Annotated in this window: 113 protein-coding genes, 2 tRNA genes and 1 pseudogene (1 of these 116 only partly in view); 59 read left to right on the top strand and 57 right to left on the bottom strand. The window is 62.8% G+C overall.

Annotated elements, in window-relative coordinates; all coding sequences use genetic code 11:
* Positions 1-239: 239 nt before the first annotated feature.
* Positions 240-794: pseudogene (locus QZ409_RS19850) on the bottom strand (integrase core domain-containing protein); the annotation flags it as partial.
* 481 nt (positions 795-1,275) lie between these two features.
* A tRNA-Ala gene (locus QZ409_RS19845) sits at positions 1,276-1,351 on the bottom strand.
* Positions 1,352-1,488: 137 nt separating this feature from the next.
* On the opposite strand from QZ409_RS19845, the gene QZ409_RS19840 reads away from it, so the two are divergent.
* The 3 genes from QZ409_RS19840 (at position 1,489) to QZ409_RS19830 (ending at position 3,273) form a co-directional block, all read left to right on the top strand.
* Positions 1,489-1,806 (top strand): YggT family protein, encoded by a 318-nt coding sequence (locus QZ409_RS19840; protein WP_296714820.1) that lies wholly within the window; start codon positions 1,489-1,491, stop codon positions 1,804-1,806.
* Complete coding sequence (locus QZ409_RS19835) at positions 1,803-2,126, top strand: DUF167 family protein (protein WP_296714818.1); 324 nt, start codon at positions 1,803-1,805, stop codon at positions 2,124-2,126. Before QZ409_RS19840 ends, QZ409_RS19835 begins: the two co-directional genes overlap by 4 nt.
* Before the next feature lie 97 nt (positions 2,127-2,223).
* Complete coding sequence (locus QZ409_RS19830) at positions 2,224-3,273, top strand: MaoC family dehydratase (RefSeq protein ID WP_296714815.1); 1,050 nt, start codon at positions 2,224-2,226, stop codon at positions 3,271-3,273.
* Between the two features lie 64 nt (positions 3,274-3,337).
* On the opposite strand, the gene QZ409_RS19825 is transcribed toward QZ409_RS19830, so the two are convergent.
* Positions 3,338-3,529 (bottom strand): hypothetical protein, encoded by a 192-nt coding sequence (locus QZ409_RS19825; RefSeq protein WP_296714813.1) that lies wholly within the window; start codon positions 3,527-3,529, stop codon positions 3,338-3,340.
* Positions 3,530-3,797: 268 nt separating this feature from the next.
* Positions 3,798-4,712 (bottom strand): phospholipase, encoded by a 915-nt coding sequence (locus QZ409_RS19820; protein WP_296714811.1) that lies wholly within the window; start codon positions 4,710-4,712, stop codon positions 3,798-3,800.
* A gap of 256 nt (positions 4,713-4,968) precedes the next feature.
* On the opposite strand from QZ409_RS19820, the gene sdhC reads away from it, so the two are divergent.
* The 4 genes from sdhC to QZ409_RS19800 all read left to right on the top strand — a co-directional run bounded on the left by sdhC (position 4,969) and on the right by QZ409_RS19800 (position 8,574).
* On the top strand, positions 4,969-5,382 hold the full coding sequence (gene sdhC / locus QZ409_RS19815) for a succinate dehydrogenase, cytochrome b556 subunit (protein ID WP_296714809.1): 414 nt from the start codon (positions 4,969-4,971) through the stop codon (positions 5,380-5,382).
* 10 nt (positions 5,383-5,392) lie between these two features.
* Entirely contained in the window at positions 5,393-5,782 is a 390-nt protein-coding gene (gene sdhD / locus QZ409_RS19810) for a succinate dehydrogenase, hydrophobic membrane anchor protein (protein WP_296714807.1), read from the top strand.
* Between the two features lie 66 nt (positions 5,783-5,848).
* A complete protein-coding gene (gene sdhA / locus QZ409_RS19805) occupies positions 5,849-7,693 on the top strand; it encodes a succinate dehydrogenase flavoprotein subunit (RefSeq protein ID WP_296714805.1) in 1,845 nt (614 codons plus the stop codon).
* Positions 7,694-7,794: 101 nt separating this feature from the next.
* The gene (locus QZ409_RS19800; protein WP_296714804.1) at positions 7,795-8,574 is read left to right on the top strand and encodes a succinate dehydrogenase iron-sulfur subunit; all 780 of its coding nucleotides are present in this window, start codon (positions 7,795-7,797) and stop codon (positions 8,572-8,574) included.
* 122 nt (positions 8,575-8,696) lie between these two features.
* Here the strand turns inward: QZ409_RS19800 and QZ409_RS19795 are convergent, their stop codons facing one another.
* The 3 genes from QZ409_RS19795 to argJ form a co-directional block, all read right to left on the bottom strand.
* Complete coding sequence (locus QZ409_RS19795; RefSeq protein ID WP_296714802.1) at positions 8,697-9,284, bottom strand: GNAT family N-acetyltransferase; 588 nt, start codon at positions 9,282-9,284, stop codon at positions 8,697-8,699.
* Positions 9,285-9,562: 278 nt separating this feature from the next.
* Positions 9,563-9,964: a (deoxy)nucleoside triphosphate pyrophosphohydrolase gene (locus QZ409_RS19790; protein ID WP_296714799.1), complete on the bottom strand. Its 402-nt coding sequence runs from the start codon at positions 9,962-9,964 to the stop codon at positions 9,563-9,565.
* Positions 9,965-9,976: 12 nt separating this feature from the next.
* A complete protein-coding gene (argJ, locus tag QZ409_RS19785) occupies positions 9,977-11,224 on the bottom strand; it encodes a bifunctional glutamate N-acetyltransferase/amino-acid acetyltransferase ArgJ (RefSeq protein ID WP_296714797.1) in 1,248 nt (415 codons plus the stop codon).
* 174 nt (positions 11,225-11,398) lie between these two features.
* Here argJ and QZ409_RS19780 point away from each other — a divergent pair, with 174 nt between their 5' ends.
* From QZ409_RS19780 to QZ409_RS19765, 4 genes are read left to right on the top strand one after another with little or no spacing between them, the layout of a single operon-like run.
* Positions 11,399-12,337 (top strand): metallophosphoesterase, encoded by a 939-nt coding sequence (locus tag QZ409_RS19780; RefSeq protein WP_296714795.1) that lies wholly within the window; start codon positions 11,399-11,401, stop codon positions 12,335-12,337.
* Positions 12,338-12,346: 9 nt separating this feature from the next.
* The gene (locus QZ409_RS19775) at positions 12,347-12,712 is read left to right on the top strand and encodes a cytochrome c family protein (RefSeq protein WP_296714793.1); all 366 of its coding nucleotides are present in this window, start codon (positions 12,347-12,349) and stop codon (positions 12,710-12,712) included.
* 17 nt (positions 12,713-12,729) lie between these two features.
* Positions 12,730-13,257, top strand: coding sequence for a sigma-70 family RNA polymerase sigma factor (locus tag QZ409_RS19770; RefSeq protein ID WP_296714791.1), 528 nt, complete (start codon positions 12,730-12,732; stop codon positions 13,255-13,257).
* Positions 13,254-14,021 carry a hypothetical protein gene (locus QZ409_RS19765; RefSeq protein WP_296714790.1) on the top strand — a complete coding sequence of 256 codons (768 nt, stop codon included), beginning with the start codon at positions 13,254-13,256 and terminating at the stop codon, positions 14,019-14,021. Before QZ409_RS19770 ends, QZ409_RS19765 begins: the two co-directional genes overlap by 4 nt.
* A gap of 36 nt (positions 14,022-14,057) precedes the next feature.
* Here the strand turns inward: QZ409_RS19765 and QZ409_RS19760 are convergent, their stop codons facing one another.
* A complete protein-coding gene (locus QZ409_RS19760) occupies positions 14,058-15,032 on the bottom strand; it encodes a peptidylprolyl isomerase (protein WP_296714788.1) in 975 nt (324 codons plus the stop codon).
* A 141-nt stretch (positions 15,033-15,173) separates the two neighbouring features.
* On the opposite strand from QZ409_RS19760, the gene QZ409_RS19755 reads away from it, so the two are divergent.
* The 6 genes from QZ409_RS19755 (at position 15,174) to QZ409_RS19730 (ending at position 20,997) form a co-directional block, all read left to right on the top strand.
* Entirely contained in the window at positions 15,174-15,410 is a 237-nt protein-coding gene (locus tag QZ409_RS19755) for a hypothetical protein (protein WP_296714785.1), read from the top strand.
* A gap of 123 nt (positions 15,411-15,533) precedes the next feature.
* Entirely contained in the window at positions 15,534-17,126 is a 1,593-nt protein-coding gene (locus tag QZ409_RS19750; RefSeq protein ID WP_296714783.1) for a glucan biosynthesis protein D, read from the top strand.
* Positions 17,127-17,246: 120 nt separating this feature from the next.
* Positions 17,247-17,390 (top strand): hypothetical protein, encoded by a 144-nt coding sequence (locus QZ409_RS19745; protein ID WP_296714782.1) that lies wholly within the window; start codon positions 17,247-17,249, stop codon positions 17,388-17,390.
* The gene (locus tag QZ409_RS19740; RefSeq protein WP_296714779.1) at positions 17,387-18,154 is read left to right on the top strand and encodes an ABC transporter ATP-binding protein; all 768 of its coding nucleotides are present in this window, start codon (positions 17,387-17,389) and stop codon (positions 18,152-18,154) included. Before QZ409_RS19745 ends, QZ409_RS19740 begins: the two co-directional genes overlap by 4 nt.
* Positions 18,155-18,182: 28 nt before the next feature.
* Positions 18,183-19,181, top strand: a complete 999-nt coding sequence (locus tag QZ409_RS19735) for a WD40 repeat domain-containing protein (RefSeq protein ID WP_296714777.1) — start codon at positions 18,183-18,185, stop codon at positions 19,179-19,181.
* Between the two features lie 91 nt (positions 19,182-19,272).
* The gene (locus QZ409_RS19730) at positions 19,273-20,997 is read left to right on the top strand and encodes a CHAD domain-containing protein (RefSeq protein WP_296714776.1); all 1,725 of its coding nucleotides are present in this window, start codon (positions 19,273-19,275) and stop codon (positions 20,995-20,997) included.
* 3 nt (positions 20,998-21,000) lie between these two features.
* Here QZ409_RS19730 and QZ409_RS19725 read toward each other — a convergent pair whose 3' ends face one another.
* The 3 genes from QZ409_RS19725 to QZ409_RS19715 are packed head-to-tail and all read right to left on the bottom strand — an operon-like array spanning position 21,001 to position 22,992.
* Positions 21,001-22,158 carry a glutathionylspermidine synthase family protein gene (locus QZ409_RS19725; RefSeq protein ID WP_296714775.1) on the bottom strand — a complete coding sequence of 386 codons (1,158 nt, stop codon included), beginning with the start codon at positions 22,156-22,158 and terminating at the stop codon, positions 21,001-21,003.
* On the bottom strand, positions 22,155-22,592 hold the full coding sequence (locus QZ409_RS19720; protein ID WP_296714773.1) for a hypothetical protein: 438 nt from the start codon (positions 22,590-22,592) through the stop codon (positions 22,155-22,157). The genes QZ409_RS19725 and QZ409_RS19720 overlap by 4 nt, the downstream gene beginning before the upstream one ends.
* A 4-nt stretch (positions 22,593-22,596) precedes the next feature.
* Positions 22,597-22,992: a DUF350 domain-containing protein gene (locus tag QZ409_RS19715; RefSeq protein WP_296714836.1), complete on the bottom strand. Its 396-nt coding sequence runs from the start codon at positions 22,990-22,992 to the stop codon at positions 22,597-22,599.
* Between the two features lie 161 nt (positions 22,993-23,153).
* Between QZ409_RS19715 and QZ409_RS19710 the strand changes: the two genes are divergently transcribed.
* Positions 23,154-23,885 carry an NAD-dependent deacetylase gene (locus tag QZ409_RS19710; RefSeq protein WP_296714770.1) on the top strand — a complete coding sequence of 244 codons (732 nt, stop codon included), beginning with the start codon at positions 23,154-23,156 and terminating at the stop codon, positions 23,883-23,885.
* Positions 23,886-23,995: 110 nt separating this feature from the next.
* Complete coding sequence (locus QZ409_RS19705; protein ID WP_296714768.1) at positions 23,996-24,643, top strand: 2OG-Fe(II) oxygenase; 648 nt, start codon at positions 23,996-23,998, stop codon at positions 24,641-24,643.
* A gap of 15 nt (positions 24,644-24,658) precedes the next feature.
* On the opposite strand, the gene QZ409_RS19700 is transcribed toward QZ409_RS19705, so the two are convergent.
* The gene (locus QZ409_RS19700; RefSeq protein WP_296714767.1) at positions 24,659-25,705 is read right to left on the bottom strand and encodes a glycosyltransferase family 4 protein; all 1,047 of its coding nucleotides are present in this window, start codon (positions 25,703-25,705) and stop codon (positions 24,659-24,661) included.
* 331 nt (positions 25,706-26,036) lie between these two features.
* On the opposite strand from QZ409_RS19700, the gene QZ409_RS19695 reads away from it, so the two are divergent.
* Positions 26,037-26,414 (top strand): hypothetical protein, encoded by a 378-nt coding sequence (locus QZ409_RS19695; RefSeq protein ID WP_296714763.1) that lies wholly within the window; start codon positions 26,037-26,039, stop codon positions 26,412-26,414.
* Between the two features lie 57 nt (positions 26,415-26,471).
* On the opposite strand, the gene QZ409_RS19690 is transcribed toward QZ409_RS19695, so the two are convergent.
* On the bottom strand, positions 26,472-26,852 hold the full coding sequence (locus QZ409_RS19690; RefSeq protein WP_296714762.1) for a calcium-binding protein: 381 nt from the start codon (positions 26,850-26,852) through the stop codon (positions 26,472-26,474).
* A 94-nt stretch (positions 26,853-26,946) separates the two neighbouring features.
* On the bottom strand, positions 26,947-27,558 hold the full coding sequence (locus QZ409_RS19685) for a response regulator transcription factor (protein WP_296714758.1): 612 nt from the start codon (positions 27,556-27,558) through the stop codon (positions 26,947-26,949).
* Between the two features lie 143 nt (positions 27,559-27,701).
* On the opposite strand from QZ409_RS19685, the gene QZ409_RS19680 reads away from it, so the two are divergent.
* Both QZ409_RS19680 and QZ409_RS19675 read left to right on the top strand, forming a co-directional pair.
* Positions 27,702-29,051, top strand: a complete 1,350-nt coding sequence (locus QZ409_RS19680; protein WP_296714756.1) for an ATP-binding protein — start codon at positions 27,702-27,704, stop codon at positions 29,049-29,051.
* Positions 29,052-29,292: 241 nt separating this feature from the next.
* Positions 29,293-31,662: a TonB-dependent receptor gene (locus tag QZ409_RS19675; protein ID WP_296714755.1), complete on the top strand. Its 2,370-nt coding sequence runs from the start codon at positions 29,293-29,295 to the stop codon at positions 31,660-31,662.
* 96 nt (positions 31,663-31,758) lie between these two features.
* On the opposite strand, the gene msrA is transcribed toward QZ409_RS19675, so the two are convergent.
* The 6 genes from msrA to QZ409_RS19645 form a co-directional block, all read right to left on the bottom strand.
* Positions 31,759-32,484 carry a peptide-methionine (S)-S-oxide reductase MsrA gene (gene msrA / locus QZ409_RS19670; protein ID WP_296714754.1) on the bottom strand — a complete coding sequence of 242 codons (726 nt, stop codon included), beginning with the start codon at positions 32,482-32,484 and terminating at the stop codon, positions 31,759-31,761.
* 14 nt (positions 32,485-32,498) lie between these two features.
* Entirely contained in the window at positions 32,499-34,313 is a 1,815-nt protein-coding gene (locus QZ409_RS19665) for a cytochrome c biogenesis protein DipZ (RefSeq protein WP_296714752.1), read from the bottom strand.
* Positions 34,314-34,332: 19 nt separating this feature from the next.
* A complete protein-coding gene (msrB, locus tag QZ409_RS19660; protein WP_296714750.1) occupies positions 34,333-34,797 on the bottom strand; it encodes a peptide-methionine (R)-S-oxide reductase MsrB in 465 nt (154 codons plus the stop codon).
* Positions 34,798-34,897: 100 nt separating this feature from the next.
* Entirely contained in the window at positions 34,898-35,191 is a 294-nt protein-coding gene (locus tag QZ409_RS19655; protein WP_296714749.1) for an acylphosphatase, read from the bottom strand.
* 91 nt (positions 35,192-35,282) lie between these two features.
* Positions 35,283-36,677, bottom strand: a complete 1,395-nt coding sequence (locus QZ409_RS19650) for a DUF5666 domain-containing protein (RefSeq protein WP_296714745.1) — start codon at positions 36,675-36,677, stop codon at positions 35,283-35,285.
* Positions 36,674-37,528 carry a DUF6502 family protein gene (locus QZ409_RS19645; RefSeq protein WP_296714743.1) on the bottom strand — a complete coding sequence of 285 codons (855 nt, stop codon included), beginning with the start codon at positions 37,526-37,528 and terminating at the stop codon, positions 36,674-36,676. The genes QZ409_RS19650 and QZ409_RS19645 overlap by 4 nt, the downstream gene beginning before the upstream one ends.
* 285 nt (positions 37,529-37,813) lie before the next feature.
* Here QZ409_RS19645 and QZ409_RS19640 point away from each other — a divergent pair, with 285 nt between their 5' ends.
* From QZ409_RS19640 to QZ409_RS19630, 3 genes are all read left to right on the top strand, one after another.
* On the top strand, positions 37,814-40,663 hold the full coding sequence (locus tag QZ409_RS19640) for a glycosyltransferase (protein ID WP_296714742.1): 2,850 nt from the start codon (positions 37,814-37,816) through the stop codon (positions 40,661-40,663).
* Between the two features lie 195 nt (positions 40,664-40,858).
* A complete protein-coding gene (locus tag QZ409_RS19635) occupies positions 40,859-43,051 on the top strand; it encodes a hypothetical protein (protein WP_296714739.1) in 2,193 nt (730 codons plus the stop codon).
* 240 nt (positions 43,052-43,291) lie between these two features.
* Positions 43,292-44,218 carry a LysR family transcriptional regulator gene (locus QZ409_RS19630; RefSeq protein ID WP_296714737.1) on the top strand — a complete coding sequence of 309 codons (927 nt, stop codon included), beginning with the start codon at positions 43,292-43,294 and terminating at the stop codon, positions 44,216-44,218.
* Positions 44,219-44,226: 8 nt separating this feature from the next.
* Here QZ409_RS19630 and QZ409_RS19625 read toward each other — a convergent pair whose 3' ends face one another.
* Positions 44,227-45,156 carry a glutathione S-transferase family protein gene (locus QZ409_RS19625; protein ID WP_296714734.1) on the bottom strand — a complete coding sequence of 310 codons (930 nt, stop codon included), beginning with the start codon at positions 45,154-45,156 and terminating at the stop codon, positions 44,227-44,229.
* Between the two features lie 37 nt (positions 45,157-45,193).
* The gene (locus QZ409_RS19620; RefSeq protein ID WP_296714730.1) at positions 45,194-45,817 is read right to left on the bottom strand and encodes an NAD(P)H-dependent oxidoreductase; all 624 of its coding nucleotides are present in this window, start codon (positions 45,815-45,817) and stop codon (positions 45,194-45,196) included.
* Between the two features lie 230 nt (positions 45,818-46,047).
* On the opposite strand from QZ409_RS19620, the gene QZ409_RS19615 reads away from it, so the two are divergent.
* On the top strand, positions 46,048-46,518 hold the full coding sequence (locus tag QZ409_RS19615; RefSeq protein WP_296714728.1) for a DoxX family protein: 471 nt from the start codon (positions 46,048-46,050) through the stop codon (positions 46,516-46,518).
* A 152-nt stretch (positions 46,519-46,670) separates the two neighbouring features.
* On the opposite strand, the gene QZ409_RS19610 is transcribed toward QZ409_RS19615, so the two are convergent.
* The 3 genes from QZ409_RS19610 to mnmA all read right to left on the bottom strand — a co-directional run bounded on the left by QZ409_RS19610 (position 46,671) and on the right by mnmA (position 48,717).
* Positions 46,671-46,747: transfer RNA gene (locus QZ409_RS19610), tRNA-Met, on the bottom strand.
* A gap of 108 nt (positions 46,748-46,855) precedes the next feature.
* The gene (locus QZ409_RS19605; protein WP_296714724.1) at positions 46,856-47,515 is read right to left on the bottom strand and encodes a class I SAM-dependent methyltransferase; all 660 of its coding nucleotides are present in this window, start codon (positions 47,513-47,515) and stop codon (positions 46,856-46,858) included.
* Positions 47,512-48,717 carry a tRNA 2-thiouridine(34) synthase MnmA gene (gene mnmA / locus QZ409_RS19600; RefSeq protein WP_296714720.1) on the bottom strand — a complete coding sequence of 402 codons (1,206 nt, stop codon included), beginning with the start codon at positions 48,715-48,717 and terminating at the stop codon, positions 47,512-47,514. The genes QZ409_RS19605 and mnmA overlap by 4 nt, the downstream gene beginning before the upstream one ends.
* Before the next feature lie 359 nt (positions 48,718-49,076).
* Here mnmA and QZ409_RS19595 point away from each other — a divergent pair, with 359 nt between their 5' ends.
* A complete protein-coding gene (locus tag QZ409_RS19595) occupies positions 49,077-49,352 on the top strand; it encodes a DUF1153 domain-containing protein (RefSeq protein WP_243066288.1) in 276 nt (91 codons plus the stop codon).
* Positions 49,353-49,423: 71 nt separating this feature from the next.
* On the opposite strand, the gene QZ409_RS19590 is transcribed toward QZ409_RS19595, so the two are convergent.
* Both QZ409_RS19590 and QZ409_RS19585 read right to left on the bottom strand, forming a co-directional pair.
* Positions 49,424-50,467, bottom strand: a complete 1,044-nt coding sequence (locus QZ409_RS19590; protein ID WP_296714834.1) for a UPF0104 family protein — start codon at positions 50,465-50,467, stop codon at positions 49,424-49,426.
* A 131-nt stretch (positions 50,468-50,598) separates the two neighbouring features.
* A complete protein-coding gene (locus tag QZ409_RS19585; RefSeq protein WP_296714715.1) occupies positions 50,599-50,997 on the bottom strand; it encodes a flagellar export protein FliJ in 399 nt (132 codons plus the stop codon).
* A gap of 517 nt (positions 50,998-51,514) precedes the next feature.
* Here QZ409_RS19585 and QZ409_RS19580 point away from each other — a divergent pair.
* From QZ409_RS19580 to QZ409_RS19570, 3 genes are all read left to right on the top strand, one after another.
* On the top strand, positions 51,515-52,216 hold the full coding sequence (locus QZ409_RS19580) for a response regulator transcription factor (protein ID WP_283367717.1): 702 nt from the start codon (positions 51,515-51,517) through the stop codon (positions 52,214-52,216).
* Between the two features lie 144 nt (positions 52,217-52,360).
* Positions 52,361-53,281, top strand: a complete 921-nt coding sequence (locus QZ409_RS19575) for a hypothetical protein (RefSeq protein WP_296714710.1) — start codon at positions 52,361-52,363, stop codon at positions 53,279-53,281.
* 1 nt (position 53,282) lies between these two features.
* A complete protein-coding gene (locus tag QZ409_RS19570; protein ID WP_296714708.1) occupies positions 53,283-53,453 on the top strand; it encodes a hypothetical protein in 171 nt (56 codons plus the stop codon).
* A gap of 146 nt (positions 53,454-53,599) precedes the next feature.
* Here QZ409_RS19570 and QZ409_RS19565 read toward each other — a convergent pair whose 3' ends face one another.
* The 4 genes from QZ409_RS19565 to QZ409_RS19550 form a co-directional block, all read right to left on the bottom strand.
* Entirely contained in the window at positions 53,600-54,607 is a 1,008-nt protein-coding gene (locus QZ409_RS19565; protein ID WP_296714704.1) for an NAD(P)-dependent alcohol dehydrogenase, read from the bottom strand.
* Between the two features lie 76 nt (positions 54,608-54,683).
* Complete coding sequence (locus tag QZ409_RS19560; RefSeq protein ID WP_296714702.1) at positions 54,684-55,052, bottom strand: response regulator; 369 nt, start codon at positions 55,050-55,052, stop codon at positions 54,684-54,686.
* A 128-nt stretch (positions 55,053-55,180) separates the two neighbouring features.
* The gene (trxB, locus tag QZ409_RS19555; protein WP_296714699.1) at positions 55,181-56,140 is read right to left on the bottom strand and encodes a thioredoxin-disulfide reductase; all 960 of its coding nucleotides are present in this window, start codon (positions 56,138-56,140) and stop codon (positions 55,181-55,183) included.
* A 77-nt stretch (positions 56,141-56,217) separates the two neighbouring features.
* Positions 56,218-57,456: a heterodisulfide reductase-related iron-sulfur binding cluster gene (locus tag QZ409_RS19550; RefSeq protein ID WP_296714696.1), complete on the bottom strand. Its 1,239-nt coding sequence runs from the start codon at positions 57,454-57,456 to the stop codon at positions 56,218-56,220.
* A gap of 173 nt (positions 57,457-57,629) precedes the next feature.
* Here QZ409_RS19550 and QZ409_RS19545 point away from each other — a divergent pair, with 173 nt between their 5' ends.
* The 7 genes from QZ409_RS19545 to QZ409_RS19515 all read left to right on the top strand — a co-directional run bounded on the left by QZ409_RS19545 (position 57,630) and on the right by QZ409_RS19515 (position 63,757).
* On the top strand, positions 57,630-57,977 hold the full coding sequence (locus tag QZ409_RS19545; RefSeq protein WP_296714694.1) for a hypothetical protein: 348 nt from the start codon (positions 57,630-57,632) through the stop codon (positions 57,975-57,977).
* Positions 57,974-58,111, top strand: a complete 138-nt coding sequence (locus QZ409_RS19540; protein WP_296714689.1) for a hypothetical protein — start codon at positions 57,974-57,976, stop codon at positions 58,109-58,111. Before QZ409_RS19545 ends, QZ409_RS19540 begins: the two co-directional genes overlap by 4 nt.
* Positions 58,112-58,422: 311 nt before the next feature.
* The gene (locus QZ409_RS19535) at positions 58,423-58,632 is read left to right on the top strand and encodes a hypothetical protein (protein WP_296714686.1); all 210 of its coding nucleotides are present in this window, start codon (positions 58,423-58,425) and stop codon (positions 58,630-58,632) included.
* A gap of 207 nt (positions 58,633-58,839) precedes the next feature.
* The gene (locus QZ409_RS19530; protein WP_296714684.1) at positions 58,840-59,970 is read left to right on the top strand and encodes a hypothetical protein; all 1,131 of its coding nucleotides are present in this window, start codon (positions 58,840-58,842) and stop codon (positions 59,968-59,970) included.
* Positions 59,963-61,735 carry a DNA primase family protein gene (locus QZ409_RS19525; protein WP_296714682.1) on the top strand — a complete coding sequence of 591 codons (1,773 nt, stop codon included), beginning with the start codon at positions 59,963-59,965 and terminating at the stop codon, positions 61,733-61,735. The genes QZ409_RS19530 and QZ409_RS19525 overlap by 8 nt, the downstream gene beginning before the upstream one ends.
* An 800-nt stretch (positions 61,736-62,535) precedes the next feature.
* Positions 62,536-63,282: a hypothetical protein gene (locus QZ409_RS19520; RefSeq protein ID WP_296714831.1), complete on the top strand. Its 747-nt coding sequence runs from the start codon at positions 62,536-62,538 to the stop codon at positions 63,280-63,282.
* A gap of 70 nt (positions 63,283-63,352) precedes the next feature.
* Entirely contained in the window at positions 63,353-63,757 is a 405-nt protein-coding gene (locus tag QZ409_RS19515; RefSeq protein ID WP_296714680.1) for a histidine kinase, read from the top strand.
* Between the two features lie 9 nt (positions 63,758-63,766).
* Here QZ409_RS19515 and QZ409_RS19510 read toward each other — a convergent pair whose 3' ends face one another.
* Both QZ409_RS19510 and QZ409_RS19505 read right to left on the bottom strand, forming a co-directional pair.
* Positions 63,767-65,074, bottom strand: coding sequence for an ATP-binding protein (locus QZ409_RS19510; RefSeq protein WP_296714678.1), 1,308 nt, complete (start codon positions 65,072-65,074; stop codon positions 63,767-63,769).
* Positions 65,071-65,736 (bottom strand): response regulator, encoded by a 666-nt coding sequence (locus QZ409_RS19505; protein ID WP_296714677.1) that lies wholly within the window; start codon positions 65,734-65,736, stop codon positions 65,071-65,073. Before QZ409_RS19505 ends, QZ409_RS19510 begins: the two co-directional genes overlap by 4 nt.
* A 173-nt stretch (positions 65,737-65,909) precedes the next feature.
* Between QZ409_RS19505 and QZ409_RS19500 the strand changes: the two genes are divergently transcribed.
* The 7 genes from QZ409_RS19500 to QZ409_RS19470 all read left to right on the top strand — a co-directional run bounded on the left by QZ409_RS19500 (position 65,910) and on the right by QZ409_RS19470 (position 71,454).
* Entirely contained in the window at positions 65,910-66,689 is a 780-nt protein-coding gene (locus QZ409_RS19500) for a hypothetical protein (protein ID WP_296714674.1), read from the top strand.
* Between the two features lie 314 nt (positions 66,690-67,003).
* Positions 67,004-67,507, top strand: coding sequence for a hypothetical protein (locus QZ409_RS19495; RefSeq protein ID WP_296714672.1), 504 nt, complete (start codon positions 67,004-67,006; stop codon positions 67,505-67,507).
* A gap of 794 nt (positions 67,508-68,301) precedes the next feature.
* Positions 68,302-68,895 (top strand): hypothetical protein, encoded by a 594-nt coding sequence (locus tag QZ409_RS19490; protein ID WP_296714669.1) that lies wholly within the window; start codon positions 68,302-68,304, stop codon positions 68,893-68,895.
* 34 nt (positions 68,896-68,929) lie between these two features.
* Positions 68,930-69,514 carry a hypothetical protein gene (locus QZ409_RS19485; RefSeq protein ID WP_296714666.1) on the top strand — a complete coding sequence of 195 codons (585 nt, stop codon included), beginning with the start codon at positions 68,930-68,932 and terminating at the stop codon, positions 69,512-69,514.
* A gap of 648 nt (positions 69,515-70,162) precedes the next feature.
* A complete protein-coding gene (locus QZ409_RS19480; protein ID WP_296714664.1) occupies positions 70,163-70,516 on the top strand; it encodes a hypothetical protein in 354 nt (117 codons plus the stop codon).
* Positions 70,517-70,534: 18 nt separating this feature from the next.
* Positions 70,535-71,113, top strand: coding sequence for a hypothetical protein (locus QZ409_RS19475; protein WP_296714663.1), 579 nt, complete (start codon positions 70,535-70,537; stop codon positions 71,111-71,113).
* Positions 71,110-71,454 (top strand): hypothetical protein, encoded by a 345-nt coding sequence (locus tag QZ409_RS19470; protein ID WP_296714660.1) that lies wholly within the window; start codon positions 71,110-71,112, stop codon positions 71,452-71,454. The genes QZ409_RS19475 and QZ409_RS19470 overlap by 4 nt, the downstream gene beginning before the upstream one ends.
* Here QZ409_RS19470 and QZ409_RS19465 read toward each other — a convergent pair whose 3' ends face one another.
* From QZ409_RS19465 to QZ409_RS19440, 6 genes are all read right to left on the bottom strand, one after another.
* Complete coding sequence (locus QZ409_RS19465; RefSeq protein WP_296714658.1) at positions 71,455-71,682, bottom strand: hypothetical protein; 228 nt, start codon at positions 71,680-71,682, stop codon at positions 71,455-71,457.
* A gap of 586 nt (positions 71,683-72,268) precedes the next feature.
* Positions 72,269-73,489, bottom strand: a complete 1,221-nt coding sequence (locus tag QZ409_RS19460) for a site-specific integrase (protein ID WP_296714654.1) — start codon at positions 73,487-73,489, stop codon at positions 72,269-72,271.
* A 122-nt stretch (positions 73,490-73,611) separates the two neighbouring features.
* Positions 73,612-73,752 (bottom strand): hypothetical protein, encoded by a 141-nt coding sequence (locus QZ409_RS19455; protein ID WP_296714651.1) that lies wholly within the window; start codon positions 73,750-73,752, stop codon positions 73,612-73,614.
* Positions 73,753-73,803: 51 nt separating this feature from the next.
* On the bottom strand, positions 73,804-75,309 hold the full coding sequence (gene glpD / locus QZ409_RS19450) for a glycerol-3-phosphate dehydrogenase (protein ID WP_296714650.1): 1,506 nt from the start codon (positions 75,307-75,309) through the stop codon (positions 73,804-73,806).
* A gap of 138 nt (positions 75,310-75,447) precedes the next feature.
* On the bottom strand, positions 75,448-76,575 hold the full coding sequence (locus QZ409_RS19445; RefSeq protein ID WP_296714648.1) for an S-(hydroxymethyl)glutathione dehydrogenase/class III alcohol dehydrogenase: 1,128 nt from the start codon (positions 76,573-76,575) through the stop codon (positions 75,448-75,450).
* Positions 76,576-76,725: 150 nt separating this feature from the next.
* Positions 76,726-76,962 (bottom strand): hypothetical protein, encoded by a 237-nt coding sequence (locus tag QZ409_RS19440; RefSeq protein WP_296714644.1) that lies wholly within the window; start codon positions 76,960-76,962, stop codon positions 76,726-76,728.
* Between the two features lie 99 nt (positions 76,963-77,061).
* Here QZ409_RS19440 and QZ409_RS19435 point away from each other — a divergent pair, with 99 nt between their 5' ends.
* The 6 genes from QZ409_RS19435 to QZ409_RS19410 all read left to right on the top strand — a co-directional run bounded on the left by QZ409_RS19435 (position 77,062) and on the right by QZ409_RS19410 (position 83,125).
* A complete protein-coding gene (locus tag QZ409_RS19435) occupies positions 77,062-78,012 on the top strand; it encodes a quinoprotein relay system zinc metallohydrolase 2 (protein ID WP_296714642.1) in 951 nt (316 codons plus the stop codon).
* Positions 78,013-78,310: 298 nt separating this feature from the next.
* Positions 78,311-80,113, top strand: coding sequence for a lanthanide-dependent methanol dehydrogenase XoxF5 (xoxF5, locus tag QZ409_RS19430; protein WP_296714639.1), 1,803 nt, complete (start codon positions 78,311-78,313; stop codon positions 80,111-80,113).
* 174 nt (positions 80,114-80,287) lie between these two features.
* Positions 80,288-80,845, top strand: a complete 558-nt coding sequence (locus tag QZ409_RS19425) for a c-type cytochrome, methanol metabolism-related (protein ID WP_296714636.1) — start codon at positions 80,288-80,290, stop codon at positions 80,843-80,845.
* A 61-nt stretch (positions 80,846-80,906) separates the two neighbouring features.
* Positions 80,907-81,737, top strand: a complete 831-nt coding sequence (locus QZ409_RS19420) for a quinoprotein dehydrogenase-associated putative ABC transporter substrate-binding protein (RefSeq protein ID WP_296714634.1) — start codon at positions 80,907-80,909, stop codon at positions 81,735-81,737.
* The gene (locus QZ409_RS19415) at positions 81,734-82,282 is read left to right on the top strand and encodes a PQQ-dependent catabolism-associated CXXCW motif protein (protein WP_296714631.1); all 549 of its coding nucleotides are present in this window, start codon (positions 81,734-81,736) and stop codon (positions 82,280-82,282) included. The genes QZ409_RS19420 and QZ409_RS19415 overlap by 4 nt, the downstream gene beginning before the upstream one ends.
* Before the next feature lie 33 nt (positions 82,283-82,315).
* Positions 82,316-83,125: a quinoprotein dehydrogenase-associated SoxYZ-like carrier gene (locus QZ409_RS19410; RefSeq protein ID WP_296714629.1), complete on the top strand. Its 810-nt coding sequence runs from the start codon at positions 82,316-82,318 to the stop codon at positions 83,123-83,125.
* 15 nt (positions 83,126-83,140) lie between these two features.
* Here the strand turns inward: QZ409_RS19410 and QZ409_RS19405 are convergent, their stop codons facing one another.
* The 6 genes from QZ409_RS19405 to QZ409_RS19380 form a co-directional block, all read right to left on the bottom strand.
* A complete protein-coding gene (locus QZ409_RS19405; protein WP_296714626.1) occupies positions 83,141-83,521 on the bottom strand; it encodes a hypothetical protein in 381 nt (126 codons plus the stop codon).
* Complete coding sequence (locus tag QZ409_RS19400; protein WP_296714622.1) at positions 83,502-84,167, bottom strand: hypothetical protein; 666 nt, start codon at positions 84,165-84,167, stop codon at positions 83,502-83,504. The genes QZ409_RS19405 and QZ409_RS19400 overlap by 20 nt, the downstream gene beginning before the upstream one ends.
* A gap of 75 nt (positions 84,168-84,242) precedes the next feature.
* Entirely contained in the window at positions 84,243-84,947 is a 705-nt protein-coding gene (locus QZ409_RS19395) for a response regulator transcription factor (protein WP_296714619.1), read from the bottom strand.
* A gap of 260 nt (positions 84,948-85,207) precedes the next feature.
* Complete coding sequence (locus tag QZ409_RS19390; RefSeq protein WP_296714617.1) at positions 85,208-85,819, bottom strand: hypothetical protein; 612 nt, start codon at positions 85,817-85,819, stop codon at positions 85,208-85,210.
* 24 nt (positions 85,820-85,843) lie between these two features.
* Positions 85,844-86,824, bottom strand: a complete 981-nt coding sequence (locus QZ409_RS19385) for a PQQ-dependent catabolism-associated beta-propeller protein (RefSeq protein WP_296714615.1) — start codon at positions 86,822-86,824, stop codon at positions 85,844-85,846.
* Between the two features lie 24 nt (positions 86,825-86,848).
* Positions 86,849-87,982 (bottom strand): ABC transporter substrate-binding protein, encoded by a 1,134-nt coding sequence (locus tag QZ409_RS19380; RefSeq protein WP_296714612.1) that lies wholly within the window; start codon positions 87,980-87,982, stop codon positions 86,849-86,851.
* Positions 87,983-88,259: 277 nt separating this feature from the next.
* Here QZ409_RS19380 and QZ409_RS19375 point away from each other — a divergent pair, with 277 nt between their 5' ends.
* The 5 genes from QZ409_RS19375 (at position 88,260) to QZ409_RS19355 (ending at position 93,979) form a co-directional block, all read left to right on the top strand.
* Positions 88,260-88,748, top strand: coding sequence for a DUF2380 domain-containing protein (locus QZ409_RS19375; protein ID WP_296714610.1), 489 nt, complete (start codon positions 88,260-88,262; stop codon positions 88,746-88,748).
* A 94-nt stretch (positions 88,749-88,842) separates the two neighbouring features.
* Entirely contained in the window at positions 88,843-89,418 is a 576-nt protein-coding gene (gfa, locus tag QZ409_RS19370; RefSeq protein ID WP_296714608.1) for an S-(hydroxymethyl)glutathione synthase, read from the top strand.
* Positions 89,419-89,537: 119 nt separating this feature from the next.
* Positions 89,538-90,368, top strand: a complete 831-nt coding sequence (gene fghA, locus QZ409_RS19365) for an S-formylglutathione hydrolase (protein ID WP_296714828.1) — start codon at positions 89,538-89,540, stop codon at positions 90,366-90,368.
* Between the two features lie 155 nt (positions 90,369-90,523).
* On the top strand, positions 90,524-92,731 hold the full coding sequence (locus QZ409_RS19360; RefSeq protein WP_296714825.1) for an RNA degradosome polyphosphate kinase: 2,208 nt from the start codon (positions 90,524-90,526) through the stop codon (positions 92,729-92,731).
* An 81-nt stretch (positions 92,732-92,812) separates the two neighbouring features.
* The gene (locus tag QZ409_RS19355; RefSeq protein ID WP_296714604.1) at positions 92,813-93,979 is read left to right on the top strand and encodes a PQQ-dependent sugar dehydrogenase; all 1,167 of its coding nucleotides are present in this window, start codon (positions 92,813-92,815) and stop codon (positions 93,977-93,979) included.
* Between the two features lie 2 nt (positions 93,980-93,981).
* Here the strand turns inward: QZ409_RS19355 and QZ409_RS19350 are convergent, their stop codons facing one another.
* Positions 93,982-95,196: an MFS transporter gene (locus QZ409_RS19350; RefSeq protein ID WP_296714602.1), complete on the bottom strand. Its 1,215-nt coding sequence runs from the start codon at positions 95,194-95,196 to the stop codon at positions 93,982-93,984.
* A 146-nt stretch (positions 95,197-95,342) separates the two neighbouring features.
* Here QZ409_RS19350 and QZ409_RS19345 point away from each other — a divergent pair, with 146 nt between their 5' ends.
* The 3 genes from QZ409_RS19345 to QZ409_RS19335 all read left to right on the top strand — a co-directional run bounded on the left by QZ409_RS19345 (position 95,343) and on the right by QZ409_RS19335 (position 97,646).
* Complete coding sequence (locus tag QZ409_RS19345; RefSeq protein WP_296714599.1) at positions 95,343-96,281, top strand: ABC transporter ATP-binding protein; 939 nt, start codon at positions 95,343-95,345, stop codon at positions 96,279-96,281.
* Positions 96,278-97,039 (top strand): ABC transporter permease, encoded by a 762-nt coding sequence (locus QZ409_RS19340; RefSeq protein WP_296714598.1) that lies wholly within the window; start codon positions 96,278-96,280, stop codon positions 97,037-97,039. Before QZ409_RS19345 ends, QZ409_RS19340 begins: the two co-directional genes overlap by 4 nt.
* A gap of 106 nt (positions 97,040-97,145) precedes the next feature.
* Positions 97,146-97,646 carry a J domain-containing protein gene (locus tag QZ409_RS19335; RefSeq protein ID WP_296714594.1) on the top strand — a complete coding sequence of 167 codons (501 nt, stop codon included), beginning with the start codon at positions 97,146-97,148 and terminating at the stop codon, positions 97,644-97,646.
* A gap of 7 nt (positions 97,647-97,653) precedes the next feature.
* On the opposite strand, the gene QZ409_RS19330 is transcribed toward QZ409_RS19335, so the two are convergent.
* From QZ409_RS19330 to QZ409_RS19320, 3 genes are all read right to left on the bottom strand, one after another.
* Positions 97,654-97,902: a hypothetical protein gene (locus tag QZ409_RS19330; protein WP_296714591.1), complete on the bottom strand. Its 249-nt coding sequence runs from the start codon at positions 97,900-97,902 to the stop codon at positions 97,654-97,656.
* Between the two features lie 63 nt (positions 97,903-97,965).
* Positions 97,966-99,138, bottom strand: coding sequence for a radical SAM family heme chaperone HemW (gene hemW / locus QZ409_RS19325; protein WP_296714589.1), 1,173 nt, complete (start codon positions 99,136-99,138; stop codon positions 97,966-97,968).
* A 147-nt stretch (positions 99,139-99,285) separates the two neighbouring features.
* A complete protein-coding gene (locus QZ409_RS19320) occupies positions 99,286-100,005 on the bottom strand; it encodes a response regulator transcription factor (protein ID WP_296714586.1) in 720 nt (239 codons plus the stop codon).
* Between the two features lie 785 nt (positions 100,006-100,790).
* Between QZ409_RS19320 and QZ409_RS19315 the strand changes: the two genes are divergently transcribed.
* A complete protein-coding gene (locus QZ409_RS19315) occupies positions 100,791-101,981 on the top strand; it encodes a YbjN domain-containing protein (protein ID WP_296714583.1) in 1,191 nt (396 codons plus the stop codon).
* Between the two features lie 33 nt (positions 101,982-102,014).
* Here the strand turns inward: QZ409_RS19315 and QZ409_RS19310 are convergent, their stop codons facing one another.
* From QZ409_RS19310 to QZ409_RS19275, 8 genes are all read right to left on the bottom strand, one after another.
* Positions 102,015-102,227 carry a hypothetical protein gene (locus tag QZ409_RS19310; RefSeq protein WP_296714581.1) on the bottom strand — a complete coding sequence of 71 codons (213 nt, stop codon included), beginning with the start codon at positions 102,225-102,227 and terminating at the stop codon, positions 102,015-102,017.
* Between the two features lie 118 nt (positions 102,228-102,345).
* Entirely contained in the window at positions 102,346-102,975 is a 630-nt protein-coding gene (gene rdgB, locus QZ409_RS19305; RefSeq protein WP_296714579.1) for an RdgB/HAM1 family non-canonical purine NTP pyrophosphatase, read from the bottom strand.
* Positions 102,972-103,682 (bottom strand): ribonuclease PH, encoded by a 711-nt coding sequence (gene rph / locus QZ409_RS19300; protein WP_296714576.1) that lies wholly within the window; start codon positions 103,680-103,682, stop codon positions 102,972-102,974. Before rph ends, rdgB begins: the two co-directional genes overlap by 4 nt.
* Positions 103,683-103,785: 103 nt before the next feature.
* Positions 103,786-104,853 carry a glycosyltransferase domain-containing protein gene (locus QZ409_RS19295; protein WP_296714574.1) on the bottom strand — a complete coding sequence of 356 codons (1,068 nt, stop codon included), beginning with the start codon at positions 104,851-104,853 and terminating at the stop codon, positions 103,786-103,788.
* A 126-nt stretch (positions 104,854-104,979) separates the two neighbouring features.
* On the bottom strand, positions 104,980-106,425 hold the full coding sequence (locus QZ409_RS19290) for a hypothetical protein (protein WP_296714570.1): 1,446 nt from the start codon (positions 106,423-106,425) through the stop codon (positions 104,980-104,982).
* A 57-nt stretch (positions 106,426-106,482) separates the two neighbouring features.
* Positions 106,483-107,364, bottom strand: a complete 882-nt coding sequence (locus QZ409_RS19285) for a hypothetical protein (protein ID WP_296714568.1) — start codon at positions 107,362-107,364, stop codon at positions 106,483-106,485.
* A complete protein-coding gene (locus QZ409_RS19280; RefSeq protein ID WP_296714567.1) occupies positions 107,361-108,032 on the bottom strand; it encodes an iron-containing redox enzyme family protein in 672 nt (223 codons plus the stop codon). Before QZ409_RS19280 ends, QZ409_RS19285 begins: the two co-directional genes overlap by 4 nt.
* A protein-coding gene (locus QZ409_RS19275) for a 3-oxoacyl-[acyl-carrier-protein] synthase III C-terminal domain-containing protein (protein WP_296714564.1) crosses the window boundary here: on the bottom strand, positions 108,032-109,024 show its 3' portion. 132 nt of this gene lie beyond the right edge of the window; 993 of the gene's 1,125 nt are visible here — the last part of the coding sequence; the start codon falls outside the window, past its right edge; it ends in the stop codon at positions 108,032-108,034. Before QZ409_RS19275 ends, QZ409_RS19280 begins: the two co-directional genes overlap by 1 nt.

Below are 109,024 nucleotides of genomic sequence, written 5' to 3'. Positions count from 1 at the left end.
AGGTTGCTGAAGGTTGCGCCAAAGACCTTGCGTCTGTCCGCCGAGGCTGGCGAAATTGCAGCGATCCATCCGTTTCCAGAGGGCCCATGGATATTTGCCCGCGGCGCCTTGGCTGCGCCAACAGCCCGATCAATCACCGACCGCGCGCGCCTGAACCCCAAATACCCCGCAGGATCGGATCCAGCGCAGCAAAATCTATTCCCTTCAACCACATAGACAGATGGGTGTTCTATTGCGCAGTTGTAGTCTCTACGCCATTCCTCCATTTTCTCCCTCGCGTCATCGAGGCTCATGAACCAGTGGGCATTGAGGCATTCCGCCCGGAACTTGCCGTTGAACGACTCGATGAAGGCATTGTCGGTCGGCGTGCCGGGGCGCGAAAAGTCGAGCACGACATCCTTCTGATAAGCCCACAGATCAAGGTCGCGCGAGATGAACTCGGAACCCTGATCGACCCGGATCGTCTTCGGATAACCGACACTCTTGCAGATCCGCTCCAGCGTCAAGACCACGTCTTCGCCCCGATAGCTGAAACGCGGATCGACCGCAGGCGAGAAGCGCGAGAAGGTGTCGACAATGGTCGGAACTCGAAGCTTGCGGCCCGTCGCCAGCCAGTCGTGAACAAAATCAATCGCCCAAGTTTCATTATGCTGCATGGCGACGCATCGATCATCCCGCAGCTTGGCCTTCACGCGCCTCTTCGGGGTCTCGTTCCGCAATTGCAGGCCAAGATCTTTATATAGCAGATAGATCCGCTCGGCGTTCACCGCCCAGCCTTCTCGCCGCGACAGTACGCGAATGGGATGCTGCGGATCGTGACTCGGGGAGAGAGGGCGGATGATGGGTAGGTGAACCCGGCGAGGCGGCGCCCTCGATCGCGAAAAACTGCCTGAGGGCTCCGACGCCAAATCTACCGGGCGTTTCCCCGAAAATTACGTCGCTGCTGACCTATTGCTGACCCAGCGAGCAATAGTCTCAGAAAAGCGAAAGCCCTGGAAGCTGAGATTTTCAGCATTTCCAGGGCTTTTGAAATGGTTGGCGCGATAGGGACCGAACCTGTGACCCCTATGATTCGGTACCGGACAATCTGCTGGGATCAGCGTTTGCTTTTATTGCAGGATTCTGCGGGACGCGTACTGGCAGCCCAACCGCGTTGGTGTTTCATGGCGACAAACGCCGTCGCATCCAATCTCACGCCAAAAGTGGGGCCGAGAGTGGGGCCGATCATGCGGAGCGCAAATTTCCACAATTATTTCAAATGCTTATGGAATTTTTTGGTGGAGCTGAGGGGATTCGAACCCCTGACCTCTGCAGTGCGATTGCAGCGCTCTCCCATCTGAGCTACAGCCCCGTTCCGGAGCGGGTGTTTAGGGCGCGCGCGCTTTCCTGTCAATCTGCACGAGAGATTTCCGCGCGAATTTCCGGAAAACTTGTTTACGCGCCTGCAAAGCTTTAAAAAGCCGCATCCGAACCTGGACCGGAGTCGCAATGTCCGCCGCCGCTTTCATCATTCCCGTGTTCCGGGTGCTCGATATGGCCCTCGACCTCTATTGGTGGGTCATCATCATCATGGCGGTCATGTCCTGGCTGCTCGCCTTCGACGTGATCAACATGCGCAATGATTTCGTCCGTTCGATCTGGAACGGCGTCAATGCGCTGACCGAGCCGGCGCTGCGTCCGATTCGCCGCTTCCTGCCGCCGATCGGCGGCATGGACATTTCGCCGATCGTGCTGCTGCTGCTGCTCTCCTTCATTCAGATGGAGCTGAACGCGCTCGCCCGGGCCCTGATCGCCTCGACGGTGTGACCTCCGACGGCGCGCCCTTCTGGAGCCGCCGCGCGGACGGCATTGACCTCCATGTGCGGCTGACGCCCAAATCCTCGCGCGACGCGCTGGAAGGCGTGGAGACGCGCGCTGATGGCGCCCGCGCGCTCAAGGCGCGGGTGCGGGCCGTTCCCGAGGATGGCAAGGCCAATGACGCGCTGATCGCCCTCGTCGCGAAATCCCTCAAGGTCCCGGCCTCGCGCATCCGCCTGACCTCCGGCGCGACCTCGCGCCAGAAAACCCTGTTTCTGGAAGGCGATCCCGACGCGCTGGCGGAACGGCTGCTGGCGCTGCTTGCCTGAGCGCGGACCACAAAGGCGCCATTGCCAACACGCGCCGCCATGCCCTAAACGCAGAAGAGCGATTTCGCGCCGCAATTCCATGGGCTTGGGGGCACAGATGAGCAAGACCAATTCGGGCAATTTCTTCGAGGACTTCCAGCTCGGTCAGGTGATCGTCCATGCGACGCCGCGCACCGTCACCGTGGGCGACGTCGCCCTTTACACCGCGCTTTACGGCCCCCGCTTCGCGGTCCAGTCCTCGGACGCCTTCGCCCATTCGATCGGCTATCCGAAAAGCCCGGTCGACGATCTGCTCGTGTTCCACATCGTCTTCGGCAAGACCGTGCCGGATATTTCGCTCAATGCGGTCGCCAATCTCGGCTATGCGGATTGCCGCTTCCTCGTTCCCGTCTATCCCGGCGACACACTCTCCTCCACCTCCGAGGTCATCGGCCTCAAGGAAAACTCCAACGGCCAGACCGGCGTGGTCTATGTTCGCTCGCGTGGCTTCAACCAGCGCGGCGATTGCGTGCTCGAATATGTGCGCTGGGTAATGGTGCGCAAGCGCGATCCCAATTCCCCGGCGCCGGCGGAGGTCACGCCGCAGCTGCCGCGCGCGCTGGCGCCCGACCAGCTCGGCGACGCCTGCCCAGTCATCGACCCGCGCAAATATGATTTCGCTTTGTCGGGCTCGCCGCATCGCTGGGGCGACTATCTGCCCGGCGAGCGCATCGACCATGTCGACGGCATGACGGTTGAGGAGGCCGAGCACCAGCTCGCCACCCGCCTCTACCAGAACACCGCCAAGGTCCATTTCAACCAATATACCGAGGGCCAGGGCCGCTTCGGCCGCCGCCTGATCTATGGCGGCCATGTCATTTCGCTGGCCCGCGCGCTGAGCTTCAACGGCCTCGCCAACGCCTTCCATATCGCGGCCATCAATGGCGGACGCCATGTCAGCCCGCTCTTCGCCGGCCTGACGGTCTTCGCCTGGACCGAAGTGCTGGAGCGCGCCGAAATTCACGGACGCGACGACGTCGGCGCCCTGCGCCTGCGCACGATCGCGACCAAGGACCAGCCCACGGCCGCGCACCCCTTCAAGCAGGGCGAGGGCTACGACCCGAGCGTCATTCTCGATCTCGACTATTGGGCGCTGATTCCACGCTGAAGGCGGACAACAAAAAACCCCGCGACACTGTCGCGGGGTTTTTTCGCGCCGAGGCGAAGGCAGATCAGCCCGCCGTGAGCATCACGCAGAGCACGAGCATCGCGGCGGCGCCAAAAATGGCCAGCGCGCCGATGCCGGCGAGGCCGACCGTGAAGCCGAGAACGACGGCGGCGACGATCAGAAGCAGGACGACCGCCACAAAGATCTTGGTGTCGGTGGCTTCGGTATTGTCGGCGGGGTGGGCGTCGCTGCTCATGGGAAACCTCGGGTTGTGGCGGCCTGCGCCGGATCTGTCCGAAATGTCGAAAAAGCCGCCGGACACAAGGGTGCGGCAATCTGACGCAGGCGAAGGAAAGCGCGCCGCGCCACGCGCGCGGCCTCGCGTGCTTTTGCCATAATACGGATTTCGCTAAAAAAAAAGAGGGCCTAAAGCCCTATTGCCGAATCCTAATCATGTCATCGCGACGCGGTCGCAATGACATGGATCAATAAATTTGAATTCCAGAATGAATACGCGGCGCCGTTCAGGCTCCGTTGCGCTTGAGGAAGTCCCACACCGTGCGGCTGGCGTCGAAATCGTTATTTTCGCCTCCAACCGGCTCAATCTGCGGATCGGACTTGTGGCCCGGGATGCGATGGCCGCCGCCATCGACGCGAATCATTTCCACCGGCGCCTTGCAACCAGCATAGGTCAGGATATAGGCCCTGGAGTGGTCGTTCTTGTCGCGGTCAGCGATCGGGTGGTCTTCACGCCGCGCGCCGCAGCCGTTAATTCGGGCGAAAACCGCCAAGGCCCCTTCCGTGGACAAGCTGTTGAAGGCGGTTTCCGAAAAAACCGTCTTGCCCCCGGCATAGGGAACCAGCGGGTCGGCCTGACCGCTGACCGATATATAGGCGAGCGGCGCCGATGGCGCGCAATTGGCCAGATCGTCCGGCATGGCGGAAATCAGCGTCGCCAGCCCAGCCACCGGGCGGCCAATTCCGGCGCAGGCGGCGCGATAAGCGAAGGCGCCTCCGGATGAGACGCCGACAAGGAAAATCTTGCGCGGATCGACGGAGCCCTCGTTGACGTAATGATCCACCAGATCGCGCAGGAATTTGAGATCGCGATCGGCTTCCGGTCCGGGATTTGCGGGCCAACCGCCATTGAGCGCTTCTGGATAGACGAAAATCGGCGCATTCGATTGCGCGGCCCCCTCAAGCCCCAGCCCATGCCGGACGCGAGAGCCAAGTCCGCCGCTACGATGCAGCACGATGATCAGCGGCCGACGGCGCATTTTCAGTCGCTCGCGCACCACCACCACGGCGGAACGCGAAATGCCGCCGGATTCGATGGTCAGCCGCGCGGAGGCCGATGCCTGATCCGGGAGGCAAAACAGGATTGCGGCGGCGGCCAACAGGCCAGCAAGCGGGAACCGTCTGGTAGAAAAAGGTTTCAACTGCGAATTCTCCAACGGCATAAGGTTTCGCCGGTTTGCACTGCGAAAGCAAGCATTCGAACTGGCCGTCCCACTCAAATGCATGATTTTCAGGCGCCTAATTTACATCGAATGGTTGAGGGAGTTGTCATTGCGCGGCGCACGCGTTTCGATTAGTGAATGTTTCCGACCTCTTAGGTTTCATTCAGGTTCCATGGGCGCGACCCGCGCTCCGCGGACCCTCGCCAACTCAGTCCGAACAGGAAGGGTGATTTCCATGGCCGAGGCCGATCCCAGCTCGATCCCGCTGGAGCAGCGCCGCCCGCTCTCTCCGCATATGCAGATCTACAAGTGGTCGCCGACCATGGCCGCCTCGATCGCGCATCGCGCCACGGGCGCCGCTCTTTACGCCGGCACTCTTTTGCTCGCGGCCTATCTGCTCGCCGCCGCCGGCGACGCCCACAGCTTCAATTTCGCCTCGGCCATTTTCGGTTCCTTCCTCGGCCAGCTTGTCCTGTTCGGCTATACTTTCGCCCTTCTGCTCCACCTGATGGGCGGCCTGCGCCACGCGATCTGGGACGCCGGCAAAGGCTTCGACCCCGAAAGCCGCGACCGGCTCGCAATAGGCTCCTTCGCCGCCGCCGGCGTTCTCACGGTCCTGTTGTGGATCGTCTCCTTCATCATCCGCTGAGGCTCGCTCCATGGCTCAGAAATCCACTCTCCTAACGCCCCGCGCGCGCGTCAGCTTTCTAGGATCAGCCAAGTCGGGCACGCATCACGCCTGGCTGATGCGGCTGACCTCCTTCGCGCTGCTGCCGCTGACGATCGCCTTCATCCTGATCGTCCTGTCGCTCCCGGGCCGTGACTTCCAGAGCGCGCGCATCCTGCTCGGCTCGCCCTGCCCCGCCATCCTGCTGCTGCTCTTCGTCAGCGTCGGGATCTATCACATGACGCTCGGCATGCAGGTCATCATCGAGGACTATATCCACGGGGCGCACGCCAAGCATTTGGCCCTGATGGCCAATACCTGCTTCGGCCTCGTCCTCGGCGCGGCTTCCGTTTATGCGGTGCTGCGCCTCAGCTTCACCTGATTTTCCGTCCCGGGCGCGGCTCTCCGCCGCCCCGGCGTCCGCAATTTCTCGCTAAGGGTTCATCCAATGGCATCGAACGACGCCCCGGCCCAAGGGGCTCCCCAGCCGGCCATCGGCGGCAAGGCCTATCCGATCGTGGACCACACTTTCGACGTCGTGGTGGTTGGCGCGGGCGGCGCGGGTCTGCGCGCCACCGTCGGCTGCTCGCAGGCGGGCCTGCGCACGGCCTGCATATCCAAAGTCTTCCCCACGCGTTCGCACACCGTGGCGGCCCAGGGCGGCGTCGCCGCCTCGCTCGCCAACATGGGGCCGGACAACTGGAAATGGCACATGTATGACACCGTCAAGGGCTCCGACTGGCTCGGAGACCAGGACGCGATCGAATATCTCTGCCGTAACGCGCCCGCCGCCGTCTATGAGCTGGAGCATTGGGGCGTGCCCTTCTCCCGCACCGTGGATGGCAAGATCTACCAGCGTCCGTTCGGCGGCATGACCACCGATTTTGGCCGCGGCCCGCCCGCGCAACGCACCTGCGCCGCCGCCGACCGCACCGGCCACGCCATGCTGCATACGCTCTATGGCCAGGCCCTGAAGAACTCGACCGAGTTCTTCATCGAATATTTCGCCATCGACCTGATCATGGACGCCGAAGGCCGCTGCCGTGGCGTCGTCTGCCTGAAAATGGATGACGGCACGATCCATCGCTTCCGCGCCCAGCTCGTTATCCTGGCGACCGGCGGCTATGGCCGCTCCTATTTCTCCGCCACCTCGGCCCATACCTGCACCGGCGACGGCGGCGGCATGGTCCTGCGCGCGGGTCTGCCGTTGCAGGATCTCGAATTCGTGCAGTTCCATCCGACCGGCATTTATGGCGCGGGCTGCCTGATCACCGAGGGCGCGCGCGGCGAAGGCGGCTACCTGACCAATTCGGCCGGCGAGCGCTTCATGGAGCGCTATGCGCCATCCGTGAAGGATCTGGCGCCGCGCGACATGGTCTCGCGCGCCATGACCATGGAAATCCGCGAAGGCCGCGGCGTGGGCAAGAACAAGGATCACATCTTCCTGCATCTTGACCATCTTGATCCGAAAATCCTGCACGAACGCCTGCCCGGCATTTCGGAAAGCGCCAAGATCTTCGCCGGCGTGGACGTCACCCGCGAGCCGATCCCGGTCCTGCCGACCGTCCACTATAATATGGGCGGCATCCAGACGAACTATCACGGCGAAGTGCTGACCAAGAAGGGCGACAACCCCGACGTGGTGGTGCCCGGCCTGATGGCGCTCGGCGAGGCGGCCTGCGTGTCCGTCCATGGCGCGAACCGTCTCGGCTCCAACTCGCTGATCGATCTCGTGGTGTTCGGCCGCGCCGCCGGCCTGCGCGCCGCGGAAATCGTCAAGGCGGGCGCCAAGCAGGACAATCTGCCGGAGAACTCGGCGGATCTCGCTTTGTCGCGCCTCGACCATTACCGCCACGCCAATGGCGGCACGCCGACCGCCGATCTGCGCCTACGGATGCAGAAGGTCATGCAGAACAATTGCGCGGTCTATCGCACCGGCGAAGTTCTGGAGGAAGGCGTCAAGCTGATCCACGACGTGTGGCAGGGCCGCGACGATCTTCGCGTCACCGACCGTTCGCTGATCTGGAACTCGGACCTGCTCGAAACGCTGGAGTTCGATAACCTGATCGTGCAGGCGGCGGTCACCATGGTTGGCGCCGAGAACCGCAAGGAATCGCGCGGCGCCCACGCCCGAGAGGATTATGCGAACCGCGACGATGTCAACTGGATGAAGCATACCCTGGCGACCATCGATGACGCGGCCAAGACCGTGAACATCGATTACCGTCCGGTGCATAACTACACCATGACCGACGAAGTCAGCTATATCGAGCCGAAAGCCCGCGTCTACTGAGGTCGATCCCGGCCGGGGCCAAGCCCCGGCCCATCATTTCTCGCCAAATTTCTCGCCAAGAAACTCGCCCTCGGGCGGCGCGATGAGAGAGAGCAATCCCGATGGTTGAACTCGCACTACCGAAGAACTCCGTTGTCGGCCGCGGCAAGAGCTGGCCCAAGCCGGCCAACGCCAAGAAGGTCACCGAATTCCAGATCTATCGCTGGAACCCGGATGACGGCCGCAACCCGTCGATCGACACCTATTATGTCGACCGCGACGATTGCGGTCCGATGGTCCTGGACGCCCTGCTCTATATCAAGAACCAGGTCGATCCGACGTTGACGCTGCGGCGTTCCTGCCGCGAAGGCATTTGTGGCTCCTGCGCCATGAATATCGACGGCGAGAACACCCTCGCCTGCACCCGCGCGATCGATGACGTGAAGGCGCCGGTCAAGATCTATCCGCTGCCGCATATGCCGGTGGTCAAGGATCTTGTCCCGGACCTGACCAATTTCTACGCCCAGCACGCCGCGATAGAGCCCTGGCTCAAGACCTCGACCCCGGCGCCGGAAAAGGAATGGCTGCAATCTCCCGAGGACCGCAGCAAGCTCGATGGGCTCTATGAGTGCATCCTCTGCGCCTGCTGCTCGACCTCCTGCCCGTCCTATTGGTGGAACGGCGACCGCTATCTCGGTCCGTCCGCCCTGCTGCAGGCCTATCGCTGGCTGATCGACTCCCGCGACGAATCGACCGGGGAACGTCTCGACAATCTCGAAGACCCCTTCCGGCTCTATCGCTGCCACACCATCATGAACTGCGCCCGCGCCTGCCCGAAGAGCCTCAACCCGGCCAAGGCGATCGCGGAAATCAAGAACATGATGATCGAGCGGCAGGTCTGATCCTGCCGCACATCATCCAAACGCAAAAGGCGCGCCGTGAGGCGCGCCTTTTTCATGGATCATTCCGGGGTCATTTCGGGTTCATGGGCCGGTCGCCGGGGGCGGCAGGCCCATTCTTGTCGTTACGCGCGCGGCTGCAGCGAGAACACGCGGGTCTGCAGATCGAGCATGGCCGTGGCGAAGCTCGTCGCATTATCGGCGAATTCGCTCCACACCGAAGATGGAGTCGGCTCACGCGCGACCAGCTTCCCGGTCATGTCATCCGTCTCGAAGCGCAGGTCGGCGGAGAACTTCTTCGCCAGGGCTTGCATCGCGGCGTTGCTGGCGAGGCACGACATATAGAGCGCGTCGGCGCGACGGTTGCGGGCTGCGCGCACGATGCGGGACATCAGCTCGGTACCGACGCCGCGGCGGCGCCAATCCTTCTCGACGCTGAACGCCGCCTCGACGGAACCGCCGATGATATTATTGCCGACTGCCCGCAATTCGCCGGCGCCGCGCAGGACGCCATCGACGTAATAGCCGTAGATCACATCGTCGATGCCGAAGCAGCGCTCGGCGTAGCGGATCAGAAAATCGTCGTTGACCGACATTGCATAGCGGTCAAACCGGCTCTGCGCGTCGAGGCGCAAAAGATGCTCACGAAACGCCGAGAGATCGGCCGGCCATAATCTGCGTATGACCCCGCCATGGATCATCATATGTTCCATGTGGTTATTCCTTGTCCTTCTGCGGCAATGCGCCGCTGTTGCTCGGACCTCCGAAAACGCTTCCTCACGCTTGGCTCAATATGTTGCATCGCAACATAAAGTTCAAGCCCGAACTTTAGGCATTTTTGTGCATTGATTCCGTTATGAATTTTGCACATTTTGCGCCTGCGCCTTCTTTTCGCGCCACCTATCAGGGAGCGATTGAAGCCCCCTTAATGCTGCGTTGCGAAAGCTATTTATGCGCGAAAGCATGAATAGTTCCTGAATGAACCGCATTTTCAGGCCAGAAGCTCGATCAGGGCCGGAATGAGCGGCTCGTCAGCCGGGGGCATGGGCATGTCCCGCAATTGATTCGGGCGCAGCCATTTCAGCGCCTGGCCCTCGCGGGAGGCGACGAAGCCCTCCCAGCGCCGGCAGACATAGAGCGGCATCAGCAGGTGAAAATCCTCATAGGCGTGGCTGGCGAAGGTCAAGGGCGCGAGACAGGGCTCCTTCACATTGACTCCCAGTTCCTCGCGCAATTCGCGAATCAGCGCCTGTTCCGGCCGCTCGCCCGCGTCCACCTTGCCGCCGGGGAATTCCCAGAGACCCGCCAGATTCTTCCCCTCGGGCCTCTGCGCCACCAGCACGCGATTGTCGGCGTCGATCAAAGCCGCCGCAACGACTAGAAGAAGCTTCATTTTAAGAGCGCCTCAGGAGCGGTAATCGCCATTGATGGCGACATATTCCTTGGTCAAGTCGCAGGTCCAGACCGTCGCCTCGCCCTTACCGATGCCGATATCGGCGCGAATCATGATCTTGTCCTGCTTCATGACCGCGCTCGCCGCCGCCTCGTCATAATCCGGGTCGCGGCGGCCATCATGAGCGACGCGGATATCGCCGAACCAGATCGAGAGCAGGTCGCGCTCGGCCTTTTCGCCGGCCTTGCCGACCGCCATGACCACGCGGCCCCAATTGGCGTCCTCGCCCGCCGCCGCCGTTTTCACCAGCGGCGAATTGGCGATGGAAAAGGCGATTCGCTTGGCCGCCTTGTCGTCCTCGGCCCCGGTCACTCGCACTTCGATGAATTTGCGGGCGCCTTCGCCGTCGCGCGCTACCTGCTGCGCGAGATCGAGCAAAACATCCTGGAGCTTCGCTGTAAAATCCTTGAGGCGCTTGTCGCTCGCCTTCTTGACCTTCTTCTGCCCACGCTTTTCCGCCGCGCCGGTGGCGAACAGCATCAAGGTGTCGGAGGTCGAAGTGTCGCTATCCACCGTCACGGCGTTGAATGTGGTCTTGACGCCCTTGGAGAGCAGTTTTTGCAGCGCTTCGGAGGAAATCGCGGCGTCGGTGAAGACATAGGACAGCATGGTCGCCATATCCGGCGCGATCATGCCCGCGCCCTTGGCCATGCCATTGATCGTCACCTCGACGCCGTCGATTTCGGCCTTGGCGGTAGCGACCTTGGGAAAGGTGTCAGTGGTCATGATGGCGCGAGCGGCGTCGAGCCAGCCTTCGGGACGCGCCTCACCCGCCAGGCGGTCCAGCACGCCCTCGAATTTTGCGGCGTCGAGCGGCTCGCCGATCACGCCGGTCGAGGCGAGGAAGATCTCGTCCTCATCGGCGCCGACCGCCTTGGCCGCCAGCTTCGCCGTCAGCTCGGTCGCCTCGCGCCCGGCCTTGCCGGTGAAGGCGTTGGCGTTGCCGGAATTGACCACCAAAGCGCGGGCGCGGCCGCCGCGCAGGTTTTCACGGCACCAATCCACCGGCGCGGACGGGCATTTGGAAGTGGTGAAGACGCCGGCGACCGTCGCCCCATGGTCGAATAGGGCCAGCAGCACATCGGTGCGGCCCTGATAACGGATGCCGGCGGCGCCAGCGGCGAGACGCACGCCGTCGAGCGGCGGAAGCTCGGCGAAAGTCTTTGGCGCGAGGGGAGAGATGGGGGCGGCGGCGGCCATGGGATAGTCCCTTCAGATTAACGGCGGGCGGATTAGTCGTCGCCTTGCTCCTGGGCGTCAAGTCGCATCGGCGTCGCAGGCCGGCATTTTTGTGCGGAATTTTTTCCGCCCCGGGGAATAAAACGGCCTTCGCCCGAGTCTCTATCGCGCAACCCCTGCGATGCGGAGAGATTCATGTCCAAACATGACGAGGCGATGAAGGCCGGGCCAAGCCGCCGGCGACTCCTGGAATGCATGGCCTGGACGGGCACGGGCATGGTCTGGAGCTTCGCAGGCGGCGCGCCCGCTTCGCGCCTGCTTGGCTCGGCGCAAGCGAAGGACGCAGGCTTCACCTTCGTCCAGATTTCCGACAGCCATATCGGCTTTGACAAGCCGGTCAATCCAGATCCCGCCGCCACCCTGAACGAGGCGCTCGATAAGATCGCCGCGCTGCCGGCGCCGCCCGATTTCATTATCCACACCGGCGACATCACCCATCTCGCCGCGCCGGAGCAATTCGACATCGCGCTGCAAAACATCGCGCGACTGAAGCGCGACGTGCATTACGCCCCTGGAGAGCATGACATTCTCGATGCGGCCACGGCCAAGGCCTATATGGAGCGCTTCGGCAAGGGCGCCCGCGACGGCGCCTATTATTCCTTCGACCACAAGGGCGTGCATTTCATCTCGCTCAATAATGTCACCGATCTCAAGGCCAATGGACTTGGCTCTCTCGGCGGCCCCCAGCTCGCATGGCTCGCCGACGATCTGAAAGACAAGACGGATTCCACGCCCATCGTCGTGTTCTGCCATATTCCGCTGTGGACCATTGCGCCCGAATGGGGCTGGGGCACGCAGGATTCGCTGGCCGCGCTCACGCTGCTCGCCCGCTTCGGCTCGCTCACCGTGCTCAACGGCCACATCCATCAGACCATGCAGAAGATTGAGGGCAACGCGACCTTCCATACCGCGCGCTCGACAGCCTTTCCGCAGCCCGCGCCGGGAACGGCGCCTGCCCCGGGCCCCTTGAAGGTGCCGCCGGGGCAATTGCGCAGCGTGCTCGGCATTACAGACGTCACCTATGCGCCGGGCAATGCACGCCTCGCGATCACCGATTCGACGCTGGCGGGTTGAGGGCGGGCCATGTTCAAATTCATGCTGCCGCTGGCGCTCGGCGCCGCCTTCTCCGCGCCCTCCGCCGCCTTAGCGGCGGACGACGCGATACGTGGCGAGGCCCTGTATGAGGGCTGTCAGGACTGCCATTCGCTGGACAAGAATGAAGTCGGCCCGCGCCATCGCGGCGTCTATGGCCGCAAAGCGGGATCGCTGCCGGATTATTCCTATTCCGACGCGCTCAAAAATTCGAAATTTGTCTGGGATGACAAGACTCTCGACCAATGGCTGGCCGATCCGCAAAAATTCCTGCCCGGAGCGAAAATGTTCTATCATCTCGACAATGAGCAGGATCGCGCCGACGTCATCGAATTTCTGAAAACGCGCGCCCGCTGAATTGGAGAGCGCCCCTTGTGACGGCCAGCGAATTGGCGCGGCGGCGCTTCACCGCAGTCGCCCTGCCCCATCTCGACGCGGCTTATTCCCTTGCCAAATCGCTGGCGGGCAATGGCGCGGACGCGGAAGACATTGTGCAGGAGGCCTGCCTGCGGGCGCTAACGGCGCTTGAGACGCAACAGGTCGAAAAGCCGCGCGCGTGGATGCTGACGATCACACGCAATGCCGCATTGACTTTCCTGTCCCGCCGCGCGCCGCCAAGCCCGGCCGATGTCGGCGATCTCGAACGCGACGGGCGGCTTTCGGCCGCCGAGCCCGGCCCCGACGCTGAGGCGCGGCTCATCGCAGCCGACGAAAGCTCGGCCCTGCGCGGCGCGCTCGCCGAATTGCCGCTGGCCCTGCGCGAAACCCTGCTGATGCGCGCGGTGCACGGCCTGAGCTATCGCGACATCGCAGCGGCGACAGCGGCGCCGGTCGGCACTGTTATGTCGCGCCTTGCCCGGGCCCGCGCGGCTCTGTCGCAAGTCTTGGGAGGAAAAAAGTGACGGAGGCGGACGACAAAGCTCTGCGGCTTCATGCGGCGTTGGACGGCGAACTCGACGCCGCCGGCATGCTCGCATTCGAGCGCGCCTGCGCCGAAGATCCGGCGCTTGCCGCCGAATTCGCCCGGCTGGAGTCTGTGGAGGAGGCCTTGCGCCGAGCCGCGCCGATCGAGCCCGCTCCGGCGCATCTGCGCGCCCGCATGGCCGCGCTTGGCGCGCCGCAGCGCCGGCGGTTTTGGTCCGCGCCGCCGCGCGCTTTAGCCGCCAGCCTGCTTCTCGGCGCTTTCCTTGGCTATGGCGGCGCCCTGCTGCGCCCGGCGCCGCCGCAAGACGAGCGCGCCCTGGTCTCGGCCTTCATGCGCACGCAGATCGGCGGCCAGAGCGTGGATGTCGCTACGAGCGACCGCCATGTCGTGAAACCCTGGCTCGCCACCCGCGCGCCGCTGGCCGTCGCCGCCGTGGACCTCGCATCCGCCGGCTTTCCGCTCATCGGCGGGCGGGTCGAGGCGTTGGATGGCCGAATCGCGCCGACGCTCGTCTATCGGCGCCGCGAACATCGCATTGAAGTGACGGAACTGCCGCTGTCCGGGCGCGCCAGCGAAAACATCGAGACCAGCCGGTTCGACGGCTATCATGTCGCGCGCTGGAGCGATTTCGACCGTTCTTATGTCGCCGTGACCGATCTGCCGGAAACCGAACTGGCCGATTTCGTGGCGGCGTTTCGCGCCGCCGTCGCGGCCGAGCGGGAAGAGCCGCGCGCCAAATGAGAAGCCCCGCCGGAGCGGGGCTTCTCGATTTGTGGCTTACTTCTTCGGCGTTGCAGCCGGCTTGGCGGCGTCCGGCTTGGGGGCATCGGCTTTAGGAGCATCCGCCTTGGGCGCCTCGTCCGCCTTGGGCTCGTCCGTGCGGGTGATCTTGGCAGCCTCGCGCAGTTTCAGAATCGCCTCGCTCTGGGCGCGTTGGGCGACGAAACGCTCAAGCTGATCCTTGACTTGATCCATCGGCGGGAACGGGCGCGTGCGCTTGTCCAGCACCTTGATGACATGCCAGCCGAACTGGGTCTTGACCGGATCGGACACCTGACCGGGTTCGAGCTTGTAAGCGGCGTCGGCGAATTCCGGCACCATGCGGTCCTTGGTGAACCAGCCGAGATCGCCGCCCTTGGAGCCGGGGTCCTTGGACAATTCATCGGCGAGCTTGCCGAAATCCTCGCCGGCCTTGAGCCGCTTCTCGACCGTCTTGGCCTCTTCCTCGGTCGGGACGAGAATGTGCAGGGCGTGAACCTCGATTTCCGGCTTCTGCGCCTTGGCGGCCTCGTCATAGGTCGCCTTCATCGCGGCTTCCGTGGTGCTGTCCTTGGCGACCTGGCCGAGATAGCCTTCCATCAGCAGCTTTTCGCGATAATAAATCATTTTTTTCTGGAAATCGGGCGTCTGGTCCATCTTGTCCGAGATCGCCTTCTGGGTCACCAGTTTGAGGTCGATGACATAGTCCAGCAGCGCCTTGTCGCGGGCGGCGTCGTTCATCTGCTTGGGCAGGGTCGAGCCGACGTCCTCGCGCGCCTGAGCGACGTCCAGTTCGGTGATGTCGGCGCCATTGACGGTCGCCAGCACCTTGTTCGTGGCCTTCGCGGGCGCTTGAGCCGGGGCGGGCGCTTGAGCCGGGGCGGGAGTCGGAGCAGGAGTCTGGGCCAGCGCGGGCGTCAGCGCCGTCGCGCAGAACGAAAGGACAAGCGCGGCGCGGCGAACGCCAATGAAGGGGGAGGCGGAACGGGCCATCTGGTCATTTCTTCCTGATGAAGCGGCGCATCAGCCGCGGACCGGGGCTTTCTGCCCCAAAACGCGCCTCGCCACAAGCGGCGCAACATTGCCACGGGCTTAACTCTGGTTTAGATCAGTTCCTCAAACAGGATCGCTGGCATGCCCGAGAAAAAGCCCATCAACTGGACCAATGCGCGCACACTGGCCGCTCTGGCCATCCTCGTCGGAACGGAGCTGGTCGGCGCCTCATGGGCCGCCGGCTGGGCGTTGGGCGGCCTGTTCCAACTCGGCGCGGGCTGGGCCCGGGGCATTGAGCTCGTCTTCGTCGCGATCGGCTTCTTCGGCCTCTATTATTTCATGCGCACAGCCATCGCGCATGAGCCCGTCCGCCGCTGACCGCCAGCTGCGCGCAAGCTGAAAGCTGCGCCGCCCTCAACCGAAGAAAAACCTTTTTCGGCTAGTCTGGCCGTTCCGCCCGGCCCTCAAGGCCGGACGCCGAACCGATTCCGGACAAAAGCCATGACCAGAACCCTCGATCGACGGACCTTGTGCAAAACGCTCGCTCTCGCATCCGTCGCGGGGCTGGCCGGAGCGGGCGGCGTCCCCGCGCTCGCCGCCGCGCCGGGGCTGAAGCTCGGCCCGGCGCAGCCCTTTTCCTTCGAGACGCTGAAGGCCCAGGCCAGGACCATGGCCGGCGAGCCCTATCGCGGCCCGGCGACCCCCGCGCCCGAGCTGCTGCAAACCATCGACTATGACGCCTGGGGCAAGATCCGCTTCAACGATTCCTTCGCTCTCTATGCGGAAGGGTCGAACCGCTTCCCCGTGACCTTCTTCCATCTCGGCCGCTTCTTCAAAAAGGCCGTCGATATCTATGTGTTGGAAAACAATAGCGCGCGCGAGATCATCTACGATCCGAGCTATTTCGACATGCCGGCGGATTCCCCGGCCCGGCAATTGCCGAAGGGCGCCGGTTTCGCCGGCTTCCGCTTTCAGGAAGCCAAGGATTCGCAAAAATTCGACTGGCACAAGAACGACTGGGTCGCCTTCCTCGGCGCCTCCTATTTCCGCGCCATCGGCGAATTGCACCAATATGGCCTTTCCGCGCGCGGCGTCGCCATCGACACCGCCGTAGCCGACCGCAACGAGGAATTCCCCGACTTCACCAAGATCTATATCGGGCCGCAATCCGGCGATTCCGTCACGGTCTATGCGCTGCTCGAAGGGCCGAAGATCGTCGGCGCCGTGAAATTCGTGATGACGCGCGGCGAAGGCGTGGTCATGGACATCGACCAGGCCTTTTTCCTGCGTGGCGACATCATCCGCTTCGGCGTCGCGCCGCTTACCTCCATGTACTGGTTCTCGGAAGCCGCCAAGCAGAACGCCGTGGACTGGCGCCCGGAAGTGCATGATTCCGACGGCCTCGCCATGTGGACCGGCTGGGGCGGGCGGCTGTGGCGCCCGCTCAACAATCCTCCGCATGTCATGGCCTCGGCCTTCAGCGACAATAACCCCAAGGGCTATGGCCTGTTGCAGCGCGACCGCGTGTTCGATCATTACGTCGACGGCGTCTATTACGACCGCCGCCCGAGTCTCTGGGTCGAGCCCAAGGGCGATTGGGGCAAGGGCGCGATCCATCTGGTCGAACTGGCGACCGATGACGAGATTCACGACAATATCGTGGTGATGTGGGTTCCCGCCGCACCCGCCGTCGCGGGATCGGAATTCAACTTTTCCTTCCGCCTGCATTGGCTCGCCGACGAGCCTTTCCCCAGCGGCCTCGCCAAGGTCGTCGCCACCCGGCTCGGCAATGGCGGCCAGCCCGGCCAGCCGCGCCCGAAAGGCGTCCGCAAGTTCATGATCGAATTTCTCGGCGGGGCGCTGGCCGACCTGCCCAAGGGCGCGAAGCCGGAACTGGTCGTGGAGACCTCGCGCGGGCATCTGGGCGATTACCAGATGATCGAGGCCGTGCCGGACGAAGTCCCCGGCCATTGGCGCGTGCAATTCGACGTCGCGGGAATCGAAGGCAAGGACCCAGTGGAGCTGCGCGCCTTCCTGAAGCTCGGCGACAAGCCGATCTCGGAAATCTGGATGTTCCAATATCATCCGTTCTAAGAGATTTCTTTCCAGTGCGCACGGAAGCTGAGGCCGCTTCCGATTGACAGCGGCGGCGCTTTCGTCGTCAAACGGCGTCTCGCCGCCAGCGTGGATCGCGACAGGGAGGCAGGTCGAAACATGCATGCGCACGATCACGCCGCCCCGCCCGCGCGCCACGAGCCGGGTTTCTCGCTGCTGCGGCTCGCGGTAGGCCAAAGGCTCGCCATCGTTCTGGCCGCTTTGGTCCTGCTCTGGAGCGGCGTCTATTGGGCCTTGTCATGACCGCCCCAAAAATCGCCCCAAAACCCGCCCCTCTGGTCACGCTGCGCAATGTCACCCTCGGATATGACCGCCATCCCGCCGTCCATCATCTTGACGGCGAGATCGCGCCGGGCGCACTGCTCGCAGTCTGCGGCCCCAATGGCGCCGGCAAATCGACCTTGTTCAAGGCCCTGACAGGCGTCTTGAAGCCGATGGGCGGAACCATCGACCTTGGCGGCGCGCGGACCCGCGACATCGGCTATCTGCCGCAGGCCGCGCAGGTCGATTTGAGCTTTCCCATCGACGTGTTCGACATGGCCGCCATGGGCCTGTGGCGGCGCATCGGCCTGTTCGGCGGTCTGTCGCGCGCCGACGAGGCCAAGGTCCATGACGCGCTGGAAACCGTGGGACTCGCCGGATTCGAGCGCCGTCCGATCGGCGCGCTCTCCGGCGGCCAGACCCAACGCCTGCTGTTCGCGCGCCTGTTGTTGCAGGACGCCTCGCTGATCCTGCTCGACGAGCCTTTTTCCGCCATCGACGAGCGCGCCGTGCGGGACCTTCTCGCCCTCATCGCGCGCTGGCATCAGGAAGGCCGCACCGTGGTCGCCGTCCTGCATGATTTTGCGATGGTGCGCGCCCATTTCCCCGAGTGCCTGCTGCTGGCGCGCGAGAAAATCGCCTGGGGTCCGACCGAACACGCGCTTTCCAGCGAAAGTCTCGCCCGCGCCAGAATGATGATCGAAGCCTTCGACGACAAGGCCGCAGCCTGCGGGCGCGCCGCCTGAACAGGGCTGAAATTAACGGAACCCCTTCATGAGTCCTTCCTCCCTTACCGAATATGTCACGGCGATCGAAGCCGGCGCGGAAATCGTCGGCGCGGGCTTTCTCGGCCGCACGCCCGCCTTCGCCTTGGCGGACGGAACCGTCCTGCTTGCGGACATTGGCGAGGAACGGCGGGTCAAGGCCCATGAGGACGGCGCCATTCTGGTCGCCGCATTTGACGGCGCTAAACTCTATACCGGCGGCGACGACGGACTGGTCACGGCGACCGACGCCGCAGGCAAGACCGAGACGATCGCCAAGGAAAAAGGCTGGATCGACGCGCTGGCGTGGCGGGCCGATGGAGCGCTGGCCTGGTCGAGCGGCAAGAACGTCCGCGCCCGCGACGCCAAGGGCGAGATCAAGGGCTGGACCGCCCCCTCCACCGTTCGCGGCCTCGGCTTCTTCCCCAAGGGCTACCGCCTCGTCATCGCCCATTACAACGGCGCGAGCCTGTGGTTTCCCAATACCGCCGCCGCGCCGGAAAGTTTGAGCTGGAAAGGCTCGCATCTCGACGCTGTCGTCTCGCCCGACGCCCGTTTCGTCGTGACCTCCATGCAGGAGAATTCCCTGCATGGCTGGCGCCTCGCGGATCGCAAGGACATGCGCATGTCCGGCTATCCGGCCAAGACGCGGTCGCTGTCCTGGTCGCAGGACGGCGACTGGCTCGCGACCTCCGGCGCCGACGGTTGCATCGTCTGGCCTTTCTCGGGCAAGGACGGGCCGATGGGCCAGCCGCCGCGCGAATGTGGCGTGCGGCCGAATGTGCTGGTGACGAAAGTCGCCTTTCACCCCAAGGCCCTGCTGGTCGCAATCGGCTATGACGACGGCTGGATCCTGCTGGTGCGGCTCTCCGATGGCGCGGAAATTCTTGTCCGCAGGACGGAGAACGAGCGCGACGCCATCACGGGTCTCGCCTTCGACGCCACCGGCGGACGGCTGGCCTTCGGCACGAAAGGCGGCAAGGCCGGCGTGCTCGATTTTCCGGCCTAAAGGCAGGAATTCTTATTTTCGTTCCGCCCGGAACGAAAAAAGCGGCGGCATTTTTCCTGAAAACGGCTTAGTATGAAAAGCAGGCGCCTGAATGCGCCCTCTCTGCCTGTCGCGCTCTGTCTATCGCGCTCCGACGGGCCGCCGGGCGCAGGCCGTCATTTCCATTCAAGCCGAGCCTCTCGTGACCGATATCGAAACGCTGCCCGAACCTCAGGTCGAAACCCCGGTCGAGTCAAAGGCGGACGCCGCTCCTTCCGCGACGCCGGATTCGCCTGACGCCAAGCCGGCGGCTCCCCCTCCCCAGGAAGTTGAGATCAAGTTCACGACCGACGCCGCAGGCCTCGCCGCCGCGCTCGCCTCGCCCCTGCTGCGCGTCGAGGGCGCGTCGCCCGCGCGCAAGCTGATCTCGATCTATTTCGACACGCCCAACTGGGACCTCAAGAAGCGCAAGATGGCCTTGCGGGTGCGGCGCAGCGGACGTGGCGCGCCGGTCATGACGCTGAAATGGCCGCTGCAAACCATGGGCGATTCCTTCACGCGCGGCGAGATCGAGGTTAAGGCGAGCAAGATGGAGCCCGATCTCGCGCTGTTCGACGCCGATGTTGCGGCCGGCCTGCGCGAGATCATTGGCGACGCCCCGCTCGAAGCCAAATATGAGACCCGCGTCAGCCGCGTCACGCGCCTGATCACGCGCGGAGCGACCAAGATTGAAGCCGCTTTCGACGACGGCCTCATCCACGCCAGCGGAAAGGAACTACCGCTGCGCGAGGTCGAGCTGGAGCTGAAATCCGGCCTGCCGCAAGACCTGCATGATTTCGCCGCGCTTCTGGCCGAGGCGCTGCCCTTGCGTCTCGACCTCGTCAGCAAGGCGGAGCGCGCCTCGCATTTCTGTCTTGGGAGCGAGCCGAAGCCGGTCAAGGCCAAGCCTGCCGCCCTTCCGGGCGACGCCAATCTGGACGAGGCCACCGCGCAGATCATTCTCGGCGCGATTGATCATTATCTCGCCAATTGGGCCTCGCTGCGCGTCAGCGACGCCCCCGAATCCATCCATCAGATGCGCGTCGCGCTGCGCCGGTTGCGGGCGGCGCTCGGCATGCTCAAGCGCGCCATCCCCTGCCCCGAATTTGAAGAGTTCCGCGCCGAGGCCAAGGAGCTGGCGACGGCGCTTGGCGCCGCCCGCGACAGCGACGCCCTGCGCGAACTGATCGAGGACGGGCCGATGGGCCATTTCGGCGAGCGCAAGGATTTCGCTCCTCTGCTCGACGCGCTCGAACAGCGCCGCGCCGCGGCTTACGCCGATTCGCGCGCGCTGATCGAATCGGCGCGGCCCACCCTGTTCGTGCTCCGGCTCAGCGCTTTCGTCTCCCGACGCGGCTGGCGCAACGCCGTCAATGGCGCGCAGCTGACGACTTTGACCGAGCCCGTGGCGCTTTTCGCGGCCCAGGCGCTCGACCGGCTCCATGAGCGCGTGCTGAAACGCGGCAAGAAACTCGTGACTTTGCCGGACGAGAAACGCCATGAAGTGCGCATCGCGCTGAAGAACCTGCGCTATGGCGCGGAATTCTTCGCGTCCTGTTTCGAGGATCAGCGCGACTCGACGCCTTTCGTCCGCGCGGCGGCGAATTTGCAGGAAATTCTCGGCGCGCATAATGACGCGGCGAGCGCCGACCATTTCCTTAGCCAGTCGCACGCGACCGAGGCGGCCCGCGCCGCCGGCATCGTCTCTGGCTGGTATGCGCGCGGCGCGCTGATCGCTGATGAAGGTCTGGCGAAGGAGTGGAAGCGCTTCAAGAAGCTGCGGCCCTTTTGGCGCTAACACCTAATCCACTATCGCATGAGGGATGAAGCGCGAGCGGTTGCCCGTGATGGGCGAGACGTCCTCGCGCAGGCCGAGTCCCGCCGGCTCGTCGCCGACCAGCCAGCAGCCGCAGACCGGATAATTGCCGGAAAAATCTGGCAGGGGATTGAGCGCCTGCCGCACAAAACGCCCGCCATAGGCGAGGTCCGGGCCCGTGACGACCCCGTCGCCGTCGTGCAATTCGACATTGCCGCCCTCGCGAGAAAACAGCGGCTTGCGCGCGAAGCGCGCTCCAAGTTCTGCGGCGCGTGGATCGTCCTCGAAAAAGCACGGCAGCAGATTGGGATGGCCCGGCGCGATCTCCCAGAGCAGCGCCAGCACGCCCTTGTTGGACAGCAGCATTTTCCACGCCGGTTCAATGAACCGCGCCGCGCGCAGTTCGGGCGCCTTGCCGAAACCCTCGCCGAACATCCATTCCCATGGATAGAGCTTGAACATCAGAGCGATGTCGCGGCCCGAGCGGTCAATGAAGCCGCGACCCGGCGCCAGGCCGATGTCGCCCATGTCGATCAGGCTGGTCTGCAAGCCCGCCTGACGGGCGCATTCCTCGACATAGGCCGTGGTCCCGGAATCCTCGACGCTGTCGCGGAGGCAGGAGAGATGGAGAAAGCGCCCCGCGCCGATACGTGTCCAGCGCACGATCAGCTTCTCATGCAGGGAATTGAACTGGTCGGCGCCCCGAGGCAACTGCCCGGAGGCGATCATCTGCTCCAGCCAGAACCATTGCACGACGGATGATTCGAATAGGCTGGTCGGCGTGTCGGCATTATATTCCAGCAATTTTGGCGGGGCCTTGCCGTCATAGGCGAAATCGAACCGGCCATAGAGCGTGGGGTCGCGGCGATTCCAGCTTTCCGCGATAACGTCGCGCGCGTGGTCGGGCACGCCAAGCCGCTCCATCATGCGCTCGGTGACCATGATCCGCCGAATGAGTTCGTGGCACAGCGCCGCGAGTTCGCTTGTCGCGGCTTCGAGGTCGTCCTCAATCTCGCGGCGCGAGAAGACATAGCGGACCGATTCGTCCCAATAGGTTTCGCCGTCGATATGGGCGAAGGCGAAGCCGATTTTCGCCGCCTGTTCCGCGAAATCCGCGCGAACGGCCGAGGCCTCGCGCCTCATCCGCCCGCCCCGTGGAAGCCGCCGCCATGGAGGCCGCCAAAAGAGCCGGCGTGGACGCCGCTCTCGCCGGTCGCGCCGAAGCCGCCGAAGGAGGCCGCATGTTCGCCGGTCCCGCTTGAGCCGCTGGAGCCATACCAGTGTCCGCTGCTCCCGCTGTGGCCGCCGCCATGTCCGCTGCTGGAATGGCAGGCCGGCGCATTGGGGTCATTCGGATCGGCGTTCGGGCAATTCTCCCTGTGCAAAGCCTGATAGGTTGCGAGGCCGCCAATGGCGCCCACGCCGCAGACGCCGACGATGATCGCGAGCGAGCGCAGCCGGCGGCGGTCTCGCGGCGGCTCGCCGCCGAGGCCCTGCGGCGCGTGATAGACGATCGGCGGCGGGTTGATCTTTTGCGGCGGATTGCGCCGTCCGAACGGCTTGGCTGGAGGCGCCATCGGCTCAGGGGCTCATGCAGGCGGCGGCGAGCAGCCCGGACGCGATCGAGACCGAGGCGACCCAATAGGCCGAAGCCAGGGCGTTCTGCTCGATGGCGTTCGACAGGCCGGGATGGAGCAGCCGCGCCACGCCATAGGCCAGGAACTGGCTAAGCATGGCGATCAGGCCCCAGACCATGAATTCGAGCGCGCTCTGGGTGTTGTGGACCGCCCCCGCGAGCGCAAGCGCGAAGCCGATCAGCGCGCCGCCGAAGGCGAGGCCGGCGGACGCATTATGCTGACGCACGATCAGGTCGAATTCGTCATGCGCCGTCAGCCGCGTGTAAATCAGCCCGAAAACGACGCAATAGCCGATCGCGCCGAAGAAATAGGCCGCAAACGCGACGAGGCCGGAAAACATGCCGGGCAAGCGGAGCTCCCCTGAGAAATCGAGAGCGCGAAGGAGAGGCCACCGCGCGGGAGGACGATAGTCGCGCTCCCGTCGCCTGACAATTGTGCGACCAATGGTTTGCCGCTTTTGCCGCTCCGTGATTAACTGAAGCTTCACTTCGCAAGGGCGCCATGACCCCCGAGCCTCAGCGCCGCCTCATCGTCTTCACCGGCAGCGGCATTTCCGCCGATTCGGGCCTCGACACCTTCCGCACCTCCGGCGGCGAAAGCCTGTGGGCGCAATATGACCCGGAGGTGGTCTGCAATTTCGACTGCTGGGAAGAGAATTTCGAGCTGGTCCATGAATTCTATTCGCGCCGGCGCGAGGAACTCGCCCATGTCGCGCCCAACAAGGCCCATTTCCTCGCGGTGGATTGGGAGAAGCGCTATAACGCCGAACTCATCACGCAGAATGTGGACGATCTGTTCGAGCGGGCCGGCGCGCGCTATGTCATGCATGTGCATGGCTTCCTCTCTGCCATGCGCTGCGTCTCCTGCGGCGCGCAATGGCTGTTCGGCTACCGGCGCTTTGACCCGGCGGGCGACCGCTGTCCAAAATGCGAGCGCATGGAAAGCGTGAAGCCCAATGTGGTGTTCTTCAACGAGCCGGCGCCGCGCTATGCGCAAATGTGGAAAAGTCTCGAAAGCCTGACGGAAGGCGATGTGTTAGTGGCCATCGGCACTTCCGGCCTGGTGCTGCCGATCGGCCAGATCGCCCGCCGCTGCCCCGCGACCACGATCCTTTCCAATCTCGAATCCGCCGAAACGCCGCGCGATGAGGATTTCGACCATGTCATACATGGCCGCGCAGCGGAAATCGCGCCGAAACTCGACGCGCTGGTCACGGAATTGATGGAAAACTGAGGCGCAAGGCGGGTTGACGCATTTTGACAGGCGCCGGACCCACGCTTATAAACCCGATCCTCCGCGCGGCTGTTTTGACGATGGCCGCCAACGCAGCGGGAGCCGGCTCGATGACCTTGCGCTTTATGGATCTGGACGCCTTCAAGGCGACGCCTTTGACGCGGGAGCCGTTTGAATTCCTGACGGTTCCGGGTTTTCTCAGCGCCGAGGCCTGCGCGGAAATCAACCGGGACTATCCTAAAATCAGCGAGAGCGGCAGCTATCCCGCCGCCCAGCTGTCTTTCGGACCCGCCTTCCAGACCTTTCTCGATGAATTGGCGAGCGACGAGTTTCGCGCCGCCTTCGCGGAAAAATTCGGCGTCGATCTCACCGGCCGGCCGCATACGATCACGGTGCGCGGCCGCTGCAGTCCCCGGGACGGCCGCATCCACACCGACACCAAGAGCAAGATCCTGACGATCCTGATCTATATGAACCCCGAATGGGAACATGCGGGCGGGCGCCTACGGCTGCTGAAATCCGACGCCGGGCTCGACGATCCGATCATGGAAGTGCCGCCCGCCGCCGGGACGCTGCTGGCGTTCAAGCGTTCCGACAATTCCTGGCACGGCCACGAGCCTTATTCAGGCGAGCGCCGCGTGATCCAGTTCAATTGGGTGACCTCGGAAGGCGACCGCCGCATCGCCATGCTGCGGCATCATCTGTCGGCGGCGGTCAAGCGCCTGTTCGGCAAGACTCCCGAACAGCCCTACGCCTGAGCCTGCTCGCGCGGTTCAGGCCTTCGTCCAGATCTTCTGATAGACGTCGATGATTTCGTCGACCTCGCGGTTGCGGTTGAAGGCGTCCATGACGCGCGCCCGCGCTCGCTCGCCAATGCCGGCAATCTGTTCCGGCGCGCGCATCAGCGGCTCGATCGAGCCGGTCAAGGCCTCGACGTCGCCCGTCGGCGCCAGCACGCCGGTCACGCCATCGTCGATCACCAGTTCGGCCGCCCCGGCGCGGGTCGCGACCACCGCATTGCCCGCCGCCATTGCCTCCAGCATGGTCAGGCCGAAACCTTCGACGCGCGAGGCGAAGACATAGATCGAGATGCGCTTATACCAGGCGGGGACGTCCTCAATGGGCAGCTCGCCCAGAAAGCGGATGCGCTCGCTCAGGCCCGCCGCCGCGATATCCGCCTTGAGCTTGTCCACGAAAGCGACATTGTCCGCCGTGATCAGGCCGATGACGACGGCGGTGAAATCCGGATATTTCGGCAGTAGCCTCAGCATGGAGGCGACGAAGAGATCGATGCCCTTCTGCTTGCGCACCCGCCCAAAGACGCCGATGCCATATTTTCCTGGCAGCCCCGTCGCGGCGAAGGCGGCCTCGCGGTCTTCCGGCGGCTTGTAGCTTTCCAGATCGATGCCGTGATGGATGACTTTGGCGGGACGCTCCAGAAAGGACGCCGAGATTTCGCTGGTGGCGATAATCTCGTCCATCTGCGAAATGAGAAAGCGGGTATAGGCCGAGTGGCGGCGCTGGCCGGCGGAATTGAAGATCACGGAAAAACGCCAGCCGAGCCATTTCAGCACCAGCCCGACGAGCATTTCGACATTGCGGCGGGCGTGCCAGATACGGACCTTGTGCTGCTTCGGCGGCTGGAAACGCAGCCGCAGCAGATCGAGCACGGATAATTGCGCAATTCCCGCGGGCGCGTCGGGTCCGAACCAGACGGCGTCGAGCTTGCTGGCGATCAGTGGCGCGATGGTGCGGTTGACCGCCGTGCCGCCCGAATAGCGCAAGCTCAAATTGGGGATGATGACTTCGATCTCGTCCAAAATCCGGTCCTCGAATATGCAATCCGCCGCGCCTGTCGAGGGCGAATAGCCTATCGGCGGCTTTTGCGAAACCGCTTTGTGAAAATGACGCGGCGCGCCGGGGTTTGGGACAAATTCCCGAACCAGCGGTGAATAAGGCCCTCAATGCCCGGGATTCTTTGAAGTTTTTCGCTTTGCGCGCGAGTGCTAGAAAAGCATCAGGTCGCGGCGGACAACGAAATGCGCCTCATCATCGCCTTTCGCCTCCCACAGTTCATATCCGTCGCGACCGATTGCTCGACGAAGGGCCAAGGCGGCTCAAGCCGTCAAGCCGAGCCACAAGAGGGCGCTGATGAATCGCGGGAAGGGCGTCCTGTTTTCGGTTGTCGCCGTGACGGCCATTCTGCACGGCGCCGCCTGTTTCGCGGAGCAGCCTGGCGCTCCGCCGCCGAAGCCGATGAAGGTCTGGAACCTGACCGCGTCGGCCATCGTGGATTTTCGCCTCGCGCCAGGCGGCTCGTCCAAATTCGGACGGAACCTCGCGCTGGATGACAAGGACAAGGCGATCGACATCGACGAGCGCCTGACGCTGCGCGACATCTCCCCCGGGATTTACGGTGCGCGCATAAAATTCAGGAGCGGACGCAAATGTCGCGTCCCCGGCCTCAAGCTGGAAACGGGAGAAATCGCCAGCATCGAGGAAAAGCAGTTGGAGCACTGCCTGCGTTAGCAACTCCGAAACTTGAGAGCGATTTTCCGCCATTCGCGACGGAAGATCGCTCTTTTTTTATTTCAGCAGTTTCAGCAGAGCCTTGCCCGCCTTGCTGTGAAGCTCCTTGGCGTCGAGCGTCCCCTCATTGTCGGGATCTGCCGCCTTGAACTTCTTTTCCACCAGCGCGAGATATTCATCCTTGGTCAGGGTCGTGTCCTTGTCCGGGTCGGCGCCAGCGAGATCAGCCTTGCTCACGCGACCGTGCAGCTCCTTGATGTCGAGCGTGCCTTCGTGATCCTTGTCCAGCTTGTCGAACAGAGCGCCAGCGGCCTTTTTCGCCTCGGCGAGATCGATCGTCCCGTCGGCGTCGGGATCAAGCGCCTTCGGAACGCCGGCCAGCGCCGGGCCGGCGCAGATAGCAGCGGCGGCGACCAAAATAAAACGACGATCAAACATCGGAAGTCTCCAATATCATGGATACAGGCTCTCGAGGGTAATCCTGACGAGCCTGAACGGCAAACCGTCAGCGCGCGACGTTCCGTCGCAAGGCCTATTGCCCCTGCGCCTCCAGCGCGACGCGCATCAGGTCCATCGAGGTTCGTGCGCCGAGCTTGAGCTTCAGCGACGTGCAATTATTGGCGATGGTCTTGTAGGACACGCCGAGCTTGTCGGCGATGGCGCCCATCGATTGTCCCGTCGCCAGCAGGCGGACGATCTCCATCTCGCGCTGCGATAGCTGCGCCAGCCGATTGTCGAATTTCGCGAAGGCCATTTTCTGCGCGAGCGCGCCGGGCAGATAGGTTCCGCCCGCGCAGACCTGCCGCAACGCGGTGACAAAGAGCGAGGGGTCGTCGTTCTTGGCGACATAGCCCTTCGCGCCGGCCGAAATGGCGCGGGCCGCGAAAGCGGGATCGTCATTCATGCTGAAGATGACGATGCGCGCCGCCGGGTCCTGCGCCAGAATGCGCGCGGCGAGTTCGAAGCCTGACAGGCCAGGCAGATTAATGTCGAGTACGGCGACATCCGGAGCCTGCGCGGTATAAACGGCGAGCCCGGTCTCGGCGTCGGGCGCATCGAAAACTTCAATATCCGGCTCCGCCGCGAGCAGCGCCTTGCAGCCGGAAACCACCACCGGATGATCGTCGACGATCAGAACCCGCACCCTGCGCCTCCCCTTCCTGTTTGCGCCAAACATGCGTCGCGCGCCGCCGCATTGCAAGCCGCCGCGCTTGACTTGCGGGCCTTGACTTGCCGGAGGCCGAACCCGACCATCGCCCTCCTCGCCCCAGTCGTGACGGTCGCTCCATGTCGCTCAAGGTCCGCATCGATCTGCTCTTCGGTCTGCTGCTCTTTCTCGGCCTCGCCGCGGATATCGGCCGCATGGCGCTGAACGCCCGCACCCGCGTGCAGGCGGAGGGCGAAGCCATGACGCGGGTGACGCGCGATTTCATCGAAGCGGCCATGGTCAATTTCCGCGGCGCGGCCGATCCGGAAGGGGCCCTGCGCCAACTCGCGCGCAGCCTCGATTCACTACGCCATATCCGCATCGCCCTCGTCCGCGATCCCGCCGACGCCGTGGCGGCGGCTTTGGTTCCGGATGAGCGCCGACAGTCGCCAGTCTGGTTTTCCAATCTCATCAACGCCCGCAACCAGGTGACGATCCTGCCCGCGACCATCGACGGCCGTAAATTTGGCGATATCGTCATCGCCAGCGATCCCTCCGACGAGGTCAACGAGGTCTGGCAGGACGTCCGCAATCTGGCGCTCACCGGCGGAGCCATCGCGCTTGCCGCGCTTTTCGGCGCGAGTCTCATTCTCGCCCGGACCCTGCGGCCTCTTGAGACCTATTCGACGGCCCTCGGGCGCCTGAGCCAGGGCGATTACGAGGTTCGCACGCAAGCCGCCGGCTCGCCGGAATTCGTCGATCTCTGCGCCAAGATCAACGCCCTCGCGGAATCTTTGGAGGATCTGTCCGGCGCCAATCGCGCCCTGATCCAGCGACTGATTGACGTGCAGGAAGAGGAGCGAAAGAAAATCGCGCATGAATTGCACGACGAGATCGGTCCCTGGCTCTTCGCCCTGCGCGCCAATGCGACCGTGCTCGAAGCCGGCGTCCGCGATGCTGGACTGGAGCCGCTCCAGCGCCGCGTCGCCGCCATCCGAGACCAGATCGAGGCCCTGCAAGGGCACAACAAGAGAATCCTGCGGCAGTTGCGTCCGCCCGCGCTCGACGAGCTGGGCCTGTGCGAGGCGCTGAAGATACTCGTCGAGAACTGGCGCCAGACCGAACCCGGCGTCGATGTCGAACTCTGCCTGCCGGAGGATTTCGAACTGCCCGACGCGAAGGAAAGCCTCGCGCTCTACCGGCTGGCGCAAGAGGCGCTGACCAATATTTTTCGCCATTCGGGGGCGACCCACGCCTCGGTGGTGCTCTCGCGCATCGCCGCGCCGCCGGAAATTCGCCTTTGCATTCAGGACGACGGGGTCGGGATCGAGCCGCAACAACTTGCCGGCCTCGGTCTCGCGGGCATGCGGGAACGGGTGCGCGGCCTGGGCGGACGGCTGTCAATTGGAATGGCGCCAGGCGGCGGCGGGTTGATAGAGGCGGCCATTCCCTCGCCTCCCAAAAATACATCCCAGCATAACGCCAGTTGATCCGAAGCAACGCCATCGCCCGCGCCGGGAATTATTTGAACAACCCTTTCAAGGACGCCAATCGGGATTTTTTCCCGGCCAAACAGGACCCTTTCCCCGGCAGCATATCTTCTCGATCACGAAAATTTGTATTAGGTTTCCAATTAAGGCGAAAAACCCGCCAAATTGAGTCATCGCCGCGCCAAACGGCGAAACTGGCGCTTTGACGGGCGGCCAGCCGACAAAAATAGTGGGAGTGAATATGAACCGCCTTCGCGCATCCTTGCTGGCCACGGTCGCCATCCTCGGCGCTCCGGTTGCTGGCCTTCCGGGTTCGGCTCTGGCGCAGAGCGGTCAGCCTTTGCCCGACATCGACGTCACCACCGATGCGCCGACCTCCGCTCCGCCGGTCGCGATCCCGGCGGCCGACGCCGGGATCGCCGGCGCGCCCATCAATTTTACTCAGGACCTGACGCCCTCCAACAACACCCGCATCGACGCCAAGGAAATCGCGCGGACCGGCTCCCCGGCGGCGGCGGATACGCTCCAGCGCCTGGTGCCCGGCGTCGATATTCAGGGAACCACGGGCAATACGCTGTCGCCCGACGTGGTCTTCCGGGGCTTCGTCTCCTCGCCGGTGCAGGGCACGCCGCAGGGCCTCGCCGTCTATCAGAACGGCGTGCGCGTGAACGAGGCGTTCGGCGACACGATGAATTGGGACATGCTCCCGACCTTCGCCATCTATTCGATGGACATGATCTCCAACAATCCGGCGTTCGGCCTCAATGCACTCGGCGGCGCCGTCAACATCAAGATGCGGGACGGCTTCAACACCCAGGGCGGGCGGCTCGAAGTCTCGGGCGGCTCCTATGGCCGCATCCAGGGCGCGCTCGATTACGGCAAACAGGTCGGCGATTTCGCCTTTTACGGCGCGCTGGAAGGCGTACATGACAACGGCTATCGCGATTTCGGCGCCTCCACCATCCGCCGCTTCTATGGCGACCTAGGCTATCGCTCCAATGGCAATGAATATCACCTGAGCGCGGGCCTCGCCGACAATCTGTTCGGCGCGAGCGGTCCGGCCCCGATCCAGTTGCTCAATCAGGACTGGAGCGGCGTCTATACGACTCCTCAGACATCACACACCCAGATGGGGCAAATCGCGCTGTCGGGCAATTTCGCCTTTTCGCCGACCTGGAGCCTCAATACCAACGCCTATGTGCGGCGCTACATCCAGCACACGGTCGACGGCAACCCGACCAATACGCAACCTTGCGAAGACCCGACGCTGCTCTGCTACAATAGCGACGATACGCCCGCCAACGGGCTGAACCGACAGCAGCTGAACAACCCCTTCCCGTCAAACGCCGTGCTTGGCGAAATCGACCGCTCCAGCATCCTCACCACCAGCGCCGGGGCGAGCGCGCAGCTCTCCAACAGCGGAACCTTGTTCGGCTTCAAGAACCACGCCACTTTCGGCGCGAGTTTCGATTACGGGACGACCAATTACAACGCGACCGCCGAGCTTGGCGTCGTCGCGCCCAATTATGTCGTGATCGGCTCGGGAACCTATCTCGGCCCCTCGGGCGATCCGGTCGCCATCGGCCCGGTCAGCGTCAATTCGATCAACCGTTATTTCGGCCTCAACGTGCTCGACGCCATCGACTTGACAGACAAGCTCACGCTCTCGGCGGGCGCGCGCTTCAATCTGGCGTCCATCTCCCTGTCCGACCAGCTCGGCGGCGACGTCAATGGCGAGAACCAATATAACCACGTCAATCCGGTCGTCGGCCTGACCTACAAGCTCACGCCCGACCTTCTCGTCTACGGCTCCTATGCCGAATCCAACCGCGCGCCGACGCCGCTCGAACTGGGCTGCGCCAATCCGCAGAAGCCCTGCATCATGGGGGCCTTTCTCGTCTCCGACCCGCCGCTCCAGCAGGTCGTCGCGCAGACTTTCGAAGCGGGCTTTCGCGGCCAGCAGGTCCTCGCCAATGATTGGGGCGCGGTCGGATGGAAGGCAGGCGTCTATCGCACGCTCAGCAGCAACGACATCCTGAACGTCCCCTCTCCCACCCAGCAGGGCTTCGGCTATTTCGCCAATGTCGGAGACACCTTGCGGCAAGGCGTGGAGGCCCAGCTCAATTACCGCAAGGGACCGTTCACGGTCCGCGCGACCTATGCCTATATCGACGCGACCTTCCGCAATTATCTGACGCTTGGCTCCAACAGCCCCTCCGCCGACGCCAATGGCAATATTTTCGTCGTTCCCGGCGACCAGCTTCCGATGATCCCCCGTCAGCGCGGCAAGATCAGCCTAGACTGGGACATCAACTCTCAAGCCCGCATCGGCGCCGACATCCTGATCACCGGGCCGCAACGCTATGCCGGCGACGCCTCGAACCAGCAACCCATGCTGCCGGGCTACGCCACGGTTTCGCTCAACGGCGCCTACAAGATCACGCGTAATCTCGAAGCCTTCGCTATCGCCAATAATCTTCTAAATCACCGCTACTACACCTATGGCGGCTATTTCGAGACGGGACAGCTGTTTCAGGCCTTCACCAACCCGGAAAGCGTCGTGCCCGCCCAGCCGCTCTCGGTCTATGCCGGCCTGCGCATGACCTTCTAGAGCCTTCCGATCCGATGGAATCGGATCGGAGCTCTAGTTTTTTGTTTTGACGCGCTTTCTTCACGCGAACCGGCATCCACTTCGCTCGAAAACGCTCTAACGCATGGCGTCGCCAACAAGGACCGGATCGTCGCGATAAACGCCTGGATAGAGCTGTTTCAGCGCCGCGATCTTGGGCAGGTCGTTGATGCGGATATAGGGATAGGTCGGATTGCGGGCCAGAAAGTCCTGATGATAGCTCTCCGCCGGGTAGAAGATGCGATCGGGTTCGATCTTCGTCACGATCGCCGCCTGATAGATCCGCGCCTGGTTGAGCTGCGCGATATAGGCGCGGGCAATCTTCGCCTGCTCGTCGCTGGCCGGGAAGATTGCCGAGCGATATTGCGACCCCCTGTCAGGCCCCTGACGATTGAGCTGGGTCGGATCATGCGCGACCGAGAAATAGATTTGCAGGATATGCCCGAGGCTGATTTCCGCCGGGTTGAACGTGACCTGTACGGATTCGGCGTGGCCCGTGTCGCCGCGCCCCGTGATCTCGTAGTGAGCCGTCGCCGCCTCGCCGCCGGCATAGCCGGAGACGGCCCGGGTCACGCCTTTCACATGCTCGAATACGCCCTGCACGCCCCAGAAACATCCGCCCGCGAGGACGACAGTTTCGGCGCCGCGCTGACCCGCCGGCTCGTCCAGAGCCGGCGCCGGAATCTCGCGCGGCGCTTCCTCCGCCCGCGCAATCAGGCTAAAGGACCCAGCGGCCAGCGCCGCCACAATCGCGGCGATTCCCACGGATTTCTTGACATTGCGGTTCATGACATTGCGATTCATGGACAATCTCCCGTTCAACCGAAGGTGAAGGCATAGGCGCGCACGCCGGGATCGAGGAATTCGATTTCGAACAGGCGGTCGCGGACGCCGCCTTTCTGCCGAACGAGCTGGTAAAGCCGCTCGCCCCTCACCACGCCCTCGCCCTGGGCGTCGATATCGGCGCCGGCGCTGTCGCCCGGCGCCGCGCCGTCGATCTTGACCCGGAACCGCGCCGGTTTGCCGTCGGCGCCCGGGCCAAGTACGAGGTGCAGGTCGCGCGCATGGAAGCGGAAGGCGATCGCGCCACCTGCGCGATTGAGCTCGGCGCGCTCCTCGCCAATGGTCCAATCGCCGGAAAGGCTCCATTCGTTCAGGCGCAGATCGGAGCCCGTGTAGACATGGGCCTGATTTTGCGCCGCGCCGCCGGGCGAAGCGAAGTTTTCGGCGCGGGCGAAGCCGAGATAGGTTTCCGGCGAGAGAACCTCGGCCATGTCGGGCGGGGCCTGGGCGCCCGTCGCCGCGACCTTGACGATTCCAGCCGGCGCGCCGGACACGCCCGCCTCCGCCAGCAATTGCTGGATGATTTTTTCCGATCCCTCGTAATCGCCCTCGCCGAAATGGTGGTGGCGGATACGGCCCTGCGCATCGATGAAATAATGCGCCGGCCAGTAACGATTGTCGAAGGCGCGCCAGATCGCATAATTATTGTCGATCGCCACCGGATAAGTCAGGCCCAGATCCGCGACGGCGCGCTTCACATTGGCGGGGTCCTTCTCGAAAGCGAATTCCGGCGCGTGGACGCCGATCACGACAAGACCCTGATCGCGATATTTCTCCGCCCAGGCGCGGACATAGGGCAGAGCGCGCAGGCAATTGATGCAGGAATAGGTCCAGAAATCGACCAGAACGACCTTGCCTTTGAGCCCTTCGACCGAGAGCGGCGGCGAATTCAGCCATTCCACCGCGCCTGCGAGCGACGGCGCCCTGCCCTCCACCGGCAGGCCGGCCGCCGGCGCCTCGCCCTTCGCCGCATCGCCAGGCGCCATCATCATGTTCGGGCCGCCGCCCATCATCATCGCGCCCTCCGCGGGCGTCATCACGACGGAGGCAGTGTCCGCCGTGGGCGTCGCGCCGAATTTAGCTAGCAGAGCCTCTTCCCAGCTGCTGGTGCTGGCCAGCGACAGGCGAGCGAGGACGCCGGTGTCGGCCCCGAGCGCAATGGCCGCGACCGCCGCGAGAACCGCAACACCGAAGCCGCGCCGCGCCCATTCGCCAAGTCCGAGCGAGCGCTTCATCGCGGCGAAGACGCGGCCGCCGACCAGCAAGGCGAGCGCCAGCGAGGTCGCAGCGCCGAGGCCATAGGCGAGCAGCAAAAGGGTCGTGCCGATGGTCGCGCCCTGCAGCGCCGCCCCGGTCAGGATGATCCCCAGGATTGGCCCCGCGCAGGGCGCCCAGAGCAGGCCGGTGGCTACGCCCAACAGCAGCGCCGCGCCAACGCCGCCATTGCTCTCTTCCCCATCGGCCCGTTGCGACAGACGCACGCCCAGCGCCACCAAGGGCGCGGAAAGGCGTTCGGCAAGGCCCGGCCAGACCAGCGCCAGTCCGAACACGGCCAGCAACGCCAGCGCCAAGGCGCGGCCATAGGAATTGGCGTGCGCCGCCCATCCGCCGCCGACGGCCGCGAGCGTGGCGACCAGAGCGAAAGTCGCCGCCATGCCAAGCAGCATGGGCAAGCCACGCCGGCGGAAGGACTGGCCAGCCCCGGCGAAGACGAAGGGCAGGACCGGCAGGATGCAAGGGCTGGCGATGGTCAGGGCGCCGCCGAGAAAAGCGAGTATAAATAGAAGCATGACGCGAGCGTCCTTAAGGTCAGGCCGTCTTGAACTTCAACGCGACGCCATTCATGCAATAGCGCAGGCCCGTCGGCTTGGGGCCGTCGTTGAAAACATGCCCAAGATGGCCATCGCAACGACGGCAAGCCACCGCCGTCCGCATCATGCCGTAGGAGCGGTCTTCCTTTTCGTTCACCGCCTTGTCGAGCGGCGCCCAGAAGCTCGGCCAGCCGGTGCCGCTGTCGAATTTCGTCGCGGACGAGAACAGGTCGAGGTCGCAGCCGGCGCAGGCGAAGACGCCCTTGCGCTCTTCATGCAGCAGCGGGCTGGTGAAGGCGCGCTCCGTGCCTTCCTTGCGTAGCACGGCATATTGGTCCGGCGTCAGCAGCTTGCGCCATTCGGCGTCGCTGTGCTCCACCTTGTCCTCGGCGGCGCGGGCTCCGCCGGAAGCGGCCAGAGCCGCGCCAGCGAAAAAGCCAAGGGTGTTGCGACGTGTCAGCATGGTGATCTCCAGATCGCGGAATTTTCATCTAAGCGAAATACGTCCGCCGCGCCCCTTCGTTACGGCGTTACGTGAAAAAACCGTGGCTGGATCGAAGGACTTAGAACGTGGGGGCGATGACGAAGCCGGCTCGTTCGGGCGGCTCGCGGTCGTCAAGGACCTCCAGCCCGGTGACGGTCGCGCTCAAAGGCCCCCTGCGCATCGCCTCCACCAAAGCGTCAATCGCCTCGGGGGCGCCGCTGACGCGAGTCTCGACGGCGCCATTCGAGCGATTGCGCACCCAGCCGGAAAGGCCATGCCGCAGCGCGGCCCGCCGCACGAATTCGCGATAGCCGACGCCCTGCACCCGGCCCTCGACAAAGACGCGCAGCGTTTTCGGATTCGCCTCGCTCACGGCCCCAAGCCTCGCTTACCAAGCCTCGCCGTCCATACTTCATATCGCAACCAGGATAGGCTCGGCTAAAACGCACGGCAACATGGATGCGTCACCGCCTTGGCGGGAAACCCGGCCCCATGGGTCCCCCGGGACCGCCGGGGCCTCCAAATCCGCCCGGGACCGCAGACCCGCCAAATCCACCAGAACCGCCAAATCCGCCAAATCCGCCGGGGCCGCCCGGCGAGGGGAAGCCGCCGGGGACGCCCAACCCGCCGGGAGCAGGCATGGGAGCGCCGCCCTGCGAGGGGAAATTGCCCGCCCCGCCAAAATTATCGGGCGCGGGCACGGGCGCGCCGCCGTAATAGCCACCGCCTCCCGGGCGCCCTTGCAAGGGACCGGTGGAGGGATTGGCGCCGGGGCCGCCCAAGGGACCGCCCATGGGGCCGCCGCGGCCGCCCGACGGCGGACCGCCCATGCCCGGCCCATGAAAGCCGCCCCCCGGACCGCCCATGTGTTGACCCGGAGGCGCGCCCAGCGAGCCGCCCCGGCCGCCGTCTGGCCCTGGACCATGGCCGCCCGGCCCAAATCCTCCATTCGGGCCGCGCGCCGGCGCGAGACTCTCCGCGCGCAGCACGCCATTGGGTTCGACCCGCGCGGTCACGACGCCGAGGCCAAACCGGCGCCCCGCCTGCCTGTCGCCTTCGACAACGAGGCCGGACCCAAGTTCGAGCCGCGACCCGTCCCTTGAAAAATAGGACTCGATCGACACGCGCTGCACGGCGTTCAGGAGCGCGCGATAAGGCTCCGTCGCGACCTGTGCGGTGAAGGTCCGGTCGATAAAGGCGCCGGCCACGGAGACGCGGCGGCCAGCCAGGGCCGGGTCCAGCCCCGCGATTTGCAGGCCTCCGATCATCGCCTCGCCCTGAGGGCCGAGCCGCACAGGTCCGGCGACGCGCATCGAAGCCGTGTCGCTGTGCTGGATGAGGCTGGCGACGATCGTCCCGTCGGCCGAACGCAAGCCGCTCACCGCGACCCATTCGCCGGGCTGCCATCCGCGCAGATCGACGCGGTTCGTCGACACATTCTGGCCCAATACGGTCATCCCGTCGCTGGAAACGCGCTCGACAGGTCCGACGACTTCGCTCGACACGACGATCCTTTGCGTCGTCAGGCCCTTGGCGGTTTTGGCGGCGATGACCTGAACGACCTGACCGATGCGCAAGCTTTGAACGGTCTTGAGCTCCCCGTCGATCTCGACCGGTGCATCAGGCGGATAGGAGATGCGCAAACCATTGACATAAATGCTACCGAACCGCCGGATCGTGCCGATGACGCCCGTACCGCCGATGCCCCGATCGCCCTCGCCGGGACTGAGCGCAGCGCCGGTTCCGCCGATCCCCCGATCGCGGGGAGCGTTCTCGGCGGCGCCAGCCCGCGAGAGGCAGAGAAGCGTGCTTGCAATTGAGGAAAGCAGCGCGCGGCGCGTAAGGGACGCTCCGCTCATGTCTTGCCTTTCGCCTCGGATGGCGGGCTCGCGGGGGACTCGTTTTCGTCCGTGAAAATATAGAGGCCGAAATTCCACCGATGCGGGCCGCCGGGATCGGAATCGCAGATCGCCAGCGCCTCCCGGTTCGCCGCCAGAAGCGCATGGGTCGCCAGATCGCGCGACAGGGCCTCGAGTTTCCGCACGGCGTTCGCGGAAAGCTGATCGTAATGGACGGCGCGTTCGAAAAAGCGCGGTCCCTCGCCCGAAACATTGGCGACAGCCGCGGCCATGTGGTCGTGCAGGTTGCGGCCGAAATAATAGAGCAATTGCTCGTCGTCCTTGCCGGGTAGCAAGGCGCGCTCGATCAGCACCACGCGATCTTCGCCGTCGATCCGCACCAGACCCCGGTCGAGCCATTCATCGAGTACGGCGCGCGCGCGCAAATCGCGCGTGACCGAGCCGACCAGCTGATCGAAAGAGACCTCGCCCTCCCGGGCGTTGCGCGCCAGCGGCAAGGGCTTGCCCGCTTCGTCGGTGAATTCGCCCGCGCCGAGCCAGCGCGCCAGAATCTGGCTGGCGCGGGAGAGAGACGTCGGAACGACATTGACCGGCGCGCCCGCGCCGCGCAGTCGCCGAACCTCCTTGCGATGGATACCCGTCAGCAGGCTGACGCGACTGTCCGTCTGGCTCTTGTCGGCAAGCGCGAAGTCATATTCCGCGACATTCACATAAAGCTCGCGCAGCAATTCGCACAGCGCCGGGAAGGTCACGCCGCTCTTGATCAAAAGCCGCACCAGCGGCCGAAGAAGGCGCGCGACGGGCCCGTGCAATTGCGACCCGCCCGGCGCGCCTGGGGACGGTTCGGACATGGCGCGATCATAAAGACCGATTCCGTGGGAATCAATCACACATTGGTTTGACGTGGGAATTTTTCCCACGTATAAAGACAAGACTGCGGCCAGCCCCGCCTGATCGGAAGCCATCATGTCCCGCAAGCCAGCCCTAAAAATGACCGAACGAAACGTCGAACAATCGGGACGTTTTCAACGCCATCGGATCGACCGCCGCCGCGTTGCAAGCGCGGCGACATAATAGTGAGCGCCAGAACGCCAACCCTGCGTGCAATTTTAAGCTGTGTTATCCAGATGATTCATTTGTCCTCGAAGCAATATCAACAGATACGTCACGGCATCCCCGACGACGCGCATCGTTCCGCTTATGGACCTCTTCCGGATGACCGCCGCCCGGACTCGCATCGGGACTCCTTCGGCGACATTGCCGCAAGGCTCATTTCGGCCTGGCCGTCCCCGCGGATTTTCGAGGCGGGATGCGCAATCGGCTTTCGCATCGACGACGCGCCCGCGATTTCGCAAGGGCCGGATCGCAAATGCGCCTTTCGCGGACTGGGAAGGCTAACCGATCCCATCGCCGGGCCTTACGATCTCATTGGCTGCATCGAAGTTCTCGCCCAGTTGCCGCGACGCGAGGCGGACCAGGCCATCCGCAACATCTGCGCCGCGACGACGCGCGTCCTGTTTTCCGCCTGCCCCGACGATCACGCCGGGCCGGCCTATGACAAGTACCGGAGGCCGATCGACTGGCTCCGCGCCTTCGCGGAGCATGGCTTCGCGCCCGTCGCATGTTTCGACCCCACCTTCCTGCGTCCATGGGCGATCGCGCTGGAATGGAGCGAACGGCCTGCGAATGACGATCTGCTTCTCGTCCATGCGGAACTTGTCGCGGCGCGAATTACGGCCTGGAAAAACAGCGAGGCTCTGAAGGAGGAATTGGCTGCCGGGCGCCGCCAGCTCCATCAAGCCGTCAACTCGCTCGCGGCGCGCCACGCCGCCCTGAGCGCGAAAAAGCCCCGGATCGGACTTTTCCAGCGGTTCAGCCGTTTCCACCGCCGGCTCCAGTATCTGAGGCAATCGATATTCTTCGATCCCGGCTGGTACGCGAGGAAATATGGCGACCTTGCCGAAGGCGTCGATCCGGCCATTCATTACCTGACAACGGGACGCCAGGAAGGCCGAGACCCCGGCCCGGTCTTTTCCGCCGCCGGCTATCTCCAGGCCAATCCGGACGTCCGCGAAACGAGTTACGATCCTCTGGTTCATTTCGAGCGTTACGGAAAATACGAAGGCCGCCGGATGGCTTTCCGTTTCGAGGGAGTCGAGCCGCTCGTCTTCGAAAACATGCCGCCGCCGCGGAAAAAAAAGCGCCGAATTTCGACAACCGCAAACGCGGCCACCTATCAGGACTGGATTGAGCGATGCGACACGCTCGACGATGACGACCGCCAGGGAATCCTGACTCATATTGAGACGCTGACCTACCAGCCTTTGATTTCCGTACTCATGCCCGCTTACGAAACGCCGCCGGCGCTGCTGCGGCAGGCGCTGGACTCGGTGCGCCCGCAACTTTACCCCCATTGGGAGTTGTGCATCGCGGACGACGCTTCGCCTTCGCCGCATGTGGCCGCGATCCTCGCCGATTACGCCGCCCGCGACGCCCGGATCAGAATCGTGCGGCGCGAGGCGAACGGACATATCTCAGCCGCCACCAATTCCGCGCTCGAACTTGCCCGCGGCGAATTCATAGCCTTGATGGATCACGACGATCTCCTCGCCGAACATGCGCTGTATCATGTCGTGGTCGAGCTCAACCGGACCCCGGACGCGGATCTCATCTATTCCGACGAAGATCGCGTCGATGAAAAAGGGCGCCGCCACGATCCCTATTTCAAGACCGACTGGAACCCCGAGCTTTTCCTCGGCCACAACATCGTCAGCCACCTCGGCGTCTACCGGCGAAGCCTTGTCGAGCGAATCGGCGGACTGCGCCTGGGGCTGGAAGGAAGCCAGGACTATGATCTCGCCCTGCGCGTCTCGCGCGAGACTTCGCCGGATCGGATTCGCCATATCCCGGCGATCCTCTATCACTGGCGCAGTTCGACAATGAAATCATCCTTCTCGGAGAGACAGCTGCAACGCTGCGTCGACGCAGCGCGCCGCGCCAAGTCCGATCATCTCCGCGCGATGGGCGATGATTCCATCATCGAGCCGCATCCATTCCTGCCGCAATGGGAGCGCGTGCGGCGCATGGTTCCGACTCCGGCGCCGCTGGTCTCGCTGATCGTGCCGACGCACAATCACGCCGATCTGCTGCGCCCCTGCCTCAACGGGCTGATGCGCCGAACCGCCTATCCCAATCTGGAAATCATCGTCATCGATCACGACAGCGACGAGCCTGAAACGCGCGAACTGTTGCGGGAGGTGGCGCTGGATCCGCGCGTGCGCGTGATGCCCTATAGCGGCGCTTTCAATTATTCGGACATGAACAATAAGGCCGTCGCCATCGCGCATGGCGAATTGATCGGACTCATCAACAATGACGTCGACGTGATCGACTCCGACTGGCTCGACGAAATGGTCGCGCTGGCCTCGCGCCCAGAAAATGGAGTCGTGGGGGCCAAGCTGCTCTATCCCGATGGCAGCGTGCAACATGCCGGCGTCGTGCTCGGCGTCGGCGGCGTCGCAGCGCATTTGCACTCCGGTTTCGGCGCGAGGGACGCGGGCTATTTCGGACGCCTGCTCCTGGCGTCGAATGTCTCGGCGGTCACGGGCGCCTGCCTGGTCGTCCGGAAAACCGTCTATGAAGAGGTCGGCGGCCTCAACGCCACCGATCTGGCTGTCGCGTTCAACGACGTCGATTTTTCGCTGAAAGTCGCCGCAAAAGGCTATCGCAACGCATGGACGCCGTTCGCGCTGCTGTTTCATCACGAATCGCCTTCGCGGGGGACCGATTTAAATCCCGAAAAGGCCGCGCGTTTTCGCCGGGAAGTTTTCTATATGCAAAGAACCTGGGGAGAGACCCTCGAAGCGGACCCGTTCTATAACGTCAATTTTTCGCTCGGCAGCTCAAACTTCGAGCTCGTCATTCCTGGCCGCCGCGCAAAGCCGTGGATGGCGTCCTCTCCCGCCCTCGCGCCCTGGCGCGCTTGAGAAGCGCGCGACCGTCGCGAACGGCTTACGCCCAAAGGTTGCGCTTTCCTGGTTAACTTTTGCGGTATGTTTGGGGCGTTCTTTCCAGATATCTAACGACCCGAAGCGGCGCCACCAAGATTGCCGAACGGGAACAAACCGATTGATCCCATAACCCGCCCGACTGCCAAAGCCGTGTGGCCCAGGAGGCTACCCATGTCGCGCACGATCAGCACCCTGCTATCGGGAACCTTGACGCTCGCCCCCACCGACAACCCGCTTACCATCACCTTTAGCGGCGGCGTCGCCGCAACCGCGCCGGGCGCGGACGCCATCGATGGCGGAACCGGCGTCAATTGGTCGATCACGAATTCCTATGGCTCCATTTCCTCGGCGACAGGATATGGCGTCTACCTGCTCGGCCCCGCCGCGATCGTCAATTACGGCGCGATCTCCGGCAATGGCGGCGTCCGTCTCGGCGCCGGTGGAACGGTTAGCAACCGATATGGGGGCAGTATAACCGGCAAGGGCGCCTCAGGCCCCCAGGCGTCCGTCTCCGGCATTTATTTCGACGGCGCCTCAGGCTCGGTCGCCAATGCGGGAACGATTACCGCCTCGGGAATAGGCTATGGAATCGGGTTCGCCGCTGGCGGCTCGGTCAACAACAGCGGCGTGATCGCAGGCGGCGAGGACGGCGTTTTTTTTGATGTTGGCGGCGTCGGCTCCGTAACCAACTCAGGCAGCATTACCGCCTCGATCGACGATGGCGTCGCCTTTAATGGAGGCGGCAGCCTTACCAACCAATGGGGCGGCTCTATCAAGGGACTCGCCGGCGCGAACGCCGCCGCCGTGTTCGTGACCGGGGGGAGCGCGAAAATCATCAATTATGGCTTTCTTGCCGGCCGGAAATACGGAATTCTGATCGCGGCCGGTGGAACCATCACCAACCAGCAGGACGGGACGATCACCGGCCAAACCGCCGGGGTCAGCCTCAGCCACGGGGGAAGCGTCTCCAATGCGGGCTCGATCATCACGACGACCGCGGGCGGAGCCGGCGCCGATCTTGAGCAGGGCGGCAGCATCAACAACAAATGGGGCGGCGCGATATCGGGGACCAGCTACGGTATTTTCGTCCTCGGCGCCGCGGGAACGATCGTCAATCAGGGCCTGATATCGGCGACAACTTTGGCGGGCGTCCAACTTGGCGCTGGCGGCGTCGTGACGAACCTTTATGGCGCCGCCATTCTTGGCCAGAACACGGCCGTCAACTTGGCGAATGTATCGGCCAATGTCGTGAACAGCGGTTCGATCTCCGCCGTAGCGGCGGGTAGCGCGGGCGTCACGATCGGCGCCGGCGGCCTCGTGACCAATAATAGCGGCGGGATAATCGCGGGCGTCGGATATGCAGTCTTCGCGTCTGGCGTTGCGGCGACCGTCAACAACGGCGGTCAGCTAACCGGCGCTTACGGGATCGGCTTGAACGCTGGCGGCGTGGTCAACAATATCTATGGCGGCGCGATCACCGCTCAAATCGCGGGCATATTCGTCGGAGGCGGAGCCGGGACGATCACCAACGACGGCGTAATCGCCGGGAGCGCGCCGTCCGGTGGCGGCGTCGACCTCGAAAGCGGAGGCAGCGTCGTCAATCAAGGCGACGGCGTGATTTCAGGCGGTTATGCCGGCGTGTTCATCAACGGCGGGAGCGGAACCGTCACCAATGCGGGGACCATATCCGGGGGAGTCTATGCGATCGATTTCGTGTCGAACAATGCCGCCAATCGCGTCATCGACGATCCCCAGTCGGTGTTCAATGGACTTGTGAGCGGCGGCGGCGGAACCCTCGAAGTGGCCAAGGGCTGGGGGGACCTGGCCGGCCTCGGAACATCCCAGTTCCAGAACTTCCGATCTTTGCAGGTCGATTCCGGCGCGAATTGGACGCTCCATGGCGCTGGCAATTCGATCGCCGTGGTGATCGACAACGGCGTTATCGCCATCGATGGCTCTTTGGACGTGTCGGTCGCCGTCGACGTCGGCAGCACAGGGAGTTTCCTGCTTGGCGCCGGAGACAGTCTGGAAATTGCGCAGGCGCTGGGCTCGGGGTCGAAGATCGACTTTCAGAACAGCGGCGAACTCATTCTCGACAACGCCGCCCTGTTTGGAACGGGCGTCGGCACGGCCGCTTACAAGGGCGATCTGCTCGAGAATTTCAGCCCCGGCAGCGCTATCGACCTGCATAATTTCTCGCTGGCCGGCGCGATCTTCAATTACAACGCGCCGAGCGGGCTGCTGCAAATCACCAATAGCGCCCATCAGTTGGCGACGCTGGATTTCCAGGATTCGACCCTGGCCGGCGGAACATTCCATCTCGGGACTGATGGCTCCAGCGGCGTTCTGATCACCCGCAGCTAAAAAGCGCGCCCGTGCCGGGCGACAATGGCGCGGGCGGCAAAAGAATCATCTCCGCGCCCGGCGAAATTGCCGCGAAATATTAGACGCCCGGCTCCCAAGGCGCGCCCTTTCCTAGGTTGAGTTCGTGCGAAAGGTGGGATTTACTTGGTCGCCCGGCCACCAGGCCGCAAACAGGGCGGACATTGGAAATTAACACGCCAGGCTTCCGCAATGTGACGCCTCACACTCGGCGAGGCGAGCATGATCCGCGACCTTGACGCCCTCCGGACTTTCGTCGCCATAGCGACACTCGGCAATTTCGCGCGTGGTTCGGACAAGCTCGGCATTTCCCGCGCCATGGCGAGCAAGCGCATAGCCGACCTCGAAGCCGAGCTGGGCGTGAAGCTGATCAATCGCACGACGCGGTCGATGAGCCTCACCGAGGCCGGCCACAAACTGCTGGCGGCGGCCGAGACCATGTTCGGCCTGCTGGAAAGCGCCGAGCAGGATATCCGCTCGGCGACGGCGATCCCGCGCGGAAACTTGCGCGTCAATGCGCCAATGTCCTTCGGCATCCGTCATCTCGGCCCGATCATCGACGCTTTCCTGCTCCAGCATCCAGAGGTCAGCGTCGACCTCACGCTCGACGACCGGGTGATCAATATTGTCGACGAGGGCTATGACGTCGCGATCCGCATCCGCAATCTCGCCGATTCCAGCCTGACGGCGCGCCGCCTCGCCCCCGCGCGGATGGTCGTGTGCGCCTCGCCCTCCTACCTCGAAAGCAGGGGCAGACCAGATCAGCCGCAAGACCTGACCCGGCACGACTGTCTCGTCTATGATTATCTCGCGCGACAGAATGTCTGGAGCTTTGTCCGCGAAGGCGTGAATGCGGATATTCGCGTTAGCGGCCGGCTGCACAGCAACAATGGCGACGTACTCGTCCAGGCGGCGGCGGATGGCTTGGGCGTCATGCTCGCGCCGACCTTCATCGCCCATGAGGCGCTGCGGTCAGGCGCCCTGCTTCCCATCCTGCCTGAATGGCGCGCTGTCGAACCCGGCCTGTTTGCGGTCATGCCGCCCGGGCGCGTCGATGTCCTCAAGGTCCGCAGCTTCGTCGAGCACCTGTCAAAGTCGATCGGCAAGGAGCCCTATTGGGACGAGGGCCTGCCGATCGCACATGTCTGAAGCCCGCTTCAGGCGGCGCGGCGGGCTGGCGCCAGCAGGTCGAAATCAGGGCCTTTGGGGATGATCCCGGTCGGGTTGATCGTCCGATGGCTGCCGTAATAATGGGCCTTGATCTGGTCGAAGCGGACGGTTTCGGCGATTCCGGGAGCCTGGTAGAGCGCGCGGGTGTAATCCCATAGCTCGGGATAATCCGCGATCCGCCGCCGATTGCATTTGAAATGCCCGACATAGACGGCGTCGAAGCGGATCAGCGTCGTGAACAGGCGCCAGTCGGCCTCCGTCGGCCTGTCGCCCAGCAGAAAGGCCCGGTCCTTCAACCGAAGCTCCAGCGCGTCGAGCGCCGCAAACAGCTGATCGAAGGCCTCGTCATAGGCCGCCTGGCTGGTGGCGAAGCCGGCGCGATAAACCCCGTTGTTGATGGCGGGATAGATCATATCATTCAGCGCGTCGATTTCCACCGCCAGCTCCGGCGGGCGAAGCAGCGGCCCACCCGCGCCCGGCCAGGTGTCCAGCATCCGGATGATTTCGGCGGATTCATTATTGACGATGGTTTTGCGCTCGCGGTCCCACAGCACCGGCACCGTCACGCGTCCGGTATAATGTGGGTCCGCCTTGGCATAGACCTCCCAGAGAAAGCGGGCGCCGTTGACGCTGTCGGCGCCTTCCGCCAGCGTCCAGCCGTCTTCGAGCATCAGCGGCTCGACATAGGTTACGCCGATCGCCTGTTCGAGCCCCTTGAGCTTGCGATAGATCAGCGTGCGATGCGCCCAGGGACAGGCCCAGGACACATAGAGATGATAGCGCCCGGCTTCGGGCTTGAACGGCCCCTCCGGCGAAAGGGCGTTGCGGAATTGCGTCGCTGGCCGCTGGAACTGGCCGCCCGTCGAGGCGGTGTCGTACCAGATGTCGCGCCAGGCGCCTTCGACCAGCATTCCCATGTGAGTCTCCCTCTGTCGTGCGCTTTGACGCGCCCGGTCAGGCCGCGGCCTTCAGATTTTCCACGGCCTGCGAAATCTGTCCCGCCGCCGACGACAACGCCGCTTCCTGTGCCTGCGCGCCCGATGCCAGACGCTCCGCCAGAATGAAAGTGACGTCCGTTATGCCCATGAACCAAAGCAAGGTACGCAGATGCGGCTCCTGAGAATCCATGGATTTGGCCGGGCCGTCCGAGAAGAACCCGCCGCGGCTGAGAACGACGATGGCGCGCTTGCCCGTGAGCAGGCCTTTGGGGCCGGCCGAGCTATATTGGAACGTGATTCCGGGGTGCAGGACATAGTCGAACCAGGCCTTGAGCGAGGTCGGAATGCCGAAATTATACATCGGAGCGCCGATCACCAGGACATCTGCCGCCTTGAGTTCGCTCACCAGCTTTTCCGAAAGCGCGCGCGCAGCCGCCTGCGCTTCGCTGGCGGGCTCGCCGCGAATGCCCGCCAGAGCGTCGGCGTCGAGGTGCGGGATCGACGAAGCGGCGAGATCGCGCAGGACAACGTGACTATGCGGCGCGCTCTGCTGAAGGGCGGCGACAGTCTGGTCGACCAGCTGATTGGAGATGGAGTTTTCGCTCGAAAGGCTGCTGTGGATCGCGAGAATGTTGGACATTGGAAACCTCCGAATTCGTTTGCCGTGAAAATCTACGGCTTCTGAAGATCGGAGATAATTGAGCCATTTATGACATGACTGTTTCTTCTCATTGAATAGTCGCCTGATCGAGAATTATTCGCTATGATAAAACAGTCATGTCATTTTTTGCATAATTGTTTCCGCCTAGCGATGGCGCGATCCTGTTTGCAACGGACGAGGTCGTCCGAACCCAACCAGGAGCAGAACCCATGACCGTTGCAGCCCTTTCCTCCCCGCGTCCTCTCATCCCGGCGGTCGGCGCGCTGACCAGGGCGCTCACGCCTTACGCCGATCCCATGGTCCGCGTGACCGCCGGCCTCCTTTTGATGCCCCATGGCGCGCAGAAATTGTTCGGCCTGTTCGGCGGCTATGGACTTGAGGCGACCGGCCAATTCTTCGCGGCCAAGCTCGGCCTGCCTGCCTCCCTCGCGCTGGTCGCCGGCCTGATTGAATTCTTCGGCGGCCTTTTTCTTGCGCTGGGCCTGCTGACCCGGCCAGTCGCGGCGCTGGTCGTCGGCCTTATGGGCGCGGCAGTACTGAGCGTCCATCTCGGCGCCGGCTTCTTCTGGACCAATGGCGGCTTCGAATATCCGCTGTTCTGGGGGATCGTCGCCCTGAGCTATGTCATTCGCGGCGGCGGCGCTTATTCGCTCGACGCGCGCATCGGCCGCGAATTCTGACCGCCAGCGCCCGATCGGGGTCGCGCTGACTCCGGTTGGCGCGACAGCCGACACGCATTTCCAACGGCGGCGAGGCTCAACGGGATAATAAAATTTGTGATTTTTAACCCGGACGCCGCAGGCGCGAGCATTCTGCGCCATCGGGGGAACGATGGTAGCGGAGGAGGGACTCGAACCCCCGACACAAGGATTATGATTCCTCTGCTCTAGCCGGCTGAGCTACTCCGCCCCCGAAACGCGGCAAAGCCGCGTCTCAAGTCCCCGAAGCGCGGCAAGGCCGCGTCTCAAGTGGGCGGTCTATAGTCCGCCGCCGCCGCCATTGTCAAGGAATGCGCGGCTAATTAATCCGCTCGATCCGAGCGAGCGTGAAAAGCCCCAGCGGCGCGATCTTGCGGCGCTCGACGAGGCGCATATCGGAGCGCGCGGCGATCCAGTCGCCCAGAATCGCCCAGGGAAATTCCGGCCGCCAGCCGAGCGAGGCGGATTTCTTGCCGAGCCAGCTTTCGGCCCAGGCGATCGGCCCCGATTCGGCGCCGACATGATTGACCAGCACGATCTCGCCACCCGGCTTCACCACGCGCGCCAACTCGTCCAGCGTCGCGGCGGGATCGGGAACAACCGTCAGCACATAGGGCGCGACGACGGCATCGAAATGAGCGGCGGGAAAGGCCAGCCGGGTGGCGTCCATCACGCAAAGACCGGCCACCTGCAACAGCTTTTCATTGGCCGCCCGCATCTGGGCGCGGCGCAGCATCGGCTCCGACAGGTCGACGCCGACCACCGAAACGTCGGGGTCGAACATCGGCAGTTCGAGCCCGGTGCCGACGCCGACATCGAGAATCAAGCCACCCCGCCGCTGCGCCGCGGCGACGGCCGCGCGCCGGCCGGGCGCCATGACCGCCGTGAAGGCCAGATCATAGACCGGCGCCCAGCGGGCATAGGCCTCCTCGACATGCGCATTTTCCAGCTGCGCGATTTCGCGGCGCGCTTCCGTCATGCGCTGGCCGCGCGCGAAAGCGGCTCCACGGCCATGGTCGCCGCTTGCGTGCTGCGGATGAAGCCGCCGCCGAGCACGCGGGCGCGCGGCTCGGCGTTTTCGTAAAACACGCAGGCCTGACCCGGCGCGACGCCGCTTTCGTCATCGACGAATTCAACGCAGATCTCGCCGTTGCGGCTCTCCAGCACGGCCGGGACCGGAGGGCGCGTCGAGCGCACCCGCACGGCGATCTCGAGGCCCGCAGCCGCCACGTCTTCCAGCGCGCCGGGGCCAATCCAGTTGACGTCGCGCAACGCCACCTGCTTGGTCGCCAGCGCCGAGCGCGGCCCAACTGTGACGCGCGCCTTGGCGGCGTCGATCTTGACCACATAGAGCGGCTCGCCCGCGCTCGCGCCGGCCGACCCCAGCCCGAGGCCGCGCCTTTGCCCGATGGTGTAATGCATCACGCCGGAATGGCGGCCGAGCACGCGGCCGTCGACATGGACGATCTCGCCCGGCGCGGCGGCCTGCGGGGCCAGCCGCTCGACAATGTCGCTGTAGCGTCCGGTCGGCACGAAGCAAATGTCCTGGCTGTCCGGCTTGTCGGCGATGGCGAGACCGAAACGGCGCGCATGTTCGCGCACTTCGGGCTTGCTCATCTCGCCGAGCGGGAAGCGCAGCATTTGCAATTGTTCGCGCGTCGTGGCGAAAAGGAAATAGCTCTGGTCGCGGTCGGAATCCTTGGCGCGATAGAGCGCGCGCCCTGCGCCATCGGCGCGCGAGGCGATGTAATGGCCGGTCGCCAGCGCATCCGCGCCAAGGTCGCGGGCCATGTCGAACAGATCCGTGAACTTGATCTGCTGGTTGCAGGTCACGCAGGGGATCGGCGTCTCCCCGTCGGCGTAGGATTGCGCGAAGGCGTCGATCACCTTGGCGCGGAAGCGCGTCTCGTAATCCAGCACATAATGCGGAATGCCGAGGCGGGACGCCGCCTGCCGGGCGTCGAAAATATCCTGGCCCGCGCAGCAGGAGCCCGGGCGATGCTCGGCCTCGCCCTGGTCATAGAGTTGCATGGTGACGCCGACGACGTCATAGCCCTGCTCCTTGAGCAAGGCCGCGACCACGGAGGAATCGACGCCGCCAGACATGGCCACGACCACGCGGCATTGCTCGGGCGCGCCGGGCAAGTCGAGACTATTGAGATGGTTCGCTGCGACGTCCATGGATACAGGTCTGGCCCGTGGGCTGTGCCGTCCCTCGGGGCGGCGGAGAAGCGGCGCGCGAACCGCGCCGGGCTTCCCCTTTTTGGCGCGCTCCGCCTGATCTACCTTCAATAAGCCGTCCGGCCTCGTTTTTCAACGCGTTTGGCGCAAGCCCTCCGACGTGGAAAATGGTTAACGCGAACTTCCTGCCTGTTCCGATCCAGAACATTTTAGCCAATTCGCTAAGAATTTGGCAAGAAACCCCCGTTCAAACAAGCATTTATCGCTCATTTCCGAGTGATTTGCTTAGCCGTTTTTTAAGTCCCTCGCGTTAGCTTGAAATCCTAGTCAGGGTTCTCCGCGTAACGTGAGTATCAAGCATGACCGAGCCCCACCGTCCGAGGGTCAAATATGTCATCGGTCCCGATGGCAGTCCGTTGACCATCGCCGACCTGCCCCCGCCCTCGACCAAGCGGTGGGTGATCCGACGCAAGGCGGAAGTTGTCGCCGCCGTCCGAGGCGGGCTGCTTTCGCTCGAAGAAGCCTGCAGCCGCTATACCCTGACCGTGGATGAGTTCCTGTCCTGGCAGATGTCGATCGATCAGCACGGCCTCGCCGGGCTGCGCACGACCCGCTTGCAACAATATCGGATGTAATCGGAGCGCGCTCTGAAAAACCCCGGACGCCGGCCTGACAGCCGGCGTTTTTTATTGCGGCTTGCCCCCTTTTACTGGGACTTTCCGTGGGGCCTGGCTTCCGAACTCCCCTGCGGCTGGTTCCGGCTTCCGGCCTTTTCCTCGGCAAGGTGATGATGGTGCTCGATCGCCTCGGCGAGCCGCCGCCGTTCGAAAGCCAGGACGACGAAAATCGCAATGACGAGCGGGATCAGCAGATAAAGCAGGCGGAACAGCAGCAGGGCCGCCAGCACGCCGTCATGCGGCGCCCCGGGCATGCTTTTCAGGAACACCAGTTCGAACACGCCGAGTCCGCCGGGCGCATTGGAGGCGAGCGCCGCGGAAAATGAAAAGATGAACACCGCGACGACGACGAGAAAGCCGGGGTTGCCCTGCTCCGGCAAGGCGAAATAGATGATGCCCGCCGCGCCGAGAATTTCCGCTGGCGCCGCGACCAGCTGCCGCAACACGATATCCCATTTCGGATAGGCGATTCGCGCGCCGCGAAGGGTCAGCGACGGCAACCGCAGCAGCGAGCCGACAACGTAAAGCGCGATGAGGCCGAGACAGGCGAAACCGATCGTCCGCGCCGTCGAGGCGTGGGTCAGGAACGCCGGCAGGATGTCGTCAAGCTGGGCGAGCGCCTGGGGCCGGACCAGCAAGGCCACGCCGCCGACCAGGACTTCGCCCAGCAGGAAAGTCAGCGAGCACAGCGCCACCAGCACCGCGATCTGCGCGGTGTTGAGCCCCTTCGAAGTATAGCCGCGATAGCGCACCATGGCCCCGGACACCACGGAGGCGCCGATGTTGTGCGACAGGGCGTAGGTGGTGAAGGAGCAGAGCGTGATGAAGCGCCAGGAAATGTGGCGCACGCCCAGATGCAGCAGCGCTATCCAGTCGTAAAAGGCCAGAGCGATATAGGCCACGACGGTCGCGCAGAGGGACAGGAAATAATGCGACAGCGGAATCGCCTTGAAGGCGGCGATCAGCTGCGGCCCAAGCGACTGGCCCCGAAATTCCTGGAACAGCAGCCAAAATGACGCCACGACGGCGACAAATCCAAGCGCAGGCCAGATATAGTCGAGATTGCGTTTGATGAAATCCATCCGGGCCCTGCAATGCTCGAACGGCCCCGGACGATTCGCCGCGCCAGCCTGCGCATCCTTTGCTACAGGCGGGCGTCAAGCGCAAGCCCGGATTGGGCCGGCGGCTGGCGGAGGCGGAGGGTTCAGGCGCGCGCGCCGCGCAGGTTCCCAAATTCCGGGACGTCGCGGGACAGGTCGCCCAGCACGGAGGTCTTTTCGCGGCCTTCCAGCACCTGCGCTTTGGTCAGCTCCTCATTGGCCTGATCGAACAGGACCCGGGCCTCTTCGAGCTGACCCTTCAGCTCGTCGGCCGAGTGCAGCAGATTCTCGCGGCGCGTGCGGGCCGCGCGGGCATAGGTCGAATAGGCGTAATGGGTCGTGTCCTTGACCCCGGACTTCTGCTCCTCGGTGGCGATCTCGCGTTCGAGCTCCGCCGCCATGCGATTGAATTCCGCGATCATCATTTCGATCTGCGTCAGGCGGCGGCGCTTTTCCTCCACCTGGAAACGCTTGAGACGGACGAGCGTATCTCGCGACTTCATCACAACAAACTCCAAGGACGCAGGTTGAAAGACTCTTTCAACCACGTGACGTAAATTCCGCGAGACAGCCGGAGATTGCCGTATGGAGGTTGCCGTTTCCTTACCGGAAAACGCGAAATCCCACTGTTTCGCCAAATTTGTTGCGAGATGCGGTAAAAGCCGGGACGCCTGTAAGGCTTCGTTAACCCCCATGCTTAACACTCCTTATCAAAGTTCCCGCCCACGCGCCGACCGGGGCGCCGAAACGGGAATGGCGGGGCGCGCCTGCGCCAGCGAACGGCTGGCCGACCGCCTTTCCACAATTGTTTTTTCGTTGCAGTCGAGGAGTTTACGCAACCATAGGGAAAACGACGCCGAATGCCCTTGCCAGAGGGAATCACTCTTTGTTAACCATTCGGTATTAAGCGTTTTTCATAATGATTTGCGTGGGCGCTCGTCTTGGGCTGATGGCATGCCGCTAGCCCGGCGGCGGTTTCGGCCGGCGTCGCAATCCTTGGGGGCGGGGTGAGGACTTCACATGCGCGTATTATTGATCGAAGACGACAGCGCAACCGCGCAGAGCATCGAATTGATGCTCAAGTCCGAGAATTTCAACGTTTATACGACCGACCTCGGTGAAGAGGGCATCGATCTCGGCAAGCTTTATGATTACGACATCATTTTGCTCGACCTCAACCTACCCGACATGTCTGGCTATGAAGTGCTGCGCACCCTGCGCGTCGCCAAGGTCAAGACGCCGATCCTGATCCTCTCGGGTCTCGCGGGCATCGAAGACAAAGTGAAGGGTCTCGGCTTCGGCGCCGACGACTATCTGACCAAGCCCTTCCACAAGGACGAACTGGTCGCGCGCATCCACGCCATCGTCCGCCGCTCCAAGGGCCACGCCCAGTCGGTCATCGCCACCGGCGATCTTGTCGTCAATCTCGACCAGAAGACCGTCGAGGTCGGCGGCGCCCGCGTGCACCTGACCGGCAAGGAATATCAGATGCTGGAGCTGCTCTCGCTCCGCAAGGGCACCACGCTCACCAAGGAAATGTTCCTCAACCACCTTTATGGCGGCATGGATGAGCCGGAACTGAAGATCATCGACGTCTTCATCTGCAAATTGCGCAAGAAGCTCGCCAACGCCAGCGACGGCCGCAATTACATCGAAACCGTCTGGGGCCGTGGCTATGTGCTGCGCGAGCCTTCCGACGCCGACGAGCGCATCACCGCCTGAATCATCTGGCACGAATTTGAGACAACCAAAAACCCCGCCTTCCAGCGGGGTTTTTCTGTCTCGTTCATCGCAAGCCTTGTTCCAACTTCCGATTGAGCCATTCGCATATGTTGGTGCCATTTGTCATATTCAATGGAGATGGACTTGACGTTAGCTGAAACTGTCGTCGACTGGGTGATTAAGGCGCTTCCCCATGACACATCGGACGCCGCCGTTGTGACCGCGCTCCGCAACAAACATCCGGGCGAGCTTCTCGCGCTGTTTTTCAACTGGCAGGGCCGACTGATTTCATCTGAGCCGCGTAAGCTGATGCGTTCGACCCAATTCGACCAGAATACCGTCGCGGCCGAACGATCTGGCGCTGTTTTGCAGATCATTGACGCTATCGAGCAAGGCAACGATTTATCTAGATATCTTAGCCGCCGAGTTCGCAGCGGTTTCGTGCTGCCGGACAAGCCAAACAAGAAAAACTTACGCCGACTTCAGCACCTCGACATGCTGTTGAATGAGTGGGGAATCCATCACCTGCACCTTTCTACTAATGTCGAGATAGATGGCTTTGTGGAACGCGGTGGTCCACTTCTGTTCGTCATGTTTCGCGCGGATCGCGCCTATCTCCTGGACATTGGAACGCACGAGACGTTTGAGGATGACAAGCTAGCGCAAATTGCGATCTCGAATTGGCCAAACGATCAGCTCTTTCTCGAAATTAAGGGCATCATTGGCCTTTCCGGAGGAACCTCGCACACAAGCGAAGACCGCAAGAAACTTCGCTCTGCCGGGATATCAAGCTTCATTCAGTTCGGTAATCGGGTGTTCTCGCCGGCAGGGGGAATTTCGACTGCGGGGACATCAGTGCAAGCTTCGATGCGGTCAAACCGGATTATGCGCGCGCTCGAAATATTTGAGGAACATGTCCTCGCCGATCCTTCGCCAATCATCGCCTTTATTCGTAAACATGGCGGCATGCCTGCCGATCCCCCAGAGTTTGAATTCTCGCTGTTCCAAAACGGATTTGGGGTGATCGAAAAAACGAGTGGTGTTCCTATCGGATTGCAAGGGTAGGATGAACCAGCCCGCACTCATCACGGTCGACCGAGTTCCCGCCGTCATCGCCGCCGGCGGCGAGAAAGCGGCCTATTGCTTCCTCGAATTCTTCAAGGCGCCGATCAGGAATCACACGCGTCGCGCCTATGCGCGCGCAGCAGGAGTTCAAGGTCGCAGAAGCGACGGTTAAATTCTGTGGTCACGAGGAGCAGAAAACGTGGCGTCCCAGATGAAACAACTTCCTCGCTCGCCGCATTCAGCCGTATCGTCTGACTCGTCCGTTCCGCTGAAATGATCGAACCCCGCCGTTGAAAGCGGGGCTTTTTCGTTGAACCCTCAGAATTCCAGGCAGATCTTGCCGAAATGCCGGTTGCTCTCCTGATATTGGAAGGCGGCGACGATGTCCTCCAGCGGAAAGGCCCGGTCAATCACCGGCTTCATGCCATTGGCGTCGATCGCGCGGACCATGTCGGCCTGCTGGCGCCGGCTGCCGACCAGAACGCCCTTGAGCTGCAACTGCTTCAGCAAGGCCGTGATCATCGAGAACTCGCCCGAGAGCCCGCTGAGAATGCCGATCAGCGCGATATGCCCGCCAAGCCGCGCCGCGATCATGGATTGCTCCAGCGTGCCGGGGCCGCCGACATCTATGACATGGTCGACCCCGCGTCCGCCCGTAAACCCGCGCGCGATTTCGGCCCAGTTCGGATTTTTGCGATAGTCGATCAGATGATCCGCGCCAAGCGCTTCGAGTTTCGCCAGCTTTTCAGCGCTCGAAGAGGTGGCGATGACCGTCGCGCCGGCCATTTTGGCGAATTGCAACGCAAAAATGGAGACGCCGCCCGTGCCCTGCACCAGAACCGTCTCACCCGCCTTGAGGCCGCCGTCATCATGCAGGGCCCGCCACGCGGTCAGGCCGGCTGTGGTCAGCGCGGCGGATTCCGCATGGGAGAAATTCTTCGGCGCATGGGTGAAGGCGCCAACCGGCGCAGTGACGATTTCGCGGGCGTAGCCGTCCTGTCCGTCGCCCGGAACGGTGGCGAAATCGGCGAAAGGCGGCGCGCCGTCGTTCCAACCGGGGAAAAAAGCGCTGACGACGGCGTCGCCGACCGCGAATTCCGTGACCCCTGCCCCGACCGCCGTGACCAATCCCGCGCCGTCGGCCATGGGAATGCGCGGCTCGCTCGGCCCCCACATGCCGCTGACCACGGCGTAATCGTGATAATTGAGGGAATTGGCGTGCAGGCGCACGGTGATTTCGCCAGCCGCTGGCGGATTGGCGTCGCGCTCGCTCAGAATCACCCGGTCAAATCCGCCGCCGGGTTGCACGATCATCGCCTTGGCCATCAAAACCTCCCTGTGTTTCAGACCATTTCAGCCCGGAGGCGCCCGGGCGGCAAGAGGCCTTTGGGAGGAAAGGACGTCAGGCGACCAGACCAACGTCCTCGAATTTTTCCTGCATGCCGCGACGATCGAACGGTTTGAACAACACGTCGTCGGCGCCGGCGCGCAAGACGCGGCCAATCACCATCGGATCATTTTCCGTCGCGCAAAAGATGATCTTCGTCGTGTCGCCGCCCGGCAGGCGGCGAATCGCGCGCAGAAGCTCCAGCGGATCGGCGCTCGGCATGCTGCTGTCGAGCAGGATGACCTCGGGCATCTGCTGTTCGCAGATTTGCAGCGCCTTGGCGCCATTGTCGGCTTCGACGCTCTGGAAATGCAACAGCCCCAAAATACGGCCGGAGACCATGCGGATCACCGCCGAATCGTCAACGACTAGACCCCGTTTCATTCCTCAACCCCCGAAACCGCCGCCGCGCGAGCAGGCGCGCAGGCTGTGATTGTGGGGCGAAGCCCTGAAGAAACCGCTAATAGGGGCGCGCCTGCCGCGATTCGCGGCGGCCTGCGCGATTGCCCCGGTCAGCCGTGCTTGGCCGCCAGCCAGCGTTCGGCCTCCAGCGCGGCCATGCAGCCAAGGCCCGCCGCCGTCACCGCCTGGCGATATTTGTCGTCGGCCACGTCGCCAGCCGCGAATACGCCTTCGATATTGGTCGCGGTCGAGTCGGGCGCGGTCTTGATATAGCCGTTGCTCTTCAATTCGATCTGGCCGGCGAACAGCTCGGTGGCGGGCTTGTGGCCGATGGCGATGAAGACGCCGTCGAGCGGCAGCGTCTCGGTCGCGCCGGTCTTCACATTTTTGATGCGCAGCGCCTCGACCGAAAGCGGCGCCTCGCTGCCCAGAATCTCATCGACCGCGCTGTCCCAGCGGATCTCGATATTGGGCCGCGCGAACAGGCGCTCCTGCAGGATGCGCTCGGAACGCAGCGAATCGCGGCGGTGGATGAGTGTGACCTTCTCCGCGATATGGGAGAGGTAGAGCGCCTCCTCGACCGCCGAATTGCCGCCGCCGACCACCGCGACCTTCTTGCCGCGGAAGAAGAAGCCGTCGCAGGTCGCACAGGCCGAGACGCCAAAGCCCTTGAACTTCTCCTCGCTCGTCTCGCCGAGCCATTGCGCCTTGGCGCCCGTGGCGATGATCAGCGAATCGGCCGTATAGACCTGCCCCGAATCGCCCGTGATCTTGAACGGCCGCTGGCCCAGTTCGACTTGGGTGACATGGTCGCTGACCAGACGCGCGCCGACATGCTCGGCCTGCGCCCGCATCTGCTCCATCAGCCAGGGTCCCTGAATGGGATCGGCGAAGCCCGGATAATTCTCGACGTCGGTCGTGATCATCAATTGGCCGCCGGCGTCGAAGCCCGAGATCAGGATCGGCTGGAGCATGGCGCGGGCGGCGTAAATGGCCGCCGTATAGCCTGCGGGGCCCGAGCCGATGACGACGACTTTGGCGTGGATGGGCGACGTTTCGGCGTTCGACATGAAAACTCCACGGGCGGCGGCAAAGCAGCGGCTGCGCTTCTCAGGTCCGCACCAGATAGGTCAAAGCTCCGCTTTCCTCAAGCCGGGACGAGCGAATCCCGCAACAGCACCGCCATATGCACGGGTTTGCGGCCGGAGCCGTCCTTGATCTGATGGCGGCAGGAGAAGCCATCCGCCACGATCACATCGCTCGGCTTCGCTGCGCGGACGGCCGGCAGCAAGGCGAGTTCCGCCATCTGCTGCGAGGCTTGGTAATGTTCGGCCTCGAAGCCGAACGAACCCGCCATGCCGCAGCAGCCGGATTCGATCAGCTCGAAATCCAGCCCCGGCACAAGGCCCAAGGTCTTGCGCAGCGACTTCATCAGGCCAAAGGCTTTCTGGTGGCAATGGCCATGGGCGTAGACCTTGACGCCCTCCGGCGCCTTCAGCGGCAGTTTGAGCCCGCGCAGCGCCTCGCGCGCGATGAATTCCTCGAAAAGATAGAGGTTCTTGCCGAGCGCGCCGATCTCGGCGCCAAGGCCGAGGCTGAAAAATTCATCGCGCATCGAAAGCAGGCAGGACGGCTCCAGACCGACGATCGGCGCCCCGGCCTCGATTGCGGGCTTGAGCGCGGCGATCACCCGGAGCGCCTCGGCGCGCGCCTTGCCCACCATGCCCATGGAGAGAAAGGTGCGCCCGCAGCACAAGGAACGATTCGGCTCGGGATCGTCTGGCGCCGGCCGCGCGATCTGGACGCGATAGCCGCCAGCCGTCAGGACCGCAATGGCGGCTTCCGCGATTTCGGGATCGAAATGCTGGGCGAAGGTGTCGGCGAACAGCCAGACGTCGCCGCGTTCGCCGGAGCCGAATGGTCCCTTGGCCGTGAAAGGCTTGGCGGCGGGCGGCGGCAGAGGCCGCCGCGACGTCAGCCCCAACCATTTTTCCGCCGCCCAGGCGACAGGCGGCAAGGCGTTGCGCATCAAGGCCAGCCAACGCGCGGGGCGGCGCCAGCGTCCGAGCCAGGCCGGCAGCCCGCCGAACAATCTTGTCCGAAGCGAGACGCCATGCGTCTCGTTTCGCTGGGCGAGATATTCGGTCTTGATCAGCACCATGTCCACGGCGCTGGGACATTCCTTCTTGCAGGCCTTGCACGAAACGCAGAGGTCCATGGCGGCGGCGAGGCGCGAATCGCCGAAGGGATCGTCGCCATAGTCGCCATTGAGCGCCGCCTTGAAGGCCGCAACCCGCGCCTCGGTGGAATGGGCGGGATCATGGGTGATGCGGAAGCTCGGGCACATCACGCCCCGGCCCTCGCGCTGGCATTCGCGATTATGCATGCTTATCGAGTTGCCCCGTAAACCCCCGGAAAACATGGGGGTCCAGTGGCGGAACTTACATTTCAGCTTACATTTTGTTGGCCGACCGGAAAACCCTACCCCGGCAAATCTTAACCATAGCACCGACCCATATTTGTAACTACATTAGCCTCAACAGTAGTTTGGAGGCTAGGATGAACATCAGCCCGTGGGATTGCCCGCATATTTCAATAAATAACGCCATAACGCTGCTAAACCGCTCCAAGTCAACGGTATATGCCTTAATCTGTATTGGTGAGCTGAAGTCCGTCTACTTGGGCCGCAACGTCTTCGTCACCACGGACAGCATCAAAAGCTTCCTGCACCGCGTTGAGACTGGCGATCTGCAACTGAAGAACATCCACGAGGCCGCGCAGAAGCTGCGGCGGGCACCGGGCTACAAGACCAGCCCGATCATGGCGAAGGCGTTAAAGGTGCGCTGGGACAAGGCCAAGGCGGCCAAGGAAGCGGCCAAGGCGACGGCATCGGAGGCGGCCCCGTGACCAGCCGCAGCGCACGGGCCAATGCCGTCCTCAAGGCCAAGGTTGAACAAGCACCGGGCACCCGCTCGACCGGTATGACGTTCTCGGGCTACCGCAAATATGCGCGCCGCCTCCTCGACAGTGGGAAAATCTAGATAGCCCATGTAACGGCTGCCGTGAGTGCTGCTGGCACCCTCTCGTTGATGTGGACCCAGCCCGGGAATCACCTGAAACCATGGCGGCCCTCATTACGGAGCTTCACTCAGACTGACCACGTAGAAGCTTTGCCACCCGTCCTGACAGTTTGCAAAATTTGTTCTGGTGGTATTGGGCTACCGCAGAACGTTCCAGGATTTATGTCACAAGTAAATGATCCTTTACATCAAGTATTGGCTTGACAGGCCTCTAATATATCCCATAACATTACCCTTAATACAGCAATGCCAACCTCTGGAAAGGACAGCAAATGGCACTGACAGAACTTGGACAGGCCAAGGAAAACCTGCGCGTAGAGCGTCTTCGGCTCACAAAAGCCCTCGGTGCGGCCGAAAAGTGGAATGAGAAGGTGGGGCGCATTTTTGCGGCTCGGGAAGTCGCGGAGCGCCGTTTCAATGAACTGAAGGCGCAGGCCCGTCAGGGGCATGAAGCTTTGCGAGAGCAAGGCGTGGCGGCATGACCGGTGCGCTACAAAAAGTAAAGCCGTCGAGAGTGTACATCTCGACGGCTTCCGATTCGCTGCTGACCAAGGCGTTGAACCAACTTACTGTTTGATGACTATACTAGCTTTGTTGACGGGCGTCAACCGTCTAACGCAAGTTCCAACCACAGAATAGCGTTTTTTCAGTCTTGGTTCACGCCTCTTTACATAAGAGGTCGTTGAACAATGACTACAAACATCCCCCTCGAGTTCACTCTACTTGAATGCCAGCCCGACAAAAGGGCGGCAAAGAAGATCATTAAGCGCGGCTCAGACGCACCGGTCGCGCTCTCCTATGACTACATTAAAGAGTGGAAGTTTCACCCCAAGTCCCTCACCGGACTGGACGCCTTTAAGCGGGCGCTTGAATGGCTGGCGACAAGACCGCAATGGGTCATCGTGCGCGGTGCGCCGGTCGCCGGTCTGGACTTGTCCGGTTGGCACGTCCGCCAATGGGCGAGCGATACCCCGACACTCAAGGCGGTCCCGCGCCAGTGGATCGCTCTCGATATTGACAAGCTACTGGTCCCGGCCCCTCTCGGCCTAGGGGCGTATGTCCGTCAGGCCGCCCTCTATGTGCGCGACGGCATCCTGCCGCCCGAGTTTCACGGCGTCCGCATGATTGGCACAGCCAGCGGTAGCACCGGCGGCATCGGCCCCACTACAGCCAATCTACGTCTGTTTGTCACCATCGACAGGCCAATTGCGGATCGTGTGTTGGAGCGTTGGGCCAAGTCGGTGCAGGTCGCGCTCGACAAGCCCATCGACGCCGCCGTCATGCGTACCGGACAACTGATCTACACAGCTCGGCCCGTCTTTGAGGGTATGCGCGATCCGGCTCCCCCAGACCAGTGGGTGTTCTGGCTCGACGGCGAAGACCGCCCCGTGGCCCTCGACCTGACTCGTTATGCCGACGTGGCCGATGAGATCGACCGGCACACCAATAGCGTCCTCAAGTCCTGCGGCAAGGACTGGCGGGCGGCGGCATCGGCCATGGTCGGCGTTAGCGCCCTCGGGGAAGGCGACACGAACCCCTCCGGCGCAAAGGCCAGCACCTTCTTTGACCCCCTAACGAGGGTCATCGGTGCGGCAGTTGCACAAGGCGAGGACTTTGACGATGTGGTCGGTTTTTTACTACCGCTCATCGCTGAGCGTGCCGCCGGGGATGCAAGCCGGATTCGCCATTACAGCCGGATTTGGATTCGCCAGACCTTCAAGAAGTTCAACAGCAAGGACGCCATCGGCGGCAAGGTCCGTGAGCTGACTGACGATGATATTGCTTGGTTTACTGAACATGGAGTCGACGGCGATGAGTGATATGGCAGACGGCCCCATGAGTGCGGAGGAATTCGCCGCCCACACGACTACGGCGAGGGCCGATACCGAGCAACGTGAAGTAGAGGTCAAGGCCAAGGTAGACGCGCTAAAGCAGGCTCGTGCGGCCGTGACCAGTGCACTCAGTGTGGAACGCCATGTGAACAAGCGCACATTGGATGTAGCCCGGACTTTTATTGAGGGCCGGCATACACAAGGGGGCGTCCGCATGCTGCAATATGTTAGCCAGACATTCTACAGCTTCAACGGCAAGGTCTACGAGTTCATCCCAGATGATTATGTAAAGGCTGAGTTACATAAGTACATGGAGAATGCAAAATATCCGGTTATTGACGAAAAGACTAAGGAGGTCACGTATCACTATTTTGACATGGACGCAAGATCAGAGGGCAACTGGTTTAACGCAATCAAACGCCAATGTACACCGCAAGGCGCCAAGGTTGCCTTCAACACATGGTTGCCGGGCGCACCGGAAGACGCACCACCGGGGGACAGGCTGTTAGTGTTCAACAACTGCATGTTGAACTGGGAAACCATGACAACTCTGGAGCATACACCTCTCTACTTCACAACCATACTGCTGCCATATGCCTATGAGCCAGACGCCAAGTCCCCATTATTTGACGGATTCCTCTGTGATCTTTTCAACACGCAAGAGTCACGGGACTGTCTTGTAGAGGCCTTTGGCTACTACATGACGCCACTGACTTTTTTGCAGAAAATGATCGGGATGTTTGGAGACCCGCGCGCCGGAAAGGGGGTTGCGACAAGGCTTCTGCAACACTTGACAGGCGAAATGAATTGCAAGGTCACAAACCTGTCAGATTTTGGCTCTCATTATGGAATGCAGAAGCTTATCGGGTGCCGGGCAGTTTTCTTCCCGGATGTACGTGCAAACTCTAAAAATCAGAATGTACACGTCGCCATCGAGAGGATTCTTTCTATTGTAGGTGAGGATGGGTTAAGCATCCCAGTCAAGTACAAAGAGGATTTTTGTGACGCCAGCCCATTTAAGATTTTCATGGTGGCAAACGGCCCACCAAAACTTGCCGATGATACGCAGGCGTTAATAGCGCGCATGATTGCTCTCAAAACAGCTAATTCATTTGTTGGCCGGGAGGATAAAGACCTTTTCAGTAAGTTGGTAAAAGAGCTTCCTGGCATCGCCAACCGCGCTCTGGCTGGACTTAAGACCCTTCTTGATCGCGGTCGTTTTATACAGCCGGTAGAAGGTCTTGAAACCCTAAAAGAGATTGAACAAGCCTTGGATCATATTGCCCTGTTTTTGGCTGAGGAATGCGTCATTGAAAAAGACGCTTCCGTTATCAGGGAGGACATCTATGCGGCATACTGTGTGCTTTGTGACAAGATAAAACGGGTGCCGGATCTTGAAAGCAAGTTTGGGCGTTTTGTGGCAAAGGCTGTCCGGCGCGTTCTGGCCGAGGAGCTTGGGGAAGATCTTGGCGAAGAGTTGAAAGACGCAAAAAATATACGCGATGGCAAAGGTGGCTGGACAAAGGTCTACTTTGGGGTCCGGTTGAAAACCGCTGAAGAGCGTCAGTCCATGAGCTCCCCCGCAGCCCGCCAAAAAATGATGGAGTCGGAAGCTCAGTCGCGACTTGCTGCAAGAACGGCGATCGATGCGCTCAACATGGAAGAGCGTTATAAGGCCAAACTGATGAGCGAAGGTGAAAGGGACGTCGAGATTGTAGACGGCAACATTGTTGAGTTGAAGCGCCCCAGTTAGGGGCTACGGCCAAGGTTAAGGTGTGACGGTTAGGGCAGGGAGGGCGTGACGGTTAGGACCGGGGGAGCGGGATGGCGGGGTGGCGCGGCGGCGGGATGTGGTTTTGTGCCGGTTAGTAACCGTCACAGGGGGGTTAACCGTCACACTAACCGTCACAGTAGAAATGCCTTTAGAAACAATGACTTCCGATTCTTTTTATATGTTTGTGACGGTTGTGACGGTTAGAAATTTAAAAAACCTATAAGCATTAAGGGGGGGGAAAATAGGGGACTATAGTGGAGAAAACAGTTTTTTTGCGGTTTTAACCGTAACCGTCACACCTTAAGCTTAGCCTTATGGATTGGGCACAGGCCCCCGCCGCCTGCACCGGTCGTCCGCCGCCCGCCGCCGAGATCCACTCATTACCGGCTAGATAGAATCACACGCTTGGTGCCCTCGGGCGATGACTGGATTCGGCTCGAACGCGTCTTTCAAGCTTTTCTCGCAATGGCCGGTGCACCGTCGTCAGCGGACTTTCACTGCTTCGGTCGGACGCGTATTCGTGACCCAAGGCGGTCCTTCCTCGAAACGTGGATGAAAATTCTAAAGCGGTCATTCTCAAATCTTTTCCAATCAGGCCACGGTCTTCCGATCTCTCGGCGGGAGCCTGGAGGCAGACTTCATTCTCGATGAGGCCTCGATCCGCCTAAGTTGCTCCTAAGTCCCGTTCTCTAGAAAGCGCGCATGGCGACGACAAATCGCCTTCGCTCAAACCGAGGACGAAGATCTTGATCCTTCATGACGACGCGCCTGGCAGGCACATGTCGAACAAGGTTCCGACGGTTACCTTGTTTTTCTGGATCATCAAGATCATGTCGACGACCGTCGGAGAAACCGGCGCCGATTATCTCGCCGTCCATTTCGGCCTTGGGACGGCTCTCACGGGCGCGCTGATGACGACCCTGCTCGTTGTCGCGTTAGTCGCGCAATTGCGCCAGCGTCGTTATGTCCCTTGGCTCTATTGGTTGACTGTGGTGCTGGTCAGCGTCGTCGGCACACAAATCACCGATGCGCTGACGGACAAGATGGGCGTCAGCCTCTACGCCAGCACAGGCGCCTTCAGCGGCGCCTTGGCCGTCACTTTCGCAGTCTGGTACGGGGTCGAGCGCACGTTGTCTATCCATTCGATCGTAACGACGCGACGCGAGCTTTTCTACTGGGCTGCGGTGCTCGGCACCTTTGCGCTCGGCACGGCGGCAGGCGACCTTGCGACGGAAGCATTGGGTCTGGGCTTTCGTGTCGGCGTTGTCGTGTTCAGCGGCCTTATCGCCGCCATCGCCGCAGCCTATTACCTCGGCGCCAACCCCGTCCTGGCTTTTTGGCTCGCTTACATCCTCACCCGCCCGCTCGGCGCCGCACTCGGCGACCTCCTGTCCCAGGCGCGCGAATATGGCGGCCTTGGGCTCGGCGCGCTGCATACGAGCCTGGTCTTTCTCGCCGTCATCATCGGACTGGTCTGGCGCCTCAGCCGATCGCACGCGCCGCCCAAGGCGGCGGCCTCCGCCTAGGCCGCCCTCGTTTCAGCTCCACGCGTCCGGCAGCCCCTGCTGCTGCGAGCAAAACCCAAAGAGCACGTCCATGAAAATGCGTAAATTTATCTGGAAGGCCCTTCTCGTCACGGTCCTGGCCATTCCGCCGGCGATTCACGGCGTCTCGCCCTTGGCGCCGACGTCCGCGGCGCAGGCCGCGTCGCTTTCGAAAATTGGCGACCTTTCCGCGTTTCGGACGATCGCAGCCGATTCATTGGCGCTGCTCGACAAAGGCGATCTCGCTGGCGCCAGGACGCGGATCAAGGATCTGGAAATGTCCTGGGACTCGGCGGAGCCATCGTTAAAGCCGCGTGACGCCGCGGTCTGGCACAAGATCGACAAGGCGATCGACCGCGCTCTCGCGGCCCTGCGCGCCGCCGCGCCTGACCTGGCGGTCTGCAAGCAATCGCTGACCGACCTGCTGGCGATAATGGACGCCGAAGGCAAGGCCTAGCCGCGCGGGTCATCCGGTGACAGCCGGAAAAGAGAGGGTCGCGATGGCGCCGGGGCCGTCGTCGCGATTGCGCAGTTCGAGCGCGACGCCATTGCGGTCGGCCGCCGCCTTGGCGATGGCCAGTCCGAGGCCCGTCCCCACGACATCGGGCGGCGCGGCGCGAAAAAACCGATCAAACAGCCGCGGCAGCGCCTCCGGCGTTATTCCATGGCCTGCGTCGGCGATTTCGATGCGGGCGCCTTCCTCCAGTTTTCGTAGTCTCAGCAGAATCGTCCCGCCCGGCGTGGAATAGCGCACGGCGTTGTCGAGAAGATTGCCGAGGATGATGCGCAGGTCCGCCGCATTGACGATAACACGGGCGTTTTCCAGCAGGTTGAAATCAAAGCTCAGGTCCCTGGCGCCAGCAAGAGAGATGAAGTCGGCGGCGGCATCGCGGAGGGCGTCGCCAAGGTCGACGCTTTCCCCGGAAGCGGAAACAGGCGCATCCAGGCGCGCCAGCTTCAGCAATTGGCGGATGAGCGCGGATGAGCGCAGAACGCCGGCCTTGAGGTCGGCCACGATCTCGCGGGCGTCGCGATCCAGCTCCTGGGCTTGCAGATTATCGACCTGAATTTGCAAAGCGGCGAGCGGGGTGCGCAATTCATGCGCCGCATCGGAGACGAAGCGCTTTTGCTGGTCGAGCGCCTCCTGGTGCCGCCCGATCAGCGTATTCATCGCGTCGATCAAAGGCGCGATCTCGGTCGGCACGAGGTCGACGGCAAGGGCTTCCGTCTCTTTGACGCCACGATCGGCCAGCCGAGTCGAAAGATCGCGCAGCCGCAGCAGGATTTGACTCAGCGACCAGCTGATGACGAGCCAGGCCAGGGGCAGTGCAAGCAACAGCGGCAGCGCGGCGCCGGTCGCGGCCCGCGCCGCCAGATTGGCGCGAAAGCTCTGGCGCTGACCGACCTGCACCGCGCGCCGGGAATCGGCGACGCGATAGACGCGCCAATCCTCTCCGGCGGCGCGGACGTTGGAATAGCCCGCGCGGTCGAGGGACGGCATTCCGACCGATGGAGCGGAATCATGGACGAGGCGTCCAGAAGAATCGTAGATCTGGACGACGAGTTCATCTTCGGCTTCGTCCGCGGCGGCGGCGTCCGGAGCCGGCGAGGCGAAGCCCGGCCCGGCGTTCAGCGCCATCTTGCGCAATTGCGTGTCGAGAAAACTATCGATCTCGCTCTCGACAAGTTGATGGGAGAGAACAACGGCGGCGAGGCCCACCGCCGCAAGAAGCGCCGTCATTCGCAAAATGGCGGTGCGTCTGATGGAAATCACGGCTGATCCTTGACGACCATCCAGCCGGCTCCGCGAATATTGCGCACAATGTCGCGGTCGAACTTCTTGCGGATGACGTGAATGAGGAAATCGATGGCGTTGCTTTCGACCTCTTCGCCCCAGCCGTAGATGCGCTCCTCGATCTGCGCGCGCGACAGGATCGCGCCGGGCCGCTCCATCAGGGCGCGCAGCAGGGCGAATTCGCGGGCCGACAGCATTTCCTCCATGCCGCGATAGGCGGCCACGTGGGTGGCGAGATCGAGGGTAATTTCGCCGCTGCTCATCCGCGATTGCGCCTGGCCATTATGCCGGCGCAGCACGGCGCGGATGCGCGCCAGCAATTCGCTGAGATCGAACGGCTTGACGATATAGTCGTCGGCTCCGAGGTCGAGACCCGCGACCCTGTCGTCCACGCTGTCCTGCGCCGTGATGATGATGATCGGAATGGCGGTTCCGGCCGCGCGAGCCTGTTTGAGCACGTTGAGGCCGGACAACAGCGGCAGGCCGAGGTCGAGCAGCACAATCGCATGTTCGGGGTGGGCGAGCGCCGCGCTGGCGATCTCGCCGTCCTTGACCCAATCGACAACCATCGACTGGTCGGCAAGCCCGCGGACAAGGGCCTTTCCCAGCATGAGATCGTCTTCGACAAGCAGAACGCGCATGACGCATGTGGACTTTCAAGATTGGTCTGGCGCCAGTTTGATCTCGGCGCCGCCGTTTGGCGAGCTAATTTGCCGCTAAGTCAGAGGGGGCATTCTGCCCGGAATGCACGAGGCGCGGCGGCGCGCAGCGCTCGACTTTGCGCGCGGCGACGCCCGTCCAAAAGGAAGCTCCGATGACCGAATCGCAAAAAGCAGCCTTGAGCAAGGTTCCCGAAGTCACTCTGACATTCTGGCTCATCAAAATTCTCGCGACGACATTGGGAGAAACCGGCGGCGACGCCGTGACCATGTCTCTGGACCTCGGCTATGCGATCGGCACCGTCATTTTCGCCGCGATATTTGTGATGGCCGTCGCCGTGCAAATTCCTGCGAAAAAATTCCATCCCTGGCTTTACTGGTTCACCATTGTCGCCACCACGACGGTCGGCACGACGATGGCTGACTTCGCCGACCGATCGCTGGGCATAGGCTATGCTGGCGGATCGACCATTCTGTTTCTTTGCCTGGCGGCGTCGCTCGCCGCCTGGCGCTGGTCGGAAGGCTCCATTTCAGTCAATACCGTCGCGACGCCGAGGGTCGAAGTCTTCTATTGGGTGACGATCCTGTTTTCACAAACGCTTGGCACGGCGCTGGGCGACTGGATGGCCGACACCAATGGCTTGGGCTATGAGGGCGGCGCCATCGTGTTCGCGGCGGCCCTGGCGCTGGTCGCCGTCGCCTATTTCTACACCAACATCTCGCGCGTGATGCTATTCTGGACGGCGTTCATCCTTACGCGACCGCTGGGCGCAACGCTTGGCGACTTTCTTGACAAGCCGGTCGCCAATGGCGGCCTCGCCGTCAGCCGTTTGGGCGCCTCAGCGATTCTCGCCGTCGCGATCATTATGCTGATCGGCGTTTTGCCGCAAAGAGCCGGCGCTCACCCTGGCGTGGAAGAAAGCAAGGCATTGTAGTTTCACAGCGGCCATAAACGTCCGCTTTTCACCGAACGCCCGGATCCTCCAGCCGACCTCGAATGGCCGCATCTGGCGCATCCTTCCCCTTCAGCCATCGACCGGTGTTTTCTCGGGACCAGTCCTTCGCGCTAGTCCCGCTTCCCGCCGTTTCGCGCCATTCGAGGTCGGTACCAAGCGTTAGATTTTATCCAGCACAGGAGGCCACCGCCAAGGAAGAAGGGGATGCCGCCCGCCCAGCCAAAAAAAACCGGTGTACGGCGCTCCGGTGCAAGCCGGGCTAAACCCACGAGACGGCCCCACGCCGCCGGTGTATGTTCAAAGACAAAGCCTCTGGACAGGCTCTAACATCTGAAAAACTATCAATGGCTGGGAATGGTGGCAAACGTGAAGGCGCAGGCAGAAAAGCCGGCGTGCCAAACAAGGATCGTCAGAGTGCTGCCGATGCGCTAATCGCGTCTGGTCAGAAGCTGCCCCATGAACGTCTTCTGGATTTGGCTGATAAAGATGGCGTCCTCGACAGCGTTAAGGCCTCGGCCCTCGCGGCGGCCGCGCCCTATTTTGCGCCAAAATTCTCGCCCCTGCCGGCTCCTCAACTTAATCTCGATCCTTTCGAGCTTGGGTCGATTACAACGGCGGCCGCCGCCATGGAAGCCGTGGGCGTAGTTGCCCAGCGCATCGCGGCGGGGACGCTGGACCTTGCCGTGGCCAACGCCCTCATCAGTGCTTTGCGCGTAATCGTCGAGATTCACTCATCTACTGAGCTTGAACGTAAGATCGATCTTCTCGAGGCTAACATAAAGGCCATCCAAGGATGAGGCGCGACAGCTCTTTACACAAGCGCCTCGATGCCATGTTGGAGCTCCGGTCACCTGAGCCGCGCACCATCCTTGTGTCGGGCGGCACCGGGGAAGACGCGCCCGATGTCAAGGTGACCACCCACGGCCGGGTCTACATCATCTCCGGCAGCGGACATTCCCTGCCGTCCGATGAGGGCGGGGACATCCCCCCGGCCTCCGACGCCAGCCAAATGTGCTGAGGCCTCCATGCCTTGGTGCAGACGGGACCGCTCAGACCCCGGATGTACAGGCTGGGCGGCCCCGTCCCTTGCGGCCCCATATTCCTCCCCGCCAACGGTCAATCCACGACAAGTTTGTGGTAATCTGTCGTTAAATCCCTATCTCGGTTACGGTCCGTCACCGCGCCCTGATTGTTTTTACAGGTCAATTACCAGAGGCCTAATCGCGAGCTGACAGACATCTGATATCCTGGCCATGCCACCACCTCCAGCCCGACGCCAGCGGTCCAAGTTATATCAGGTAGACCATAAATACCTGCCTCCTGACCGCAAGTAACGGGAGACGGACAAAAGCATTGCTGGGACACTGTACCTTGCTCGGGCAGGTGCACAACTTCACTTCTACAAACTCTATACCAGCCCAAGATCCACTTGTCGTGTGAGCTATGGTTGGAGTTTGAGCATGCCCACTCAGGTTAAAAGCCGTCACAGCACCGTCAATTCGCCCAAGCCCATGCCCGGCGCGACGGTCCCGCTGCCTCTAAGCCCCGGCGCTCTCAGCAGCCCGAGCAACCCGAAGAACGGTCAGCAAAAATGAGCGCCGACACCGACATGGTCGAGGTGCCACTTTGGATGGCGACCGCCCTCGCCATCGGGCAGGAGCAAGCCGCGCGGCAAGCGAGGGCGGACGCTACCGGTCAGTCGGAACCGATCTACATGACCACCCATGGTCCGCTCCCCAAGTGGAAGCTGAACGCTTTGGGCGCACGGATCCTTGACCCCAGCCCGATCAATACCGTCCGGTCGGACGCCACCCCCAAAGCCCCAGAAATCGATCCTGAAAAGCTGGCCAAGCTGGCGGACGGGTTGGATGCGCTGGCCTCGCGTATGGACACCCTGGAACGGGTGAGGGCCGCCCGTGTGCAGGCAGATGCCGGACTGGCGGCGGAAGCCCAGCGTGTAGCCGACACCATCTCAGCCGATAGCGAGACCGAGGGCGATGATGATCCCATGACCGGCTACAGCGGCGGGGACGGGGATGTCCTCGACCCTCAAGGCAGCTCGTCTTTCCCCGATCCCGACCTCGCGCCTGTTGGCGGCATCGCCCAAGGCGGTCTGGAGGCCGAAGCTGATGATTATGGCGTGAGCCGCAAGGGGACAGCGGCCCCTGAATTGGTGGCCCACTAAACTTCTGGAAACACTAGACTAGGAGGACAAACTGATGAGTAAAATCGACACCGTTCTTTCGTCTCTCGAATCACTCAACGCTCGCATGCAGAAGTATGAAAACGAGGAGCGGGTGCGGGCCGATAGCGTCGCGCGCCGTGCCCGAGAGATTGAGGTCGAGCGTCACAACGCCGAGCAGATCAAGTCCGACCATGCTTGCCGTGGCCTTCAGGCCGAATTTGACGAAATCTTGCAGCCGTGGGGCCGCTCGGCACCTCGCCCGGCTGCGGGGGAAAATTTGGATCACTATAAGCGTAGGCTTGGCAACGAGCTTGTCGCTCGTCTGCCGCAGCGCCACCCCATGGCCCAGATCGACTGCCTGCGGCTGCGGAACGACGCGCTGGACGCCATCATGCCGCAGATCGTGAAGGCCGCCACCGAGGCCGCCGTCAGCGCCGATAGCGTCCCCGCCGGACATATCGAAATGCGCAAATACCGCGATTCAGATAGTGGCCATGTCGAGAATCGCTTCTACGGCAAACAGAGCTTTGTTGTCGAAATGGGCCGGCCCTCCAAGCGGGCAATTCTGCCGACCATCAACGAGATCGCTCAGCGGCAGAAGTCCGGCATCTGGCAGTGAGCTATTGAATCCCGACGACGCGCACCTGCCCGGTTATGCGTCGTCGGTAAACTGCGACACCGGTTGAGAACGGCGGTGTCGTGGTCGAGGGGCGGTGTGTGAGCCCACCGCCCCTTTTCACCTGTCCCTGCCAGCGGCGCGTTTAAGCGGCACGCTGCCCGGCGGGGACGGGTGGCCGCCGAGAACCTCCGCTGCTCTCGGCGGCCTTCCACCAAAGCCCGCTGTCAGTTCTTTGTCAGACCTCAGAGCCTCTCGCTGATAAACCAACACGATATCAGGGGATGCGCGATAACGGACGACAACCGCCATGGTTTTTCAGACCGCCCATCGACCTCCCCGCCCGCTGCTGCGCCGCATTGTGAAGGCGGCTAGCAGCGCCACCGAGTCCATGGGGACGCTCTGGCCTCTCGTGCGTGGTCGGTATGGGGATGCAGTGCAAATCCTGGACGCTGACGGCAACCCGGTTGTCCCGTACAGGGCGCCCCCTACAGGCGTGGTCCCCGTGGGGACGGCCTCCACCACCACCGGCCCCGTAAAACCCGCCACGGACGCGCCCTGCCCCGGCAATCCGCTACCCCAAGGCTTGGACATGGACATCCCCGGCCCCGTGTCCACCGGCGCGTCGGACCTTGCCGGTCCATGGGGACAATGGCGCACATCACCCAAACCGAGGAATCAATAATGGCCTATGAGCGAAACAATGGAGACCCAGCCAACTCAATGCCAACGTGGACCTGTCCGCCGCCCAACCAAATCTTGACTCATTTGGCCGCAGCCGGATCGACTTTGGTAAAGAATGGATCGGGCGCCATCAGCTCCATCAACAGCAATGACAACGCCGCTGGAACTCTATCGATCTACGATGGTTTGAGCGCAGCCGGAACCCTGCTCGGCGTTATTGATACGGGCGCACGAGGCTTTATCCCCTGTCCGTGGAAATTTTCAACCGGCCTCTTTGTTGTGAAATCGACCGGGGACGACATTACGATTTCATCCGTTTGAACATCTGGAACAGCCACCATGCACTCAAAAATCGAAGTTGCCCGCACAGCCTTGCTTGCGGCCTATACCCACAAGGCTCGGGTTCAACGGAAAGTGAAGACTCTCCAGCACGAGCGCAAAACGGCTTACGCCGACCGCCAGTCAAAAGTGGCATTTGATTGCGAGCGTCGTTGCGCCACCGCCTCCCGTGAGCTGGAACAGGCGACCAGTCTACATGCACGGGCGCTGGCCGACTTCCACGAAGCCGAGCAGGCCATTGTCACGGCGGCTGAACGCGCCGCCGCCGCTGTTGCCCCTGCTCAGCAGAAGGCCGACGAGGACGCTGCCCGTGTGGCCGCCCGCCATGCTAAACGAGCTTCTGTATTGACAGAGGCCCGCAACACGGCGCGCGTGGTGAGGATTGCCGAGAAGGCCGCAAGAGTGGCCAAGGCGGTTGCCCCATCCCGTCTGCCACCGCTGCCGACGACGCTGCCGCCCAAGGAAGTCTTTAAGGCCCTGCCACCGGCCGAGCGGCTTGCCCTGCTACGTCAGCGCGCAGATGAGGCGGCGAACAGGGCTTTTGTGATGAGGTCGAAGGTGGAGGAAGTCCGCGCATGACGACGAAATCGGCCTCTCCCAAACCCAAGACCCGATCTCTGGACATCAAATTGATAGATTTTCAGTCTGCCCTATCGCCGCCACGGGGCCGCGCGGTCCCAGTGCGCTCGACGGACGTGGCGGTCTGCAACGCCATCTTTGCCGATGGCACCGCCGTTTGTCTCATGTGTCGTACCAACTTGGGACTTTATGATATTCCCGGCCTTGTCATTGCCAGCGAGTCCCGGGTGGACAAGGACACGCAGTTGGTTCGCGCCCGGCATGTGTGCGAAAAATGCTGCGGGACCGTTTCATATGCCTCAATCAGGGCTAAATTCGTCGCCGTCATGGGCGGTGAGTAGTCACAAAGACCACAGTGCATGCTGTGCGGCGGCCAGCGCCTCCACGGCCGCCCGGTAGTCTTCAACAGCCCCCCGGCGATCCTCGACCGCCTGCTTATAGCTCCGGTACGCACGGGCCGCCCTCTTCTCCAAGACAAGCCGCTCCAGCAGGGCGGCATTGGCCTCGGCCTTGGCGGTAGCATACGCAGCCTCGGCGTGGGCAAGATTCAGATTAACTGGCTTGTTCATTGTTTTCATCCTCCGACCGGCCAACAGAATGTCGAGCCGGGGGATGCGGTGATATTGTGAAAATCACGCCCTTACTATGGTCAAGAATCGGCGACTGACACTCGGTCACAGGTCACCATCGAGAGCCGGTCCGAATAGCGTTGCCGAGGAGGCGGTTAGCTCCCAACCCTGATATGGGCGCTGACAGACCGCTTACATTCCATAAGGTCATCTGCGGCCATATGCGCACCCGCACATATACGGGCGACGTATTCAACGGGTTCCCCGGAAACTAGAGCGCCGATGGTGACGAGTCGGATCGTGAGGGCCTCTTTGTCCTCGGTGCTGAGGCGGGTGAAGATCTTGCAACAAGCCTCGGCGGCAAGTTCCATAGTTCAGTTCCTTGAGGTTGGGAAGGGGATCACATTGCTACCGGCAGGGGCGCGCCGTGGAGCGGTTGCATGTCGCCATAGCTGCAACAGCCCCCGGACGACTGCCAGCCCAGCCCACGCTGCGCCGGTGCAGGCCCAGCCCACCACGGCGACGGCCAGCCGGACCAACCAGAACAGGGCCATGACCGTGGCGACAAGGACCAGCAAGTGGACCATCAGCTTTGCACCTTGATTAGCGGGATGACATTGCCGGAGGCAGACGGCCCATCGCAGAACTCACCCCATCGGTTCATGTAGATTCGGCGCTTGGCAAGGGCGGTCGTCCGTAGGTAGGCCTGCACCGTCGCGTCGCCACATGAATGGGCGATGCACGCCTCTGCGACGTCAAACGGGCAGTCTGTTTCAGCACCGAGGAATGACCGCAGGCTGCTCCGAAACCCATGCGTGGTGACGTTGCCCCGTCCCATGGCCCCAAGCAGGGCGCGGACGCTGCTGCCGTGCATCTGCGCCCCCGGACGTGTCGGGGACTCAAACACGAGGCCGGACGGACCTCGGAACTTATGGGCCTCTTTGAGCAAGGCTAGGAGTTGAGGAGTCAGCGGGACATCGTGCGCGCGACGGCTCTTCATTCTGGCCGCCGGGATCGTCCATAGAGCCTTGTCGAGGTCGATCTCTTTCCATGTGGCCCCCAGCACCTCACCCGCTCGGCACCCGGACAAGATTATCATTTCCAGCACGCGAGCCGTTGCCCTGCTGACTTGTTGCCTGCGAAGCTCTGCCACGAAAGCCGGGACATCGGCATAGGGCATGGACGGCCGGTGCTGTTTCACCCGCCCCTGCGCGGGGAGGAAGTGCTTCATGGAGGCCCGCCAGTCGGCCGGGTTGTCCAGTCGGTACTTGCGGCCGACGCAGAGGCCAAACACCTGTGAGATGTTGACCAAGGCCGCTCGGGCGCTGACGGGCGACCGCGTCCAGAGATCGCCCAGCGCGGCGGTGATGTCGTCCGGGGTGATGTCGTTGACGGGCTTGTTACGCAGCGCGGCGGCCACGACCTCGACGTGATAACGGGCCTGCGCGCCGTGGCCAGTTGTCCAGCCCGGCTCTTTGAGGGCCAGCCAAGCCTCGGCGGCGTCGGCAAATGTCGGCGTCTTGTTGACCACTGGTGACCGTGCGGCCTTGCGCGCGGCATTGGGGACCAGCCCAGCCTTGAGCTTGGCCCGAATCTCATCGGCTCTGTCAAAGGCCTCGTCCCGTGAGGTATCGGCCCCACCCAGCCCCGATTCGGTAACCTTGCCTCCAACGGAATAGCGGAACACCCAACGGCGCGATCCGCTAGGAGAACAAATGATGTAGACTCCTCGGCCAACACATAGCCGCCCACCACCGGCAGGCTTGAAGGCGGCGCACTCCTTAATTGTAAGTGTTTTCTTGCTCATTGGACCCCCAACTTATAAGCGAACTTGCTTTTCGCTCAGGGGGTGAACATACGGCAACCTCCGTCAGCTTACAATCAGGACGACCTCACTTTAATGATTTCAAGGGCTTGCGCCACACCAACCTACACCGACAAACACCCCTCTGGCTGGTGCATGCAGACCGCAACGGCCTTGGCGTAATTGCCGCCGCGCGCGGGAATGCCGGAATAGGCGTCCCCAATGCCGTAAGTGTCGTAGCCCGACCAATCCAGATGCGTCTTCATGCCTGCTCCCACTATCGCGGCGAGCAAGCAAAAATCCCGCCATCGCAGCCTTCAGCGCGGCGCCGCCAGCCAGGCGTCCAGGGCCTTGTGCACATCAGGCGAGGCCCACAGGCCGAGCTTCGACCGTCGCCACAAGATGTCTTCCGCAGTGCGCGCCCATTCGCTCGCGCGAAGATGTTCGACCTCCGCCTCGCTAAGTCCCAAACCAAAATCGCGGCCAAGGTCCTCACGGCGCCGCGCCGCGCCAAGGAAAGCAAGGCACAGCGTTCCATAGGCACAAGCGAGACGCCGCCCTTCGGCGGCGCCGAGAAAGGCGTAACGCGCTTGCAGATCCTTGGTGAAAGCGTCGAGATCGGCGCCGGGCAAATCGCCGCCCGGCAGGGGCGCCGCGGCGGTCCAGACGCCGCCGCGCAAGCCGAGGCACGCGGCGGCGCGGTCCACGACCTGTTCCGCAACACGACGGTAGGCCGTGAGCTTGCCGCCCAAAATACTAATGAAGGGCGCGCCGTCGGCCCTGCCCTCATCCAGCATGTAGTCGCGGCTGGCGCGCGCCGCGGCCTTCTCCCCGTCATCGACCAGAGGCCGCAGCCCGGCGAAAGACCAGACCACGTCTTCCGGCGCGATGGCGCGCACGAAAAAACCGTTCGCCGCGTGGCAGAGATAGGCGATCTCCTCGCTCGTGGCGGCGACTTCCTCGGGCGCGCCGGAAAAATCCGCGTCGGTCGTGCCGATCAAGGTGAAGTCGCGCTGATAGGAAATGGCGAAGACGACGCGCCCTTCGCCGGTCTGGAACAGATAGGCGCCGTCATGCTCGAATAGTTTCCGCACGACGATATGGCTGCCGCGCACCAGCCGCAGGCGCGGGCGTTCCGTCTTGCCGGGGAGAACGCCGTCGGCCCAGGGACCGGCGGCGTTGACGATGAGGCGTGCGCGCAACGCGCGCTCGGCGCCGCTGCCGACATCGCGCAAATCAATGCGCCAGCCCCCGTCGCTGGGCCCGGCGCGTAAAAATCTGGTCCGCGTGAAAATATCCGCGCCGCGATCGGCGGCGTCGCGGGCGTTGAGCACGACGAGGCGGGAATCGTCCACGCGGCAGTCGAAAAAAGTGAAAGCCCTGCGCAAATGCGGCTTCAGCGGCGCGCCTTCCGACGCGCGGCGCAGATCGAGCGATGCGGCCCGGGGCAGCTTTTCGCGCGCGCCGAGATGATCATAAAGGAAGAGCCCCAGCCGTAGCAGCCAGGCAGGCCGCGCGCCGGGCAGGGCTCCGGGCAGGACTGGCAGGACGAAGCGCAGGGGCTGGACGAGATGCGGCGCGATCCGCCACAGCGTTTCGCGTTCGGCCAATGCCTCGCGCACCATGCGGAAATCGCCGCTTTCCAGATAGCGCAAGCCGCCGTGGACGAGCTTGGTGGATTTCGACGACGTCCCGCTGGCGAGATCATCCATTTCCACCAGCGCGACTCTATAGCCGCGCCCCGCCGCATCGCGCGCGACGCCGCAGCCGTTGATCCCGCCGCCGATGACGAGGAGGTCGTATTCCGCCTGTCCGCCGTTCACGCCCGTCCCCGCGCTCGCGATTTTGACTCGCTTTTCGCGATCTTCGGGCCAGCGGCGCCCGACGTCAATTTGCGCCCAAGACAGCAAAACGCCGCCGGGCCAGCCGGCGGCGTTTTGTCCGCGACGCGAAGCGCGCGATCAGAAGACCACGACAGAGCGGATCGATTTGCCCTCGTGCATCAGGTCGAAGGCGTCATTGATCTTGTCCAGCGGCATGGTGTGGGTGACCAGATCATCGATGTTGATCTTGCCCTCCATGTACCAGTCGACGATCTTCGGCACGTCGGTGCGGCCGCGCGCGCCGCCGAAGGCGGAACCACGCCAGTTGCGGCCGGTGACGAGCTGGAACGGACGGGTCGAGATTTCCTGCCCCGAGGGCGCGACGCCAATCAGGATCGACGTGCCCCAGCCGCGATGGCAGCATTCCAGCGACTGGCGCATGGTGTGAACATTGCCGACGCATTCGAAGGCGAAATCCGCGCCGCCGCCGGTGACGTCGACGATCGCCTCGACCACCTTGTCGCGACCGACCTCGTTCGGATTGATGAAGTGGGTCATGCCGAACTTTTTCGCCATCTCCACCTTGGCGGGGTTCAGGTCCACGCCGACGATCTTGTCGGCGCCGACCATGCGGGCGCCCTGGATCACATTGAGGCCGATGCCGCCGAGGCCGAAGACCACGACATTGGCGCCCGGCCAGACCTTGCCGGTATAGATCACCGCGCCGAGGCCGGTGGTGACGCCGCAGCCGATGTAGCAAATTTTGTCGAAGGGCGCGTCCTCACGCACCTTGGCGACGGCGATCTCGGGAAGAACGGTGAAGTTCGAGAAGGTCGAGCAGCCCATGTAGTGCCACAGGATGTCCTGGCTCCCGCCGGCAGGCGTGCACGAGAAGCGGCTGGTGCCGTCCGGCATGACGCCTTGGCCCTGGGTGGCGCGGATCGCCGTGCAGAGATTGGTGCGCTGCGACAGGCAGCTTTTGCACTGCCGGCATTCCGGCGTGTAGAGCGGAATGACATGGTCGCCGACCTTCACGGAGGTGACGCCGGCACCGATCTCACGGACGATGCCCGCGCCCTCATGGCCGAGGATAGCCGGAAACTTGCCTTCGGAATCGAGGCCCGAAAGCGTGTAAGCGTCGGTGTGGCAAACGCCCGTCGCCATGATTTCGACCAGCACCTCGCCCGCCTTGGGGCCAGCCAGATCGACCGTTTCAATGGTGAGAGGCGCTTCCGCCTTCCAGGCGACAGCTGCACGCGTCTTCATGGAAAAAACCTTTAAATGGGAAGGATTACTTGCCCATTTAAGTCGCTCCCAGCTTACCGCGCAATCACCGCTGACGATTATAAGGACAATTTCAGAACCGTCGGCAGAAAAACCAAAGAAAAGATATTGCGGCGCACGCGCCGCCGCGTTTTACTCATTCGCGGCGGTCGATGTCGTTTTGCGCCGCACACATTGCGTCTTCATATAGACGGTTTCGCCAAGGCCTTCGCGCAAGGCCCCACGCGCAATCGACTCCTGAAAGCCGCGCATGCAGGCGAATTCGCTCTCGACCCGGGTCGAGATGACGTCAATGGCCCGCGATTCGTCGCAGGACTGCGGCGGCGTCGACAACTGACAGACAAGCACCAGAGCAGTGAATACAGCCATGCCATCCTCCAGATTCCCCTTCGGCGCGCCTTGGCCGACAGGAGCATTGGGTAACAAGCCACCATTGCTTCGCCCGTTCCCGCCAAGGGGCGGGAAAGGTTGAAGCGGGCGTTACTCTCCGGCATTCTCACCGCGCAGATTTTCTTGGCTGTCGCGCTGGCCCAACCGGCGCAAGCGCCGGTCGAGGCCGCGAGGCCTTTTGTCGCGGAGCAGACGGCCCCCGGCGTTTATGTCGTCGTCGGGGAGACTGCGCTTTCAACTATACAAAATGCGGGCCAGATCAGCAATTCTATATTTCTGATCGGAAAAGAGGCGATCGCGGTCGTCGATACCGGCGGCAGCGCCTTGGCTGGCCAGCGTCTTCGCGCGACCATCCGCGCAAATTCCGACCTTCCCATCCGTTATGTGATCCTGACGCACGACCATCCTGACCACATTCTTGGCGCTGCCGCATTTTTAGGCGATAACGCCGTTTTTATAGGCCACCGCAATCTGCCGGAAGCATTGCAAAGTCACGGCGCGGATTTTCTGCGGCGCGCGCGGGAGGATGTCGGCGCGGCCGCTTTCGACGGCACGCGCGTCGTGGTCCCGACCCTCCTGGTCGATTCAACACAAGTCATCGACATTGGCGACCGCCCGCTCAAGTTGGAGGCCTGGCCCGTCGCCCATACCAATTGCGACCTGACCGTGCTGGACGAGAAAACCGGAACCTGGCTCCTCGGCGACCTGATCTTCTCCAGCCATGTCCCGGCGCTCGACGGCAATCTGAATGGCTGGATCGCAACTCTGGAGCGCCTCAAGGCGCGTCCGGCCGCGCGCATCGTCCCCGGCCACGGCCCGGCTGCGATGGCCTGGCCCGACGCCGCCGCGCCGATCGAGACCTATTTGCGTGTTTTGCGCGACGACGTGCGCGCTTCGCTGCGCGCCGGAGAGACAATCCGCGAGACAGCCGCCAAGGCGGCTCAATCTGAGCGTGGCAAATGGGAATTATTCGACGATTTCAACGCCCGCAACGCCACCGCCGCCTATCACGAGCTGGAGTGGGAATAATCATTTCGCATTCGCGAAATGAAAAACCGCCTGTTTAGCCTTCGCAAGCGCATTCAACTAAGTGCCTACCTAAGAGCCTCTAAGCCAAATATAAAAATCATAAGCCTTGGCGCCTCGTTGCTACGCTCGAATGCTGCTTGTACATTTTTTTGGTCATAAAAATGACCGCGGCCCTGAAATCGACAGTTTGGCAATCTTTTCGCCATTCATCGAAAGCCAAAGAAAAAAATCGGCTCAGAGTAGCCAATAGCTCGGCAGCCGAAAAAAGGCGGAGCCGTTGCGTTTCGGAGGAACACCTATGAAGAGGCTTTACGCATCTCTCCTTTCTGCTACCGCGCTGTCGCTGAGTGCGCCGGCGTTTGCCAATGATTCCGTCTTGAAGGCCGAGAAGGATCCCAAGCAGTGGGTCATTCAGACGGGCAATTACGCCAACACGCGCTATTCCGAGCTGAACCAGATCACCGCCGCCAATGTCGGCAAGATGGCTCCCGCCTGGAGTTTCTCGACCGGCGTTCTGCGCGGCCATGAAGGCTCGCCCATCGTGGTCGGCGATGTGATGTATGTCCACACGCCGTTCCCGAATATCGTTTACGCCCTCGACCTCAACAACGAAGGCAAGATCCTGTGGAAATATGAGCCCAAGCAGGATCCGAACGTCATTCCGGTGATGTGCTGCGACACCGTCAACCGCGGTCTCGCCTATGCCGACGGCAAGGTCTTCCTGCATCAGGCCGACACTACGATCGTGGCGCTGGACGGCAAGACCGGCAAGGTCGCCTGGTCGGCGGTCAACGGCGATCCCAAGCGCGGCGAAACCAACACCGCGACTGTCATGCCCGTCAAGGACAAGATCATCGTCGGCATCTCGGGCGGCGAATTCGGCGTTCAGTGCCACGTGACCGCCTATGACATCGCCAGCGGCAAGCGCGCCTGGCGCGCCTATTCGGTCGGCCCGGACGAGCAGATCATGGTCGACCCCGAAAAGACCACCGTGCTCGGCAAGCCCGTCGGCAAGGATTCCAGCCTGAAGACCTGGCAGGGCGATCAGTGGAAAACCGGCGGCGGCTGCACCTGGGGCTGGTATTCCTATGACCCGGACCTGAACCTGGTCTATTACGGCTCCGGCAACCCCTCGACCTGGAACCCGAAGCAGCGTCCGGGCGACAACAAGTGGTCGATGACCATTTTCGCTCGCAACCCCGACACGGGCATGGCGAAATGGGTCTATCAAATGACCCCGCATGACGAATGGGACTATGACGGCATCAACGAAATGCCGCTGGTCGAACAGAAGATCGACGGCAAGGACCGCAAGCTCCTGGTGCATTTCGACCGTAACGGCTTCGGCTACACGCTCGACCGCACCAACGGCGATCTGCTGGTGGCGGAAAAATACGATCCGGCCGTCAACTGGGCGACCAAGGTCGATATGGACCGCAGCAGCCCGACCTTCGGCCGTCCGATGGTCGACAAGAGGTTCTCGACCGAAGCCAATGGCGAGGACGTGAACACCAAGGGCATCTGCCCGGCGGCTCTCGGCTCGAAAGACCAGCAGCCCGCCGCCTACTCGCCGAAGACCGGCCTGTTCTACGTGCCGACCAACCATGTCTGCATGGATTACGAGCCGTTCCGCGTGAGCTACACACCCGGCCAGCCTTATGTCGGCGCGACCTTGGCGATGTATCCGCCTGAAGGCCAGACCAACATGGGCAATTTCATTGCCTGGGACGCCACCAAGGGTAAGATCGCCTGGTCTATCCCCGAACAGTTCTCGGCGTGGGGCGGCGCTCTCGCCACCGCCGGCGACGTTGTCTTCTATGGCACTCTCGAGGGCTATCTGAAGGCAGTCGACTCCAAGACCGGCAAGCTGCTCTACAAGTACAAGACTCCGTCGGGCATTATCGGCAACGTGATGACCTATCAGCACGGCGGCAAGCAGTTTGTGGCCGTTCTGTCCGGCGTCGGCGGTTGGGCCGGCATCGGCCTCGCGGCTGGCTTGACCGATCCCCACGCCGGTCTCGGCGCGGTCGGCGGCTATGCGGCGCTCAGCGACTACACTTCGCTCGGCGGCACGCTGACGGTCTTCGCCCTCCCCGATTGATCGTTACGCCCAGTCCGAGCCGGGCGAGTCGCAAGACTCGCCCGGCTTCTTATTCGGTCAGACTTTGTTCGTCCTGGCTTTGACTAGACCCTGGCGTTCGCGTTCCGAGCCGCCCGACGCGGGCAGGCGCGAGGACAGCTGCGCCCAAAAGATATGACGATTGGAACCCGCGTCGTGAAAGATTTCGCTTCATCAAGACCCGCCCGCCGGACGGCCAAAAAGCGGTTCGCAGCCTCTCTGTTCGCGGTCGTCGCCGCGCTCGCCGTCTCCGGCGCCGCGTATGGCGAGCCCAAGCAGCCAGCGAAAAACGACGATGGCAGATATTTCGACGCCGAAGGCAATCCGACCTATCGTGTCGACGCGGACGGCAAGACGGATTGGACCACTTATTCCGGCTTCCAGCGTTACAATGCGGAATGCCTCCGTTGCCACGGTCCCGACGGCATGGGCTCGAGCTATGCGCCCGCCCTCGTCGACTCGCTCAAGACGATGGATTACGCCACGTTCCTCGCCACCGTCGCGCAAGGCCGCAAAAATCTCGTGAATGGCCAGGAAAAGGTCATGCCGCAACTCGGCGAAGACAAAAACGTCATGTGCTACATCGACGATATTTATGTCTATCTCAAAGCCCGTTCCGACGAAGCGATCGGCCGCAACCGTCCGCCGGGCCATGATCCCAAGGGCAAGAGCTGGCAAGCGGCGCAGGATTCCTGCATGGGCCCGCCAAGTTGACGCCACGCTGATGAAGCAGCGTGCGAGCTCATTAAACGCAAGCTTCGCGGCGGCCTGCCTGATGGCCTTGCTTTCCGCCGGGCAGGCCGCGGGGCAGACCAGTCCCGATCTCGTCTCGCGCAACCGCCTGCGCGTCTGCGCCTCGCCGGCGGACCTGCCCTTCTCCAACAAGGCGAAACAGGGTTTCGAGAACAAGATCGCCGAACTCGTCGCGGAAGAACTGCAGCTTCCGCTGCATTATTTCTGGATGCCGTCGGGCCCCGGCTTCGTCCGCAACACGCTTCTGTCGGACATGTGCGACCTCGTCATCGGATACGCCTCCGAGGCCGATCTCGTCGATCATTCCAATCCCTATTACGCCTCGACCTATGTTCTGGTGACGCGCAAGGGCGGCAAGCTCGAGGGCGTCGATCATCTCGAAGACCCGCGCCTGAAGGATGCGAAGCTCGGCATCATCGCCGGCACGCCGCCGGTCGACCATCTGATGGGCCTCGGCATGCTCGACCGAGCGAAGAGCTATTCTCTCGTGGTTGACCGCCGCTTCGCCTCGCCCGCCGAGGACGCCTTGCACGATCTCGAGACGGGCGAAACCGACGCGGTCATCCTTTGGGGGCCAATCGGCGGCTATTTCGCTCAGAAAGCCTCCCCCCCGCTCATCGCGACCGCGCTCCATACCGACAAGCGCCCGCCCTTCGTCTTCCGCGTCGCCTTCGGCATGCGCGCCGGCGAAACGGAATGGAAGCACAAACTGAACGACATCATCCGCAAGCGGCAGAAAGACATCGACACGATCCTCACCAGCTATGGCGTGCCGCTGGCGCCGGTCGAAGCCGCGCCGATCCAGCGCGCGCCGAACGATGCGCCGCGCTCGGAGCGGAGCGACCCGCAATGAACAGACGCCATTTCCAGCTTGGCGTTGCGCTCGCAGGATTCGCCTTCGCAACGCTGGCGGCCGCCGCCGCGCCGCCCGAACCGCCCGGCTATCGCCTTGACAATTACCAGTCGCCGACGCCGGATACATTCAACGGCGAACCGGCGCTCAGCGTCGACGCCGCGAAAGCCACATGGGCCGATCCCAAGACGCTCTTCATCGACGTGCTGCCGCATCCGCCGCGTCCCGAGGGCTTGCCGGAAGGGACCGTCTGGCATGAAAAGCCCCATGTCGGCATTGCGCGCTCGATCTGGCTGCCCGAAGTCGGGCGCGGGGCGCTGGCGCCGGAGACGGAAGCCTATTTCCGTCGCAGTCTCGATGAAATCACTGGCGGAGATAAGGGCGCAATTCTGGTATTCTATTGCAAGCGCGCCTGCTGGATGTCCTGGAACGCCGCCAAACGCGCAGCTTCCATGGGCTATAGCCGGGTCCGCTGGTATTCCGACGGAATCGAGGGCTGGCGCGAAGCGGGACTGCCGACGGAAACGATCGCTCCGCGACCGTAAGGCAACGAAACACGCCAGAGCGAGGAGGACGCCATGCTGACGAAACGGACTCTTTTACGCGCAGCCGTTCTGGCGCTGGCTACGCCCACCGCGCTGCGGGCCGAGATCAACACGCCGGAGAACGAAGACAGCTGGAAATCCCTCAGGAAGCAGTTTTTCGGCGACCGTCCGATCAGCGCCGCTGACGGCTTTATCGTCCTGAACGCGCCCGTGCGCGCCGAAGATGCGGCGCTCGTGCCCATCGATCTGCTTTTCCCTGCGCGCGGCGCCGGGGACGACAGGGTCAAGGCCGTCACACTCATCGTCGATGAAAATCCCATGCCCATGGTCACGACGCTTCAACGGGGCCGGATCGACGACGGCCCCTTCGCCTTTTCCCTGCGCATTCGCGTCAATTCCTATTCCAACGTCCGCGCCATCGCCGAAACCGAGAGCGGCGCGCTGCATATGGCGCGCGTCTTCGTGAAGGCGGCGGGGGGCTGTTCGGCGCCGGCCGGCAAGGACCCTGAGGAAGCGCGGGCCGCCGCCGGGAAGATGCGCTTTCGCAGTTTCGCCGCAACCGGACGCGACGAAGCGCAGGTCCAGATCCGACACCCCAATTATTCCGGCATGCAGATGGACCAGGAAACGCGGCTCTATACGCCGGCCTGGTATGTCGTCGCGGTGAAGGTCCTTCAGGGCGACGACCTGCTGTTCAGCATGGAAAACGGCATCTCGCTCAGCGAGGACCCGACCTTCCGCTTCACCTATCGCGCCAATGGCGCGCCGATCCGCATCGAGGCGCGGGATTCGCGCGGTACGGACTTCACCGGCGCCTTCTCCGGCAACGGCGACCCGGCCTGAACATCTGCGCGGAGATCAGAAGCAGCGGATTTCCGCCTCGGCCTGGGCGCGGCGCAATTCCGCGACGATGTCGTCGAAACGCGACGTATTGCGGAAGGCGTTGGCGGCCTGCCCGACGCCCTGGCGCATGGACAGCACGGTTTCCGCCTCGACATATCTGTCATAGGGCAGGATCGCGGCGAGCATGTCCTGAGAGCAGGCGCATTTCTTCAGCACTTCACGGGTCTGGCCATTGGCGGCCATGCAGGCGAACACATAATCAGCGCGCGCCTCGGTCGGATAGTCATTGACCGGATCGCCGTCGCCGGCCGACGCCGGCGACGCGAAAGCCAGACCGAGAACGAGCGCGCCGGCAACGAGCGGCCAGGCGGGACGCTCAGCTTTTCTTGCCGTCATAACGCAAGGTCTCCTCGAGCAGCACCGCGCCGGCGGCGTCGCGGGCGGCGATGTCGATTTCATAGACTGCCCCAGGTAGATCGGGCGCGACGCGAAACACATAGGTCAGCGTGTCGAGCCCGTTCATCCGGTCCTTCTGCGGGTCGTTTTTGAACGGCGCGATTTCGATGCGCCACGCCTTCGCCTGCCCATCGATCTTGTCCGGCGCGGTCTGCGCCTCGCGCAAGGCGGCGCGGATGGCGTTCTTGAGATAGCGCGGATTGGCTTTGAACAGCGCCGACAATTGCTGGATGTTGTTTTCCAGCATCAGGCTGATGACCGGGTTGCCCGACATGGACTCGAAGGGGCCCGCCGGCCGGCGATGTTCCGCGCTGAACATGGCGACCCGCACATTGCGCTCCTCCGGCGCCTTGCCGGCCTCGTCGATCGTCAGCGTGACCTTGTCGTCGAAGGCCTTGCCATATTTGGCGGGATCGGCGGATTTCTGGCTGTAGCTATAGCTCAGTTCATCGCCCGGTTTCGTATTGGCCAGTTGAGGCGCCTCAAACAGGATGTCGGCGGCGGCGGGCGGCTTGTCCTCCGCCAGCGCCCCGGCGGCGTTGAGAAACAGAAGGCATGCGACAACAGGCCCCGGACGGAGCTTCATACTTCTCTCCCTGGCGAGAACCCCGAGCGCGCGCTCGGGGACTTGACGTCTCTTGTTGGAGTCAGCGCCGCGCGATCAGCGCGCGGCGCTCTTGTAGCCCGCCATGTCGAGCATGAAGCCGCGACCGCGCACCGTGCTGATGAACGGCCCGCCGACGCGGGTGATCTCGGTGAATTTGGTGCGCAAATATCCGAGATAGACATCCACGACATTCAGCGAGGTGCAGCCCTGGTCGCCCCAGAGCTGGTCATAGATTTCGCCGCGCCCGACCGGATGATTGGCGTTGTCCATCAGGATCGCCAGCAGTTCCGACTCGCGCTGCGTCAAGCGGATATGGGCGTTGCCGTAATGGGCCTGGCGCGTGTGCATGTCGAGCACCAGCTGCCCGACCTTGCGGCGCTCGCTCGAGTCCGCAGAGATCGCATGGTGCATGAGATGCGCGCGCAGGCGCTCCACCAGTTCGTCGAACTGGAAGGGCTTGGCGATATAATCGTCAGCGCCCGCATTCAGGCCGCTCGCACGATCGGCCGCCTTGTGGCAGTCGCTGAGAAATAGGATCGGTTCGGTCCGACCATTGCGCCGCATGGCGCGGCACATCTCAAAATCGTGATTGTCCGGAGACGGCGTATCGAACAAAACCGCGCATGGATTGAGCGCCTTGGCGGTTTCGACCGGATCTTCTCCCTCGCCCACGAAAGTGACGTCAAACCCTTCCGCTTTGAGACCTTCGGCGAGCACGCCTCCGGCCACGAGATCGGTTTCGATGATGAGAACATTCATCGTTACTTGCCCTGCGTTTCACATTCCCCGCCGCCGACCTTTTTTGAGACTTGCGCTCGGTCGTTCGACGCCGCGAGGATAGAGCCTCGCTCTCACACTCACAACTCGTTCATGCCCCGATCGGGCCAGGTTCCAGGAAAAAAATCTTATTAAATTGTTCTTATATTTCTTATTTTATATATGTTGGCCCGGCGTCAGCTGCCTGTATGGCAATTTGCCTTCGGCCCTGGACGCGGCAAAAGCCGCCGATTTCGACAGTCTCACAGACGCTGCTGGATCTTTCGGGCGATTTCGAACGCCCGGCGCTCCAGCAAGATGGGCGTTTCGCAAACATAAGACAAGGCGCGCGAACGGTCGTCGAAGATTCTCTTGTCCCATTTAAGGCTGGACGAGGCGTCATCGAGCGCCGAGGGCGAAGAAACGTCCTTCGACTCCTGCTCATCGCTGATCTTGTCGGCCTCGGCGCGAATTTTCTCCGCGAGGCGATGCTGTCCCCGCGCATAGCGCACGACGCCCGCGATCACGCGATTGCGCTCGCTGTTGATGACGTCGAGGGCGCCGGCGAACACGCGGGTCAGCCGCATGGATTTGTCCGCGCCCGCGCTAGCCGCGAATTCATCGATAAGGCCGTCCATCTCCGTCATCTGCGTGCGACGGGAGGCGAGCTTGCGGGCCAAGGCCGCTGCTCCCGCGTCATCGTCCCAGCGGCCGGCCGACGCGAGATCGGGCCCGGACCAGACGGCGGCGGCGCTGATCTCGCCGGTGCGCCGCTGGGCGCAGGGCCAGTCGGGATCGTCCGTCGGCTTCGCCAGCGCCGGGGCGGCTGCGCCCAGCAGCAAGGCGAAGGCGACGAAAGATGCGAGGCGGACCATACGAATTCCTCCGGAATTTCAATTTTAGTTCGGCGACGAGGCCACTCCAAGCGGCGACTGGCCGACGGGAATGCTCTTGATCACCTTGAGACTGGCTACGTCGATCACGGAGACGTCGTTGGAATTGCCATTGGTCGTGAACAGCAGCTTTTCATCCGGCGTCAGCGCCAGATGCCAGACGCGCTGGCCGACAAGCAGAAATTTCCGGACCTCGAAGGTCTCGGCGTCCACCACCGCGACGCGATTGGCCGGCCCCAGCGCGACGAAGGCGGTCTTTCCGTCGCTGGTCAGACGAATGCCGACCGGCTGAATTTCCTCGCGGGTCAGGCCGGGGATTTCAAACTTGATCTTCTTGATGATCTTGTGCGTCTTCGGATCGATTACGGCGACGGCGCCGCCGACCTCGGAGCTGACCCAGAGCCGCGAGCCGTCCTTGCTGAAGACCGCCACCCTCGGACGCTTGTCGACCAGCACGCTGTCGATCAGCTTGAAGGTATGGGCGTCGATGAAATGGGCCATGCTGGTCGTTTCCGAGGTATTGACCAGCACGTTTCCGTCCGGGCTCAGCGCCATGCCCTCAGGCTCGACCCCCACTGGAACGCGGGCGACGATCTGGTTCTTTTCGACATCGAGCACCGTGACCTCGGAATTGTCCTCATTGGAGATATAGAGCGGATTGCCGGAGGGGTTCATGGTGAACTGCTCCGGGTCCTTGCCGGAATCCAGCGTGCGCAGGAGCTTCATGGTGGAGGTGTCGATGACCTCGACGCCATTCTCGTCGCTGGCGCAGATATAGAGGTTCTTGCCGTCGGGACTGACGAGAACGCCGCGTGGACGCCGCCCGACCTTCACGGTCTTGACCACAGTCAGCTTTTCGCTGTCGATCACACTGACACTGTTGCTCTTCTCATTGGTCACATAGATCTGATAGGCCCCCGCCGGCAGGGCCGACACGGCCCACAGGCCCGAGAGCGCCAGCGCCCCCCAAATCCCAGATCCACGCATTCCAGTCTCCCCGCCTCGCGGCGTTCAGTTCAGATGACAGCTCGTTTCCGGCAGGTCCGCGCCGAGCGTGTCGAGGACCGAACGCTGGTGCAGGAACCCCGGCTGCGGCGCGACGCCGACGATGGACTTCGGCTGGGCATAGAGCAACACCTGCCGCAATTGCTGGTCCCAGGGCCGGAAGCTCCCCGGCGACCCCTTGTAATTGGCCAGATTGAAATCCGGCCCGTCGAGAAAGGCGCGAACGCCCGCCGGATCGGCGCTCTTCTGGTTTTGCGCGGCGTCGCCGATCGCCCGCGCCGCCATCCAGGCCTGGTAATCGACCGGGCGCATGACGCGGCCGGCAAAGCGCTGGAAACGGCTCTGCAATTGTTCGGCGCCCCAGGCGATATGGACCGGGCTCCACGAGGTCGTGACCAGCCCCTGCGTGCCCATGACCAGCTTCGGATCGGCGGTGCGATAGAGGATGAAATCGCCGAAGTCGGCGGCCTCGTCGGCGACGACGATGACGTCATAATCGCCGCCGCGCGCGAAATTCAGGGCCTCGGCCTCGGTGATGTTATCGCCGCGCGCCCGGGCCAGCGGGCCATAGGTCCAAGGCTTCTCGGCGACGATCTTGAGGCCGAACTTCCGCGCCGAAGCGCGAAAAGCCGCCGCATAGGCGGCGTCGGCCTCGCCCGGGCCGACCACCAGCAGCGTGCGCGGCCAGCGCCGCACGAGCAGAAATTGCGCCAGACCGTCGGTCAGCATGGCGCGGCTCGGCGCTATATGGAACAGATTGGCGCGGCAATCGGGACCGCGCAGCCGGTCGTCCGGGGCGGAAGCGTTGAACACCAGCGCGCCCGAGGGCCGCAGGGCGTCGGCCAGTTGGAGCAATTCCGCGGCCGGAAGGTCCGCGATGAACAGGCGCAGGCCCTTGTCGGCCAGCTTGCGCGCCGCCTCTACCGGCGATTCCCCCGGCGCGACCAGCGCATCGGTCAACTCAAAGCTCTGCCCGGTGAAGGCGCCGGTCGTGTTGTTCTCCGAGATCGCGAGCGCCGCGCCCTTCACCCCTTCGTCGCGCGGGACGGCCTCGGGATCGTAGAGCGGCGGCGGCGGTTTCGCATATGCAATATAGCCGATGTCGATCTTGAGTTTTTCCTGCGCCCGCGCCTCTTCCATCGCGACTGCGCAAAGGCAGAAAGCGCAAAATGCCGCCCAGAGAACTGGACGGCGCCGCAAAGCAGCAAAAAGCTGAAAACTACTTCCCATGTGAAGATTATTCTTGGACATTTGCTAAGACGTCAATGTGAAAATCATAAGCGATTTTTAAGACAGAGGTCAATGCGCGACTTCAGGCCTTATGCCATAATCGTCACATGATAGTTTTAGCGCGAGACTTACCGCTTACTCGCGCCAAGTCTTCCGGAAATATGGCCATTATTACTTGGAGTTTTAGATGAGCACTCTATGGCTGGCCGCCATGGGCTTGCCCGTGATGCTTGCTGCTTTCGGCGTTTCCGCCAGGGCGGCTCCGACTCCGGTGCTTGTGATGCCTTTTGCTTTCGCCGACGATGGCGCGGCCGATCAGGCTCTCGCGCATACGGCCCATCTCGAGCTGATGCTGCGCGAACTTCGCGTCGCCATCGACCAGAAGGGCGTGTACCGCACCATTTCGCCCGATCCGATCCTGGCGGATTTCATCGAAAGCGACACCGCCTGCGTGCTGCAGCGGGCGCGCGATCTTGGCGCGACCTATGTTCTCGCCGGCGCCATCCAGACCCTCGGCGCGACGGCCTCCAATGTCTGGCTCGGCCTGTTCGACGCCGCCGACGGCCGGCGGCTTTCCTGCTGGCAATCGACCTTTCGCGGCGACAGCGACGAATCCTGGCGCCGCGCCGCGAATTTCCTGGGCGAGGAAATATCCGCCGCCCCGTTGCCGAATTGAATCCCTGCTATCCGGCCTGCGCATTCGCGCGGGCCGCTTGCGCCTCGGATAGTCGGGTTGTTCCGAGGCTTCGCAAAAACCCGAGGAGGAAGCCATGTCTGTCAGTATCCACCCCTCAGTCGACAACGGCGTCAGGCCCGGTCGCGCCGATTTCGCCGGCGGCACGCTGAGCTGCAAATGCGCCCACGACCCCGTCAAGGTCACGATCAAGGGCAATGTCGCCCATAACCACGCCTGCGGCTGCACCAAATGCTGGAAGCCGGCCGGCGCCAATTTCTCGGTGGTCGCCGTCGTTCCGCGCGACAACGTCTCCGTGAGCGCCCATTCCGAAAAGCTGCGCATCGTCGATCCCAATGCGACGATTCAGCGCTATGCCTGCAAGGAATGCGGCGTGCACATGTTTGGCCGCATCGAAAACAAGGCCCACCCGTTTTATGGTCTCGATTTCGTCCATACCGAATTGTCGTCGGAAGACGGCTGGGCGGCGCCGGAATTCGCCGCTTTTGTGTCCTCGATCATCGAATCCGGCTTCCCGCCGTCCCGTATGGGCGAAGTACGTTCGCGGCTGACGGAATTGGGCCTGCAGCCCTATGACGCCTTGTCCCCGCCGCTGATGGACGCGATCGCGACCCATGTCGCGAAGGCCTCGGGCAAACTGGCGGCGGCCTGATCACAACGCGCCGCTAATGTGGCGATCGACCGAGCGTCGGAGGGCCCTGAGGGGCTCCCCGGCGCATTCCCTTTTCCACAAGCCTTTTCCGCTTGGTTTGATGATCCTGGAGTTCGATGATGGAGACCGTTTCGACCAACAAATCCCACGGAGGCGTGCAGGGCGTCTATCGCCATGAATCGCGTGAAACCAAATGCGCGATGACCTTTTCTGTGTTTACGCCGCCGCAAGCCGAACGCGGTCCCGTTCCCGTGCTCTGGTATTTGTCCGGCCTGACCTGCTCCCACGCCAATGTTACAGAGAAGGGCGAATTCCGCGCCGCCGCCGCCAAACATGGCGTCATCATCGTCGCTCCCGACACGTCTCCGCGCGGCGCCGACGTGCCGGATGAGCCCGACAATTGGCAGTTCGGTTCGGGCGCCGGCTTTTACGTGGACGCGACGCAGGAGCCCTATGCCAAGAACTACCGGATGTATTCCTATGTCACCGAGGAATTGCCGGAGCTGATCGCCGCCAATTTCCCCGCCGACATGACCCGGCAGGGCATTTTCGGCCATTCGATGGGCGGCCACGGCGCCTTCACCATCGCGCTGAAACATCCCGAGCGGTTCAAGAGCTGCTCCGCCTTCGCTACCATCGCCCAGCCCTCGACCAGCGGCTGGTCGAAGCCGTCGCTGGAGAAATATCTCGGCGCCGACGAAAAGGCCTGGCGCGCCTATGACACCACCCTGCTGATCGCGGATGGCGCGCGTTTCAAGGAATTCCTGGTCGACCAGGGCGCCGCCGACAATTTCCTGAAGGACGGCCTGAAACCCTGGCTGCTGGAAGAAGCCTGCGCCAAGGCGGGAATCCCGCTGACCCTCCACATGCGCGAGGGCTATGACCATTCCTATTATTTCATCTCGACCTTCATGGCCGATCATATCGCCTGGCACGCCGCCCGGCTTTGACACGCCCGTTGAACAGGGCGGCCGTTCGGCCTCTCGGCTGGACGGCCGCTGTCGCACCGCTGTAACAAGGAAATGATGGAGTGGCGCGCCGCCAGGTCCGGCGCCCGTCCACGGCGCTGGCCTTTGGCCGCGGCGTCAGGACCGGCGAGGACTTCATGGACGAATTGGCGCGCATTCCCCAGCAGGCTCACGATGCGGCGACGCACGGCGACGCGCAGGGGCTGGATCTGCGGGAGTCGCCCGCCCGTTTCGTCAATCGCGAATTGTCCTGGCTGGCCTTCAACCGCCGAGTGGTCGAAGAAAGCATGAACGAGCGCCACCCGCTGCTCGAACGCCTGCGCTTCCTGTCGATCTCGGCCAATAATCTCGACGAATTCTTCATGGTGCGCGTCTCGGGCGTCATCGAGCAGATCGAGGCGGGGGTCGCCGCGACGACCCTCGACGGACTGACGCCGCACCATTTGCTGGCCGAGATCCGCCGCCAGGTGGGGAACATGACCGCCGATCAGGCGGCGATCTGGCGCGAACTGCGCCTTCTTCTGGCGGACGAGGGCGTCGCGGTCGTCCCGCGCGACGATTGGAGCGAGGCCGATCGCGCCGCGCTCGAAAGTCATTTCGTCAATCACGTCTTCCTGGCCGTCACGCCGATCGCCATCGACCCGACCCATCCTTTCCCCTTCATTCCGAATCTGGAAATGTCGGTGGTGCTCGACATCCGCCGCCACGACCACGACCGCGCCTTTCGCGGCCTGATCCGCCTGCCGGGCAAGCTCCAGCGATTCATCCCGCTCGCGCCTGCAAAGGGCGTCGCGACCCGCTTCGCCACGCTAGAGGATGTGGTCGCAGCCTTCGCCGACAAACTATTCCCGGAATGCGATTTCGCCTCGACCGGCCTGTTCCGCGTCGTGCGCGATCTCGATATCGAATTCGACGATGACGCCGAAAACGCCGACGATCTGGTCCAGACTTTCGAGGCGGCGCTCCGCGAGCGCAGGCGCGGCAACGCCATCCGGGTCGAATTCAGCCCGGAAACGCCGCCGGACATGCGTGAATTTATCGCCGCCCAGTTGAAACTGTCCTCGCTCGGCGATCTCGTGTGCGAAGACCAGCTGGCGCTCGCCACGCTGTCGCAAGTCGTCGGCGCCGAGCGCCCCGAACTCAAATTCGCGCCCTTTTCGGCGCGCTATCCCGAACGCGTGCGCGAATTCGAGGGCGATTGCTTCGCCGCGATCCGCAGAAAGGATTTCATCGTCCACCACCCTTACGAGACCTTCGATGTCGTGCTGCAAATGCTGCAGCAGGCGGCGCGCGACCCGCATGTCGTGTCGATCAAGCAGACGCTCTACCGCACCTCCTCGAACAGCCCGATCGTCGCCGCGCTGATCGAGGCGGCGGGCGCTGGCAAGGCCGTCACCGCCTTGGTCGAGTTGAAGGCGCGCTTTGACGAAGAGGCCAATATCCGCTGGGCGCGGTCGCTGGAACGCGCGGGCGTCCAGGTCGTCTATGGCTTTTCCGAGCTGAAGACCCACGCCAAGCTGTCGATGGTCGCGCGCGAGGAAGCAGGCGAAATCGTCACCTTCTGCCATATCGGCACCGGAAATTATCACCCGATCACGGCGCGCATCTATACCGACCTTTCGGCCTTCACCGACGATCCCGCGATTGGCCGCGACGTCGCCAAAATCTTCAATTTCATCACCGGCAATGGCGCGCTCGCCCCGCTGGAGCGCATGGCGATCTCGCCGGGCGGGATCAAGCGCCGCCTGCTCGACCATCTCGAACAGGAAATCGCCCATGCCGCGCGCGGCGAGCCCGCGGCCTTCTGGGGCAAGTGCAATTCGCTGGCGGACCCCGAAATCATCGACGCGCTTTACGCCGCCAGCCAGGCGGGCGTGCAGATCGAACTGGTCGTGCGCGGTATCTGCTGCCTGCGCCCCGGCGTTCCCGGCCTGTCCGAAAACATCAGGGTGAAGTCGATCATCGGGCGCTACCTCGAACATTCGCGCATTTACGCTTTCGGACGCGGCCGCCAGTTGCCCCATGCTGACGCGGCGCTCTACATCTCCTCGGCGGACCTGATGCCGCGCAATCTCGACCGCCGCGTGGAAACACTTTTCCCCATCGAAAACCCGACCATGCATGAGCAGGTGCTGAACCAGGTCATGCTCGCCAATCTGCTCGACAACGAGCAGAGCTGGGACATTCTCGACGACGGAACCAGCCGCCGCGTGACGCTGGAGCCGAAGGAAGAGCCGTTCAACGCGCAGAATTACTTCATGACCAATCCGAGTCTTTCGGGTCGCGGCGACGCTTTGGCGGAGTCTGCGCCGCGCGATCTTGCCCGGTACGGCGATTCGGTCTGAGGCTTGCTTCGAAAGACATCGACAAATGGGGCGCCGCTCCCCAGTTTAACGTGGGCGGCGTTTTCCAGCGAGGTCGGGGCGATGCGGCGCTTGGTTCGGCTTGCTTTGGTTCTGGTCGCGACACTCGTTTCGCTGACGGCGCCGGCGCGCGCCGACCACGCCGACGAATTGCGCGCGGTTCTCGCCAGGATCCAGCTTCCGCCGGGCTTCCACATCGCGCTTTACGCCCTGGCGCCCAACGCCCGCAGCCTGGCCCTCTCGCCGGATGGCGCGACGCTGATCGTCGGCAGTTCCGGAACCACGGTCTATAAGGTCGCGCTGGGGCCAAACAAGGCGGAAAAGGTCGCGGCCTTCGCGCCCGGACAAAGCTTCATCCTGCCCAACGGCCCTTGTTTCGCACCCGACGGAACCCTGTTCCTCACGACCTTCGATCGCATTCTACGATTTGCGCCGCGCGCGGGCGGCGGCTGGGACGAAGACCATCCGCAACAAATCGTCGCGCCGGGCGCCTTGATCCCCGTTGCGGAAAAGAAACAGGCTCACGGCATGCGGGTTTGCCGCGTCGGCCCGGACGGCAAGCTTTATGTCGCGGTTGGCCAGCCGGATAATGTGCCGCCCAAGGACCGGCAGCCGCTCTATGCGCAATGGGGCATGGGCGGCATCCTGCGGATGGACCGCGACGGCGCGAACAAGGAGATTTTCGCCAGCGGAATCCGCAACAGCGTCGGCATGGATTTCGAGCCGGGGACCGGCGTGCTGTGGTTCACCGACAATCAGGTCGACGGCATGGGCGATGACATCCCGCCCGAGGAATTGAACAAGGCGCCTCGCGCGGGACTGAATTTTGGCTTTCCGTGGTTCGGCGGCGGCCATGTCCGCACAAAGCTTTACGCCAACGAGACGCCTCCCGACGGAATCGTCTTTCCCGAGCTTGAACTCAACGCCCACGCCGCCGATCTCGGCATGATTTTTTCGCGCGGCGCCGGTTTTCCCGAGCAATGGCGGGGAATTTTCATCGCCCAGCATGGATCGTGGAACCGGAGCGTCCCCATCGGCGCGCGGGTGATGTTCGTCGCCTTCCGCGACGGCAAGCCGGGCGCGGCGATCCCCTTCGCAGAAGGCTGGAACCGGGGCGACGGCGGCTATTCCGGCCGCCCGGTCGCACTCGCCGAATTGCCGGACGGCTCGCTGATCGTCTCCGACGATCAGGAAGGGGCGCTCTATCGGATTTTCTACGACGGAAAGTAGCTCTATCTTTTTCCGCCCGCCATGGCCTCGGCCTCCGGCCGCGCCCGCAAGGTCAGCATGGCCCAGACGCCCAGAAAGGGCCCAATCGCCAATATCGCGAAGGCGTAGCGCCAGCCGAGCCAATCTACCGCATAAGGCATCAAATGAATGCTGACTAAGGTCAGCAGGAAGCCGATGCAGGTCTGCGCCGTCAGCATTGCGCCGCGCAAGCTTGGCTCGCATAATTCCACGGTCGAGGCCGAGAACTGAGCCGAATCCGCGATCACGCTGACGCCCCAGACAATGCCGATCGCCAGCACCGCCGTCGCGGAGCCGCCGAATGCGAAACCAATCAGGATCGAGCAAAGTCCTGACACCGCCATGGCGACGCTCGTGACCAAAGTGCGGCCAAGACGGTCCGCGAAAAAGCCGCCGAGCAGCGCGCCGAGCGCGCCGGAGGCGACGATGAAAAAGGTCGCGAGGGCGGGATGCAGCGGCGGCGCGTCGCCATAGCGGGCGCGGAAGCTCGCCGCGACAAAGGCGCCGATCCAGGCCCACATCGCATAAAGCTCCCATTGATGGCCGAAATAGCCGAAATTGGAGAGGCGCAGGGGAACCGAACGCCAACCCAGCAGCACGTTCGACCAATGGAATTCCGGCGCGCGCGCCACATTGGGGCCGAGGCCGATGAAGCCCGCGAGCGAGGCGGCAAGCAGCGCGCCCGCACTGGCGAACAGGATCGGCGCCCGCCAGTCCAGCCCGCCCAAGGCGGCGGCGAGATGCGGCGAAGCCGAGCCCAAAGTCAACGCGCCAACGAGCAGGCCGATCAGCAGGCCGAGATCGCCTCGCGCCCAGGTCGCGGCCATGGCCATGCCGACCGGATAGACCCCGGCGAGGCTCACGCCGGTGACGAAGCGCAAGACCGGCGCAACTGGCGAGACCGGCGGCAGCAAGGCGGCGGCGCCGGTGCAGATCGCGGCTACGAGGGCGGAAAGGCGAAACAACAGCCTCTTGTCGAGCCGGTCGGGCAGAGCCAGCAGCGCCGAGACAAAGGCGCCGGCGACGAAACCGGCCTGCACGCTGGAGGTCAGCAGCGCGGCGAAAAAGGGGCTCAGCGGCTGCTGCGCCTTGATCGCCGCGATCGAGGCGTTGGAGGCGAACCAGCACGCCATGGCGAGGACCTGGCACAGCAGAAGAATCGCGAGCGAACTGGCGCGGCCCGGTTTCTCCTCGGTCATGTCCCCTCCCCCGCGCGGCCTTGCCGCCATCTTGCTTGCAGGCGCGGCCTCCGCGCAAGCGGAACAAGCAGTCCTTTGCGCGCAGGCAATTGGCGCATCGCCGCTTTCGTGCCAAAACAGCGCGCCCGTCGAGAGGATGTTTGCGCTTGGACAATGTGCTGTCGGTCGAAAAACTGACCAAGACTTACGCCACCGGCTTCGCCGCGCTCAAAGGCGTCGATCTTTCGATCCGCCGCGGCGAAATCTTCGCGCTGCTCGGGCCAAACGGCGCCGGCAAGACCACGCTGATCGGGATCGTCTGCGGGCTGGTGCGCGCGAGCGGCGGCAAGGTGACGGTCGACGGCTTCGACATTGCGCAGGATTATCGCTCGGCGCGCAAGAAGATCGGCCTCGTGCCGCAGGAACTGGCGACCAATATGTTCGAGACGGTCTGGAACACGACCGTGTTTTCGCGCGGCCTGTTCGGCAAGAAGGCCAATCCGGCCTATGTCGAAAAGGTGCTGCGCGACCTCTCGCTATGGGACAAGAAGGACGACAATATCCGCGCCTTGTCCGGAGGCATGAAAAGGCGCGTGCTGATCGCCAAGGCTCTGGCGCATGAGCCGGAAATCCTGTTCCTCGACGAGCCGACCGCCGGCGTGGACGTCGAATTGCGCCGCGACATGTGGGAAATGGTCCGCAAGCTGCGCGAAAGCGGCGTCACCATCATCCTCACCACACATTATATCGAAGAAGCCGAGGACATGGCCGACCGGATCGGCGTGATCGACAAGGGCGAAATCATCCTGGTCGAGGAGAAGCACGCCTTGATGCGCCGTCTCGGCCAGACGCGCGTCTGCGTGAGCCTGACCCGAAAACTCGACGCCATTCCGGACGGATTGTTCGACCTGCCGCTGACCCTGTCGCCCGACGGCAAGTCGCTGTCCTTCACTCAGGCCGGTGAGGAAGCGGAACGTGGCAAGGACGCCGGACTCGCGCGGCTGCTGAAAAATCTCCTCGCGCGGGGCGTTGATTTCGCCTCGGTCCAGTCCAGCCAATCCTCGCTGGAAGATATTTTCATCGATCTCGTGGGCAAAAGCCGATGAACTACTCCGCCGTCCGCGCCATCTATCTATTCGAACTCGCGCGCACCTGGCGCACGCTGTTCCAGAGCATCGCCTCGCCTGTGCTTTCGACGGCGCTTTATTTCATCGTGTTCGGCGGGGCCATCGGCCCGCGCATGCAGCCCATCGACGGCGTGCCCTTTGCCGCCTTCATCGTGCCCGGCCTGATCCTTCTCGCGGTGCTGACAGAGAGCGTATCCAACGCCTCCTTCGGCATTTATTTGCCGCGTTTCACCGGCACGATCTATGAGATATTGTCCGCGCCGGTCTCGGCCTTCGAGGTTTTGCTCGGCTTCGTCGGCGCGGCCGCGACCAAATCTGTCTTGCTCGGATTGATCATATTCGCCACCGCGCGGCTTTTCGTCTCCTTCGAGCTGGTTCACCCATTCTGGTCGTTCGGCTTTCTGGTGCTGATTTCGGTCACTTTTGCCCTGTTCGGCTTCATACTGGGCCTGTGGGCGGATGGATTCGAGAAATTGCAGATCATTCCGCTGATGGTCATTTCGCCGCTGACCTTCCTGGGCGGCACCTTCTATTCGATCGACATGCTGCCGCCGCTCTGGCGCAATGTCGCTTTGTTCAACCCCATCGTCTATCTGGTGGACAGCTTCCGCTGGGCCTTTTACGGCATCGCCGCCGTGGGGCCCGCCATCAGCCTCGCCCTGACCTTGACCATGCTCGTCACCTGCATCGTTGTTGTCGTCGTGATCTTCAAGACCGGCTACCGCCTGCGGACCTAGCCATAACTGTGGCTTCGTTCCTGCATGCCGGGCCGCAAAAGCGGGATCGCATCTGGATGCTTGAAGCAAATGCGACGCGCCGCGCCGGCAACGGGAAGCGTTTCGCATGAACGACAATACGGAATGGGTGGTCTGGAACGGTTCGCTGGGCGTGCTCGACATGGTGGCGATGGGCCGTATCGAACAGGATTCGTCGGGCCGAAACGCCTGGCTCGCGGAGCCCTATGACATTGTCGGCCCGTTCAATCTCGACGAACTCGAAACCCTTGGCCGCATCGCCTTCGGCGCCTGCCTCGTCATGTCGCGGCGGAAATGGCAGGAGGATCAGACCGAGCTGCGCTTGCAGGCGCGCGAACAACGCCGCGCCTATGCCGAACAATTCAACCGGGAATTCGCCAAACGCTTCGCCGAGCCGGATGACGACAGCGAATATCGCGCATTGCTGGAGCTTCCGTCCGAGGGCGCACTCACGACGGCCGAAATCAATTCGGCCTTTCGCCGCCTCGCCAAGACCACCCATCCCGACGTCGGCGGCGACCATGACGCTTACTGCCGCCTGACCGAAGCCCGCGACGCCTTGATGGAGCGGGCGTCATCGGTCAATTAGCGCGGGATCAATACCGCCGGGCCTGTTGGCGGCGATAATGGCGGTGGCGGCCGCAGCCGCCGCGAAGGCCGCAATTGATGTGCGGGCCGGCCGAATAGCCGATGACGCCGCCTGCGACGAGCCCGACCGGGCCGAACACCAGCGCGCCGGCGCCCGCCCCCAGCAGGCCGTCCAGGCCGCGTTCATCTGCCAAAGCCTCGGCGCTGGCCAGCGACAATCCCAGCGCGAGCGCGGCGACGAAGAATTTCCTGATCATGAATCGGCCCCTTGTTTTGGGCCGAGTCACCCTATGGAATTGTTCAAAATAAGGCGCGGGCGTTCAGGCCGCGAGATCGGCCACCACGGCGTCGAGCACGGGAAAGCCTTCCGAGGTCACGCGGATGCGGCCCTGGCGGGTATATTCCACCATGCCATTGGCGATGAGATCGGCGACGCGCGAGGCCTCGAATCTCTTGCCGGTCAGGGCCTGGAAGCGCGCGGGGTCGATGCCTTCCGTCAGCCGCAGTCCCATCAGCAGGAATTCGTCGCCCTGCGCCTCCATCGACAGCGCCTCGTCCTCGACGAGGCCGGTGCCTTCGCTCTCCACCACAGTGAGCCACATTTCCGGATGCGGTTCGGTGGCGTGGGCGCGGCGCCCGCCCTTGGCGGCGACGATGCGGCCATGCGCGCCGGGGCCGACGCCGACATATTCGCCATAGCGCCAATAGATCAGATTGTGCCGGCTCTCGCTGCCGGGCCGGGCATGGTTGGAAATCTCATAGGCCGGCATGCCGGCCTTTTCGGTCAGCTCCTGCGTCACGTCCCACAGGTCGCGCGCCACATCCGCCTTGGGAATCTTCAGCTTGCCCGCGCGATAGAGCTGCTCGAACATCGTGTCCGGCTCGATGGTGAGCTGGTAGAGCGAAAGATGTTCCGGCGCGCGGGCCAGCGCCTCGGTCAATTCGCGCGCCCAGACCTGCGGCGACTGGCCGGGGCGGGCGTAGATCAGGTCGAAGGACATGCGATCGAAGGTCGCCGCCGCAATGTCCAGCGCGCGCATCGCCTCCTCGGCGCTATGCATGCGGCCCAGCATTTTCAGATCGGCGTCATTGAAGGCCTGCACGCCGAGCGAGACGCGATTGACGCCCGCCTGGCGATAGCCCCTGAAGCGCCCCGCCTCGACGCTGGTCGGATTGGCCTCCAGCGTGATTTCCGCCTTGGGGTCGAGCTTCCACAGCTTGCCAATGGTCTCGATGATCGCGGCCACCGTCTCCGGCGCCATCAGCGAGGGCGTGCCGCCGCCGAAAAAGATCGAACGCACCTGCCGCCCTTGCGTCAGTGCGGCGCGATGCTGCAACTCGGCCTGAATGGCGGCGAGAAAGCGCGGTTCGTCGACCCCGCCCCGCCGGACATGGCTGTTGAAGTCGCAATAAGGACATTTCGACAAACAGAACGGCCAATGGACGTAAACGCCAAAGCCGGGGTCGGGAATCATGGGGGCGATGCTGGCCATGCGTCCTTATGCCATTTCTGGAATTTTCCGTCACGCGGCGCTTAACGAAATCTTCAGCTTGATTGCGACGGGGTTAATGGGAGCGAGCGGCGCGTCCGGCGCGACGTTTTGGGGCGGAATCGGCCCCGCCCCCTCAACCGTTTCAGCTCATTCCCTGCTGGCGCTCGTCCGGAAGGCCGCGCCATCCAGCACTCGAGACCGCCCGCCAATTTCGTCGCGGGGGGCCGGCAGGGACAGATCGCCGGCCTTCATGGCGACTTCGGTGCGGTTCCTCGCATTCAGCTTTTTCATGATGTTGCGCACGTGAACCTTGACCGTGCTCTCGCACATGTTCAGTTCATAGGCGATCACCTTGTTGGGCTTGCCCTGGCGAATCCCCTGGATCACTTTCAGTTCGCGGCCGGTGACGCCATTCTCGGCGACCTGTTCGGTGGCGGCCGCTGTCGCCTGTCGGGCCGACAGGAGACATTGCGGCGGGACATAGGTTCCGCCTGCGCCGACAAATCTTATGGCCTGGGCAAAAACTTCGAATCCCGCGCTCATCGAGATATATCCATTGGCGCCGGCGTCAATTACGGCCAGCGCCTCATCCAGATTGTCGGTCTTCGCCAGCACCATGCAGCGAACAGGCGGATCGAAAGCCACCAGTTGGGCAAGTTCGGATTCCGCTTCTTCGTCGGATAGCGAATAGGTCGACAAAACCACCAGAGCCGAGGGGCTGAGAGCGCGCGACTGCGCCAGGTCAGACAGGCTCGCGAAAGCGGCGGCCTCGCCCGGCCAGTAACTGTCGACGCTGCGCTGCAAACAATCCCGAAGGAAGGCGTTGTGCTCCACGATCACAATGCGTCCCGATACGTCGGATCTCACGGCCCGGGATTCCTTTTCTCCAGCCGCTCTATTGGGGGCCATGGTAAAAATGGATGACTTCACTCCGAACTCTCCGAATATAGACCGATCAGAATTCAACATTGTTCATCCCCCCAACTCAGACACGGAAATACCGAAGCGCGTCATGGCGCTTTATGGCGACGCTTTCGCTCTTTTAGATATTTCATCTATCGTACTATCAATTGTATATTATGATTAATATATTATAAAATTTCAGATTTAACGATTATGATACTTAAGCAAGCTGCTACGCTGCCTGAATTAACAAGACCAAACGCCACAAACAGCGGCGCAGGAGTAAGACCAGATCCACGCAAGCCGTGGCGGCGAAGCCGCTGGATGGCAAAAGTGGTAGTTTGGCTCGCCTTTTGATGCGTTTCGATGCTGGCGAAATGGCAGCCTTTGTTACGCCTGACAATCCGACTGTCAGAAAAGTGTCATATTTGTATAAAATTGTAAAATTGATTCGAACTACTTAGTAAATGCGCGACTTTTTCCATTTTGACTCAATGAGATGCACGGTTAAGTTCTTCGCGTTAACTCGAATTAGTTAACTTGAGCCTTTGAAGCTCAAAACAATTGCAACACATCGCCTGAAATGGCCACGGCGCAAGCCTTTCTGCCCGCGCCATGGGCGGCTGACTTGGATAATCTAGAAATTTTGCGGGCAGACAGGAGCAGGCAACATGGCTACGCTGTAGCAATTCAATCCTCCGCTGTCTTTTCCTGCCAGAGGCTCAGCCAAAATGTCCCCAAAATCGCTCATGAGAGCCTCAATCTGCCTGTTTGCGCTCACGGGGTCGCAGGCCCGGGCGGAGAGCGGCAGCGAACTCGCCTCAGGCGCGATCAGCGGCTATGTCACCATCAAGGCCTTCGCCAGCGTCTGCAAATTCGAGATCGAGAAGCCGATCGCCGGCGCGCTGGATTCCAACATCGCGGCGCTGGCGAGCAAGTTCAGCATTCCCGCCGCCGCTATCGACGTGATGATGAAGGACAGCGTCAAGCAGCTCAGCGGCCATGACGCCGAGACCTGCGTCTGGGGACCGGACAAATTCAACGCCATGATTTCCGAAATGGCCAAGGAGCCTCTCGCCGCCGCAGCCAGGACCGGAGTCGCCCAGGCGCAAATCCCGGCGTCGAAGGTCCCGCTGGCCTCCTTCCCCGCCGATCCGCCCGCCGACGCCGTAAAACAGAAAGCGCAAAACGGCATTGGCGGCTATATGGCGATCGTGGCGATCTCGAAACTATGCGACTTCGCCCTCGATCCCGCCGCCGTGAATACGATCCTCGGCAACATCAATGTGCTGAAGCCGGAATCGCAGCTGACCGACAAGGAGCTGGACGATGTGCTCGACCGAACCGTCGCGACCTTCGGCAACAACAAGCAGAAATATTGCGGCCCCGGACAGGCGGCGTTCGCTGCTGGCGTTGCGGAAATGGCGAAGCTTGCCGCGGCGGAAGTCGAAGGCAGCGGCATCAGGCTGAAGCCCCTCGACCCGCCCCAACCCTCAGCCGCCGCGACGCCGGCGGTCGCGGCCGGCCCGGCGTCCGGGATGATCACCGGCTCGGACGTCGACGCGATCGTGGCGATGGCCGCCCGTTACGGCGACGCCGCGCTGACCAAGGACAAGAATGGCAATCCCTATATCAAGAATCGCTCCAATGGCGCGGGCTGGACGATCTCGTTCTACGGTTGCGACAAGGGCGCCGATTGCAAGTCAATCGAGTTTTATCACGGCTTCGAAACCGACAACAAACCGACCAGCGCCCGGATCAACGAGTGGAACCAGAAGAAGCGCTGGAGCAAGGCCTATCTCGACAAGGACGGCGACCCGAACATTTCCTTCGACATCAACCTGCGCTATGGCGTCGCGCGCGGCAATCTGGAAGCGGACATCGGCCGCTGGGTCGAAACAATCGGGGACTTCAAGACTTTTGTCGGCGCCAAGAACTAGTCAAGCCGCAAGTCCGCGCCCCGGTCGCCAGCTTCAATAATCGCCGCTGCCGACCAAAGGATGGATGCCGCCGAGGCTGCGGCTGCGCCCTCGGCGAGAAACGCGTGCATGGCCGCGCTTCGTCGCCGTCTGCGCAATCGGGTCGGTTTTCGACAGCGAAACTGCGTTGGGGCTGAAAGTGGGGAAGGCATGGGCCGCCGGCACGCCGACGGCGCAGGCCAGTATCACGGCAAGAACGTAGCGCATGGGCGTCGCTCCCTTCCAAGGACGGCGATCAAGCCCGCCCTTGACGAGAGCGACACTAGCACGGATCGACGGCGCGCGGGAGGACGAAGGCGGGCGCCATCGCCCGGCGGCGGAGGCTTTAGTCCCGCGCCAGCAAGGCCGCCGCGAGCATCTGGAAGGCCCTAGCGCGATGTGACAGGGCTTCCGAGCCATCGGCGGGAATGCCGTGCTTTTCCTCAGCGCTCATCTCGCCGAAAGTGCGTTCGTAGCCATCCGGCGTGAAGCAGGGATCATAGCCGAAACCCGCCGTTCCGCGCGGCGGGAAGGCGAGGTCGCCGAACACCTTGCCCTCGAAAGTCGCGGTTTCGCCATCCGGCCAGGCCAGAGCCAGAGCCGAGACGAAATGGGCGCGTCGCGAAGGCGAGCCAGATTTGCGCAGCTCTTCCTCGATCCGCGCCATGGCGGCGGAAAAGTCCTTGGCGTCGCCCGCCCAGCGCGCGGAATAAATTCCCGGCGCTCCGCCCAGAGCCTCAACGCAGAGGCCGGAATCGTCGGCCAGAGCCGGCAGGCCCGCGCCTTGCGCCGCAGCCCGCGCCTTGATCAGAGCGTTGGCGATGAAATCATCGCCGGTCTCCTCCGGCTCGGCCAGACCGAGTTCGCCCGCCGAAACCGCCTCGATCCCATAAGGCGCGAGCAATTCGCGCATTTCGCGCAATTTGCCCGCATTATGGGTAGCTATGACGATCTTGCCTGCGAGCCTCCTGCTCACGACTCAATCGCCTGCTTCTGCAATTCCACCAGCAGGTTCACGCCGCCGCGCGCGAGGCCCAGCAAGGTGGTCAGTTCGGCTTCCGAGAAAACCGCGCCTTCCGCCGTCGCCTGAACCTCGACCAGCCCGCCTGAGCCGGTGATGACGAAATTGCCATCGGTATGGGCGGAGGAATCCTCGGCGTAATCGAGGTCGAGCACCGGCACGCCCCGATAGATGCCGCAGGAGACCGCCGCGACATGCTCCTTGATCGGCATGTCCTTGATCATGGAGCGGCCGCGCATCCATTTCAGGCAATCGTGCAGCGCCACCCAGGCGCCGGTGATCGCCGCCGTACGGGTGCCGCCATCGGCCTGCAACACGTCGCAGTCCAGCGTGATCTGGCGCTCGCCCATGGCCTGGAGGTTGGTGACCGCACGCAGGGAGCGGCCGATCAGCCGCTGGATTTCCTGTGTGCGTCCGGAGGGCTTGCTCGTTTCGCGCCGGGTGCGGGTATGGGTGGCGCGCGGCAGCATGGAATATTCCGCAGTGATCCAGCCCTTGCCCTGTCCGCGCAGCCACATCGGCGGCTTGTCCTCCAGTGAGGCGGTGCAGAGCACGTGGGTTTCGCCGAATTTCACCAAGCAAGAGCCTTCGGCGTAACGCGCGACATTGCGCTGCATTGAGACGGGACGCATGACGTCCGGCGCGCGATGGGATGGGCGCATGTTTTCTCCTTTGAGTGTTGCCGCGCGTTGTAAAGGCTTGGCGCGGCGGCGCAAGGGGAGATCTCCTCCGCCCGCTTGACGCCGAGACCGGCTCTCGCCCGGATCAGCCCTGGCGGACCAGCCAGCGCGGCAAACGCAACACAGTTCTCTTGCGCAAGGCGACATAGCGCGCCCAAAGCTGCGCCTCGCGCAGGGCGGATTCGGCCAGCTCGCGCCGCGCCGAATCCAGCGCGCCGCGCGATTGTTCCAATGCGCTGCGCCCGGTTTCCAGTTCACTGCGCATCTGCTCCCGTTCACTGCGCACGTGCTCCAGTTCCCGCTGGCTTGCAGCGAGCGTATCCGAGTCCTCCGAACGCCGTATTTGCTCCTCTGCAAGACGCTCTTCGAGTTCCCTGGCAAGGTCTTCGCGCGCACGCGCATTTTCGGCAAGCTCAAGTTCGGCTTTCCTGAGGCGGAAGACCATGGGGCTAAGAGCGGTGAGCGTGTCGCGCATGCCCTTCGAACGATCGCGACCGATCGTGACCGGCCAGCTGTGGAACCATGACTCATGATTCTCGACGTCGATCGCTTTCGGCGTCAATCCAGCGTTCCGAAAAGCCAGATTGATCGACAATTGATCCCGTCGCGAATAGCGAAAAACATGCGCGGCCCAGATTTCCGCCCATTTCCTCACACCGGAATCATGATGATCTCGCAGCAAAATCGCCGACCAATAAGGCTTTTCACTCAGCACCGCCGGGTCCGAGAGCGAATAATGGTTGATTTGCTCGAAAACACGACTTGAATCGTCAAGGCCAAGCTGAACGATGGCCAGAAACTCGTCCAGGAGCGTTTCACGGAAACTATGGGTCGGAATCGCCACGGGCGAATCCGCAAGAAATGTTTCGAAAAGCCTTTCGGGCCGAACCTTCAGGATGACCGAATTGTCGATATAGAGGGACTGGTCGAACTCCGGCAGATGCATATTCGGCCGGATTTTCAGGTCTCGCTGGCTCCGGATCGGATCCGTCGCGAAGGTCGGCGCGATCTGCCGGATCTTCCACGAGTCGCTGGTCAGGTCCGGGTCGTCGGTCAGGCAGATGAATGGAAGGGAAGACTCCCTGGCGATCGCCTGCTCGTTCAAACATTCGTAGCCACCCGTCAAAACCGTATAGACGCAGCGTGAAGGCATGTTTTCATCCAATCGGTCAGACCGAGCCAGCGCCCGCCCCTACAAGCGCATGGCTGCGCATCGCAATATAATGCTGATTGATCGCCGCGACGACGCGGGCGAGTTGAGGCGAGAAAAACGAACCCGCTAAGTCGCGCCTTGCGGGGCGGCCGAGACAGCGGCCGACAGCGACGACAACGCGGGGCGCCATGCCTCGCGCATCGTTATGACAGCCCACCAGATCAGGATCGCATTGCGGAGGAAAACCAAAAGCCCAAAGCTCGGTTCGAGGCCTTGCACAAGGAATGGATAGGCAAAGGGATATTCGATCTGGCCCAGCGCGCAGGCCGAGATCAGCAGCATGCGGTTGAGGCGCGAGCCCGAGGCTGCGGAGATCGCCCCCGTCGGCAGCAGCCAAACCAGATATTGAGGGCTGCAAATCTTGCCCAGCGTGATGAAGGCCACGAAGGCGGCGCTCGCGGCGGCCAAAACAATGCGCAGCCGGTCGGGGGCGGCCTCGGCGCGGCGCATGGCGGCAAAGCACCAGACATAGACGCCCAGCAACGCGAGGACGGGAAGCAAGCTCGCCGCGCGCCGCAGCGCCGGCTCCCACACGGAAACGATATTTTCGGACCCGAAACTATAGACGCTGGCCACGATATCGGGGTCGAACGCCCGCGCCGCGACCAGAAGCGCGCCGTAGGAGCTTTCGATCTGCAGTGGCCGCTCGCTGTGATAGACAATCGCGTCCAGCGCATTGGCGCCGGCGAGAAAGAGATAAAAAGCCATCGCCGCAAGCAGCAGCGCCGCCGTCCCCGCCAAGCTTCGCGCCAGGGGCCCCCAGGCGCGCTGCGCGGCGAACCAGGCGAAGCCGATCGGCGCCAGCAGAATCGGAACGCCCTTGACGATGACGCCCGCCGCGAGAGCGAGGCCGGACGCGAAGGGTTTTCGCGACGCGAGCGCCGCAATGACGGCGGCGACAGCCAGCGCAACGGCGGCGTCATAGCGGCGCAGGCTGATGATCCCCAAGCCGCCGACGAATAGGATGCTCATCAACAAGGTCTCGCGGCCAAGACCAGGCGCGACGCGCTCCGCCGTCGACATGCTCAGCCAGACGGCGAGGGTCAGCATCAGCCCCATCTCGACGCTGAACAGGAGATGATAGAGATCCTTGTCGGCGGTGAACAATGCCGGAGCCAGCGCGCTGATCAGCATGCCCGGCGGATATTCAACCGAGAAATCCCGCCAGGGCAGCAGAGGATGGTCCGGCGCGACCATCGCGGAGGGGTTGCTGCCGGAGTCGTTTTGCTCGGCCGTCGTCCATTGCCGCATGGACCGCACGTAATAGGCGCCATAAGGGCGCCCCAAAATGGCGTTGGCGTAGGAGAGATAACGGCCGGTGTCGGTGTCGTTGCGAAGGATGACGCCCAGCGTTTGCAATGGCGTCATCGCCTCGGCGATCTCCCGCTCGGTCATCGTCCCCTGCCGCCCCTCCGGCCGGTAGCTCCATAGCGAGGGGCCGTAAATATTCAGGACGCCGAAAACCAGAACGAGCCAGATCGCCCAGAGCGCAGCGCGGGACTGAGGCTTCAAGGAAAATCTCCAGGAAAATGCGTTGCCGCAGCGTGGCCCGCGCCGGTTAAACTTGCGTCAACGCGCACCTCCGGACGCCCGCTCCGCCGCTTGCCGTTTCTGCATTTCCTTGATGAATCCATACAGGTTTTCCGCGTCCAGCCCATGCAGCATCAAGCGGAACCCCGCCTCCAGCGTGGAAATGGGCACGCAGGGATGCTTGTTGTTGACCAGAGCGACAATGCTTTCGCGATCGAACAGGCGGGCGACGTAAATGGCGATAGTTTCGTCCAGTTGCAGCGAATTGCTGGCGCGCCAGAAATCCTTGTCGGCGAGGAAAAGCCCGAACAGGGGCGTGTAAAGCTCGATCGCCGTCTGCAGGTCGAGAAAATTATGCCAGCGGTCTGGCAGGACGGGCAGAAGCGGATCGACGTCCTCAAGCGCGGAGAAATTGATCCGCTCCAGCGGCGCTGGCTTAAACCGGCCGCCCTGCGCGTTGATCTGAATGATGAAATTGAAAAGGTTCAAATCATGCTGGACATAGGTGTTGTCCAGGAAATCTTCCAGGGCGCGCGGCTTCAGCGGATGCGCCTTGACATCGACATTTTCAACATTGTCGGCAAGGAATTTCAGGATCTGGCTGCCGATATGGAAATGGCGGAAAATTAGATAATTGGCGTCGCGACTAAGGAAATTGCGCATGCCCCACACGATTAGCGTGTGAAGATGCCGCGATGATGTGAAGCTGTTCGGAAGGACTATGCGCAGGAGTTGCGTTAGGACAATGCTCAGACGCGCCAGCGGACGGACGACAGGCAGCAGGAACTGTCGCGACTTCGAGGCGTTGCCGCGCAGCAGCGCCGCCTTGGCGGCTGGATCGAAAAAGGTGCTCTGGTCGAGATCGAGCGCGACCCAGGGATCGGGATCGTTGAAATCATGTTTGCTCAGGTCGTAGCTCATCCGTAGCTTTCCAACTCTTCGAGTTGCAGACGATAGAGGCGGGCCACGATCCGGGCCGTCTTGACGATCGCCCGCTCCATGCCGGGAATGTTCAGGACGCTGGAGCCGAGAATCGTCTCGAATTCGCGCATGTGATGTTCGTCATTGGCGCTGTGATAAAGCAAAAAACTTACCTGCTCGTCGCGCAGCGACAGTTGTTCCTTGATCATCACGCCCCATTCGCCGGCTTTTTTCTGGCCAAGCCCCTCGATGATGAACATGGCGCCGAGAAGGTCGAAAGGATTCGGCTCGCTGGCGCGCTGATACATGAAAGCGTGCAGCGCTTCCGTGCCGATATTCTTCTCGGCCTTGGCGATCGCGTCCAGTTCGCCGCCGACCGAGACGAAATTGGCTTCAAGCATGCGATAGTCGCGATGTTCGGCGACGGCGTGCTGCAGGAACAGCGAGCGCTGCTCGGCATAATCGCCGCAGATGCTCGATCCCGCCCGGGCGATCCAGCGCGAGCCCTCGATGACCTGCTGGCGGTGATTGACCAGCAAGCGACGATAATCGTCGAGGCGGAATTTTCCGCGCAGCAATTTGTCGATCAAAGGCGTCTTGTCGATTTCCGCCGAGAAATCGCTCCAGACCTGGATCAGGCCGCGCATCACCGATTGGACCCGCGACATCACACGACCTCCAGCAACATGAAGCCGTTCATGCAGCGTCCGCTTTCCGGCACATGGCAAAGAATGGTTTCTCCGGGCTTGAGGCCGCCCGCGCGGTAAAGCTCTTCAAGCATGATGAAAATAGAAGCCGCGCCCGTATTGCCCTTGGTATAGAGATTGCTGAACCATTTGCTTTCGTCGATCATCGCTCCCGCCCGTTTCAACAGCACGATGATTTCCTCGCGCAAGCCATGCGACGAATAATGACTGCACACGTGATCGATCCGGGCGATAACGATACGTTCCTTGTCGATCAGGTCGAGATAATGCGACACCCAGATCGGCAGCATCCGTTTCATCAAATCGAAATCCTGGAACAAATGCAGCGCCCCGGCCTGGGCTGCCGCGACCGGATCGCCGAAACTGCTCCAGAAGCGCCAGCCTTCGTCCTCCTTTGTCGCGCCGCCGACCATGCAAAGATCGAACAGATGGGCGAAGGAGCGGATATCGATCCATTTGATCTTCAGCGACAACTGTCGGCTGTTGGGGCGGGTTTCCAGAAGTGCGGCCCCGGCCCCGTCGGACAGAGTGAAACGCAGGAAATCGGCCTGGAAGGGAATAGCTTGCTCGATGCGATAGGCTTCGACGCATTCGTAATTTCCGGGCCGGAAATAACGGCTGGAAAATTCGCTGCCGCTGACGGCGGCGCATTGGTGCTCGCCAGCCTTCAATTGGAGAAAAGCCGATTTGAACGCCATCAGGGCGCTGGCGCAGACGCTCTGGAAATTGGCGATCTCAATCTCTTTGAGACCTAATCCGGCATGAACGCTGGAGGCGAGGCCGGGAACGAGCCCGTCGCCCAGCGTCGCCGAAGCCGCGAGAAAAGTGATGCTTTCGAGGCTGGTTTCCGACTGGTCCGCCGCCATCTTGATCGCCGCCGCCGCCATTTCGGCGCCTGTAAAAAGGGCGCGACCATCCGGGTCGAGCGCGTAATGCCGAGTCCTAATCTTGTT

Origin of the sequence: Rhodoblastus sp., assembly GCF_019449565.1 — a bacterium.
In the GTDB taxonomy this organism is placed as follows: Bacteria; Pseudomonadota; Alphaproteobacteria; order Rhizobiales; family Beijerinckiaceae; genus Rhodoblastus.
This window is presented reverse-complemented; position numbering and strand designations above follow the sequence as displayed.

Excerpts from the sequence above, each read along its gene's own strand:
- QZ409_RS19840 (WP_296714820.1), top strand. The coding sequence starts at position 1,489 with ATGTCCGCCGCCGCTTTCATCATTCCCGTGTTCCGGGTGCTCGATATG.
- QZ409_RS19830 (WP_296714815.1), top strand. The coding sequence starts at position 2,224 with ATGAGCAAGACCAATTCGGGCAATTTCTTCGAGGACTTCCAGCTCGGT.
- QZ409_RS19825 (WP_296714813.1), bottom strand. The coding sequence starts at position 3,529 with ATGAGCAGCGACGCCCACCCCGCCGACAATACCGAAGCCACCGACACC.
- sdhC (WP_296714809.1), top strand. The coding sequence starts at position 4,969 with ATGGCCGAGGCCGATCCCAGCTCGATCCCGCTGGAGCAGCGCCGCCCG.
- sdhD (WP_296714807.1), top strand. The coding sequence starts at position 5,393 with ATGGCTCAGAAATCCACTCTCCTAACGCCCCGCGCGCGCGTCAGCTTT.
- sdhA (WP_296714805.1), top strand. The coding sequence starts at position 5,849 with ATGGCATCGAACGACGCCCCGGCCCAAGGGGCTCCCCAGCCGGCCATC.
- QZ409_RS19800 (WP_296714804.1), top strand. The coding sequence starts at position 7,795 with ATGGTTGAACTCGCACTACCGAAGAACTCCGTTGTCGGCCGCGGCAAG.
- QZ409_RS19795 (WP_296714802.1), bottom strand. The coding sequence starts at position 9,284 with ATGGAACATATGATGATCCATGGCGGGGTCATACGCAGATTATGGCCG.
- QZ409_RS19790 (WP_296714799.1), bottom strand. The coding sequence starts at position 9,964 with ATGAAGCTTCTTCTAGTCGTTGCGGCGGCTTTGATCGACGCCGACAAT.
- argJ (WP_296714797.1), bottom strand. The coding sequence starts at position 11,224 with ATGGCCGCCGCCGCCCCCATCTCTCCCCTCGCGCCAAAGACTTTCGCC.
- QZ409_RS19780 (WP_296714795.1), top strand. The coding sequence starts at position 11,399 with ATGTCCAAACATGACGAGGCGATGAAGGCCGGGCCAAGCCGCCGGCGA.
- QZ409_RS19775 (WP_296714793.1), top strand. The coding sequence starts at position 12,347 with ATGTTCAAATTCATGCTGCCGCTGGCGCTCGGCGCCGCCTTCTCCGCG.
- QZ409_RS19760 (WP_296714788.1), bottom strand. The coding sequence starts at position 15,032 with ATGGCCCGTTCCGCCTCCCCCTTCATTGGCGTTCGCCGCGCCGCGCTT.
- QZ409_RS19755 (WP_296714785.1), top strand. The coding sequence starts at position 15,174 with ATGCCCGAGAAAAAGCCCATCAACTGGACCAATGCGCGCACACTGGCC.
- QZ409_RS19750 (WP_296714783.1), top strand. The coding sequence starts at position 15,534 with ATGACCAGAACCCTCGATCGACGGACCTTGTGCAAAACGCTCGCTCTC.
- QZ409_RS19745 (WP_296714782.1), top strand. The coding sequence starts at position 17,247 with ATGCATGCGCACGATCACGCCGCCCCGCCCGCGCGCCACGAGCCGGGT.
- QZ409_RS19740 (WP_296714779.1), top strand. The coding sequence starts at position 17,387 with ATGACCGCCCCAAAAATCGCCCCAAAACCCGCCCCTCTGGTCACGCTG.
- QZ409_RS19735 (WP_296714777.1), top strand. The coding sequence starts at position 18,183 with ATGAGTCCTTCCTCCCTTACCGAATATGTCACGGCGATCGAAGCCGGC.
- QZ409_RS19730 (WP_296714776.1), top strand. The coding sequence starts at position 19,273 with ATGCGCCCTCTCTGCCTGTCGCGCTCTGTCTATCGCGCTCCGACGGGC.
- QZ409_RS19725 (WP_296714775.1), bottom strand. The coding sequence starts at position 22,158 with ATGAGGCGCGAGGCCTCGGCCGTTCGCGCGGATTTCGCGGAACAGGCG.
- QZ409_RS19720 (WP_296714773.1), bottom strand. The coding sequence starts at position 22,592 with ATGGCGCCTCCAGCCAAGCCGTTCGGACGGCGCAATCCGCCGCAAAAG.
- QZ409_RS19715 (WP_296714836.1), bottom strand. The coding sequence starts at position 22,992 with ATGTTTTCCGGCCTCGTCGCGTTTGCGGCCTATTTCTTCGGCGCGATC.
- QZ409_RS19710 (WP_296714770.1), top strand. The coding sequence starts at position 23,154 with ATGACCCCCGAGCCTCAGCGCCGCCTCATCGTCTTCACCGGCAGCGGC.
- QZ409_RS19705 (WP_296714768.1), top strand. The coding sequence starts at position 23,996 with ATGACCTTGCGCTTTATGGATCTGGACGCCTTCAAGGCGACGCCTTTG.
- QZ409_RS19695 (WP_296714763.1), top strand. The coding sequence starts at position 26,037 with ATGAATCGCGGGAAGGGCGTCCTGTTTTCGGTTGTCGCCGTGACGGCC.
- QZ409_RS19690 (WP_296714762.1), bottom strand. The coding sequence starts at position 26,852 with ATGTTTGATCGTCGTTTTATTTTGGTCGCCGCCGCTGCTATCTGCGCC.
- QZ409_RS19680 (WP_296714756.1), top strand. The coding sequence starts at position 27,702 with ATGTCGCTCAAGGTCCGCATCGATCTGCTCTTCGGTCTGCTGCTCTTT.
- QZ409_RS19675 (WP_296714755.1), top strand. The coding sequence starts at position 29,293 with ATGAACCGCCTTCGCGCATCCTTGCTGGCCACGGTCGCCATCCTCGGC.
- msrA (WP_296714754.1), bottom strand. The coding sequence starts at position 32,484 with ATGAATCGCAATGTCATGAACCGCAATGTCAAGAAATCCGTGGGAATC.
- QZ409_RS19665 (WP_296714752.1), bottom strand. The coding sequence starts at position 34,313 with ATGCTTCTATTTATACTCGCTTTTCTCGGCGGCGCCCTGACCATCGCC.
- msrB (WP_296714750.1), bottom strand. The coding sequence starts at position 34,797 with ATGCTGACACGTCGCAACACCCTTGGCTTTTTCGCTGGCGCGGCTCTG.
- QZ409_RS19650 (WP_296714745.1), bottom strand. The coding sequence starts at position 36,677 with ATGAGCGGAGCGTCCCTTACGCGCCGCGCGCTGCTTTCCTCAATTGCA.
- QZ409_RS19645 (WP_296714743.1), bottom strand. The coding sequence starts at position 37,528 with ATGTCCGAACCGTCCCCAGGCGCGCCGGGCGGGTCGCAATTGCACGGG.
- QZ409_RS19635 (WP_296714739.1), top strand. The coding sequence starts at position 40,859 with ATGTCGCGCACGATCAGCACCCTGCTATCGGGAACCTTGACGCTCGCC.
- QZ409_RS19630 (WP_296714737.1), top strand. The coding sequence starts at position 43,292 with ATGATCCGCGACCTTGACGCCCTCCGGACTTTCGTCGCCATAGCGACA.
- QZ409_RS19625 (WP_296714734.1), bottom strand. The coding sequence starts at position 45,156 with ATGGGAATGCTGGTCGAAGGCGCCTGGCGCGACATCTGGTACGACACC.
- QZ409_RS19620 (WP_296714730.1), bottom strand. The coding sequence starts at position 45,817 with ATGTCCAACATTCTCGCGATCCACAGCAGCCTTTCGAGCGAAAACTCC.
- QZ409_RS19615 (WP_296714728.1), top strand. The coding sequence starts at position 46,048 with ATGACCGTTGCAGCCCTTTCCTCCCCGCGTCCTCTCATCCCGGCGGTC.
- QZ409_RS19605 (WP_296714724.1), bottom strand. The coding sequence starts at position 47,515 with ATGACGGAAGCGCGCCGCGAAATCGCGCAGCTGGAAAATGCGCATGTC.
- mnmA (WP_296714720.1), bottom strand. The coding sequence starts at position 48,717 with ATGGACGTCGCAGCGAACCATCTCAATAGTCTCGACTTGCCCGGCGCG.
- QZ409_RS19595 (WP_243066288.1), top strand. The coding sequence starts at position 49,077 with ATGACCGAGCCCCACCGTCCGAGGGTCAAATATGTCATCGGTCCCGAT.
- QZ409_RS19585 (WP_296714715.1), bottom strand. The coding sequence starts at position 50,997 with ATGAAGTCGCGAGATACGCTCGTCCGTCTCAAGCGTTTCCAGGTGGAG.
- QZ409_RS19580 (WP_283367717.1), top strand. The coding sequence starts at position 51,515 with ATGCGCGTATTATTGATCGAAGACGACAGCGCAACCGCGCAGAGCATC.
- QZ409_RS19570 (WP_296714708.1), top strand. The coding sequence starts at position 53,283 with ATGAACCAGCCCGCACTCATCACGGTCGACCGAGTTCCCGCCGTCATC.
- QZ409_RS19565 (WP_296714704.1), bottom strand. The coding sequence starts at position 54,607 with ATGGCCAAGGCGATGATCGTGCAACCCGGCGGCGGATTTGACCGGGTG.
- QZ409_RS19560 (WP_296714702.1), bottom strand. The coding sequence starts at position 55,052 with ATGAAACGGGGTCTAGTCGTTGACGATTCGGCGGTGATCCGCATGGTC.
- trxB (WP_296714699.1), bottom strand. The coding sequence starts at position 56,140 with ATGTCGAACGCCGAAACGTCGCCCATCCACGCCAAAGTCGTCGTCATC.
- QZ409_RS19550 (WP_296714696.1), bottom strand. The coding sequence starts at position 57,456 with ATGCATAATCGCGAATGCCAGCGCGAGGGCCGGGGCGTGATGTGCCCG.
- QZ409_RS19545 (WP_296714694.1), top strand. The coding sequence starts at position 57,630 with ATGAACATCAGCCCGTGGGATTGCCCGCATATTTCAATAAATAACGCC.
- QZ409_RS19535 (WP_296714686.1), top strand. The coding sequence starts at position 58,423 with ATGGCACTGACAGAACTTGGACAGGCCAAGGAAAACCTGCGCGTAGAG.
- QZ409_RS19530 (WP_296714684.1), top strand. The coding sequence starts at position 58,840 with ATGACTACAAACATCCCCCTCGAGTTCACTCTACTTGAATGCCAGCCC.
- QZ409_RS19525 (WP_296714682.1), top strand. The coding sequence starts at position 59,963 with ATGAGTGATATGGCAGACGGCCCCATGAGTGCGGAGGAATTCGCCGCC.
- QZ409_RS19520 (WP_296714831.1), top strand. The coding sequence starts at position 62,536 with ATGTCGAACAAGGTTCCGACGGTTACCTTGTTTTTCTGGATCATCAAG.
- QZ409_RS19515 (WP_296714680.1), top strand. The coding sequence starts at position 63,353 with ATGAAAATGCGTAAATTTATCTGGAAGGCCCTTCTCGTCACGGTCCTG.
- QZ409_RS19505 (WP_296714677.1), bottom strand. The coding sequence starts at position 65,736 with ATGCGCGTTCTGCTTGTCGAAGACGATCTCATGCTGGGAAAGGCCCTT.
- QZ409_RS19500 (WP_296714674.1), top strand. The coding sequence starts at position 65,910 with ATGACCGAATCGCAAAAAGCAGCCTTGAGCAAGGTTCCCGAAGTCACT.
- QZ409_RS19495 (WP_296714672.1), top strand. The coding sequence starts at position 67,004 with ATGTTCAAAGACAAAGCCTCTGGACAGGCTCTAACATCTGAAAAACTA.
- QZ409_RS19490 (WP_296714669.1), top strand. The coding sequence starts at position 68,302 with ATGAGCGCCGACACCGACATGGTCGAGGTGCCACTTTGGATGGCGACC.
- QZ409_RS19485 (WP_296714666.1), top strand. The coding sequence starts at position 68,930 with ATGAGTAAAATCGACACCGTTCTTTCGTCTCTCGAATCACTCAACGCT.
- QZ409_RS19480 (WP_296714664.1), top strand. The coding sequence starts at position 70,163 with ATGGCGCACATCACCCAAACCGAGGAATCAATAATGGCCTATGAGCGA.
- QZ409_RS19475 (WP_296714663.1), top strand. The coding sequence starts at position 70,535 with ATGCACTCAAAAATCGAAGTTGCCCGCACAGCCTTGCTTGCGGCCTAT.
- QZ409_RS19470 (WP_296714660.1), top strand. The coding sequence starts at position 71,110 with ATGACGACGAAATCGGCCTCTCCCAAACCCAAGACCCGATCTCTGGAC.
- QZ409_RS19465 (WP_296714658.1), bottom strand. The coding sequence starts at position 71,682 with ATGAACAAGCCAGTTAATCTGAATCTTGCCCACGCCGAGGCTGCGTAT.
- QZ409_RS19460 (WP_296714654.1), bottom strand. The coding sequence starts at position 73,489 with ATGAGCAAGAAAACACTTACAATTAAGGAGTGCGCCGCCTTCAAGCCT.
- QZ409_RS19455 (WP_296714651.1), bottom strand. The coding sequence starts at position 73,752 with ATGAAGACGCATCTGGATTGGTCGGGCTACGACACTTACGGCATTGGG.
- QZ409_RS19445 (WP_296714648.1), bottom strand. The coding sequence starts at position 76,575 with ATGAAGACGCGTGCAGCTGTCGCCTGGAAGGCGGAAGCGCCTCTCACC.
- QZ409_RS19440 (WP_296714644.1), bottom strand. The coding sequence starts at position 76,962 with ATGGCTGTATTCACTGCTCTGGTGCTTGTCTGTCAGTTGTCGACGCCG.
- xoxF5 (WP_296714639.1), top strand. The coding sequence starts at position 78,311 with ATGAAGAGGCTTTACGCATCTCTCCTTTCTGCTACCGCGCTGTCGCTG.
- QZ409_RS19420 (WP_296714634.1), top strand. The coding sequence starts at position 80,907 with ATGGCCTTGCTTTCCGCCGGGCAGGCCGCGGGGCAGACCAGTCCCGAT.
- QZ409_RS19415 (WP_296714631.1), top strand. The coding sequence starts at position 81,734 with ATGAACAGACGCCATTTCCAGCTTGGCGTTGCGCTCGCAGGATTCGCC.
- QZ409_RS19410 (WP_296714629.1), top strand. The coding sequence starts at position 82,316 with ATGCTGACGAAACGGACTCTTTTACGCGCAGCCGTTCTGGCGCTGGCT.
- QZ409_RS19405 (WP_296714626.1), bottom strand. The coding sequence starts at position 83,521 with ATGACGGCAAGAAAAGCTGAGCGTCCCGCCTGGCCGCTCGTTGCCGGC.
- QZ409_RS19400 (WP_296714622.1), bottom strand. The coding sequence starts at position 84,167 with ATGAAGCTCCGTCCGGGGCCTGTTGTCGCATGCCTTCTGTTTCTCAAC.
- QZ409_RS19395 (WP_296714619.1), bottom strand. The coding sequence starts at position 84,947 with ATGAATGTTCTCATCATCGAAACCGATCTCGTGGCCGGAGGCGTGCTC.
- QZ409_RS19390 (WP_296714617.1), bottom strand. The coding sequence starts at position 85,819 with ATGGTCCGCCTCGCATCTTTCGTCGCCTTCGCCTTGCTGCTGGGCGCA.
- QZ409_RS19385 (WP_296714615.1), bottom strand. The coding sequence starts at position 86,824 with ATGCGTGGATCTGGGATTTGGGGGGCGCTGGCGCTCTCGGGCCTGTGG.
- QZ409_RS19380 (WP_296714612.1), bottom strand. The coding sequence starts at position 87,982 with ATGGAAGAGGCGCGGGCGCAGGAAAAACTCAAGATCGACATCGGCTAT.
- QZ409_RS19375 (WP_296714610.1), top strand. The coding sequence starts at position 88,260 with ATGAGCACTCTATGGCTGGCCGCCATGGGCTTGCCCGTGATGCTTGCT.
- gfa (WP_296714608.1), top strand. The coding sequence starts at position 88,843 with ATGTCTGTCAGTATCCACCCCTCAGTCGACAACGGCGTCAGGCCCGGT.
- fghA (WP_296714828.1), top strand. The coding sequence starts at position 89,538 with ATGGAGACCGTTTCGACCAACAAATCCCACGGAGGCGTGCAGGGCGTC.
- QZ409_RS19360 (WP_296714825.1), top strand. The coding sequence starts at position 90,524 with ATGGACGAATTGGCGCGCATTCCCCAGCAGGCTCACGATGCGGCGACG.
- QZ409_RS19355 (WP_296714604.1), top strand. The coding sequence starts at position 92,813 with ATGCGGCGCTTGGTTCGGCTTGCTTTGGTTCTGGTCGCGACACTCGTT.
- QZ409_RS19350 (WP_296714602.1), bottom strand. The coding sequence starts at position 95,196 with ATGACCGAGGAGAAACCGGGCCGCGCCAGTTCGCTCGCGATTCTTCTG.
- QZ409_RS19340 (WP_296714598.1), top strand. The coding sequence starts at position 96,278 with ATGAACTACTCCGCCGTCCGCGCCATCTATCTATTCGAACTCGCGCGC.
- QZ409_RS19335 (WP_296714594.1), top strand. The coding sequence starts at position 97,146 with ATGAACGACAATACGGAATGGGTGGTCTGGAACGGTTCGCTGGGCGTG.
- QZ409_RS19330 (WP_296714591.1), bottom strand. The coding sequence starts at position 97,902 with ATGATCAGGAAATTCTTCGTCGCCGCGCTCGCGCTGGGATTGTCGCTG.
- hemW (WP_296714589.1), bottom strand. The coding sequence starts at position 99,138 with ATGGCCAGCATCGCCCCCATGATTCCCGACCCCGGCTTTGGCGTTTAC.
- QZ409_RS19315 (WP_296714583.1), top strand. The coding sequence starts at position 100,791 with ATGAGAGCCTCAATCTGCCTGTTTGCGCTCACGGGGTCGCAGGCCCGG.
- QZ409_RS19310 (WP_296714581.1), bottom strand. The coding sequence starts at position 102,227 with ATGCGCTACGTTCTTGCCGTGATACTGGCCTGCGCCGTCGGCGTGCCG.
- rph (WP_296714576.1), bottom strand. The coding sequence starts at position 103,682 with ATGCGCCCATCCCATCGCGCGCCGGACGTCATGCGTCCCGTCTCAATG.
- QZ409_RS19295 (WP_296714574.1), bottom strand. The coding sequence starts at position 104,853 with ATGCCTTCACGCTGCGTCTATACGGTTTTGACGGGTGGCTACGAATGT.
- QZ409_RS19285 (WP_296714568.1), bottom strand. The coding sequence starts at position 107,364 with ATGAGCTACGACCTGAGCAAACATGATTTCAACGATCCCGATCCCTGG.
- QZ409_RS19280 (WP_296714567.1), bottom strand. The coding sequence starts at position 108,032 with ATGTCGCGGGTCCAATCGGTGATGCGCGGCCTGATCCAGGTCTGGAGC.